General features: G+C 68.0%; 103 protein-coding genes and 1 riboswitch (1 of these 104 cut by a window edge). Of the genes, 57 read left to right on the forward strand and 46 right to left on the reverse strand.

Annotated elements, in window-relative coordinates:
- Positions 1–304 precede the first annotated feature (304 nt).
- On the forward strand, positions 305–1048 hold the full coding sequence (gene phbB, locus DIE23_RS13465; RefSeq protein WP_124612566.1) for an acetoacetyl-CoA reductase: 744 nt from the start codon (positions 305–307) through the stop codon (positions 1046–1048).
- A gap of 198 nt (positions 1049–1246) precedes the next feature.
- Positions 1247–1447 (forward strand): hypothetical protein, encoded by a 201-nt coding sequence (locus tag DIE23_RS13470; protein WP_124612567.1) that lies wholly within the window; start codon positions 1247–1249, stop codon positions 1445–1447.
- A gap of 80 nt (positions 1448–1527) precedes the next feature.
- Here DIE23_RS13470 and DIE23_RS13475 read toward each other — a convergent pair whose 3' ends face one another.
- The 10 genes from DIE23_RS13475 to DIE23_RS13520 form a co-directional block, all read right to left on the reverse strand.
- Complete coding sequence (locus DIE23_RS13475) at positions 1528–1848, reverse strand: hypothetical protein (RefSeq protein ID WP_124612568.1); 321 nt, start codon at positions 1846–1848, stop codon at positions 1528–1530.
- Positions 1845–2381, reverse strand: coding sequence for a hotdog family protein (locus DIE23_RS13480; RefSeq protein ID WP_124612569.1), 537 nt, complete (start codon positions 2379–2381; stop codon positions 1845–1847). The genes DIE23_RS13475 and DIE23_RS13480 overlap by 4 nt, the downstream gene beginning before the upstream one ends.
- Positions 2378–3196 carry a beta-ketoacyl synthase chain length factor gene (locus DIE23_RS13485; RefSeq protein WP_124612570.1) on the reverse strand — a complete coding sequence of 273 codons (819 nt, stop codon included), beginning with the start codon at positions 3194–3196 and terminating at the stop codon, positions 2378–2380. The genes DIE23_RS13480 and DIE23_RS13485 overlap by 4 nt, the downstream gene beginning before the upstream one ends.
- Positions 3193–4416 carry a beta-ketoacyl-[acyl-carrier-protein] synthase family protein gene (locus DIE23_RS13490; RefSeq protein ID WP_124612571.1) on the reverse strand — a complete coding sequence of 408 codons (1224 nt, stop codon included), beginning with the start codon at positions 4414–4416 and terminating at the stop codon, positions 3193–3195. Before DIE23_RS13490 ends, DIE23_RS13485 begins: the two co-directional genes overlap by 4 nt.
- 63 nt (positions 4417–4479) lie before the next feature.
- Positions 4480–5364 carry a polysaccharide deacetylase family protein gene (locus tag DIE23_RS13495; protein ID WP_124612572.1) on the reverse strand — a complete coding sequence of 295 codons (885 nt, stop codon included), beginning with the start codon at positions 5362–5364 and terminating at the stop codon, positions 4480–4482.
- Positions 5361–7841, reverse strand: a complete 2481-nt coding sequence (locus DIE23_RS13500) for an MMPL family transporter (RefSeq protein ID WP_124612573.1) — start codon at positions 7839–7841, stop codon at positions 5361–5363. The genes DIE23_RS13495 and DIE23_RS13500 overlap by 4 nt, the downstream gene beginning before the upstream one ends.
- Complete coding sequence (locus tag DIE23_RS13505; protein WP_124612574.1) at positions 7841–8485, reverse strand: outer membrane lipoprotein carrier protein LolA; 645 nt, start codon at positions 8483–8485, stop codon at positions 7841–7843. Before DIE23_RS13505 ends, DIE23_RS13500 begins: the two co-directional genes overlap by 1 nt.
- Positions 8482–9453: an acyl-CoA synthetase gene (locus DIE23_RS13510; protein WP_124612575.1), complete on the reverse strand. Its 972-nt coding sequence runs from the start codon at positions 9451–9453 to the stop codon at positions 8482–8484. Before DIE23_RS13510 ends, DIE23_RS13505 begins: the two co-directional genes overlap by 4 nt.
- Positions 9450–11210, reverse strand: coding sequence for an AMP-binding protein (locus tag DIE23_RS13515; RefSeq protein ID WP_124612689.1), 1761 nt, complete (start codon positions 11208–11210; stop codon positions 9450–9452). Before DIE23_RS13515 ends, DIE23_RS13510 begins: the two co-directional genes overlap by 4 nt.
- A 65-nt stretch (positions 11211–11275) precedes the next feature.
- The gene (locus DIE23_RS13520; protein WP_124612576.1) at positions 11276–11920 is read right to left on the reverse strand and encodes a hypothetical protein; all 645 of its coding nucleotides are present in this window, start codon (positions 11918–11920) and stop codon (positions 11276–11278) included.
- 596 nt (positions 11921–12516) lie between these two features.
- Here DIE23_RS13520 and DIE23_RS13525 point away from each other — a divergent pair.
- The 5 genes from DIE23_RS13525 to DIE23_RS13545 all read left to right on the forward strand — a co-directional run bounded on the left by DIE23_RS13525 (position 12517) and on the right by DIE23_RS13545 (position 16839).
- A complete protein-coding gene (locus DIE23_RS13525) occupies positions 12517–12777 on the forward strand; it encodes a phosphopantetheine-binding protein (RefSeq protein WP_041490598.1) in 261 nt (86 codons plus the stop codon).
- A gap of 114 nt (positions 12778–12891) precedes the next feature.
- A complete protein-coding gene (gene fabG / locus DIE23_RS13530; protein WP_124612577.1) occupies positions 12892–13608 on the forward strand; it encodes a 3-oxoacyl-ACP reductase FabG in 717 nt (238 codons plus the stop codon).
- A gap of 97 nt (positions 13609–13705) precedes the next feature.
- Entirely contained in the window at positions 13706–15004 is a 1299-nt protein-coding gene (locus DIE23_RS13535) for an endoribonuclease L-PSP (protein WP_124612578.1), read from the forward strand.
- A gap of 116 nt (positions 15005–15120) precedes the next feature.
- Positions 15121–15927 (forward strand): glycosyltransferase family 2 protein, encoded by an 807-nt coding sequence (locus DIE23_RS13540; RefSeq protein WP_124612579.1) that lies wholly within the window; start codon positions 15121–15123, stop codon positions 15925–15927.
- Between the two features lie 150 nt (positions 15928–16077).
- The gene (locus tag DIE23_RS13545) at positions 16078–16839 is read left to right on the forward strand and encodes a M48 family metalloprotease (protein WP_124612580.1); all 762 of its coding nucleotides are present in this window, start codon (positions 16078–16080) and stop codon (positions 16837–16839) included.
- 114 nt (positions 16840–16953) lie between these two features.
- Here DIE23_RS13545 and DIE23_RS13550 read toward each other — a convergent pair whose 3' ends face one another.
- The 4 genes from DIE23_RS13550 to DIE23_RS13565 are packed head-to-tail and all read right to left on the reverse strand — an operon-like array spanning position 16954 to position 21669.
- On the reverse strand, positions 16954–18654 hold the full coding sequence (locus DIE23_RS13550) for a lactate permease LctP family transporter (protein ID WP_124612581.1): 1701 nt from the start codon (positions 18652–18654) through the stop codon (positions 16954–16956).
- A gap of 50 nt (positions 18655–18704) precedes the next feature.
- Positions 18705–20150, reverse strand: a complete 1446-nt coding sequence (locus DIE23_RS13555) for a LutB/LldF family L-lactate oxidation iron-sulfur protein (RefSeq protein ID WP_124612582.1) — start codon at positions 20148–20150, stop codon at positions 18705–18707.
- Positions 20147–20872 (reverse strand): LUD domain-containing protein, encoded by a 726-nt coding sequence (locus DIE23_RS13560; RefSeq protein ID WP_124612583.1) that lies wholly within the window; start codon positions 20870–20872, stop codon positions 20147–20149. The genes DIE23_RS13555 and DIE23_RS13560 overlap by 4 nt, the downstream gene beginning before the upstream one ends.
- On the reverse strand, positions 20869–21669 hold the full coding sequence (locus DIE23_RS13565; RefSeq protein ID WP_124612584.1) for a (Fe-S)-binding protein: 801 nt from the start codon (positions 21667–21669) through the stop codon (positions 20869–20871). The genes DIE23_RS13560 and DIE23_RS13565 overlap by 4 nt, the downstream gene beginning before the upstream one ends.
- Positions 21670–21804: 135 nt before the next feature.
- On the opposite strand from DIE23_RS13565, the gene DIE23_RS13570 reads away from it, so the two are divergent.
- From DIE23_RS13570 to DIE23_RS13590, 5 genes are all read left to right on the forward strand, one after another.
- Complete coding sequence (locus DIE23_RS13570) at positions 21805–22521, forward strand: FadR/GntR family transcriptional regulator (protein WP_124612585.1); 717 nt, start codon at positions 21805–21807, stop codon at positions 22519–22521.
- A gap of 235 nt (positions 22522–22756) precedes the next feature.
- Complete coding sequence (locus tag DIE23_RS13575) at positions 22757–24382, forward strand: phospholipase D family protein (protein ID WP_124612586.1); 1626 nt, start codon at positions 22757–22759, stop codon at positions 24380–24382.
- Between the two features lie 246 nt (positions 24383–24628).
- Positions 24629–25402, forward strand: a complete 774-nt coding sequence (locus DIE23_RS13580; RefSeq protein ID WP_006497398.1) for a class II aldolase/adducin family protein — start codon at positions 24629–24631, stop codon at positions 25400–25402.
- A 410-nt stretch (positions 25403–25812) separates the two neighbouring features.
- The gene (locus DIE23_RS13585) at positions 25813–26247 is read left to right on the forward strand and encodes a CHRD domain-containing protein (RefSeq protein ID WP_124612587.1); all 435 of its coding nucleotides are present in this window, start codon (positions 25813–25815) and stop codon (positions 26245–26247) included.
- Positions 26248–26364: 117 nt separating this feature from the next.
- The gene (locus tag DIE23_RS13590; protein WP_124612588.1) at positions 26365–27327 is read left to right on the forward strand and encodes an alpha/beta hydrolase; all 963 of its coding nucleotides are present in this window, start codon (positions 26365–26367) and stop codon (positions 27325–27327) included.
- Here DIE23_RS13590 and DIE23_RS13595 read toward each other — a convergent pair.
- Entirely contained in the window at positions 27297–28139 is an 843-nt protein-coding gene (locus DIE23_RS13595) for an EcsC family protein (protein ID WP_124612589.1), read from the reverse strand. The genes DIE23_RS13590 and DIE23_RS13595 overlap by 31 nt on opposite strands.
- Positions 28140–28246: 107 nt before the next feature.
- Here DIE23_RS13595 and DIE23_RS13600 point away from each other — a divergent pair, with 107 nt between their 5' ends.
- Together DIE23_RS13600 and DIE23_RS13605 are read left to right on the forward strand one after the other, a co-directional pair.
- A complete protein-coding gene (locus DIE23_RS13600) occupies positions 28247–29842 on the forward strand; it encodes an MDR family MFS transporter (protein ID WP_124612590.1) in 1596 nt (531 codons plus the stop codon).
- A gap of 34 nt (positions 29843–29876) precedes the next feature.
- Complete coding sequence (locus DIE23_RS13605) at positions 29877–30323, forward strand: MarR family winged helix-turn-helix transcriptional regulator (RefSeq protein ID WP_124612591.1); 447 nt, start codon at positions 29877–29879, stop codon at positions 30321–30323.
- Positions 30324–30443: 120 nt separating this feature from the next.
- Here the strand turns inward: DIE23_RS13605 and DIE23_RS13610 are convergent, their stop codons facing one another.
- A complete protein-coding gene (locus DIE23_RS13610) occupies positions 30444–31025 on the reverse strand; it encodes a DJ-1/PfpI family protein (protein ID WP_124612592.1) in 582 nt (193 codons plus the stop codon).
- A 165-nt stretch (positions 31026–31190) separates the two neighbouring features.
- Positions 31191–32471, reverse strand: a complete 1281-nt coding sequence (locus DIE23_RS13615; protein WP_124612593.1) for an amino acid deaminase — start codon at positions 32469–32471, stop codon at positions 31191–31193.
- 119 nt (positions 32472–32590) lie between these two features.
- Here DIE23_RS13615 and DIE23_RS13620 point away from each other — a divergent pair, with 119 nt between their 5' ends.
- The 5 genes from DIE23_RS13620 (at position 32591) to DIE23_RS13640 (ending at position 36953) form a co-directional block, all read left to right on the forward strand.
- On the forward strand, positions 32591–33526 hold the full coding sequence (locus DIE23_RS13620) for a MurR/RpiR family transcriptional regulator (protein ID WP_124612594.1): 936 nt from the start codon (positions 32591–32593) through the stop codon (positions 33524–33526).
- A gap of 2 nt (positions 33527–33528) precedes the next feature.
- Positions 33529–35010, forward strand: coding sequence for an amidohydrolase family protein (locus DIE23_RS13625; protein ID WP_124612595.1), 1482 nt, complete (start codon positions 33529–33531; stop codon positions 35008–35010).
- 123 nt (positions 35011–35133) lie between these two features.
- Positions 35134–35520 (forward strand): RidA family protein, encoded by a 387-nt coding sequence (locus DIE23_RS13630; RefSeq protein WP_006751946.1) that lies wholly within the window; start codon positions 35134–35136, stop codon positions 35518–35520.
- Between the two features lie 399 nt (positions 35521–35919).
- On the forward strand, positions 35920–36522 hold the full coding sequence (locus tag DIE23_RS13635) for a peptidoglycan recognition family protein (RefSeq protein ID WP_260436057.1): 603 nt from the start codon (positions 35920–35922) through the stop codon (positions 36520–36522).
- Complete coding sequence (locus tag DIE23_RS13640; RefSeq protein WP_124612596.1) at positions 36516–36953, forward strand: hypothetical protein; 438 nt, start codon at positions 36516–36518, stop codon at positions 36951–36953. Before DIE23_RS13635 ends, DIE23_RS13640 begins: the two co-directional genes overlap by 7 nt.
- Before the next feature lie 66 nt (positions 36954–37019).
- On the opposite strand, the gene queF is transcribed toward DIE23_RS13640, so the two are convergent.
- Complete coding sequence (gene queF / locus DIE23_RS13645; RefSeq protein ID WP_124612597.1) at positions 37020–37844, reverse strand: NADPH-dependent 7-cyano-7-deazaguanine reductase QueF; 825 nt, start codon at positions 37842–37844, stop codon at positions 37020–37022.
- 12 nt (positions 37845–37856) lie between these two features.
- A complete protein-coding gene (gene ilvA, locus DIE23_RS13650) occupies positions 37857–39380 on the reverse strand; it encodes a threonine ammonia-lyase, biosynthetic (protein WP_124612598.1) in 1524 nt (507 codons plus the stop codon).
- Positions 39381–39955: 575 nt separating this feature from the next.
- On the opposite strand from ilvA, the gene DIE23_RS13660 reads away from it, so the two are divergent.
- From DIE23_RS13660 to DIE23_RS13770, 23 genes are all read left to right on the forward strand, one after another.
- Positions 39956–43975, forward strand: coding sequence for a DUF3683 domain-containing protein (locus DIE23_RS13660; protein WP_124612599.1), 4020 nt, complete (start codon positions 39956–39958; stop codon positions 43973–43975).
- 87 nt (positions 43976–44062) lie between these two features.
- Positions 44063–44506 (forward strand): HIT family protein, encoded by a 444-nt coding sequence (locus DIE23_RS13665; RefSeq protein WP_021161324.1) that lies wholly within the window; start codon positions 44063–44065, stop codon positions 44504–44506.
- Positions 44503–44916, forward strand: coding sequence for a gamma-butyrobetaine hydroxylase-like domain-containing protein (locus tag DIE23_RS13670; protein ID WP_011886002.1), 414 nt, complete (start codon positions 44503–44505; stop codon positions 44914–44916). Before DIE23_RS13665 ends, DIE23_RS13670 begins: the two co-directional genes overlap by 4 nt.
- A gap of 52 nt (positions 44917–44968) precedes the next feature.
- Positions 44969–45700, forward strand: a complete 732-nt coding sequence (gene ubiE, locus DIE23_RS13675; protein ID WP_124612600.1) for a bifunctional demethylmenaquinone methyltransferase/2-methoxy-6-polyprenyl-1,4-benzoquinol methylase UbiE — start codon at positions 44969–44971, stop codon at positions 45698–45700.
- A 41-nt stretch (positions 45701–45741) separates the two neighbouring features.
- Positions 45742–46770 (forward strand): Tim44 domain-containing protein, encoded by a 1029-nt coding sequence (locus DIE23_RS13680; RefSeq protein ID WP_124612601.1) that lies wholly within the window; start codon positions 45742–45744, stop codon positions 46768–46770.
- Between the two features lie 163 nt (positions 46771–46933).
- Entirely contained in the window at positions 46934–47560 is a 627-nt protein-coding gene (locus DIE23_RS13685) for an SCP2 domain-containing protein (RefSeq protein ID WP_124612602.1), read from the forward strand.
- A 12-nt stretch (positions 47561–47572) separates the two neighbouring features.
- Complete coding sequence (ubiB, locus tag DIE23_RS13690) at positions 47573–49150, forward strand: ubiquinone biosynthesis regulatory protein kinase UbiB (RefSeq protein WP_124612603.1); 1578 nt, start codon at positions 47573–47575, stop codon at positions 49148–49150.
- A 17-nt stretch (positions 49151–49167) separates the two neighbouring features.
- The gene (locus tag DIE23_RS13695; RefSeq protein WP_124612604.1) at positions 49168–49794 is read left to right on the forward strand and encodes an SAM-dependent methyltransferase; all 627 of its coding nucleotides are present in this window, start codon (positions 49168–49170) and stop codon (positions 49792–49794) included.
- A gap of 95 nt (positions 49795–49889) precedes the next feature.
- Positions 49890–50219 (forward strand): FmdB family zinc ribbon protein, encoded by a 330-nt coding sequence (locus tag DIE23_RS13700; protein WP_124612605.1) that lies wholly within the window; start codon positions 49890–49892, stop codon positions 50217–50219.
- A gap of 61 nt (positions 50220–50280) precedes the next feature.
- Entirely contained in the window at positions 50281–50931 is a 651-nt protein-coding gene (locus DIE23_RS13705) for a DUF502 domain-containing protein (RefSeq protein WP_006477842.1), read from the forward strand.
- A 67-nt stretch (positions 50932–50998) separates the two neighbouring features.
- On the forward strand, positions 50999–52801 hold the full coding sequence (aspS, locus tag DIE23_RS13710) for an aspartate--tRNA ligase (protein WP_124612606.1): 1803 nt from the start codon (positions 50999–51001) through the stop codon (positions 52799–52801).
- Positions 52802–52957: 156 nt separating this feature from the next.
- A complete protein-coding gene (nudB, locus tag DIE23_RS13715; protein ID WP_124612607.1) occupies positions 52958–53452 on the forward strand; it encodes a dihydroneopterin triphosphate diphosphatase in 495 nt (164 codons plus the stop codon).
- Positions 53449–54723 (forward strand): cardiolipin synthase ClsB, encoded by a 1275-nt coding sequence (gene clsB / locus DIE23_RS13720; RefSeq protein WP_124612608.1) that lies wholly within the window; start codon positions 53449–53451, stop codon positions 54721–54723. The genes nudB and clsB overlap by 4 nt, the downstream gene beginning before the upstream one ends.
- 199 nt (positions 54724–54922) lie before the next feature.
- Positions 54923–55522 carry a TetR/AcrR family transcriptional regulator gene (locus DIE23_RS13725; protein ID WP_006751498.1) on the forward strand — a complete coding sequence of 200 codons (600 nt, stop codon included), beginning with the start codon at positions 54923–54925 and terminating at the stop codon, positions 55520–55522.
- A 58-nt stretch (positions 55523–55580) separates the two neighbouring features.
- The gene (locus DIE23_RS13730; protein WP_124612609.1) at positions 55581–57368 is read left to right on the forward strand and encodes an acyl-CoA dehydrogenase C-terminal domain-containing protein; all 1788 of its coding nucleotides are present in this window, start codon (positions 55581–55583) and stop codon (positions 57366–57368) included.
- 113 nt (positions 57369–57481) lie between these two features.
- Positions 57482–59917 carry a 3-hydroxyacyl-CoA dehydrogenase/enoyl-CoA hydratase family protein gene (locus tag DIE23_RS13735; protein ID WP_124612610.1) on the forward strand — a complete coding sequence of 812 codons (2436 nt, stop codon included), beginning with the start codon at positions 57482–57484 and terminating at the stop codon, positions 59915–59917.
- Between the two features lie 27 nt (positions 59918–59944).
- Positions 59945–61144: an acetyl-CoA C-acyltransferase gene (locus tag DIE23_RS13740; RefSeq protein ID WP_124612611.1), complete on the forward strand. Its 1200-nt coding sequence runs from the start codon at positions 59945–59947 to the stop codon at positions 61142–61144.
- A gap of 90 nt (positions 61145–61234) precedes the next feature.
- On the forward strand, positions 61235–62002 hold the full coding sequence (locus DIE23_RS13745) for an enoyl-CoA hydratase (protein WP_124612612.1): 768 nt from the start codon (positions 61235–61237) through the stop codon (positions 62000–62002).
- Between the two features lie 501 nt (positions 62003–62503).
- The gene (cyoA, locus tag DIE23_RS13750; protein WP_124612613.1) at positions 62504–63394 is read left to right on the forward strand and encodes a ubiquinol oxidase subunit II; all 891 of its coding nucleotides are present in this window, start codon (positions 62504–62506) and stop codon (positions 63392–63394) included.
- Between the two features lie 3 nt (positions 63395–63397).
- Entirely contained in the window at positions 63398–65410 is a 2013-nt protein-coding gene (cyoB, locus tag DIE23_RS13755; RefSeq protein WP_124612614.1) for a cytochrome o ubiquinol oxidase subunit I, read from the forward strand.
- Positions 65410–66021 (forward strand): cytochrome o ubiquinol oxidase subunit III, encoded by a 612-nt coding sequence (cyoC, locus tag DIE23_RS13760; protein WP_124612615.1) that lies wholly within the window; start codon positions 65410–65412, stop codon positions 66019–66021. The genes cyoB and cyoC overlap by 1 nt, the downstream gene beginning before the upstream one ends.
- A complete protein-coding gene (gene cyoD, locus DIE23_RS13765) occupies positions 66022–66354 on the forward strand; it encodes a cytochrome o ubiquinol oxidase subunit IV (RefSeq protein WP_124612616.1) in 333 nt (110 codons plus the stop codon).
- A gap of 95 nt (positions 66355–66449) precedes the next feature.
- Positions 66450–67625 (forward strand): fatty acid desaturase, encoded by a 1176-nt coding sequence (locus tag DIE23_RS13770; protein WP_124612617.1) that lies wholly within the window; start codon positions 66450–66452, stop codon positions 67623–67625.
- Here DIE23_RS13770 and fdhD read toward each other — a convergent pair.
- On the reverse strand, positions 67610–68440 hold the full coding sequence (gene fdhD / locus DIE23_RS13775) for a formate dehydrogenase accessory sulfurtransferase FdhD (protein ID WP_124612618.1): 831 nt from the start codon (positions 68438–68440) through the stop codon (positions 67610–67612). The genes DIE23_RS13770 and fdhD overlap by 16 nt on opposite strands.
- 114 nt (positions 68441–68554) lie before the next feature.
- Here fdhD and DIE23_RS13780 point away from each other — a divergent pair, with 114 nt between their 5' ends.
- A complete protein-coding gene (locus tag DIE23_RS13780; RefSeq protein WP_124612619.1) occupies positions 68555–69037 on the forward strand; it encodes a nitrate reductase associated protein in 483 nt (160 codons plus the stop codon).
- A gap of 37 nt (positions 69038–69074) precedes the next feature.
- Here the strand turns inward: DIE23_RS13780 and DIE23_RS13785 are convergent, their stop codons facing one another.
- Entirely contained in the window at positions 69075–69470 is a 396-nt protein-coding gene (locus DIE23_RS13785; protein ID WP_124612620.1) for an acyl-CoA thioesterase, read from the reverse strand.
- A gap of 176 nt (positions 69471–69646) precedes the next feature.
- On the opposite strand from DIE23_RS13785, the gene DIE23_RS13795 reads away from it, so the two are divergent.
- The gene (locus DIE23_RS13795) at positions 69647–71518 is read left to right on the forward strand and encodes an ABC transporter ATP-binding protein/permease (RefSeq protein WP_124612621.1); all 1872 of its coding nucleotides are present in this window, start codon (positions 69647–69649) and stop codon (positions 71516–71518) included.
- Between the two features lie 47 nt (positions 71519–71565).
- Here DIE23_RS13795 and murU read toward each other — a convergent pair whose 3' ends face one another.
- Positions 71566–72288: an N-acetylmuramate alpha-1-phosphate uridylyltransferase MurU gene (gene murU / locus DIE23_RS13800; protein WP_124612622.1), complete on the reverse strand. Its 723-nt coding sequence runs from the start codon at positions 72286–72288 to the stop codon at positions 71566–71568.
- A 22-nt stretch (positions 72289–72310) separates the two neighbouring features.
- Positions 72311–73360 (reverse strand): aminoglycoside phosphotransferase family protein, encoded by a 1050-nt coding sequence (locus DIE23_RS13805; RefSeq protein ID WP_124612623.1) that lies wholly within the window; start codon positions 73358–73360, stop codon positions 72311–72313.
- 223 nt (positions 73361–73583) lie between these two features.
- On the opposite strand from DIE23_RS13805, the gene DIE23_RS13810 reads away from it, so the two are divergent.
- The 4 genes from DIE23_RS13810 to rsmA are packed head-to-tail and all read left to right on the forward strand — an operon-like array spanning position 73584 to position 79241.
- A complete protein-coding gene (locus DIE23_RS13810) occupies positions 73584–75944 on the forward strand; it encodes an LPS-assembly protein LptD (RefSeq protein WP_124612624.1) in 2361 nt (786 codons plus the stop codon).
- Positions 75945–75995: 51 nt separating this feature from the next.
- Positions 75996–77354, forward strand: a complete 1359-nt coding sequence (locus DIE23_RS13815) for a peptidylprolyl isomerase (protein WP_124612625.1) — start codon at positions 75996–75998, stop codon at positions 77352–77354.
- A gap of 11 nt (positions 77355–77365) precedes the next feature.
- A complete protein-coding gene (gene pdxA, locus DIE23_RS13820) occupies positions 77366–78355 on the forward strand; it encodes a 4-hydroxythreonine-4-phosphate dehydrogenase PdxA (protein WP_124612626.1) in 990 nt (329 codons plus the stop codon).
- A gap of 55 nt (positions 78356–78410) precedes the next feature.
- Entirely contained in the window at positions 78411–79241 is an 831-nt protein-coding gene (gene rsmA / locus DIE23_RS13825; protein ID WP_124612627.1) for a 16S rRNA (adenine(1518)-N(6)/adenine(1519)-N(6))-dimethyltransferase RsmA, read from the forward strand.
- A gap of 131 nt (positions 79242–79372) precedes the next feature.
- Here the strand turns inward: rsmA and DIE23_RS13830 are convergent, their stop codons facing one another.
- The gene (locus DIE23_RS13830; RefSeq protein WP_124612628.1) at positions 79373–80308 is read right to left on the reverse strand and encodes a DMT family transporter; all 936 of its coding nucleotides are present in this window, start codon (positions 80306–80308) and stop codon (positions 79373–79375) included.
- A 369-nt stretch (positions 80309–80677) separates the two neighbouring features.
- Here DIE23_RS13830 and gloA point away from each other — a divergent pair, with 369 nt between their 5' ends.
- Positions 80678–81067: a lactoylglutathione lyase gene (gene gloA / locus DIE23_RS13835; protein ID WP_124604941.1), complete on the forward strand. Its 390-nt coding sequence runs from the start codon at positions 80678–80680 to the stop codon at positions 81065–81067.
- 107 nt (positions 81068–81174) lie between these two features.
- Here gloA and DIE23_RS13840 read toward each other — a convergent pair whose 3' ends face one another.
- From DIE23_RS13840 to glyQ, 5 genes are read right to left on the reverse strand one after another with little or no spacing between them, the layout of a single operon-like run.
- Positions 81175–82086, reverse strand: coding sequence for a M48 family metallopeptidase (locus tag DIE23_RS13840; RefSeq protein ID WP_124612629.1), 912 nt, complete (start codon positions 82084–82086; stop codon positions 81175–81177).
- Positions 82087–82132: 46 nt separating this feature from the next.
- Positions 82133–82897 (reverse strand): 1-acyl-sn-glycerol-3-phosphate acyltransferase, encoded by a 765-nt coding sequence (locus DIE23_RS13845; protein ID WP_124612630.1) that lies wholly within the window; start codon positions 82895–82897, stop codon positions 82133–82135.
- A 43-nt stretch (positions 82898–82940) separates the two neighbouring features.
- The gene (gene gmhB / locus DIE23_RS13850; protein ID WP_124612631.1) at positions 82941–83504 is read right to left on the reverse strand and encodes a D-glycero-beta-D-manno-heptose 1,7-bisphosphate 7-phosphatase; all 564 of its coding nucleotides are present in this window, start codon (positions 83502–83504) and stop codon (positions 82941–82943) included.
- 10 nt (positions 83505–83514) lie between these two features.
- Entirely contained in the window at positions 83515–85614 is a 2100-nt protein-coding gene (gene glyS, locus DIE23_RS13855) for a glycine--tRNA ligase subunit beta (protein WP_124612632.1), read from the reverse strand.
- A gap of 22 nt (positions 85615–85636) precedes the next feature.
- The gene (gene glyQ / locus DIE23_RS13860; protein ID WP_124612633.1) at positions 85637–86641 is read right to left on the reverse strand and encodes a glycine--tRNA ligase subunit alpha; all 1005 of its coding nucleotides are present in this window, start codon (positions 86639–86641) and stop codon (positions 85637–85639) included.
- 334 nt (positions 86642–86975) lie between these two features.
- On the opposite strand from glyQ, the gene DIE23_RS13870 reads away from it, so the two are divergent.
- A complete protein-coding gene (locus DIE23_RS13870; protein ID WP_124612634.1) occupies positions 86976–88613 on the forward strand; it encodes a tetratricopeptide repeat protein in 1638 nt (545 codons plus the stop codon).
- Between the two features lie 140 nt (positions 88614–88753).
- On the opposite strand, the gene lnt is transcribed toward DIE23_RS13870, so the two are convergent.
- From lnt to DIE23_RS13905, 8 genes are all read right to left on the reverse strand, one after another.
- On the reverse strand, positions 88754–90445 hold the full coding sequence (gene lnt / locus DIE23_RS13875; protein ID WP_124612635.1) for an apolipoprotein N-acyltransferase: 1692 nt from the start codon (positions 90443–90445) through the stop codon (positions 88754–88756).
- A gap of 52 nt (positions 90446–90497) precedes the next feature.
- Entirely contained in the window at positions 90498–91385 is an 888-nt protein-coding gene (locus DIE23_RS13880; protein WP_124612636.1) for an HlyC/CorC family transporter, read from the reverse strand.
- 301 nt (positions 91386–91686) lie between these two features.
- Entirely contained in the window at positions 91687–91836 is a 150-nt protein-coding gene (locus DIE23_RS39510; protein ID WP_185646443.1) for a hypothetical protein, read from the reverse strand.
- A 65-nt stretch (positions 91837–91901) separates the two neighbouring features.
- Complete coding sequence (locus tag DIE23_RS13885; RefSeq protein WP_124612637.1) at positions 91902–92534, reverse strand: gamma-glutamylcyclotransferase; 633 nt, start codon at positions 92532–92534, stop codon at positions 91902–91904.
- A gap of 14 nt (positions 92535–92548) precedes the next feature.
- Complete coding sequence (ybeY, locus tag DIE23_RS13890; protein ID WP_124612638.1) at positions 92549–93334, reverse strand: rRNA maturation RNase YbeY; 786 nt, start codon at positions 93332–93334, stop codon at positions 92549–92551.
- Positions 93335–93487: 153 nt separating this feature from the next.
- The gene (locus tag DIE23_RS13895; RefSeq protein ID WP_124612639.1) at positions 93488–94534 is read right to left on the reverse strand and encodes a PhoH family protein; all 1047 of its coding nucleotides are present in this window, start codon (positions 94532–94534) and stop codon (positions 93488–93490) included.
- Between the two features lie 33 nt (positions 94535–94567).
- The gene (gene miaB, locus DIE23_RS13900; RefSeq protein WP_124612640.1) at positions 94568–95941 is read right to left on the reverse strand and encodes a tRNA (N6-isopentenyl adenosine(37)-C2)-methylthiotransferase MiaB; all 1374 of its coding nucleotides are present in this window, start codon (positions 95939–95941) and stop codon (positions 94568–94570) included.
- A 273-nt stretch (positions 95942–96214) separates the two neighbouring features.
- Complete coding sequence (locus DIE23_RS13905) at positions 96215–97147, reverse strand: LysR family transcriptional regulator (RefSeq protein ID WP_124612641.1); 933 nt, start codon at positions 97145–97147, stop codon at positions 96215–96217.
- Between the two features lie 146 nt (positions 97148–97293).
- Between DIE23_RS13905 and DIE23_RS13910 the strand changes: the two genes are divergently transcribed.
- From DIE23_RS13910 to DIE23_RS39515, 4 genes are all read left to right on the forward strand, one after another.
- Positions 97294–98469 carry an MFS transporter gene (locus tag DIE23_RS13910; protein WP_124612642.1) on the forward strand — a complete coding sequence of 392 codons (1176 nt, stop codon included), beginning with the start codon at positions 97294–97296 and terminating at the stop codon, positions 98467–98469.
- 200 nt (positions 98470–98669) lie between these two features.
- On the forward strand, positions 98670–99353 hold the full coding sequence (locus DIE23_RS13915; RefSeq protein WP_124612643.1) for a helix-turn-helix domain-containing protein: 684 nt from the start codon (positions 98670–98672) through the stop codon (positions 99351–99353).
- 189 nt (positions 99354–99542) lie between these two features.
- A riboswitch (FMN riboswitch) is annotated at positions 99543–99691 on the forward strand.
- Positions 99692–99809: 118 nt separating this feature from the next.
- Positions 99810–100520, forward strand: a complete 711-nt coding sequence (ribB, locus tag DIE23_RS13920; protein WP_124612644.1) for a 3,4-dihydroxy-2-butanone-4-phosphate synthase — start codon at positions 99810–99812, stop codon at positions 100518–100520.
- 195 nt (positions 100521–100715) lie between these two features.
- A complete protein-coding gene (locus tag DIE23_RS39515; RefSeq protein WP_185646444.1) occupies positions 100716–100889 on the forward strand; it encodes a hypothetical protein in 174 nt (57 codons plus the stop codon).
- A gap of 150 nt (positions 100890–101039) precedes the next feature.
- On the opposite strand, the gene DIE23_RS13925 is transcribed toward DIE23_RS39515, so the two are convergent.
- The 6 genes from DIE23_RS13925 to DIE23_RS13950 form a co-directional block, all read right to left on the reverse strand.
- Positions 101040–101726 carry an HAD family phosphatase gene (locus tag DIE23_RS13925; RefSeq protein WP_124612645.1) on the reverse strand — a complete coding sequence of 229 codons (687 nt, stop codon included), beginning with the start codon at positions 101724–101726 and terminating at the stop codon, positions 101040–101042.
- Between the two features lie 165 nt (positions 101727–101891).
- On the reverse strand, positions 101892–102878 hold the full coding sequence (gene iolG / locus DIE23_RS13930) for an inositol 2-dehydrogenase (RefSeq protein ID WP_124612646.1): 987 nt from the start codon (positions 102876–102878) through the stop codon (positions 101892–101894).
- Positions 102879–102949: 71 nt separating this feature from the next.
- Entirely contained in the window at positions 102950–104071 is a 1122-nt protein-coding gene (locus DIE23_RS13935; RefSeq protein WP_124612647.1) for a porin, read from the reverse strand.
- Positions 104072–104184: 113 nt separating this feature from the next.
- Positions 104185–105015, reverse strand: a complete 831-nt coding sequence (locus DIE23_RS13940) for a TIM barrel protein (protein WP_124612648.1) — start codon at positions 105013–105015, stop codon at positions 104185–104187.
- A gap of 36 nt (positions 105016–105051) precedes the next feature.
- Positions 105052–106086, reverse strand: coding sequence for a xylose isomerase (locus tag DIE23_RS13945; RefSeq protein WP_124612649.1), 1035 nt, complete (start codon positions 106084–106086; stop codon positions 105052–105054).
- A gap of 140 nt (positions 106087–106226) precedes the next feature.
- The gene (locus tag DIE23_RS13950; RefSeq protein WP_124612650.1) at positions 106227–107291 is read right to left on the reverse strand and encodes a LacI family DNA-binding transcriptional regulator; all 1065 of its coding nucleotides are present in this window, start codon (positions 107289–107291) and stop codon (positions 106227–106229) included.
- A gap of 175 nt (positions 107292–107466) precedes the next feature.
- On the opposite strand from DIE23_RS13950, the gene DIE23_RS13955 reads away from it, so the two are divergent.
- From DIE23_RS13955 to DIE23_RS13965, 3 genes are read left to right on the forward strand one after another with little or no spacing between them, the layout of a single operon-like run.
- Entirely contained in the window at positions 107467–108552 is a 1086-nt protein-coding gene (locus DIE23_RS13955; RefSeq protein WP_124612651.1) for a fatty acid desaturase family protein, read from the forward strand.
- Between the two features lie 36 nt (positions 108553–108588).
- Positions 108589–108897 (forward strand): non-heme iron oxygenase ferredoxin subunit, encoded by a 309-nt coding sequence (locus DIE23_RS13960; RefSeq protein WP_011657860.1) that lies wholly within the window; start codon positions 108589–108591, stop codon positions 108895–108897.
- A 4-nt stretch (positions 108898–108901) separates the two neighbouring features.
- Positions 108902–110152, forward strand: coding sequence for an NAD(P)/FAD-dependent oxidoreductase (locus DIE23_RS13965; protein WP_124612652.1), 1251 nt, complete (start codon positions 108902–108904; stop codon positions 110150–110152).
- A 119-nt stretch (positions 110153–110271) separates the two neighbouring features.
- Here the strand turns inward: DIE23_RS13965 and DIE23_RS13970 are convergent, their stop codons facing one another.
- The 3 genes from DIE23_RS13970 to glpD all read right to left on the reverse strand — a co-directional run.
- On the reverse strand, positions 110272–110988 hold the full coding sequence (locus tag DIE23_RS13970; RefSeq protein ID WP_014896123.1) for an MIP/aquaporin family protein: 717 nt from the start codon (positions 110986–110988) through the stop codon (positions 110272–110274).
- Between the two features lie 95 nt (positions 110989–111083).
- Positions 111084–112586 (reverse strand): glycerol kinase GlpK, encoded by a 1503-nt coding sequence (gene glpK / locus DIE23_RS13975; RefSeq protein ID WP_124612653.1) that lies wholly within the window; start codon positions 112584–112586, stop codon positions 111084–111086.
- 105 nt (positions 112587–112691) lie between these two features.
- A protein-coding gene (gene glpD / locus DIE23_RS13980; RefSeq protein ID WP_124612654.1) for a glycerol-3-phosphate dehydrogenase crosses the window boundary here: on the reverse strand, positions 112692–113602 show its 3' portion. Its footprint extends 613 nt past the window's final position; the window shows 911 of its 1524 coding nt (coding positions 614–1524); its start codon lies beyond the right edge, outside the window; its stop codon occupies positions 112692–112694.

The following is a 113602-nucleotide window of genomic DNA, read 5'->3' on the forward strand; positions in this document are numbered from 1 at the left end:
ATGGTCAAGCGCGATGCGAAGCGCGGGCTGGCGTCGCTGTGCATCGGCGGCGGGATGGGCGTCGCGCTCGCGGTCGAGCGCGCTTGAGCAGGGTCTGACGATATTGCACGCGTGCGGCGCCGGCCTGCGCCGCACGCGCGCGAAGCAAACGTCGCGCGAAACAAGCGACCAACAACAAGCGTGATGTTCCGGTGCGCGTCACGTCCGCCTTGCGGGCGGCAGCGCATCGCAGCGGCGGGGCGGTGGCATGTGCCATGTCGTCGCCCCGCATCATTGATTACTTTTCTTGTCGGTAACTCATAGGATGACTAAGCGAATTGCAGTTGTGACGGGTGGAATGGGCGGTCTTGGCGAAGCGATCAGCATCCGGTTGAACGATGCGGGCTACCAGGTCGTCGTCACGTATTCGCCGAACAATACCGGCGCCGATCGCTGGCTGACCGAGATGCATGCGGCCGGTCGCGAATTCCACGCGTATCCGGTGGACGTGGCCGACCACGATTCGTGCCAGCAATGCATCGAGAAAATCGTCCGGGACGTCGGCCCGGTCGACATCCTGGTGAACAACGCTGGCATCACGCGCGACATGACGCTACGCAAGCTCGACAAGGTCAACTGGGATGCGGTGATCCGCACCAACCTCGATTCCGTGTTCAACATGACGAAGCCGGTCTGCGACGGCATGGTCGAGCGTGGGTGGGGGCGCATCGTCAACATTGCGTCGGTCAATGGCTCGAAGGGCTCGGTCGGCCAGACCAATTACGCGGCCGCGAAGGCCGGCATGCACGGTTTCACGAAATCGCTCGCGCTCGAGATCGCACGCAAGGGCGTGACCGTGAACACGGTGTCGCCGGGCTATCTCGCGACGAAGATGGTGACGGCGATCCCGCAGGACATCCTCGATACGAAGATCCTTCCTCAGATTCCAGCGGGACGGCTCGGTCAACCCGAGGAAGTCGCGGCGCTGGTCGCGTATCTGTGCTCGGAGGAGGCCGGCTTCGTGACGGGCTCCAACATCGCGATCAACGGCGGCCAGCACATGCACTGACGCGTGGCGGCCCGGGCGGCGTTCGCGCGCGTGTCCGGGCCGTGCTCTCGCTGTATCCAGCGCCGGGGCGACGCGCAGGCGCGCGGAGACGGATCACGGACGCGGGTTCGCCGCGCATGCGGCGGGCCGTGTGCGTCCGCGCTCCGGCTGCCGCGTCGCGGCACGCACGCCGCCCCGGCCTCGCATTCCGGAGGAGGCATGGGTGACACCTGGATGGGACTCGCGATCGGCGGCTCGGCACTGGCCATCGCGCTGACGATGGCGATCGCGCTTCACTGGCTCGAGCGGCGCCGCGCCCGGCTGCTGCGAAACTTCGATCATCGCGATTGCTGGCTGGTCGCGTACGGCAAGTGCCTCGCGCGCGGGCCGGCGCGCCGCACGCGCAGCAGCGCGCGATGACGGTTGCGGTGCGGCACCGACGCGTTCATGCGTCGTGCCGCATCCCGCGCATCCGTGTGCGGAACGCGGGACGCTCGCACTCAATCGCTGCTTTTCTTCGCGCCGTCGCCCGAATCGTTCTTGTGGAAGATCCGCTTCGTCGTGCGCTTGGTGGCATCCCAGCCCTCGCGCGACGCATGCGCGATGCCGTGGCCGACCGTCTTGGCAGCGCTCGCGGTCGCATGGCCGAAGCCGCGCGCGGCCTCGCCGGTCTTGTGCGCCGCTTCCTTCGAATCGCGCTTGATGTCCTGCTTCACTTCCGACATATCCGCATGCGCGATCGGGCTGATCAGCGCGAGAACGAACGCGGTGCAAATGATCTGACGTGCTTTCACGACCTGGTTTCCTTGGGGCTGGTTCATCGAGGGTCCGCACGGCCCGCGGGCGGAGGAACGAGTAGGCCGGCCGCCGATGCATCGAGCATCACCGCGGCGCGGCCGCCGAGCAGCACGCGCTCGCCGCAGCGCAGCGTGAAGCCGTACAGCACGGAGCGGTCGTCGCCGCCGATGCGTTCGGCGTCGACGATCAGCGGCAGCTCGAACGTGTCGAGCCGATCGACGAACGCGTCGACGTTGCGCACGCTTGCGAGATAGCCGGCGCGCGGCCGCGCATGTTCCGTCTGCGCCTGTTGCGCACCGAGCAGCGCGCCGTGCACGGCCATCGCCTGCGCCGCGTATTCGATCCCGCAGACCGACGCGAGCCGGCCGCGCGAGCGCAGCGGGTTGTGCGGATCGCGGTGGCTCGTCGCGCTGCAGCGGATGCGTGCGGCATCCCATGCTTCGACTCGATCGAGCATGCACATCGCGCCGTCGTGCGGAATGTGCGCGGCGATCCATGCGCGATCGAGCGTTGCGGTCGCCAGCGGGGGCATCGGTGTCGAGACGGGCGTCGTCATTGCGCGTGCTCCGCGGCGCCACCCGGCAGCGCGATATCGACTTGCACGCGCGTATCTTCCAGATAGTCGAGCACGACGCTCGCCGCCCGCCGCGCGGCGAGCGCGTCGAGCAGCGGCAGCGCGCGCGCGGCCGGATTGCCGGTGCGCAGCGCGTCGAGTTCGGGGTTCGCGAGCGTCGTCGCCGGCGCATCGGTGAGCTGCACGTCGATGCGCGCGAGCGTGCGTTCGCTCGCATCGGGCGCGAGCACGAGCGCGACGCCGAATGCGTCGACGATCGGCCGCACCGCGCGCAGCGGCTCCGGATAGTCGGTGTCGTACGCGATCAGCAGGCTCGGCACGCGATCGACCGCGACCTGGCACAGGCTCTCGAGCAGGCCAGCGGCAAAGCTGCCGTCGTGTGCGCACAGCACGTTCGACGTCGCCATCGCACGGGTCGCGATGCTCCAGTAGCCGGCCGGCGCGTTGTGCACCGAGTTGTGAAAGCGCGTGGGCGACAGGTGGCGATCGTCGCCGGCGAGGGTCTCGCAGATCGCGTGGCAATTCTGGCCGTCGCCGCCGGACGCGCTGAACACGGTCGCGAGCGTGGCCGCATCGTGCCCGCTCGCGGCTGCCGCTTCGAGGCCGACCGTGAGCGCGACGCGCACGACGGGGCCGGTGCGGCGGCGTTCCGCCGGCGGCAGGCTGGCGGGCGGCGGCAGCACCGTGCGCGCGCTCGCGTAGGCCGCGCGGCCCGCGAGCACGTCGGCGGCGTGCGGCCAGTCGTTCAGTCCCGGCCCGACGAGGCCGACGCTTTCGATGAAGGCGGTGAGGGTCATGTCGGCTCCCGGCGGCTCGCATGCTCGGCGCGGCCGAGGATCAGGCTGCAGTTCGTGCCGCCGAAGCCGAACGAATTCGACAGGACCGCACGCACGCGCGCATCGCGGCTCGCGAGCACGTAGTCGGCGGCCAGCGCCGGGTCGGGTTGCGTCGTGTTGACGCCGGCCGGCACGAACTGTTCGCGCAGCGTGAGCGCCGCGACGACCGCTTCGAGCGCGCCGGCCGCACCGAGCGTGTGACCGGTCGCACCCTTCGTCGAGCTGCACGGCGTGCGCGCGAGCAGCGCACCCACCGCGCGGCTTTCGGCGGCATCGTTGCTGGGCGTCGCGGTGCCGTGCAGGTTCACATAGTCGATGTCGCTTGCATCGAGGCCGGCCGACGCGAGCGCCTGTTCGATCGCGATGCGCGCGCCGAGCCCTTCCGGATGCGGCGACGACATGTGATGCGCATCGCTCGATTCACCGATGCCGAGCAGCAGGATCGCGTCGTCGTCGAGCGCGGCGGGCGCATCCGGCACGCGTTCGAGCAGCGCGAACGCGGCAGCTTCGCCGATCGAGATACCGTCGCGCGCGACGTCGAACGGCCGGCACGGCTGGCGCGACAGCAGTTCGAGGGAATTGAAGCCGTACAGTGTCGTCAGGCACAGCGAATCGACGCCGCCGACGACGGCCGCATCGATCAACCCCGCTTCGATCATCCGGCGCGCGGAGCCGAATACCTTCGCACCGGACGAGCACGCGGACGAGATCGCCATCGCCGGCCCGCGCAGCGCGAAATACGCGCGCACGAACGCGGCCGGCGAATACGGGTTGTGCGTGTGCGCGTAGCGGAACCCGGCGGGCAGTGCGCCGCTCGCCGGATCGCGCTGCTCGTACGCGCGTTCGGTCTCGAGGATGCCGGACGTGCTCGTGCCGATGAACACGCCGACGCGCGCGGCGCCATGGCGCGACACGGCCGCCGCGACGCGCGCGTCGAAGCCGTCCTGGACGAGGCCGAGTTGCGCGAGGCGATTGTTGCGGCAGTTGAAGTCGGCGAGATCCGCACGCACGGCCTGCGCATCGACGCCGTCCACGGCGCCGATCCAGGTGTCCAGATCGGCGCGTTCGAAGTCGCACGGCGTGAGCCCGCCCCGCGCGTGGCGCAGTGCGTCGACGATCGCGTCGAGGCCGCGGCCGATGCAGCTGGTGGCGGTGAAGTGCGAGAGCAGGAGCGGTTTCACGAGGGTCGTATCCGGTGGCCGGAACGGGCGCCGCAGCGGGGCTGGCGGGCGCGCCGGGCATGGTCAGATTTTATCAAACGGCGGTGCCGGCGTACCCGGCTGGCCGGGCGGTTCGGGCGCGAGCGCGGCGCGCAGCGTGGTCCAGTCCAGCTGCGCATCGGCGGCCGCGCGCAGCAGCGCCGGCAGCACGTCGAGCACGACCGGTTCGCCGCGCGCGTCGCGCGCCGCGTGGCCGTCGTGCACGAGCAGGATGTCGCGCGGCGCCAGGCCGGTTAGCAGGCGGCGCGTGACGATGCCCGCATCGTGTGCGCGCGTGTCGAAGCCGCGGCGCGTCCAGCTGGCGAGTTGCAGGCCGAGCCCGCACAGCACCGGCTCGAGAAACGGATTGCGCAGGCCGGCCGGCGCGCGGAAGAAGCGCGGGCGCGTGCCGGCGATGTCGGTCAGTGTCTGCTGCGCGGCCGCGATCTCGCGCCGTAGCGCGGCGGGCCCCGACAGCGAGAACGTATGCCGGTGCCGCTGGCTGTGGTTCTCGACCGCGTGGCCGCGCGCGACGATCGCTTCGATCCACTGCGGATGGCGGCGCGCGAGATCGCCGATGCAGAAGAACGTGGCGCGCGCATCGTAGCGATCGAGCAGGTCGAGCACGCGCGGCGTGACGTCGGGGTCCGGGCCGTCGTCGATCGTCAGCGCGATCCGGCGGCCGGCGCCAGCCGGCAGGCGCGTCCAGTTCGGCCCGAGCAGCGCGCTGCGCGGCCACAGGCCGGCGGCGGTCAGCGCGAGATGCGACGCGACCACGCCGCCGGCGGCCCACGGCCATGCAGCCGGTTGTGCGACGACTGCCGCGAGCGCACCCGCGTGCAGTGCGGCCGTGCCCGCGATCAGCGGTGTCGGTTTCCAGCGGCGCGCATCGCCGGGCTGCAGTGGTGGAACGGAAGACGGCGCGTTCATGCTCGACCTCCTGTCGGATCACGATGAGGGCGGCTGGCCGCCACGGCGCGCGGCGCGAGGATCGCGGCGAACGCGAGCGCGAGCATTGCGCCGGGGCCGACGGTCAGCCCGAAGGTTTCGAGCAGCGGCACCCGCGACAGCGCGAGCAGGCCGAAGCCGGCGACCGTCGCAAGGTTCGCGATCAGCAGCGACACGAGCGTGTACGGCGTGACCGGTTGCGCGTCGTCGCGCTTGCAGAAGAACAGCGCATAGTTCGAGCCGACCGCGACGATCAGCAGCATGCCGACGAGGTGCAGGATCGTGAGCTGCACGCCGGCGAGCGCGAAGCCGGCCGTCACCACCAGCACGGCCGCGATCAGCGGCGCGAGCGCGCGCACGACACGGCGCGGCGAGCGCAGCGCGATCAGCAGCAGCACGGCGATCGCCGCGAAACCCGCGAGCGACAGTCGGATGTCCTCGTGCACGTAGTTCACGTACAGGCGGTCGGCCTCGGCCTTCATGTCGACGAACAGCGCGTCGGACACGCCGGCGCGCGCGACGGCCGCGCGGATCGGCGCGGCCTCGAGCGCCGGCGCAGCCGCCGACGCGGTGCGTGCGGCGGCCGGCGCGCGCAGCGGCAGCATCGCGGTCCAGCGGCCCGCGCGCCCGGTCAGCAGCGCGTCGACGGCGAGTGCCATCGACGTGCCGCGCAGGTCCGCGCGCGCGAGCAGCGGCGCGTGGCGTGCGGCCTCGACATCGGCGATGAACGGTGCGAACAGCTCGGGCCTGACCGAGATCGGCTGGTTCGCGACGGCCGCGCGCATGCGCGCGGCAAGCACGTTCGCGTCCGGCAGGCTCGCCTGGCGCGCGCGCTGCGCGCCGTCGCTCGGCAGGTAGCGCGCGGGACTTTCGAAGCCCGCGAGCACGCCACGATCGACGAGCGGCTGCAATTGCGCGGCGACCCGTTCCGCGCGTTCGAGCGCGGCTTGTTCGGTCGGCGCGGAAATCACGACGAGGTAGCGCACGTCCGGTGCGCCGACATCGTCGCGCAGACGTGCGTCGAGTGCCTGCGCGCGGGCGGGCACGGGGCTCAGCGCCGCGAGCTCGCGGCTCCACAGGCCGTCGCGATGCAGCACGAGCGTCGCGCACGCGGCGAGCACGAGCACGGCGAGCGGCCAGCGCAGCCGCGGCGCTGCAGCGGCGGCCCACGCGAGCACCGCGCCGATACGCGACACGTCGCGAATCGCGACGTGCTCGCCGCGCAGGTGCGGCAGCACGAAGCGCGTGACGAGCGCGGCGGCCGTCAGTCCGACGATCGAATACAGGCCGAGCTGAACCAGGCCCGGAAAGCCGGAGAACAGCATCGACGCGAAGCCGCACACGGACGTCAGCACGCCGAGCCGGATCGTCGGCCAGTACGCGGCGACCCATGCACGCGTCGCGTCGGCGGGCCGCGTGGTGTCGCGCGAACCGGCCTGCGCCGATTGCACGAACAGGTAGATCGAATAGTCGACGGCTTCGCCGATCAGCGTCGTGCCGAAGCCGAGCGTCAGCCCGTGGACCGTGCCGAACGTGACGCTGACCGCCGCGATGCCGGCGGCGATGCCCGTCAGCACCGGCAGCAGCCCCAGCGCGAGCGTGCGCGGCGAGCGGTACAGCGTCAGCAGCAGCGCGACGATCAGCACGACGCTCGCGGTCGACAGCCGCTCGACGTCGTGCCGGATCGTGTCGCGCGTGTCGACCGAGAACACGCCGGGGCCGGTCATCGCGAGCGTGTATGCGGCCGGGTTAGGCAACGTCTGCGTCGCGGCGGAGAACGCGCGGCGCACCGTATCGATCGCACGTGCCTGCGCGTCGGTGTCGGCGCCGGCGGCGGCCGTCTGCACGACGAGCACCGCGCGCGTGCCGTCGCGCGACGCCCACACGCCGTCGCGCATCGCGGGCTGCGCGCCGCTGTCGAACTGGTCGACGAGCGCGGTCACTTCGCCGGTCGGGTCGCGCGGCAGCATCGCCTTCGCGACGAGGCCTGCCGACGAACTCAGCAGGTCGAGGCTGTCGCCGAGCGCCTGGTGCAGGCCGTCCGCGCTGAAGCGTTGCGGCGTGACGGCCGGGCTCAGCAGGTAGCGATGGTCGAACACGAACTGCTGGTCGCGCGCGTCGTTCACGGCCTCGCCGTTGTTGATCGCCGAGAATTGCCGGTCGGCGCGCAGCGTGCCGGCGACGCGCCGCGACAGCGCGGCGCGCGTGGCCGCATCGCCGCCGTCGATCGCGACGAGGATCAGCCGCGACACGATGCCGTCGCGCAGTTGATCGACGAGCACGCGCTGCCCGGCGCTCGGCGCGCTCGGCAGAAACGCGGACAGGTCGGCCGTGAAGTTCGCGCGGGCGACCGCGATCCCGCACGCGACGAGCGCGATCAGCCACACGAGCACGGCGCGTTGCCGCAATGCGGGCAGGCGGGGCGTGACGGGGGCGGGCGGCCGGGTGCGTTGGTCCATCAGTTCGCCGGAACGGGTTGCAGGCGCATCGTCGAATGGTCGCCGTCGGCCTGCCGGATCGCGACGCTGCGCAACACGTCGCGCGAGCCTTCGAGCGTGATCGTGCTGACGACCTTCAGCATTCGCGAGTCGAGCGGCGTGAGCGTCAGCGTCCAGTCGTCGCCGCGACCGGCGAGCGCGACCTTGTAGACCTGCTCGAGCGCGTAGCGGTTGCCGGCGAGCGTCGCGCGGATGCTGTCGATGAACGCGCCGAGCTCCGGATAGCGCGCGAGCGCGAGCGTGTACTTGCGGTTGTTGCGCTCGACGGTGAGCATGTCGCCGTCGACGACGAGATGTTCGGGCTTCGGGTTCAGCGTGTGTTTCTCGAGATGGTCGGGTGCGACGAACACCAGCTCGCCCGACGATTCGAGCGGCTGCGCGGCGATCGACAGTGTCTTCGTCTCGGTGAACGTCGCGCGCCCCGACTTGTGTTGCGCGAGCGTCGACATCAGCCGGTCGAGGGTCCATGCCGAACCGGTGTCGGCCGCGTGCGCGGGCAGGGCGAGCGCGATGGCGGCCGTGACGGCGAACGTGCGCGCGGCGCGGCGCGGCACGAACGGGGACGGCAGCGGAAACAGCGACAGGAAGCGGCGAACGGCGGTCATGCGTCGGAATCCTTCGTGGCGGACAGTTCGGTGCAGGCGCACGCATCGTCGCGGCGCGCGGCCTTGCCGGTCTGCCAGAAATCGAAATAGTTGAACCAGTTGTATGGGGCTGCGCGGCAATACCGGTCGAGCAGCGCGACGTAACGCACGAGCGCCGCGTCGACGGCCGCCGCGCGCGTGTCGCGGCGCACGTCGGAGAAATCGGCGAGCGTCTCGAAGTGCACATCGTAGCGGTTGCCGTCGCGATAGAGGCCCGTCATGAACAGCACCGGGCGCCGCAGCATCGCGGCCATGTACAGCGGCCCGAGTGGGAACGCGGCCGGCGCGCCGAGCAGCGGCAGCCGCCGCAGCGATGCGGCCGCGTCGTCGAGCAGCGTGCGGTCGGCGAGCATCCCGACCATGCAGTTCGCATCGAGGCGCTCGCGCACCTTCAGCATCGAGTCGACCTGCCCGAGCGGAATCACTTCCGGCTTCGCGGCCGGATTCACGGCGGCGAGCGTCGCGTTGATCTTGCGCGCGTTCTCTTCGAACATCGTGACGACGACGCGCAGGTCCGGACGCGTACGGCCGATCGCGCGCACGACTTCGAAGCTGCCGAGGTGCGCGCCCATCAGGAATGCGCCGCGGCCGCCGGCGAGCGCGTCGTCGACCTGCGTCTCGCCGTGCAGCCGGATGTCGAACAGGTCGAAGCGGCCGTTCATCAGGTAGATGCGGTCGTGGATCGTCGCCGCGAACGTGAACACGTGCCGGTACACGTCGCGCCAGCGCGCGGGACGGCCGAGCGCGCGCCGCAGGTAGTCGCGCGACGCCGCGCACGCGACCGGCGAGAACAGCACGAAGTAGATCGCGATGGCATGCAGCACGACGCGCGACGGCCGCCGGCCGAAACGCAGCGAGAGCCAGGTCATCGCGCGCAGCAACCCGGCGTTGCTGCGTTCCTGGCGCGCGGCCCATGCGGTGCGCTTCATGGCTGCGCGCCGTCCTGCGCGGCCGGCGCCGCGGACAACACGCCGGTCGCGACGTCGCGCGCGCCGGCGCGCAGCGTGAAGCGGATCGCGCCGCCGGCCACTGCATCGAACGCGAGGTCGAGCGGTTCGCCTGGCGCGACCGGGCTCAGGAATTTGGCGGAAGCCAGCCGCCACGTATCGAGCGGGCGGTTCAACGATGCGCCGAGCGCGGCGATCGCGTGATCGAGCAGCACGACGCCCGGCACGATCGGATGACCGGGGAAATGACCGGGCAGCGCCGGGTGATCGGCGGGAATCGTGAACGCGAGCGGTGCGTCCGTCGCGGCGCGATCGGGAACGTCGGCCCCGGTGCCCCGCGTGTGCCGTGCGACGAGCGCGGCGAGCACGTCGCGCGGCAGCTTGCCCGTTTCGTTGCGCGGCAGTGCATCGACGAACACGAGCGGACGCGGCATGAACGCGGGATCGATCCGTTCGCGCAGCGCGCGCTGCAGGTCGGCCGCGGCGAGCGTCGGCGCGACCACGAGCGCGACAAGGCGCGTGACCGGTTCGTGGGTCGCATCGGCGTCGGCCGGCGCGGTTTCGTCCGGCATGAAGAACACGCCGTCGACGACGTCGGCGATCGCGTTCAATTGATGATTCAGGTAGGCGAGCGACGTGCGCTTGCCGGCGATGTTGACGAGGTCCGCCTTGCGGCCGTGCAGCAGGAACCGGCCGTCGCCGAGCAGCTCGAGTGCGTCGCCCATTGGCACGGGGGTTTCGACGTGTCCGCCCGACACCCACACGGTCGGGCTGCCGTCGTCGCCCGCGGCGTCGTGGTCCGACGCGTCATGCGCCGCGCGCGCGTCGAGCCGGATGCCCGGGAACAGTTGCCACGCCGCGCCCTGCGACGTGCGGCGCGTCCCGATCTGGCCGGTCTCGGTGCTGCCGTAGATCTCGACGAGCGGCGCATCGAGCGCCGCCTCGGCTTCGCACGCGAGTTTTTCCGACAGCGGCGCGGTGGCCGACAGCACGAGCGCGGCCGGCGGCAGCGCATGGCCGGCCGACAGCAGCGCGCGCAGGTGGATCGGCGACGTGACGAGTACGCGCGGCTGCGGGATCGCGGCGAGTTCGTCGCGAATGTCGATCGGATAGAACGGCTGGCGGTTGCTGAATGCGAGGCCGCCGATCAGCGCGAGCAGCACCGTCGACTCGAAGCCGTACATGTGCTGCGCGGGCACGGTGCCGATCAGCGTGGCCGCGCGGCCATCGAGCAGGCCGAGGCGGTCGGCCGCCGCGCGCACGCAACCGACCAGGAAGCCCCAGGTCTTGCGGTGCGGCACCGGCGCGCCGGTCGAGCCGGACGTGAACACGTACGCCATGATCCGCGACGCGTCGATCTGCGGCACCACGCACGGTGCGTCGTGGGGGAGGTCGCCGGGTGCGGTGTCCGGATACGCGAAACGCGGCAGGTCGATCGTGCAGTCCGGCGCGTCGTGCAGGCAGAACGCGTCCGGTGCGAACGATGCGAGTTGGCGAACCATCTCCGGCGTGTGCGTCGATGGCAGCAGGCTGATCCTGCCGGCGACGAGCGCCGCGCACAGGCTGACCGCGAAGCGGTAGCGGTCGCGGCACACGTTGAACACATGGCCGCCGGCGGGCAGCGCGGCGGCCACGCGCGCGACGTCGGCGACGAACGTGCGGACGGTGACGGGCGTGCCATCGCGCCAGGCGATCGTCTGGTCCGGCGAAGAATGGAATACCAGCGGGTGAGTCGGCATAAATCGGCTGAAGCGGGAAGCGGTGACCGGCGCGGCCGCGATGCGGCGCCGCGCCGGCCATGAATTCATCGTGACGGCTGCGTCGACGCGCGGTACGCGCGCACCGCGTCGACCATCCGCGGCCGCGCGTCGTGCGGCAGCGCGAAGCGCCGGCACGCATGCTCGGCGGCGAACATCACGGCGACGAGCGGCAGCGACAGGTAGTTCGCGAACGTCGACCACACGACGATCGGCGCGGTCGCGAACAGCAGCGTCGACACGGCGGCGATCGCGACGAAGAACAGCGTCCATGCGAGCGTGATGCGCCGCGTATAGCGCGCGACGGCCGGCGTGACCGTGCCGTGGATCATCGTCGCGAAGCGCGTGCACAGCGGCACCTGGCCGCCCATCAACGTGCGGCCGAACAGCAGCGCCATCGCGACGTTGAAGCTCGCGTGCTCCAGATACAGGCCCCATTCGAAATGACGCGCGAGCGGGATGCGCGCGGCCCACAGCGCGACGGCGGCCAGCAGCCACGCCGGCACGAGCCATGCACGCCGCGGCGAGCGCAGCGCCGCGCCGAGCACGAGCAGCAGCGGCGGCACGAGCGCCATCGCGAGGCCGAAGCCATGCGCGCCGGGCGTCGCGGCCGCGTAATGCGCGCCGATCTGGTACGCCACCACCGCGGCGAGCGCGCCGGCGCCGCGTGCGATGTCGAGCGGCGTGCTCATCGCGGCGCTCCGGGGGCGCGGCGCGAGTGCGGGCGCGCGTGGCCGCCGGCCGCCGCGGTACGGCGGCGGACGGGCAGGCAAACCGGTGCGAGACGAACGGATGGGCGCGGCATGGTTGCTGGAAACATCGTGCGGATCGGGGCCGGACGCATGCGTCGGGCCGTCAAACATCATATGAATGGCGGCCGGGACACGTGTTCCGGCCGGCTGTCGTGCACGCACATTTTAGGGCCGCGGCGTGGCGGTTCGAGACGGGCGCAGCCGGGTTTTGTAACCGAATGTATGGCAGCGCACTGACGCTTTCGCGGCGGCGATCCATTTCCATCCGAAGCGGCTCAAGCGTCTGCTGCGATCGGGTCCCGAAACCGGGCGCGGCGGGGGCTCTTCAGTCTGTAACCATTCGCGGTATACGCGCAGATACCCATCGTCTAGAATCCGCGTAACTTTTACAAATGATCCCCAATAACGCAGGCGGGGAAGCCGGCAGACGCCGGAGGGACGGAGATTCGCGCGCGCTTCGCACGCGCTGATCGTGCACGACGGTTTGCCGTTTCCGGGCGCCTCCCGCTGCCATCGGCCGCCTGCCCGCAAGCATGATGAACGCACTGGAACAAGAGCTCGCCACGCTGATCATCGGCGAACTGAATCTCGAAGACGTCCCGCTCGAAACGGTGACGGCCGGGACCCCGCTTTATGGCGAGGGCTTCGGGCTCGACTCCATCGACATCCTGGAAATCGCGCTGCTGATCTCGAAGAAGTACGGCTTCGAGCTGCGCTCGGACAATCCGGACAACCAGAAGATCTTCGCGACGCTCGGCGCGCTTGCCGCGTACGTCGCCGCGCACCGTACGAAGTGACGGCGGCGCGCGCGGGCGCGACGCGGCACGCAGCGGATGACGGCACGCGGCGGCGGTCGCTGGACGAACCCGCCGCGTCGATCGAAGGGGGAACGCGATGAACGGAGCAATTCGATGCGGGCGCTCGTAACGGGCGGCAGCGGCACGCTCGGGCAGGCGATCTGCACGACGCTCGCGCAGGCCGGCCACGAAGTCTGGGTGCACGCGAACCGGAATCTCGCGCAGGCGGAGGCGGTCGCGCAGCAGATCGTCGCGGCCGGCGGCACCGCGCATGCGATTGCATTCGACGTGACCGACGCGGATGCGACGCTCGCCGCGCTCGCGCCGTTCATCGACGACGCGCCGGTGCAGATTCTCGTCAACAACGCGGGCATCCACGACGACGCGCCGATGGCCGGTATGTCGCGCCGGCAATGGCACGACGTGATCGACGTGACGCTCAACGGTTTTTTCAACGTGACGCAGCCGTTGCTGCTGCCGATGATCCGCACGCGGCGCGGCCGGATCGTCAACATCGCGTCGGTCGCCGGCGTGACCGGCAACCGCGGACAGGTCAATTACGCCGCCGCGAAGGCGGGGCTGATCGGCGCGACGAAGTCGCTGTCGCTGGAGCTCGCGTCGCGCGGCATTACCGTGAACGCGGTCGCGCCCGGCATCATCGAATCGCCGATGGCCGACCATGCGTTTCCCGCCGAACGGATCAAGCAGCTCGTGCCGGCGCAACGCGCGGGCCGGCCCGATGAAGTCGCGGCGATGGTCGCGTATCTGGTATCCGATGCGGCCGCCTACGTGACGGGACAGGTGCTGTCCGTCAACGGCGGGCTCGCATGACGACGCGCGCGGCGTCGGCTTGACGCGAAGCAACGGCGCGCAACGCGGCGCGTGGTCATGATGCCGCGAGCGCGCGCCGCATAGTGAGGAAATCGAAGTGTCAGTGCATCCAGTCGACGCCGAACGGCGAGCGTGTTCCCTGTCGTCCGCCACGAATGCGGTCGCACGTGGACACATGGCAGCCGGGCCCGCCGCATCGCGAGCGGGCCTCTGGCCCGCAGCGAACGGCGGCAACCGTGCGTTGCGACTCGTCCAGGTCGATCATGCGCGGCTGGCCGCGCTGCTGCACGCCGCGCAGCAGCGGGGCGACGCACTCGAGCACGTATTTCCCGGTGCGCTGGGCGCGGTCTGCATCGGCGCGGCCGGGGTGCCGGCCGATGCGATGGCTCGCATGCTCGCCGCCGCCGCACCCGACCTGCCGCTCGCGCCGGTGCAGATGGCACTGCTCGATGCCGGCGGCCACGCACGCGCCGGTGCGGTCTGCGAAATCTGGCAGTGCGACGCGCCCGACCTGCGCAGCGAGCGACGCGGCGCGCTGCAGTACCGCTACAGCGAAGCGGCGGGGCTCGTGTTCGGCAGCATCGTCATGCAGGAAGCGCAGGAGGTGCAGGCAACGGCCGATGCGGATCGCGACGGCGGCACGCCGCTCGAGCGCGCCACACACGATGCGTACCGCGCGCTGTTCGACGTGCTCGATACGCTCGGTATTCCGTACCCGCTGCGGATCTGGAACACCGTGCCGGCGATCAACGCGCAGCAGTTCGGGATCGAGCGCTATCGTCAGTTCAATATCGGCAGGCAGCGTGCGTTCGACGCGTGCCGCCGCGCGCTGACGGGCGGCGTGCCGGCCGCCTGCGCGCTCGGTTCGGTCGTGCCGGTCGCGGGCGACATGCCGCCGGCCGCGCCGCTCGCGATCCATTTCATCGCGAGCCGCACGCCGGCCGATCCGGTCGAGAATCCGCGCCAGGTCAGCGCGTATCACTACCCGGCGGATTACGGCCCGCGTGCGCCGACGTTCGCGCGCGCGGCCGCATGGCCCGGCGACGATGCCGCGCCGCTGCTGTTCGTGTCGGGCACCGCCAGCATCGTCGGGCATCGCACCGTGCATCGCGGCAACGTCGTCGCGCAAACGCGCGAGACGATCGCGAACCTGGCTGCCGTGCTCGAGCAGGCCGCGCGGCAGGGGCACGGCCCGTTCACGCTCGCCGACCTGAGCTATCGCGTCTACGTGCGCGACGCCGGGGATGCCGCGGCGCTCGCCGCGATCGAACGTGAACTGCGCGATGCGGCGGGCTCTGGCGTGCGGCCGCTGTTCGTCCACGCGGACGTGTGCCGCGACGATCTGCTGGTCGAGATCGAGGCGAGCGCCGGCCATCCGCTGGAGCACCTGTCGTGAAGCGCGCGGGCCTGTCGCTGCGCGAACCGTCGCCTGCTGTCGACGAAGCCTGTCGGCAGTCGCCTGCAGGTCATAAACTTTTGTCAGGATCCTCGTCTTCGCAATCGGCCGTTCCCATGTCCAAGCTGCACGCCTCGTCCACTCATCTCGTACTGATTCCGAGCTACAACCCGGGCGTCAAGGTCGACACGACCGTGCGCAACGCCCGCGCGCAGTGGAATCCGGTGTGGGTCGTCGTCGACGGCAGCACCGACGGCAGCGCCGAGCGGCTGCAGGCGATGGCCGAGCGCGACCCCGGGCTGCGCGTGATCGTGCTGCCGGAGAACCGCGGCAAGGGCGCCGCGGTGCTGGCCGGGCTCGACGCGGCGGCCGCGAGCGGCTTCACGCACGTGCTGACGATGGATTCCGACGGCCAGCATCCGGCCGACCTGATTCCCGAATTCATGGCCGCGTCCCAGGCGGCGCCGGACGCGATGGTGCTGGGCCTGCCGAAGTTCGACGCGAGCGCGCCGCAGTTGCGCGTACAGGGCCGGCGGCTGTCGAACGGATGGGCCGACCTCGAGACGCTATGGGCCGGGATCGGCGATTCGCTGTACGGTTTTCGCGTGTACCCGGTCGCGCCGCTTGCCGCGATCATGCGTCGCCAGCCCTGGATGCGCGGCTTCGACTTCGATCCGGAAGCCGCCGTGCGGCTGTGCTGGGCCGGGGTGCGGCCGATCCGCATCGAAGCGCCGGTGCGCTACTTCGGCGCGCACGAGGGCGGCGTGTCGCATTTCCACTATGGCCGCGACAACGCGCTGCTCGTGTGGATGCACCTGCGGCTGTTCGCCGGTTTCGTGGTGCGGCTGCCCATGCTGGTCGCGCGGCGGCTCACGCGCCGGTCGCGTTCCGCGTTCAGCCGGACGTCCGGCCGCGGCGATTGATGGCCCGATTGCCATCAATTAGCTGAGCAATCGCGCCGTTCGTTTCGCATCGGCCGGTAATCAACCTGTCATTCGATGTAAACATCTGGTAATTTTCTGCCGGATTATGCAAAATCGCCGCTCCCAAATACAACTACCGAGGGATCCGGGATGCATATCAAGAAAGCGGCGGCCGCGTGTGGCATGGTTTTCCTGTTGAGCGCATGCGGTGGCGTGCAGAGTCTCGACGCGAACAGCCTGACGTCGGCGGGGACCAACCTGTTCAAGGCGGCGACGCTGTCGGACAGCGACATCGCGGCATTGTCGAACGACTCGTGCAAGTCGAGCGACGCCGAATCGAAGATCGCCGCGCCGAACAGCGCGTACGCGAAGCGCCTGACGAAGGTGATGAAGGGCTTCGGCGACATGACGCTGAACGGCCAGAAGATCAACTACAAGGTCTACATGACCAAGGACGTCAACGCGTGGGCGATGGGCAACGGCTGCGTGCGCGTGTACAGCGGCCTGATGGACATGATGAACGACGACGAACTGCGCGGCGTGATCGGTCATGAAATGGGCCACGTCGCGCTGGGTCACTCGAAGAAGGCGATGCAGACCGCCTACGCGGTCAGCGCGGCGCGCGGCGCGGCCGGCGCGGCATCGCCGGGCGTCGCGGCCCTGACGAGTTCGCAGCTCGGCGACATCACCGAGAAGTTCATCAACGCGCAGTTCTCGCAGACGCAGGAAAGCGCGGCCGACGACTACTCGTTCGACCTGATGAAGCAGAAGAACATGAGCCAGAAGGGCCTCGTCACCGCGTTCCAGAAGCTCGCGCAGCTCGATGGCGGCAAGAGCTCGATGATGAGCTCGCACCCGTCGTCGGCGAGCCGCGCGCAGCACATCCAGGATCGCATCGCGAAAGGCAGCTGATCGCCGATCGAAGCGCCGGCCCCGTCCGGCGCCCGGGATGAACACAACCCCACGCTCTTCTTTCGGGCGTGGGGTTGTGTTTTTCGGGGACCGGAAAGCGGCCGCGCCGCTTGCTTACGGCACCATCCCCGGCAGCACATAGGCCTGCACGAGCGTGATCAGGCCGACGATCACCGCGAACAGCAGGCTGTGGCGCACCGTGAAGCGGAACAGCTCCGATTCCTTGCCGACGAGCCCGGTCGCCGCGCACGCGACCGCGATCGACTGCGGCGAGATCATCTTCGCGGTCACGCCGCCCGTCGTGTTCGCGGCGACAGCAAGCGTCTCGGGCACGCCGAGCTGGTGCGCGGTCGCTTGCTGCAGCGAGCAGAACAGTGCGTTCGACGACGTATCCGAGCCGGTCAGGAACACGCCGAGCCAGCCGAGGAACGGCGAGAAGAACGGGAACGCGGCGCCGGTCGCGGCCAGCATCAGCGCGAGCGTCGACGACATCCCCGAGTAGTTCGCGACGAACGCGAACGCGAGCACGAGGCCGATCGACAGGATCGGGCGCGTGAGGTCCTTCAGCGTCTCGCCGAACGTGACGAGCGCGTCGCGCGGCTTCATCCGCAACAGCACCATCGAGATCAGCGCGGTCACGAGGATCGCGCTGCCCACCGCCGACACGAGGTCGATCTTCAGCACCGCTTCGAGTGCCTTCGGCGTCGCGGCGATCGGCGCGGTCTTCACGACGAGCTGGTCGAGCCCCGCCACGTGGAACTTCAGGACGGTCGACGCGAGCGCGCCGTGCGCGGCGAACAGCGCCTTGAACGGCGCGATGCTCCACACGGTGACGACGGCCGTCAGGATCAGGAACGGCGACCACGCGCGCACGGTCTGCGCGAGCGTGTACGGCGACGCCTGGCGGCTCGCGCCCGAACCGTTGCCGCCCGCACCGAACCCCGCGAGCGCTGCGCCGCCGCCGGACGCGACGAGGCCGCCGGCCGTCTGCTTCGCGCTGCTCGGCTGCCAGACCTTCAGGAACGCGGCCAGCGAAACGAGGCTGACGAGCGACGACGTGATGTCCGGCAGCTCGGGCCCGATATGGTTCGACGTGAAGTACTGCGTGATCGCGAAGCTGCCGCCGGCGACGAGCGCGGCCGGCCAGGTCTGCCGCACGCCGCGCAGCCCGTCCATCATGAACACGAGCCAGAACGGCACCGCGAGCGACAGCAGCGGCAACTGGCGGCCGGCCATCGCACCGATGTGGAACGCGTCAATGCCCGTCACCTGCCCGGCGACGATGATCGGAATGCCCATCGCGCCGAACGCGACCGGCGCGGTGTTTGCAATCAGACACAGTCCGGCCGCGTGCAGCGGCTTGAAGCCGAGGCCGACGAGCAGCGCGGCCGTGATCGCGACGGGCGCGCCGAAGCCGGCGGCGCCTTCGAGGAACGCGCCGAACGAGAAGCCGATCAGCAGCATCTGCAGCCGCTGATCGTCGGTAATCGACAGCACCGACGCGCGGATGATGTCGAACTGGCCGGTCTTCACGACGATCTTGTACAGGAACACGGCCGCGACGATGATCCACGCGATCGGCCACAGGCCGTACGCGAAGCCGAAGCCGGCCGCCGCGAGCGCCTGCGGCACGGGCATCCCGTACGCGAGGATCGCGACGCCGAGTGCCAGCAGCAGCGTGATCGCGGCGGCGACGTGCCCCTTCATCCGCAATGCGGCGAGCGCGACGAAAAAGAAGATGATCGGAATTGCGGCGACTAGCGCCGACAGCCCGAGGCTGCCGAGCGGCGTGTAGATCTGATGCCAAACCTGCATGGGTGTCTCCTCCATGGATTTATCGGGGTACGGGTTTGAAAACGAATGGTCTATTCGGGCTGGCCGCGCGCGCGCAGCAGGTCGGACAGGCTGCGCGGCGCCGGCTCGAGCGGTGTGCGATGCTGCGTCCAGCCCATCTGCTTCGCCGGCGTCAGCGCGCGCAGCCGCGTCGCGGTCCAGCGGAATGCGCGATACGCGCGCGGATGCGCGAACGCGCCTGACCAGAAGCGCCACACGAGGTCTTCCGCGCGGTTGTAGTTCGCGCCTTGGCCGCGCAGCGGATGCGCGACGGGTTCGTCGGGCTTGCGGTTCGCCTCGGTACGCAGCCGCACCAGCAGTTGCGGGATCGGAATCCGGACCGGGCACACCTCGCCGCATGCGCCGCACAGCGTCGACGCGGTCGGCAGGTCGGCCGTCGCGTCGAGGCCGAGCAGGTGCGGCGAGATGATCTTGCCGATCGGGCCCGGGTAGGTGGTTCCGTATGCGTGGCCGCCGATGCGCGTATAGACGGGGCAGTGGTTCATGCACGCGCCGCAGCGGATGCATTGCAGCGTCGCGCGCAGCTGTTCGTCGGCGTAGGCCTGCGTGCGGCCGTTGTCGAGCAGCACGAGATGCAGCTCGCGCGGGCCGTCGCGTTCGCCGTCGCGGCGCGGACCGGAGATCAGGTTGAAGTAGGTCGTGATCGCCTGGCCGGTGGCCGAACGCGTCAGGAGACTCGATAGCGGCACGATGTGCTCGAGTTTCTCGACGACCTTCTCGATCCCCATGATCGCGACGTGCGTGTCGGGTACGGTGGTCGACAGCCGGCCGTTGCCTTCGTTCTCGACGAGCCACAGCGTGCCCGTGTCGGCCGCCGCGAAGTTCACGCCGGACAGGCCGATGTCGGCTTCCGCGAACGCGCGGCGCAGCGCGCGCCGGCCGGTCTGGATCAGCTCGTCGACGTCCTCCGTGTAGCGCGTGCCCGGGATGTGTTCCTCGAACAGCTCGGCGATGTCGCCGCGCGTCTTGTGGATCGCCGGCATCACGATGTGCGACGGTTTCTCGCCCGCGAGTTGCACGATGAATTCGCCCATGTCGGACTCGACGCAGTCGACGCCGTGATCCGCGAGGTAATGGTTCAGCTCGATTTCCTCGCTCGCCATCGACTTGCCCTTGATCACGCGGCGCGCCTTGTTCGCCTGCGCGATGCCGAGCACGATCGCATTCGCGTCGGCGGCCGTCTCGGCCCAGTGCACGTGCACGCCGGCCGCGGTGAGCTTTGCCTCCAGCCGTTCGAGCAGCGCGGGCAATTGCGCGAGCGCGTGCTGCCGCACGGCTTCGCCGAGATCGCGCAGTTGTTGCAGTTCGGTGTCGTCGGGGAACTGGGTCGCGCGCTTGCCCTGCAGGAAGTCCATCGCGCCGCGAAAGCTGCGGCGCAGCGCGGGATCGTCGAGCGCGGCGCGCGCGCGGGCCTTGAAGTCGCCGGGGGCGACGAATTGCAGCGGTTGGTCGCTCATCGCGGCAGGTCCTGGCAAGCGGTTGCGGTCGGTTCGGCGGCCGGTTCGGTGACGATCACGACCCAGAGATTGCGCGGCCCGTGCGCGCCGTATGCGAGGGTCTGCTGGATATCGGAGGTCTTCGACGGGCCCGACACCAGCACGACGTTGGTCGGCATGCCGGCGTGCCAGCACTCCGCGTGCACGGCCGCGTGAAGGTCCGCGTGCAGCGTGTTCGCATGCACGAGCGCGACGTGCAGCGGCGGCACCAGCGACACCGTGCGTGGCGTGCCGGCATCGGGCGCGAGCACGACGGTGCCGGTCGCCGCGATGCCCGAGCGCGCGACGGTGAAGCCCGCGTCGATCGTGTCGAACAGCTCGGCTTTCCATGCGTCGATCGGCCGGTCGAACGGTACCGGCGCGACCGCATCGGGCAGCGCCTGAGCGAGCGCCGCGGATTCGGAGCGGGCCGGGTCGAGCAGCAGGCGGCGCACGCCGGCATCGGCCAGACGCGCGGCAAGCTGCGCGGGCCATGCGTCGGCGGTGGCGCACCAGACTTCCGCGTGCGACGCGGCGAGCGCGGCCTGCATGGTCTGCGCGAGCGCGTGAGGATCACGGGCGACCGCCGCGCGCCGCGCCGCGTAATGCATGTCGATGCGCGCATCGAGCGCGGGCGCGGCGCTCACGGCGACGCCGGGGGCGGCGGCGCGCAGGCGCCCGAGGATGGCGTCGCGCGCGCTCATTGCGCGTCTCCGCGCAGCGACGCGGAGCCGGCAGTGCGGCGCCACAGGAAGCTCGCGAGATGCTCGACGGGGAGCACCGCGCCGGCCTTGTCGGCCGCGTGGCCGATGTTCAGCAGGCAGCCGCAGTCCGCCGACACGAGCCTGTCGCAGCCTGTCGCGCAGGCCGATGCGACCTTGTCGCGCACCATCGCGCCGGAGATGTCCGGGTGTTTCAGCGAGAACGTGCCGCCGAAGCCGCAGCATTCCGATTCGCGTTCATGTTCGATGCGCGTGACGCCCGGCAGCGCGTCGACGAGCGCGACGCCGTGCACGCGCGTGCCCATCTCGCGGCGGGCCGCGCATGACGTGTGCAGCACCACGCGTTCGTCCGGACCCGCGTTGGCGGTGACGGCGTCGAGCCGCACGTCGAGCACATGGACGAGGAATTCGGCGAGTTCGTAGGTACGTTCCGCGATCGCGCGGGCCTTCGGGCCGCGCACGGGATCGTCGGCGAACAGTGCGGGCCAATGGTGCCGGATCATGCCCGCGCACGAGCCGGACGGCACGACCACGGGCCACGGCTCGGCGAACAGGTCGAGCTGCGCGGCCGCGACGCGGCGCGCTTCGTCGGGATTGCCGCTGCTGTAGGCCGGCTGCCCGCAGCAGCTCTGGCCGCGCGGATAGTGGACGGTCAGGCCTTCGCGTTCCAGCAGGCGGACCGCGTCGAGCCCGGCCTCGGGGACGAACAGGTCGACCAGGCAGGTCGCGAACAGATAGACGTGCGCGGCGGCGGCGGCGGGGTAGTGCCTTTCGTTCATGTCTCGCTCCAGGGGGGGCCGGCCCGGCATGCGAATGCGGGACGACGATTTCGCTGCATAATTCCCGCGACGGCGCCGCAGCTCAAATTGGTTGGGCCAATCGGCGCGACGGGTATTCCGGATGGAGAGACGGCGATGGCGGCGATGACGGCACGGGGCCGGACCGAAGTGGTGATGCGCAAGATCGAGACGGCGCTGCTCGACGGCACGTGGCCGGCTGGCGCGCGGCTGCCTGCTGAGCGCGTGCTCGCGCAGCAGTACGGCGTGGCGCGCAATACGGTGCGCGAGGCGACCCAGCGGCTCGTCGCGCGCGGGCTGCTGCAGAGCCGGCGCGGCGCGGGCGTGTACGTGACGGACCAGTTGCGCGCGGGCATCGCGTCGCCGTGGGGCCAGCTGGTCGCCGACCACCCGGCGCTGCGCGACGACATACTCGAATTCCGCCGCGTGCTCGAAGGCGCGACCGCGTATTTCGCCGCGCTGCGCGCCGACGCGAACGACCGGCGCCGGATCCGCGCGCTGCTGCGCGAGCTCGAAACCGCGCACGCGAACGACGACGCGGCCGTCGAGGCGTCTACCGACGCGAAGCTGCACGAGGCGATCGCGCTCGCGTCGCACAACACGATGTTCCTGCACCTGCACACGAGCGTGATCGGGATGCTGCGCGAGCACATCTCGATCAACGTCGCGGGGATGACGACACATGACGAGCAGGCGTCCGAGCTGCTGTTGCTGCAGCACCGGGTGGTCTGCGACGCGATCTGCGCGCATCGGCCCGAGGAGGCACGCACCGCGATGCAGACCCATATCGACTACGTGCGCAGCCACTTCGAGCGAAGCGACGACGCGTCGTAAGATTGGTTGGACCATGGTCGCCGCCGTTCCGCCCGACGGCCGGTCGCGAGCCGTGGGCCGCGGTTCCGGGAGGCCCTCGCGGGCGGCGCGCATGGCGACGACTGTGCGGCGCCGCTTGCGCCGGCCGCGCGATTGACCGGTTCAGCGGGCGCCCACTAGAATCGGTCGGAACCGCCCGTCAGCCGCGCGTCGCGGCGATTGCGAAACCCTTGATCCGCCTGTCGAGGAAGCTTCCGTGCTCACGTCCTTGATCCGGCGCGTGCCGGCCGCGCTGTCGTGGCGCGCAGCTGGCCGCCCGGCCCGCGTGCTCGCCGTGTGCGCGCTGCTGTCGCTGGTCGCCGCCTGCGCGACGCATCCACCCGCCACCACGCTCGATCGCCCCGTCTCCCATGCGTTGTCGGCCGATACCGCGACGCCGCTGCGCGACGCGCTCGCCGCACCTGAAGCCGCGCATCCCGGCCAGTCCGGCTTCCGGCTGCTGTCCGACGGCGCGACCGCGCTGCAAATGCGCATCGCGCTCGCGCGCGCGGCGACGAAGACGCTCGACATGCAGTACTACATCGCGACCGAGGATACGACCGGCAAGCTGCTGCTCGGTGCCGCGCTGTACGCGGCCGATCGCGGCGTGCGCGTGCGGATGCTGGTCGACGACCTGAACTTCCGCGACATCGACCGCATCATGGCCGCGCTGAATACGCACCCGAACATCGAGATTCGCGTGTTCAACCCGTTCGGCGCGTCGCAGTACGGGATGGTCGAGCGCACGGCCGACTTCTTCACGCGCATCGACAGCTTTACGCGCCGGATGCACAACAAGGCGATGATCGCGGACAACCAGCTCGCGATCGTCGGCGGCCGCAACCTCGGCGACGAATACTTCAGCGCGAGCCCGACGCTGCAGTTTCGCGATCTCGACGTGCTCGCGGCCGGCCCCATGACGAACGACATCTCGAAGAGCTTCGACGACTACTGGGCGAGCGCGAGCAGCTATCCGCTGCGCGTGCTGAATCATCAGACGTTCGATCCGAAGTATCTCGACGCGATGCGCGACGAGTTGCGCGACCACTGGCGCAAGAACGCTGACCCGTACAACGCGAAGCCGCTGAACGCGACGCCGCTCGCGCGGCAGATTGCACGCGACGAACTCTCACTCGTGTGGGCGCCGGCCGAATTCAAGGTCGACGCGCCGGACAAGGTCGCGCGGCCGACCGACGCGTACGTGAGCCCGCCGATGCAGCGCCTCGTCGAGCTGACGCGCGGCGCGCAGCAGGAATTCCTCGCGTTCTCGCCGTACTTCGTGCCGCACGACGCGGGCGTGAAGATTCTCGGCGACACGACCGCGCGCGGCGTGCGCGTGGCGATCCTGACCAATTCGCTTGCCGCGACCGACGCCGTTGCCGTGCAGGCCGGCTACGCGCCGTACCGCGTGCCGCTGCTGCGGCACGGCGTCGAGCTGTACGAATTCAAGGCGCAGCCGGAGCAGCCGGCTCCGCGGCTGTTCGGCTCGCGCTCACGGGCGAGCCTGCATGCGAAGGCGTACGTGATCGACCGGAAGATCCTCGTGATCGGCTCGCTGAACCTCGATCCGCGTTCCGCGCATCTGAATACCGAGCTTGCGCTCGTGATCCACAGCCCGGTGCTCGCGCAGCAGGCCGCGACGATCTTCGCGCGCGTGACGCAGCCTGACGAAAGCTACCGCGTCACGCTCGCGAAGCAGACGGACGGCGGCTCGCACGCACTCGAATGGACAGGCGTCGACGGCGGTCAGTCGACCACCTATCACGTCGATCCGCATGCCGGCCTGATGCGCAATGTGATGACCGGCATCTTCATGCTGCTGCCGGTCGACGACCAGTTGTAAGGGCCGGAACGGCTCCGGCCAAACCCGCGATACCGGTGTGCGGGAAAAGGTGATATGGTTGTGCGCGCAACTATATGTGCATCGTGACCGAACCGGCGGACGGCTCGCGCAATCCGGGCCGGACCGGCGCCGAACGACGCGCCGTACGAGCCGCCACGCCGCACGCGCCGCGTGCGCCGCCAGGAGACGAAGGACGATGCGCGCAGCCGCCCGCGCGGCCGCGCACGCCCGCAACCGGAGTGCCCCATGCAACGTGTACCGAACCAGCCGTTCACGCGTCCCGCCCGTTTCTCCGAAGCCGAATGGCAGGCGCGTGTGCAGCTTGCGGCCGCCTACCGGATCTTCGACCATCTCGGCTGGACCGAGCTGATCTATAACCATATCTCGCTGCGCGTGCCGGGCGAGGATGGCCATTTCCTGATCAACCCGTTCGGGCTCCATTACCGCGAGGTCTGCGCGTCGAACCTCGTGAAGATCGACATCGACGGCAACGTGATCGGCCATTCCGACTGGCCGATCAACCCGGCGGGCTTCACGTTCCACAGTGCGATCCATGCGGCGCTGCCCGACGCGCACTGCGTGATGCACGTGCATACGACGCCCACGATGGCCGTGTGCTGTTCGCGCGACGGGCTGTCGTTCTCGAACTTCTATTCGGCGCAGCTGTACGGGAAGATCGCGTATCACGATTTCGAGGGCATCACCGTGCATCTCGAGGAGGGGCGGCGCATCGTCGAGAGCGCCGGCGGGCGGCCCGTGCTGCTGCTGCGCAATCACGGGCCCGTGACGATCGGCGCGACGCTCGCGCAAACTTTCTCGCTGATGTGGCTGCTCAACCGCGCGTGCGAGGTGCAGGTCGCGACCCACGCGATCGGCGACGCACTGCCGATCGCCCCGCCGGTGCTCGAGGGCTGCGTGCGCGATTCGCTGAATTTCGATCCGAAGCACGGCGCGGGACAGGACGCGTTCGATGCGCTGCAGCGCATCGTCGATCGCATCGACCCCGGCTATCGCGCGTGATGCGGGTGACACGGGAGACACGGGTGATGCGGGCGATGCGGTCGATGCGCGCCGATCGTCGGCGCGAGAGCTGATGCCACGACGGAAGACGAAAGTTGATTCGTCATGCTTGGTAAGCATCGACGATGAATGCGCATGACGCTGCCCGCGTGCCGCGCGGCGCGGGCAAAAAAAACGCGGCCGGGTGGCCGCGTGAATACTCGCAGACTCCTTCGGACGAAGGAAACAAGCAACTGTGAGACGAAGTGTAGCGAAAGGCCGGGCGCGGATTCAGGGCTCCCGCTGCAAAGGTGTCTTCCAGGTTCCGTCAGGCTGGCGCGCGACGCACGGGGTGCCGGATCGGCGGCGATCGACTACCATCATGGAGCGTCCCCGGCCGGGTGGCGTACCACGTCGAACAAGGAGGATTCATGCCGATGCTGCGTTTGCTCCAGGTGGTGTTGCTCGCGGGCGTGCTGGCCGCCGGCAGCGCCGCCGCCGAAACGGTGCGCCTGTCCGCCAACCTGCAACCGTCGAGCGAAGTGCCGCCTACCGCGACCAAGGGCTCCGGCGCCGTCGATGCGACCTACGACACGGCCACTCACATGCTGCAGTGGTCGGTGACTTACGAACACCTCACGGGGCCGGCGACCGCCGCGCACTTCCACGGGCCCGCGCCGGTCGGCCAGAACGCCGGCGTGCAGGTGCCGATCCCGAAGGACGCGCTCGCGAGCCCGATCAAGGGTTCCAGGGAACTCACCGAGGCGCAGGTGACCGACCTGATGGGCGGCAAGTGGTACTTCAACGTGCACACGAAGGACCATCCGTCCGGCGAGATCCGCGGCCAGGTGATGCCGGCGAACTGATGCCGCTGTACCGAGGTAGGCGAACCGGGCATCGGCGTTTGATATAGAGGCTCGCGTCGAGCGGCGCGGCGACGATCGCACGTACCATCGTCACACTGCGATGACGGAGTATGTTCGATGAGTTGGCAAGGCAAGCTCGCGTGCTGGCTGCTGCGCTGGCAGTTTCGTCCCGAGACCACGCGTGCGGTGCTCGATCCCGCCCGCGCGCGGCGCTTCACCGACCTGAGAATGGTCGTGCCGCGTCGCGCACCGTCGGGCTACCGGCTGCGCCAATGCCATGGTCCCGGCGACGCGCCGCTGCGCGGCGAATGGCTCGAACGCACCGACGCGGTCGGCGCTCGCGGGCCCGGCCGCACGCTGCTGTATTTTCACGGCGGCGGCTACTACTTCTGTTCGACGAAAACCCATCGGCCGCTCGTGTTCGGCCTCACGAAGCGCGCGGGCGTGCGCTCGTTCTCGCTCGACTACCGGCTCGCGCCCGAAAACCGCTTCCCGGCCGCACTCGACGACGCGCTGGCCGCGTACCGGCAATTGCTCGCACTCGGCACGCCGCCCGAGTCGATCGTGTTCGGCGGCGATTCGGCGGGCGGCGGCCTCGCGCTCGCGACGCTTGTCGCGCTGCGCGATCGCGGCGAACCGTTGCCGGCCGGCGCGATCCTGTTCTCGCCATGGACCGACCTGGCTGGTACCGGCGGCACGATGCGCAGCAACGACGGCCTCGACCCGATGTTCGCGGCCGCGGCGCTGCCGAAGGCGGCGAGGCTGTATCTGGGAGACGAGCCGGCGACGCATCCGTACGCGTCGCCGCTCTACGCGGATTTCAGCGGGCTGCCGCCGCTCTTTATCCAGGTCGGCAGCACCGAGGTGCTGCTCGACGATTCGCGCCGCGTCGCCGACAAGGCGAAGGCGGCCGGCGTGCCGGTGGACATCGAGGTGTGGCCCGGCATGCCGCACGTGTGGCAGTTGTACACGCCGATGGTGCCGGAGTCGCGCGACGCGCTTGACCGTGCGGCCACATTCCTGCGCCGCGTCGCGGTCGAGCGGGCGGTTCAGCGCGCGGGCGAGCCGTCGATCGCCTGATACGCGGCCTTCACGGCCACCGAGCCGTACTTGCGCTCGAGCCGGCGCACGGTGAAGTGGCCGTGCGCCATCTGCTGGAAGTGGTCGATGAACAGCGTGTTGACGGTCGCGCCGAGCACCGCGCCGATCGCCGGAATCGACTTCGCGGCCATCTGCTCGGTGACCTGCACCGAGAAGCGTGATGCCACCGTCTGCACGAGCTTGAACACCGCCGCCGAGCTGTGCGCGGCGATCCCTTTCGTCGTGATGTCCGACGACGCCTTCGAAATCGCCTGCGCGAGCGCGCCGCGCAACACGAAATAGCCGAGATCGGCGTCCTCTTCCCGCTTGTCCGGGTTATCGCCCATGCCGAGCACGGCCAGGCACTGCAACTGGGTATCCACCGAGCCGAGGTCCTCGCCCTCGCTGCGCGCGATGTCGCACACCGAGCGGAAGATCAGCGTGGTCGTCACCGGCAGCTCGACCGGCAGCGCGAGGAAGCCGAATGCGCCGCCCGCCGCGCCGGTCGTCGCGACCGCGAGCTTGTGCAGCAGGTTGCTCGGCTTGTCCGGCTCCGCATCGGGCGTCTGCGGCTTGCCGAGCGTGCGCAGCGCGATGTTCAGGCACTTGCGGAGCGCGAGCTGCGTCGCGTCGTTGATCTTGCCGGTCGCGAAGTCCGGCAGCCGCGCGATCATCTTCTCGACCGGCGCGCCCAGCACGCCCGTCAGCTTCATCGTCAGCGACGGGCTTTCCAGCACCTGCTTCGCGCGCCGCAGTGCGTCCTGGTCTTCCGGCGACAGCGTCGCGTCAGGTGTGATTGAAATCGGTTCCATCTTTCTCCCTGGCGGCCACAGGCCCCAAATCCATCGCCCGCCTAGATTACTCCGGCGTGCTAGAATTTTGAAATTATTTGACTCGTCAAAAGTTGCATCAACAAAAAATGGCCGTCCATACTGCCGCCCACCATTCGAGCGGGCAAGTCCTGCCGTTCCGCGAATCGCTGCTGGCGATGATCGGGCTTTCGTTCGTCACCATGCTCGTCGCGCTCGACCAGACGGTCGTCGGCACCGCGTTGCCGACCATCGTCTCCGAGCTCAGGGGCTTCGACCTGTACGCGTGGGTCGCGACCTCGTACCTGCTCAGTTCCGTGATCACCGTGCCGATCTTCGGCCGCCTCGGCGACTACTACGGCCGCAAGCCGTTCGTGATCGCGTCGATCGTCGTGTTCACCGGCGCGTCGGTGCTGTGCGGGATGGCGAACGACATGCTGTTCCTGGTGCTCGCGCGCGGCCTGCAGGGGATCGGCGGCGGGATGCTGGTCGGCACCGCGTTCGCGTGCATTCCCGACCTGTTCCCCGATTCCGTCGTGAGGCTGCGCTGGCAGGTGCTGATGAGCTCCGCGTTCGGCATCGCGAACGCGGTCGGGCCGTCGCTCGGCGGGATCATGACCCAGTCGTTCGGCTGGCGCTCGGTGTTCTACGTGAATCTGCCGGTCGGCCTGCTGTCGCTGTTCTTCGTGTGGCGCTACCTGCCGCACCTGCGGCATGTCGAGCACGACCGCAAGATGCGGCTCGACTGGCCCGGCGCGCTGCTGATCGCGCTGTCGCTCGGCGCGCTGCAGCTGTTCGTCGAATGGCTGCCGAAGTACGGTGTCATGAGCTGGGCGTCGCTGCTGCTGGTCGTCGCGGTCGGCGCCGGCGTCGGTTTGTGGCATTGGGAAAAGCGCTGCGCGCAGCCGATTCTGCCGTTCGACATGTTCGGCAACCGCGCGCTGTCGGCGCTGTTCGTCCTTGCGATTCTCGCGGGCTTCTCGATGTTCTCGCTGCTGTTCTATGCGCCGCTGCTGTTCCAGGGCGGTTTCGGGATGTCGCCGAAGGAGGCGGGGCTCGTGATCACGCCGCTCGTCGTGTTCATCACGATCGGCAGCATCATGAACGGCCGCGTCGTCACGCGCATCCGCAATCCGAACGCGATGCTGCACGTCGGTTTCGTGCTGTTCTCGATCGCGTGCGCGGGCATCGTCGTGTCGACGCACACGACGCCGACCTGGGTGCTGATGGCGCTGATGGTCGCGGGCGGCATTGGCCTCGGCTTCGTGCTGCCGAACCTCACCGTGTTCGCGCAGCAGACGGCCGGCCGCGAGCACCTCGGCATCGCGACCGCGCTGCTGCAGTCGCTGCGGATGGTCGGCGGGATGATCGGCACCGCGCTGACGGGCACGCTGGTCAACCAGATGTATTCGAGCGGCGTGCGCGATGCATTGTCGGGCGACCACGCGCTGCAGTGGCACGCGCAGCTCGCCGATCCGCAGATCCTGATCGACCGCGCCGCGCAAGGCGGTCTCGTCGCGGAGCTGACCCGCGCCGGGCATAATGGCGCGCTGCTGCTGGAAGCGGCCCGCGAATCGCTGGTCGGCGCGATTCACCTGGGTGTCGCGATGGCGGCCGTCGTGGCCGTGGTGTCGGTGTGGCAATGCCGCCGCGTGCCGCCGATCGCGCTGCGGCACAAGATCGAACCGCATGTCGCGGCCGATTGAATGATTCACCGATTGAACGAGTAGAAATCAGCGCATGGAAGAACAGGACCGCGTCGCGATCTTGCAGCAATTCGGACGCACGTATCGCGCGTTCATGACCGCGTTCGAAACGCACGTCGGGCAGCCGATGCCGCGCTGGCGCATCATGGTTGCGCTGCACACGATGGGCGGGCATTCGTCGCAGAAGAAGCTCGTCGAGGTGCTGCGCATCGATCCGGGCGCGCTCACGCGCCAGCTGAAATCGCTCGACGCGCTCGGCTGGATCGAGCGCGCGTCCGACGCCCGCGACAACCGCGTGACCAACGTCACGCTGACGGCCGAAGGCCGCGCCGCGTTCGACGCGTGCCTGCCGCGCCGCAAGGCGTTCCTCGAACAGACGATGGCGCAACTGCCGGACGACGTGCTGACTGCACTGTCGGGCGCGCTGGCGATGCTGGAGTCGCGGATTGCGGAAGTCGGCTCGACGCCGGCGCCGCACTGAAGGGCAGGGCGGACGCGGCACGACGGGGCGCACCCCGTCGGCCGATCTTGATCGGCACGGCATACGGGTCGCACGAACCCGCCGCCGGCCGGTGTTTCACTTCATCTCATTCAACCGGGTTCACAGCTCGATGCGCGTGCCCAGCAGCGCGAGGAACTGCGCGAGCCATGCCGGATGCGCGGGCCATGCGGGTGCGGTGACGAACGGTGCGTCGGTCACGGCCGCATCGACCGGGATCTCTGCATACTCGCCGCCCGCGAGCTTCACTTCGGGCGCGCAGGCCGGGTAGGCCGAGATGCGCTTGCCGCGGATCACGTCGGCGGCCGCGAGCAGCTGCGCCGCATGGCAGATCGCGGCGATCGGCTTGCCGGCTTCGGCGAACGCGCGCACCAGTGCGATTACTTTCGCATCGAGACGCAGGTATTCCGGCGCGCGGCCGCCCGCGATCGCGAGTGCGTCGTAGCCCGACGCATCGACGTCGTCGAACGTCGCGTTCAGCGTGAAGTTGTGGCCGGGTTTTTCGGTGTAGGTCTGGTCGCCCTCGAAATCGTGGATCGCGGTCTTGACCTTGTCGCCCGCGCGCTTGCCCGGGCAGACTGCATCGACGTGATGGCCGATGGCCAGCAGCGCCTGGAACGGCACCATCGTTTCGTAGTCTTCGGCGAAATCGCCGGTCAGGAACAGGATCTTCTTCGCGGCCATGGCTTTCTCCATTGAACAGCGTTGAGGGTCCGTTCGCGCCGTATGCGGCAGACGGGCGCTACGGCGGCGAAGCGGTCCCGAGGACGAAAGCGCAGTGTACTCCGGCAGATTGAAGCGCGCGTGACGGCCGCCCCGCGCCGCGGCGGGGCGGTGTGCGCGGGTGCGTCAGAAGAAGGTTTCGACGACTTCCGTCACGCGGAACTGCGGATCGAGGACGAGCAGCTGGCGCCACTTGTCGAACGTCAGGCACGGGTGCGAGATGTCGAACGCGACCATGTCGCCGACCTTCACGTCCGCGCCCGGCGGGATCTGCAGGTACGCGTGCTGGTCCATCATCCCGGTGACGGCCCAGCCTTCGCTCGCGGCGACGTCGCGCGGCGCGCTGTCGCGGCCCGGGCGGAAGTGGCGCGCCGGCTCGGGCAGGCCCGCGTCGAACGCCGCGTCGCGCTTGCCGAGCGCGATGATCGCACGGTCGGCTTCCGGCACCGACTGCACGTATGCCCACAGTTGCAGTGCCGGCAGCAGTCCTTCGCCCATCTTGCGGGCGATCGGGTTGCGCGCGAACACGTCGGTCTGGGCTTTCTTGTAGATGCCGACGTCGTGCGTCAGATAGCAGCCCGGACGCAGCACGACTTCCGCGAAACCAGCGTCGGACGCCTTCGCGAATTCCTCAGCGACCACGTCGTACCAAGCCGAGCCGGCGCCTGACAGGATCGCCGGCGTGCGCGCGAAACGGCCGGCTTCCGCCAGCTCGCGCGTGAGCGCGACCGCGTCCTGCAGGAACGTGCGGATCTCGCCTTCCTCCTTCAGCACGCCTTCATAGAGTTCGATGCCGGCCAGCTTCAGCGTGTCCGGATAGCGCGCGATCGCGTCGAGCACGGCGGTGCGCTGCGCGGCATCGCGCACGCCCGCGCGGCCGCCCGGCACGCCGAGTTCGATCAGCACGTTCAGCGTTTTCTTCGCATCGCCGAAGAAACGGCCGAGCTGGTCGACGCTGTCGGCCGAATCGACGAGGCAGAAGAATTCGAACTCGGGATCGGACAGCAGCTGGGCGATGATCGTCATGTTCTGGCGGCCGACCAGCTGGTTCGCGAGCAGCACGCGCCGCACGCCGCCGTGATACGCGGCCTGCGTCTGGTGCGCGGTCGCGAGCGTGATGCCCCATGCGCCGGCGGCGAGCTGGCGGCGGAACAGTTGCGGCGCCATCGTCGTCTTGCCGTGCGGCGCGAACTGAGCGCCGTACTGCTGGACGAACGCCTGCATCCAGTTCAGATTGTGTTCGATGCGATCCGCGTACAGCACGGCGGCCGGCAGGCTGACATCTTCCGCGAGCAGGTTCCACTCGAGGCGGGCTGCGTCGTCGAGCGGCACGCTCGCGCTCGGCAGGTTGCCGAGACCCTTGCCCAACGGATTGATTGTCGGTTCCTGATAGTTTGTAACTTTCATGTCATCCCGCTCCATCATCACTATGCATTGCACTGAAGTTGACATGCAGATGGTACAGAAAGTAGCATCGGCGCGGTGATGTTATTTAGTAACATAAAGCGCCACACCCTTTTCAGCAGATGAATACGCCCGCCACCCCGTCCGCTCCGTTCGCAGCCGAGCAACCGGCTTCGGTTGCACAGCCGGTCCTCGACATCGTCGCGCGGATCGCCGAATGCGCGCCCGAGTTGCGCGAGGCCGAACGCAAGGTCGCGGCGTTCATCCTCGCCGATCTCGCGCGTGCCGCGCATGCGAGCATCGGCGCGCTCGCGCGCGACGCGGAGGTCAGCGTCGCGACCGTCACGCGTTTCGCGAAGGCCGTCGGCTGTCGCGACGTGCGCGAACTGAAGGTGCTCGTCGCGCAGGCGGCGGCTGTCGGGCAGCGCTTTCTCGTGCCGTCCGACGAGCATGCCGACGAGGACGCGAGCCCGGCATCGGTCGTCTACGACGAGATCCGCGTGGCCCTCGCGCACAACCACCAGCTGCTGCGCAACACGTCGTTCGACGCGGCGGCCGACCTGCTCGCCGGCGCGAAGATGATCTACGTGTACGGGCAGGGCGGCGGCTCGACCGCGCTCGCCGATGAACTGCGCTTCCGGCTCGTGCGCTTCGGCCGGCCGGTCGCGAGCTACCAGGACAGCCTGCTGCAGCGGATGGTGTCCGCGACGCTGTCGCGCGACGCCGTGGTCGTCGCGCTGTCGGTGAGCGGGCGCGTGCCCGAGCTGCTCGAGAGCTGCCGCCTCGCGAAGCGCTACGGCGCGAAGCTGATTGCGATCACCGCGCCGGCTTCGCCGCTCGCGCAGCTTGCCGACCACCTGATCCCGGTCGTCGCGTTCGAAACCGATTTCATTTACAAGCCTTCGACATCGCGCTACGCGATGATGATGGCGATCGACGTGCTCGTCACCGGAGTCGCATTGCGGCTCGGCGATGCGGGCCGAGAATCGCTGCGCCGCATCAAGCATGCGCTCGATGCGCACCGCGGCGGCGGAGACCGTCAACCGGTAGGAGACTGACCATGCATTCGCATCCCGAAGCCGCCGATACGCTGATCGTCGGCGCGCAGTTGTACGACGGCACCGGCGCGCCGACCGTCACGCGCGACGTCGCGATCCGCAACGGCGTGATCGCGGCGATCGGCAACCTGTCGAACTGGCTCGCCGAGACCGTCGTCGATGCGAACGGCCGCGCGCTCGCGCCCGGCTTCGTCGACGTCCATACGCACGACGACACGCACGTGATCCGCGCGCCGGAGATGCTGCCGAAGATCTCGCAGGGCGTGACGACCGTGATCGTCGGCAACTGCGGGATCAGCGCGTCGCCGGTGACGCTCGCGGGCGATCCGCCCGATCCGATGAACCTGCTCGGCGATCGCGACGCATTCCGCTACCCGACCTTCGCCGCCTATGTCGCGGCCGTCAACGACGCGCGTCCGGCCGTGAACGTCGCGGCGCTCGTCGGGCACACCGCGCTGCGCAACAACCAGATGGACCGCCTCGACCGCGCGGCGACAGACGGCGAAATCGCCGGGATGCGCACGCAGCTCGAGGAGGCGCTCGCGAACGGCGCGCTCGGGCTGTCGTCGGGCCTCGCGTACGGCTCCGCGTTCGCGGCGCCGGCCGAGGAGGTGATGGCGCTCGCCGAGCCGCTCGCGAATGCGGGCGCGCTGTACACGACGCACATGCGCACCGAGTTCGACGCGATCCTCGATGCGATGGACGAGGCCTACCGCGTCGGTCGTCATGCGCAGGTGCCGGTCGTGATCTCGCACCTGAAGTGCGCGGGCCCGTCGAACTGGGGGCGCAGCACCGAGGTGCTCGCGTCGCTCGAAGGCGCGCGCCGCTACCAGCCGGTCGGCTGCGACTGCTATCCGTACAGCCGCAGTTCGTCGACGCTCGACCTGAAGCAGGTGACGGGCGACATCGACATCACGATCACGTGGTCGGAGCCGCATCCGGAAGTCGCCGGCAAGCTGCTGAAGGCGATCGCGGCCGACTGGGGCGTGACCGAGCAGGAGGCAGCGCAGCGGATCCGCCCGGCCGGCGCCGTGTACCACAACATGTCCGAGGACGACGTGCGGCGGATCCTGTCGCACCCGGCGACGATGGTCGGCTCGGACGGCCTGCCGAACGATCCGCTGCCGCACCCGCGGCTGTGGGGCGCGTTCCCGCGCGTGCTCGGCCATTATGTGCGCGACACGAACCTGCTGCCGCTCGAGGAAGCGATCCGCAAGATGACGTCGCTGTCCGCGCGCCGCTACGGGATCGCGCGGCGCGGCGAAGTGCACGTCGGCTATCACGCGGATCTCGTGCTGTTCGATCCGGCGCGCGTGATCGATGCCGCGACGTTCGAGAAGCCGCAGCAGCCCGCGCTCGGGATCGATGCGGTGTGGGTGAACGGCGTGCTGACCTATGAGAACGGCCAGCCGACCGGCGAGCGCGCCGGCGGTTTCGTCGCGCGCGGCGAGCGCGTGCCGGCGAGTGCCGACGCCGCGTTCTGAACGCGGTCCCGATCCGATTTGCCGCGTGCGCCATGTCGGCGCGCGCATCCGCAACCGTGCGTTGCATGGGACTGGCGCGGGCGCTTGCGCGCCGATGCCGGTCGACCAACAAGGAGGGAAACGATGAAGCGATATGGCGTAGGCGAAGCGAAGGGTACCGGCGGCCAGGTGATGCCGTTTGCACGCGCGGTCGAGGCCGACGGCTGGCTGTACGTGTCGGGCCAGACGCCGATGGTGAACGGCGAGGTCGTCGAGGGCGGGATCGTCACGCAGTCGAAGCAGACGATCGAGAACGTGATCGCGATCCTGAAGGAAGCCGGCTACGGCCTCGAACACGTCGTGCGCTGCGGCGTGTGGCTCGACGACGCGCGCGATTTCGCGTCGTTCAACAAGGTGTTCGTGTCGTACTTCGGCGAGCATCCGCCGGCACGTGCGTGCGTGCAGTCGAGCATGGTCATCGACTGCAAGGTCGAGGTCGACTGCATCGCTTACAAGGCGCCGGCGAAGTAACGCGGCAAGGGCAAAAACTGTACGACACAGGGCCGGTGCATTGGTATGCACCGGCTTTTTGCATTTGACGAAGTCGATGCGAAGGCGATCGCATGGACGGAGGGCGTTCAAATACAACTCGGTTGAAGTCGGTGTGAGCGGCACCGGAACTTTGCATTGTGTGACGAAGTTTTTCTAACGGGTCTCAAAGTGACACACGCGTCTGAGCGGGCTGTGACAGCGAGCCGCGGATGTATGGTGCGATTCGCCTGGTACAACCGCCTTTTCAAACCAAAGGGCAAGGTGTTTTGATGGAAAGCGTGCGTTGGAACGAGATTGAGTTCTTTGTCAGATCAGAGGGACTAACCGATAGGCGCAAAACTCGAGGCGATATGCCGTAATCAAACGGGAGGGTATTGGGTGCTGTCGATTGATTCCAGTGGAATGCTTGTGACTCCGCGCGTAGTGCGGGCCAGAAAAATTCAAATCGAGCGCGGTGCGATGAAGAGGGTTAGTGGGATCGTCGTCCATCAAACGGGTGGTTCAGCTGCGGCTTCTGCTCTCAACAGTTATCAGAATGCGTCTGCTACTGGCGCGCATTTTCTGATTGAAAAAGATGGAACGATTTATCAGACGGCATCTTTGAAGAAGCAGACTTGGCATGTTGGTCGAATCAAGGCGCGCTGTGTAGCCGAAATGCGTTGCACGCCGGTCGAACTGCAGCAACTTCGCCGTTTTGACCCGCGTGGCGAAAACCAGCGCGAGATGCGTAAGATAGTCCCGGACCGTTACCCTTCCAATACAGACAGCATTGGCGTGGAATTGGTCGGGGAAGCTCTACCGCTCAATGAGCCCAACCCCGATCGACGAATCTACGTCGCTGCGCCTGACGCTCAAAATGACTCGTTACGATGGCTCATCCACGCCCTTTCGGTAACGCTACGTGTTCCGATGACAGAGGTTTTTCGTCACCCGGTAGTATCGCGGAAGAACCGGACGGAGGCGGCGAGGGTGAAATGGTGATTCGGATCGCAATTTTGATGTTGGCGCTCTTGCTCAACCACGGTGCGGTTGCGGGCACGCTGTCCAATAGGGTATCGCCTCGCGGCGCGGTGCCCGCTGTTGTGCCGGAGTCAGTCGAAATCGTCAGAAACGGTGCGTGGTCGGCTGACATCAGCGGGGACGAAACGGCGGAGATGTGTCGTACGTTCGTTCTTCGGCGTGCGGATGTCAGCGCGTTTTTCAAGCATGCGGGCCGCGTAACGGAACGGGCGTACAGCCATGATCTGGACGCCGCGAATTGCTATGCCGAAGGCAAAGCACGTTTCGCGGATAGTGGCGCGGCGAAGTGGAGGATAGACCAAGCAAGGCGAGGCTTCATTTCCACGCACGATGGTCGAACAATCTACCTGTATTGTCCGAAGTGCCGGGCCGCCGTGTTCGCGCCGAATTAGAGAGACGCGCCCTTCCGCAAGCAGGCAGGGTTGGCGGACCGCAAGATGCCCCGCCAACACACTCATTTACTGCCGCGCCGTCCGCGCGTTATCCGGCATCGGCTGGTTGTAGTTCGTGCGGAACGGGTTGATGTCGAGCCCGCCGCGGCGCGTATACCGCGCATACACCGCGAGCTTCACCGGTTTGCACGCATGCAGGATGTCGAGGAAGATCCGCTCGACGCACTGCTCGTGAAAGCCCGTGTGATTGCGGAACGAGATGATGTAGCGCAGCAGGCCCGCATGGTCGATCTGCGGCCCGACGTAGTGGATCTGCACGCTGCCCCAGTCGGGCTGGCCGGTGACCGGGCAGTTCGAGCGCAGCAGGTCGGACACGAGCGTTTCCTCGACCGGCGCTTCGTCCTCGGCGGCCGACAGCAGCGACGGATCCGGTTCGTACACGTCGGTATCGAGGTCGAGGCGGTCGAGCGACAGCCCGTCGAGTTCTTCCATCTCGAGCTTGCCGAAATCGTGCGGCGACACGAGCTGCACCGACACGCTCGCGCCGCACGCGGCCGACACGTCGCGCTTCAGCGCGTCGCGCACCGCATCGATCGAGTCGAACTTCGATTGCGCGAACGAACCGAGGTACAGCTTGAACGACTTCGATTCGACGATGTTCGGCGATTCGGCCGGCACGAAGAACGTCGCGACCGCGAGCTGCGGCTTGCCGCGCGCGTTGAGCCACGACAGCTCGTACGCGTTCCAGATGTCGGTGCCGAAGAACGGCAGCGCCGACGTGATGCCGAGCTGCTCGCGCGCCCCGGCGCGCGGGATCGGGAACAGCAGCGACGCGTCGTACTGCACGGCGTAGACGGTCGCCTTGCCGAGCGGGGAATGTTCGGGATTCATTGCACGAAGCCTTTACGACAGGAAGAGGCGGTAAGCCGGATTGGCGCTCTCTTCGACATACGGATAGCCGAGCGCCGCGAGGAAGCGTTCGAACTCGGCGCGATCGGCCTGCGGCACCTGCAGCCCGACGAGGATCGAGCTGTAGTCCGCACCCTGGTTGCGGTAGTGGAACAGGCTGATGTTCCAGTCCGGCGCCATCGACGACAGGAACTTCATCAGCGCGCCCGGCCGTTCCGGGAATTCGAAGCGGAACAGGCGTTCGTCGAGCGCGAGCGGCGAGCGGCCGCCCACCATGTAGCGGATGTGTTCCTTCGACAATTCGTCGTGCGTCAGGTCGACGGTCTTGAAGCCGTGCGACTCGAAGTTCGTGGCGATCTCCGCCGACTCGTCGCGCCGCTTGATCTGCACGCCGACGAAGATGTGCGCGGACTGCGCATGGGCGATCCGGTAGTTGAACTCGGTCACATTGCGGTCGCCGACGAGCGAGCAGAAGCGCTTGAAGCTGCCGCGCTCCTCGGGGATCGTGACCGCGAACACGGCTTCGCGTGCCTCGCCGACTTCCGCGCGTTCGGCAACGAAGCGCATCCGGTCGAAGTTCATGTTCGCGCCGGACGTGACCGCGACGAGCGTCTGGTTCTCGATCCCTTCGCGTTCCGCATAGCGTTTCGCGCCCGCGACCGCGAGCGCGCCGGACGGCTCGAGCACGCTGCGCGTATCCTGGAACACGTCCTTGATCGCCGCGCACAGCGCGTCGGTGTCGACCGTCACGACGCCGTCGAGGAATTCGCGGCACAGCCGGAAGGTTTCCTCGCCGACGAGCTTCACCGCGGTGCCGTCCGCGAACAGGCCGACCTCGGCCAGCTCGACGCGTTCGCCCTTCTGCAGCGACTGCGCCATCGCGCACGAATCCTCGGCCTGCACGCCGAACACCTTGATCTCGGGCCGCACCGCCTTGACGTAGGCAGCCACGCCGGCCGCGAGCCCGCCGCCGCCGATCGGCACGAAGATCGCGTGAATCGGGCCCTGGTGCTGGCGCAGGATTTCCATCGCGATCGTGCCCTGGCCGGCGATCACGTACGGATCGTCGAACGGGTGGACGAACGTGAGGTCGCGTTCCGCTTGCACCTTCACGGCATGCGCGTACGCATCGCTGTACGACTCGCCCGCCTGGATCACCTCGACGCTCGGGCCGCCGTGCGCGCGTACCGCGTCGACCTTCACCTGCGGCGTCGTGACGGGCACGACGATCACGGCCTTGATGCCCATCCGGGCCGCCGAGAACGCGACGCCCTGCGCGTGGTTGCCGGCCGACGCCGTGATCACGCCGCGCGCGAGCGCGTCGGTCGGAATGTGCGCCATCTTGTTGTACGCGCCGCGCAGCTTGAAGGAGAACACCGGCTGGTTGTCCTCGCGCTTCAGGTAAACGGGGTTGCGCAGCCGGGCCGACAGGTTGCGGGCGGGTTCGAGTTCCGTTTCGAGCGCGACGTCGTAGACGCGCGCGGTGAGGATTTTCTTCAGGTAATCGTGGGATGCCATGGGCGCTCGCGTGCAGTGCGGAAGCAGACGGTAAAAGATCAATGATAGCGCCAAGGGTCCGTCCGCACGCAAGCGGCATGCCGGGCACGCGGTCGCGGAACCGCGCCGGCGGGCGTGTTTGCCACGTGAAGTGTCCTTTTTTACCGGTTTAACCGCATGGTTACCGACCGGACGGATGGCGAATGCCGGCGCAAAACCGCGCCGAACCAAGCCTGGTGCGGGTTGGCGCGATAGCCCCACGACCTGTCCGGCGTGCCACGCACGGGCCGATCATGAGTTAGAATTCCGTTTTGAATCAAGGATCGGAAGATGCAGAGGCACCCTCGGATCGCCCCGTTGAAGCCGTCGCCGCGCGCTGCCAGCCCCGCGGCGGAGCGGCACGCGCGCCGCGCGCGATCGTGCTGATGGCCTCGAGTGCCGCCAGGCCCTGCCGGCCAGGAACGGTGAGTCCAGACCCGCTCCGGCCCCATGCGAGATAGTCGCGCGCCTGGCACCAGAACAGATTTCCCCAAGATTGCGCCCACGCGCTTGCCGACGCCCGTGCACGGTGTATCGGCCCTCCGAGTCGTCCGAACATGAACGCACCACAAGTTTTCGATCCGCATGGCGCGGCCGCCGCCGTCGCCGCCGACCCCGCGCCCCGACTGCGCGAGATTCCCTACAACTACACGTCCTTCTCCGACCGCGAGATCGTGATCCGCCTGCTCGGCGCGGAGGCGTGGTCGGTGCTTGACGAGCTGCGCGCGGAACGCCGCACGGGCCGCTCGGCACGGATGCTGTATGAAGTGCTCGGCGACATCTGGGTCGTGCGCCGCAACCCGTACCTGCAGGACGACCTGCTCGACAACCCGAAGCGCCGCGCGCTCCTGATCGAGGCGCTGAACCACCGCCTGACCGAGATCGGCAAGCGCCGCCGCGCCGACCTGACCGCGCACCACGACGACGCGGGCCGCGAACGCGCCGAACGCGTCGAGATGCTCGAGGCCGCCGCGCAGCGCGCGGTCGACGAGTTCGCCGACGAATTCGACAAGATGGCCGACCTGCGCCGCCGCGCGACCAAGGCGCTCGGCCGCTGCACGCAGAAGGACAACATCCGCTTCGACGGGCTGTCGCGCGTGTCGCACGTGACCGACGCGACCGACTGGCGCGTCGAATACCCGTTCGTCGTGCTGACCCCCGATACCGAAGCCGAGATCGCGGCGCTGATCAAGGCGTGCTTCGAGCTCGGCCTGACCGTGATCCCGCGCGGCGGCGGCACCGGCTACACGGGCGGCGCGGTGCCGCTCACGCCGTTCTCCGCGGTGATCAACACCGAGAAGCTCGAACAGCTCGGCGCGGTCGAGCTCACCGAACTGCCGGGCGTCGCGCACAAGGTGCCGACGATCTTCTCTGGCGCGGGCGTCGTCACGCGCCGCGTGACGGAAGCCGCGGAAGCGGCCGGCTACGTGTTCGCGGTCGATCCGACCTCGCTCGACGCATCGTGCATCGGCGGCAACGTCGCGATGAACGCCGGCGGCAAGAAGGCCGTGCTGTGGGGCACCGCGCTCGACAACCTGGCCTGGTGGCGGATGGTCGACCCGGACGGCAACTGGCTCGAAGTCACGCGCCACGAGCACAACCAGGGCAAGATCCACGACATCGCGGTCGCGCGTTTCGAGCTGAAGTGGTTCGACGGCGCGTACGCGCCGGGCGAGAAGCTGCTGAAGACCGAGATGCTCGAGATCGAAGGCCGCCGGTTCCGCAAGGAAGGCCTCGGCAAGGACGTGACCGACAAGTTCCTCGCCGGCCTGCCGGGCGTGCAGAAGGAAGGCTGCGACGGGCTGATCACGTCCGCGCGCTGGGTGCTGCACAAGATGCCCGCGCACACGCGCACCGTCTGTCTCGAATTCTTCGGCCAGGCGCGCGAGGCGATCCCGAGCATCGTCGAGATCAAGGACTACCTGTTCGAGACGTCGAAGCAGGGCGGCGCGATCCTCGCGGGTCTCGAGCACCTCGACGAGCGCTACCTGCGCGCGGTCGGCTACGCGACCAAGAGCAAGCGCAACGCATTCCCCAAGATGGTGCTGATCGGCGACATCGTCGGCGATGACGCCGATGCGGTCGCGCACGCGACGTCCGAAGTAATCCGGATGGCGAACGGCAAGAGCGGCGAAGGCTTCGTCGCGATCAGCGCGGAGGCGCGCAAGCGCTTCTGGCTCGACCGCAGCCGCACGGCCGCGATCGCGAAGCACACCAACGCGTTCAAGATCAACGAGGACGTCGTCATCCCGCTGAACCGGATGGGCGAGTACACCGACGGCATCGAGCGGATCAACATCGAACTGTCGCTGAAGAACAAGCTGCAACTGGTCGACGCGCTCGAAGCGTTCTTCCGCGCCGGCAACCTGCCGCTCGGCAAGACCGACGACGCGAACGAGATCCCGAGTGCCGAACTGCTCGAGGACCGTGTCCAGCAGGCGCTCGAATTGCTTAAGCGCGTGCGTGCGCGCTGGGAATTCGTGCGCGACCGGCTCGACCAGCCGCTGCGCGAGGCGCAGCACTACCTCGTGCAGCTCGGCTACGAGGCGCTGGCCGAGAAGTTCGCCGATCGCGCGGACGAGCAGCCGGGCGCGACCGTGTTCCACGTCACGCAGGACCGCACGGTCCGCATCTCGTGGAAGCAGGAGATCCGCGCGGAACTGCGTGCGATCTTCAACGGCGGCGCGTTCAAGCAGATCCTCGACGAAGCGCAGGCGATCCACAAGCAGGTGCTGCGCGGCCGCGTGTTCGTCGCGCTGCACATGCACGCGGGCGACGGCAACGTCCACACGAACCTGCCGGTCAACTCCGACAACTACGAGATGCTGCAGGACGCGCACGCGGCGGTCGCGCGCATCATGACGCTCGCGCGTTCGCTCGACGGCGTGATCTCCGGCGAACACGGGATCGGCATCACGAAGCTCGAGTTCCTGACCGACGACGAGATCGCCGAATTCCGCGCGTACAAGCAGCGCGTCGACCCGAACGGCCGCTTCAACAAGGGCAAGCTGCTCGACGGCGCCGACCTGCGCAACGCGTACACGCCGAGCTTCGGGCTGATGGGCTACGAGTCGCTGATCATGCAGCAGTCCGACATCGGCGCGATCGCCGATTCGGTGAAGGACTGCCTGCGCTGCGGCAAGTGCAAGCCGGTGTGCGCGACCCACGTGCCGCGCGCGAACCTGCTGTACAGCCCGCGCAACAAGATCCTCGCGACCTCGCTGCTGGTCGAGGCGTTCCTGTACGAGGAACAGACGCGCCGCGGCGTGTCGATCAAGCACTGGGACGAGTTCAACGACGTGGCCGACCACTGCACGGTGTGCCACAAGTGCGCGACACCGTGCCCGGTGAAGATCGACTTCGGCGACGTCACGATGAACATGCGCAACCTGTTGCGCAAGATGGGCAAGAAGAAATTCAATGCCGGCAATGCGGCGGGCATGTTCTTCCTGAACGCGACCAATCCGCAGACGATCAACGCCGCGCGCAGCGTGATGATGGGCGTCGGCTACAAGGTGCAGCGCTTCGCGAACGACATGCTGAAGAAGGTCGTGACGAAGCAGACCCAGCACCCGCCGGCGACAGTCGGCAAGCCGCCTGTCGTCGAGCAGGTGATCCACTTCGTCAACAAGAAGATGCCGGGCAACCTGCCGAAGAAGACGGCGCGCGCGCTGCTCGACATCGAGGACAACAAGATCGTGCCGATCATCCGCAACCCGAAGTCGACGACCGTCGATTCGGAAGCGGTGTTCTACTTCCCGGGCTGCGGCTCCGAGCGCCTGTTCTCGCAGGTCGGCCTCGCGACGCAGGCGATGCTGTGGGAAGCCGGCGTGCAGACCGTACTGCCGCCGGGGTACCTGTGCTGCGGCTATCCGCAGCGCGGCTCGGGCCAGTACGACAAGGCCGAGAAGATCGTCACCGACAACCGCGTGCTGTTCCACCGGGTCGCGAACACGCTGAACTACCTCGACATCAAGACGGTGGTCGTGTCGTGCGGCACCTGCTACGACCAGCTCGCAGGCTACGAATTCGACAAGATCTTCCCGGGCTGCCGGATCATCGACATCCACGAGTTCCTGCTCGAGAAGGGGATGAAGCTCGATGGCGTGACGGGCACGCGCTACATGTATCACGACCCGTGCCACACGCCGATCAAGACGATGGACCCTGTGAAGCTCGTCAACGAGCTGATGGGCGCGGAGAAGGACGGCTACAAGATCGAGAAGAACGACCGCTGCTGCGGCGAATCGGGCACGCTCGCGGTCACGCGCCCGGACGTGTCCACGCAGGTCCGCTTCCGCAAGGAAGAGGAAATCCGCAAGGGCGCCGCGAAGCTGCGCAGCATCCCGGTCGTGGCCGGCGGCGCGCCCGCGCCGGCCGCCGCGAACGGCCCGGACGTGAAGATCCTGACGAGCTGCCCGTCGTGCCTGCAGGGCCTGTCGCGCTATAACGAGGACGCGAACATCGAGGCCGACTACATCGTGGTCGAGATCGCGCGCCAGGTGCTCGGCGAGAACTGGATGGCCGACTATGTCGCACACGCGAACAATGGCGGGATCGAGCGCGTGCTGGTCTAATGCGGGCATGACGACCGCCTGGCCGGGCTAGGGATGAGAGCGGGCGCCGGCGCATCAGCGCCGGCGCCCGTCCACTTGGGAGCGACGATGGAATGCGTGTTTTGCCGTGAAGACGGCGGCGAGGTGCTCTGGCAGGACGATGCGCTGCGCGTCGTGCTCGCGACGGGCGAGCACGAGTACCCGGGCTTCTGCCGGGTGATCTGGGGCACGCACGTGGCCGAGTTCTCCGATCTCGGCGAGCCAGAGCGGGCACACCTGATGCGCGTGGTGTACGCGGTGGAGCGGGCCGTGCGCCGCGTGATGCAGCCGAACAAGGTGAATCTCGCGAGCCTCGGCAACATGGTGCCACACGTGCACTGGCACGTGATCCCGCGCTTCTCCAACGACGCCCATTTCCCGCAGCCTGTCTGGGCGCCGCGCCAGCGCAGCGTGTCCGAGGCGCTGCTGCGCACGCGCGCGGCGCAGGCCTCGCTGCTGCACAATGCGGTGCGCGAGGAAATTCAACGCATGACCGATTCGAGGCAGCCATGAGCGGTTTGACTTCCACGACGCCGATTCCGTCCGGCGTCGTCGTGCACGCGGTGTCGCGCGTGCTCGAATTGCAGTACCCGAACGGCGAGAGCTACCGGATTCCGTTCGAGCTGATGCGCGTCTATTCGCCGTCGGCCGAGGTGCGCGGCCACGGGCCCGGCCAGGAGACGCTGCAGACGGGCAAGCGCGAGGTGACGATCACCGCGCTCGAGGGCGTGGGCAACTACGCGCTGCAGCCGACGTTCTCCGACGGCCATTCGACCGGCATCTACTCGTGGGATCTGCTGTACGAACTGGCGACGCAGCAGGACGCGCTGTGGCGCGACTATTTCGACAAACTGAAGGCGGCGGGCGTCGAACGCGACGCCCCGATGCAGGCGGCCCCCGCGCCGCACGGCCACTGCCACTGAAATCGACGGCGCCCGTTCGGCGCCGTCTTGCCATTTACTGAGGATCAACGCGATGAGCAAAACCCACTTCGGCTTCGAAAGCGTCGAGGAAAACGAAAAAGCGAAGAAAGTGGCGGGCGTGTTCCATTCGGTCGCGAGCAACTACGATCTGATGAACGACCTGATGTCGGCCGGCATGCACCGCGCGTGGAAGGCGTTCACGATCGCGCAGGCGAACGTGCGCCCCGGTTTCAAGGTGCTCGACATCGCGGCCGGCACCGGCGACCTGACCAAGGCGTTCGCGAAGGCGGCCGGCCCGACGGGCGAGGTCTGGCACACCGACATCAACGAATCGATGCTGCGCGTCGGTCGTGACCGGCTGCTCGACAAGGGCGTCGTGACGCCGTCGCTCCTGTGCGACGCGGAGAAAATTCCCTTTCCGGACAACTACTTCGATGTGGTCACGGTCGCGTTCGGGCTGCGCAACATGACGCACAAGGACGCCGCGCTCGCCGAGATGCGCCGTGTCGCGAAGCCCGGCGGCCGCGTGATGGTGCTGGAATTCTCGAAAGTCTGGGATCCGCTGAAAAAAGCGTACGACCTGTATTCTTTCAAAGTATTACCGTGGCTTGGCGACAAGTTCGCGAAAGATGCTGAAAGTTACCGGTATCTTGCTGAATCTATCCGGATGCACCCCGATCAGGACACGCTGAAGACGATGATGGAACAAGCGGGCCTCGACGCCGTCAAATATTACAATTTGTCAGGTGGCGTGGTAGCTTTACACCTAGGAACCAAGTACTAAGGGGTTCTTTCCCTACATTCGTCTTACATCTGGAGAAGCTGATGTCCGAATCGCGTTCGTTGTTCAACCGTAGCAAGCCGTCGAAGCCGTGGGCTCGACGGGTCGGCACGTTGCTGATGGTCGGCCTGCTCACGGCCGGCACGTTCGCATCGCTCGACGCTGAAGCCAAGCGCATGGGCGGCGGGCGCAGCATCGGCCGCCAGAGTTCCACCGTCACGCAGCGCCAGGCCACGCCGCCCGCGCAGCAACCGATGCAGCAGGCCGCGCCGGCGCAGGCGCAGCGCGCGAACCCGGCCGCCCCGGCCGCGCAGCCGAACCGCTCGCGCTGGCTCGGGCCGATCGCCGGTCTCGCGGCCGGCCTCGGCATCGCGGCGCTGCTGTCGCACTTCGGCCTCGGCGGCGCGTTCGCGAGCATGATGGCGAACGTCATCGTGATCGCACTGTTGGCGATGGTCGGGATCTGGCTGATCCGCAAGTTCATGAACCGTCGCCGTCCGCAGGAACCGGCGTACTCGGTGGGCGGTTCGGCCTCGTCGTCGGGCGGCTACTCGCAGAGCCCGTCGTTCCAGCAAGGCAGCACCGGCAGCAACTACGCCGGCAGCGGCAGCAGCTACGCGAACGAAGCGCAGGGCGTGTTCGGCGGCGGCGCAGCGGCCGCCGGCGCGGCGGGCGCGATGGCGGCCGCACCGCTGCAGGTGCCGGCCGGCTTCGATACCGAAGCGTTCCTGCGTAGCGCGAAGGTCTACTTCGTGCGCCTGCAGGCCGCATGGGACCAGGGCAACCTGGCCGACATCCGCGAGTTCACGACGCCGGAAATGTTCGCCGAGATCAAGATCGACCTTGATTCGCGCGGCAATGAGGCGAACCAGACCGATGTCGTTCAGCTCGACGCGGAACTGGTCGCGATCGAGGATCGCGGCATCGAGCAGTCGGCGAGCGTGCGTTTCCACGGGCTGATCCGCGAATCGGCGAATGCGTCGGCGGCACCGTTCGACGAGGTGTGGAACCTGTCGAAGTCGGGCAGCCAGGGCTGGCTGCTCGCGGGTATCCAGCAGATCAACACGCACTGAGCGTGACCGGCGGCCGGCTTGCCGGCTGCCCGGGCGACGGCCGCCGCACTGCGACCGCTTGCCGCCCGGGTGTGCGGTTGGCCGCGGTCTGCCGACGATCCGACGTTACAATAGAAACCCGCGTGGGCGCCCGGCCTGCGCGGGTTTTTTCTTTACCAGCACGATGACCTTTGCCGCCAAGCCTTTTGCTGCTGCTGTCAATCACCTGCTCGCGCGTGAATCATGGGCGCGCGACCGCCTGATCCCCTACGCGGGCAAGACCGCCCGGCTCGACGTGCCGCCCGTCACGCTCACGCTGCTCGTGCAGCCCGACGGCTACCTGTCCGCGGTGGAAGCGCACGATGCGCAACACGTCGACGTGTCGATCGCGCTCGCGGGCGACACGGTCGCCGCATTCCTGCAGGGCGGCCAGGTGGCCGTGATGAAGCACGTGAAGATCGACGGCGACGCGGAGTTCGCGACGCAGATCGCGAAGCTGGCCGAGCACCTGCGCTGGGAACCTGAGGAAGATCTCGCGAAGCTGGTCGGCGACGCGGCGGCGTACCGGATCGCGACGGTCGTGCGCGACGCCGGCGCGCACGCGCGCCGCACCGGCCGCAACGTGCTCGATTCCGTCGCCGAGTACTGGCTCGACGAGAACCCGCAAGTCGTCCGGCGCACGGTGCTTGGCGGCTTCGACGCCGAACTGGCGCGTGCGCGCGATGCGCTCGCGCGGGTCGAAAAACGGGTCGAGCGACTCGAACAAAAAATCGGCGCGCGCACGGGCTCCGGCCCGCGCGGCGCGCACTGAGGGCCGCAGGGCATGCGCATTTTCCGTTTCATCAAGATTGTCTACACCGTCATCCGCTTTGGCCTCGACGAAGTGATGCTGTCCCGGATCGACGACCGGCGCGTGAAGCTGCTGCTGCGGATCACGACGATCGGCCGCCGCTATTCCGATCCGCCCGCCGTGCGGCTGCGTCGCGCGCTCGAAAGCCTCGGCCCGATCTTCGTGAAGTTCGGCCAGGTGCTGTCGACACGGCGCGACCTGCTGTCGGTCGATTTCGCAAACGAACTCGCGAAGCTACAGGACCAGGTGCCGCCGTTCGATTCGGCGGTCGCGATCGCGATCATCGAGAAGTCGCTCGGCGCGCCGGTCGACGAGCTGTTCGACGAATTCGAGCGCGAGCCGATCGCGAGCGCGTCGATCGCACAGGTGCATTTCGCGAAGCTGAAGCAGGGCCCGCATGCGGGCAAGGCCGTCGCGGTCAAGGTGCTGCGCCCGAACATGCTGCCGGTGATCGATTCCGACCTCGCGCTGATGCGCGACATCGCGACGTGGACGGAACGCATGTGGGCCGACGGGCGGCGCCTGAAGCCGCGCGAAGTCGTCGCCGAATTCGACAAGTACCTGCACGACGAACTCGACCTGATGCGCGAGGCCGCGAACGGCAGCCAGCTGCGCCGCAACTTCGCGGGCCTCGACCTGCTGCTCGTGCCCGAGATGTTCTGGGATTTCTCGACGTCGCAGGTGCTCGTGATGGAGCGCATGACCGGCGTGCCGATCAGCCAGGTCGAGACGTTGCGCTCGGCCGGCGTCGACATCAAGAAGCTCGCGCGCGAAGGCGTCGAGATCTTCTTCACGCAGGTGTTCCGCGACGGCTTCTTCCATGCGGACATGCACCCGGGCAACATCCAGGTGAGCCTCGACCCGAACACGTTCGGCCGCTACATCGCGCTCGATTTCGGGATCGTCGGCGCGTTGTCGGATTTCGACAAGAACTACCTCGCGCAGAACTTCCTCGCGTTCTTCAAGCGCGACTACCACCGCGTCGCGACGCTGCACCTCGAATCGGGCTGGGTGCCGCCCGAGACGCGCGTCGAGGAACTCGAAAGCGCGATCCGCGCGGTGTGCGAGCCGTATTTCGACCGCGCGCTGAAGGACATCTCGCTCGGCCAGGTGCTGATGCGCCTGTTCTCGACGTCGCGCCGCTTCAACGTCGAGATCCAGCCGCAACTCGTACTGCTGCAGAAGACGATGCTGAACGTCGAGGGGCTCGGCCGCTCGCTCGATCCCGAACTCGACCTGTGGAAGACCGCGAAGCCGTATCTCGAGCGCTGGATGACCGAGCAGATCGGCCTGCGCGGCTGGTACGAGCGTTTCAAGGTCGAGGCGCCGCAGTGGAGCAAGACGTTGCCGCAACTGCCGCGCCTGATCCACCACGCGATGGCGGCGCGCCACGACGCACCGCGCGCGGCGAGCGAGGACCTGATGCGCCAGATCCTCGTCGAGCAGAAACGTACCAACCGGCTGCTGCAGGCATTGCTGATCTTCGGTCTTGCCGTCGGCGTCGGGGCGCTCGTCGCGCGCGTGCTGCTCGCGCTTGCGTACGGCGCATGACCGAAAGGACTGGAGCGATGTCCGAACCGAAACAACCGTCCGCGCCGAGCGCCGCCGATTTCGCGACGCGCGACCCCGGCAACGCGTCGTTCTGGGACGAGCGTTTCGCCCGTGGCGTGACGCCGTGGGAATTCGGCGGCGTGCCGGACGGGTTTCGCGCGTTTGCGCGGCGGCGCGAGCCGTGCGCGGTGCTGATCCCCGGCTGCGGTAGTGCGCAGGAGGCCGGCTGGCTCGCGCAGTCCGGCTGGCCCGTGCGCGCGATCGATTTTGCCGCGCAGGCGGTGGCGGCCGCGAAGGTGCAGCTTGGCGCACACGCGGACGTCGTCGAGCAGGCCGATTTCTTCGCGTACCAGCCGCCGTTCGTCGTGCAGTGGGTGTACGAGCGCGCGTTCCTGTGCGCGCTGCCGCCGGCCATGCGTGCCGACTATGCGGCGCGGATGGTGGAACTGCTGCCGGCGGACGGATTGCTGGCCGGTTATTTCTTCGTGACGAAGAAACCGAAGGGGCCGCCGTTCGGCATCGAGCGTGCCGAACTTGACGCGCTGCTCGCGCCGCACTTCGAACTGATCGAGGATCTGCCGGTGACCGATTCGCTGGCCGTGTTCGAAGGACACGAGCGCTGGCTCACGTGGCGCCGTCGCTGAAGCCCGCGTGTTGCGGCCGTTGCCGGAGCGCGCCGGGGTTTCGGATATAATTCAAGGTTTTGCAAGCCGTTTCCAGTTTCTGCGGGAAAAATATCATGCCGATCTACGCCTATCGATGCGAAGCGTGCGGTTTCGCGAAGGACGTGCTCCAGAAGATGAGCGACGCGCCGCTGTCGCAGTGCCCCGAATGCGGGAAGGATGCTTTTCGCAAGCAGGTCACCGCCGCCGGCTTCCAGTTGAAGGGCTCCGGCTGGTATGTCACCGATTTCCGCGGTGGCTCGGGCGGCATCAGCGCGCCGGCGACGGCGTCCGGCGACACGGGCACGGCGGCACCAGCCGCAGCCGCGCCTGCTGCCGCGAGTTCCGAAAGTACGACGACGAGCGCCGCGCCGGCCCCGGCTGCAGCGCCCGCCGCCGGCAGTTGACCGTCGCGGCCCGGCCGGGTCGCGACCAACCCGCGCTTCCGGCGCGGTTCATTGACGGCAGATGATGAAAAAGACGACCCTGAAAACGGTGTTTCTGACCGGCCTGCTGGTTCTCGTCCCGCTCGCGATCACGCTGTGGGTGCTCGGCCTCATCATCGGCACGATGGACCAGACGCTGCTGCTGCTGCCCGAATCGTGGCAGCCGGAGCGGATGCTCGGCTTCCATTTGCCGGGGATCGGCGCGGTGCTGACGCTCGCGTTCATCTTCGTCGTCGGGCTGGCCACGCAGAACTTCATCGGCCAGAAGCTCGTCACGTGGTGGAACGCGGTCGTGCGTCACATCCCGGTCGTCGGGCCGATCTACACGAGTGTCAAGCAGGTGTCGGACACGCTGCTGTCGAGCAGCGGCAACGCGTTCCGCAAGGCGCTGCTGATCGAATACCCGCGTCGCGGCTCGTATACGATTGCGTTTCTGACCGGCACGCCCGGCGGCGACGTGGTCAACCATCTGACGGAAGAGTACGTGAGCGTGTACGTGCCCACGACGCCGAACCCGACGTCTGGCTTCTTCCTGATGCTGCCGAAGAGCGAAGTCATCGAACTCGACATGTCGGTCGATGCCGCGCTCAAGTACATCGTCTCGATGGGCGTCGTGGCGCCTTCGGCGCCGGCTCCGGCGCCCGCCCGCCGTCCCGTCGAGCCGCCGCTGTAAGTAAAGAATCATCGCCCGGGCCGCACGTTGCGGCACCCGTTGATCAAACCGAACGAAAGCAAACATCATGTCGATGCGTACTGAATACTGCGGTCTCGTGACCGAACACCTGCTGGGCCAAACCGTGTCGCTGTGCGGCTGGGTGCAGCGCCGCCGCGATCACGGCGGTGTGATCTTCATCGACCTGCGCGATCGTGAAGGCCTCGTGCAGGTGGTGTGCGACCCGGATCGCGCGGACATGTTCGCGACCGCCGAAGGCGTGCGCAACGAGTTCTGCGTGCAGATCAAGGGTCTCGTGCGCAACCGTCCGGAAGGCACGGTCAACGCCGGTCTGAAGAGCGGCAAGATCGAAGTGCTGTGCCACGAGCTGATCGTGCTGAACGCGTCGGTCACGCCGCCGTTCCAGCTCGACGACGACAACCTGTCGGAAACGACGCGCCTCACGCACCGCGTGCTCGACCTGCGCCGTCCGCAGATGCAGCACAACCTGCGCCTGCGCTACCGTGTCGCGATCGAAGCGCGCAAGTACCTCGACGAGCAGGGCTTCATCGACATCGAAACGCCGATGCTGACGAAGAGCACGCCGGAAGGCGCGCGCGACTACCTCGTGCCGTCGCGCGTGAACGCGGGCCAGTTCTTCGCGCTGCCGCAGTCGCCGCAGCTGTTCAAGCAGTTGCTGATGGTCGCGAACTTCGACCGTTACTACCAGATCACCAAGTGCTTCCGCGACGAAGACCTCCGTGCCGACCGTCAGCCGGAATTCACGCAGATCGACTGCGAGACGTCGTTCCTCGGCGAGCAGGAAATCCGCGACCTGTTCGAAGACATGATCCGTCACATCTTCAAGACGACGATCGACGTCGAACTCGACGCGAAATTCCCGGTGATGCCGTACTCGGAAGCGATGGCGCGTTTCGGTTCGGACAAGCCGGACCTGCGCGTGCAGCTCGAATTCACCGAGCTGACCGACGCGATGAAGGACGTCGACTTCAAGGTGTTCAGCACGCCGGCCAACGCGAAGGACGGCCGCGTCGCGGCGCTGCGCGTGCCGAAGGGCAGCGAACTGTCGCGCGGCGACATCGACGGCTACACGGAATTCGTGCGCATCTACGGCGCGAAGGGCCTCGCATGGATCAAGGTCAACGAGAAGGCGAAGGGCCGCGACGGCCTGCAAAGCCCGATCGTCAAGAACCTGCACGACGCATCGATCGCGGCGATCCTCGAGCGCACCGGCGCTGAAGACGGCGACATCATCTTCTTCGCGGCCGACCGCGCGAAGGTGGTCAACGACAGCCTCGGCGCACTGCGCCTGAAGATCGGCCATTCGGAATTCGGCAAGGCGAACGGCCTCGTCCAGGCCGGCTGGAAGCCGCTGTGGGTCGTCGACTTCCCGATGTTCGAATACGACGACGAAGATGCGCGTTACGTCGCGGCGCACCACCCGTTCACGAGCCCGAAGGACGAGCACCTCGAGTACCTCGAGACCGATCCGGGCCGTTGCCTCGCGAAGGCATACGACATGGTGCTGAACGGCTGGGAAATCGGCGGCGGCTCGGTGCGTATCCACCGCGAGGAAGTGCAGAGCAAGGTGTTCCGCGCGCTGAAGATCGGTGCGGAAGAAGCGCAACTGAAGTTCGGCTTCCTGCTGGACGCGCTGCAGTACGGCGCGCCGCCGCACGGCGGTATCGCATTCGGCCTCGACCGCATCGTCACGATGATGGCCGGTGCCGACTCGATCCGCGACGTGATCGCGTTCCCGAAGACGCAGCGTGCGCAGGATCTGCTCACGCAGGCGCCGAGCCCGGTCGACGAGCGTCAGCTGCGCGAACTGCACATCCGTCTGCGTCAGCCGGAACAGCCGAAGGCGTAACGCTTGTCACAGGTCGTGTGCGCGGCGACGCGCGCACGACGCCCAACGAAAAAGGCGCCGTTGTGCGCCTTTTTCGTTTTTTGCGGTACAGTCGCAGCACTTGCCGCACGTTCGGGCCCAGGCCCGGCGCACGGCCCTGTGCCGCATGAAACAAAGATGACGAAGCCGCCGAAAATCCCCGAATCCGTTCTCGTCGTGATCTACACGCCCGACCTCGACGTGCTGGTGATCAAGCGTGCCGACCAGCCCGATTTCTGGCAATCGGTGACCGGATCGAAGGACGCGCTCGACGAGCCGCTCGCACTCACGGCCGCGCGCGAGGTCGTCGAGGAAACCGGCATCTCCGTCGGGTCGCCCGACGTGCCGGCCACCGCGCTGGTCGACTGGCATCACCGGATCGAATACACGATCTATCCGCAATACCTGCATCGCTATGCGCCGGGCGTCACGCGCAACGTCGAGCACTGGTTCGGCCTGTGCGTGCCGCGCCGCGTCGACGTGACGCTGTCGCCGCGCGAGCATGTCGATCATGCGTGGCTGCCGTTCCGCGAAGCGGCCGCGCGCTGCTTCTCGCCGTCGAATGCCGAAGCGATCCTGCAACTGCCCGTGCGCGTGTCGCTCGCGCGGGCGCCGCACGGCTCGTCCGCATGAATGCGGAAACCCGCAAGCGCTTCGCGCAATTGCGGCAGATGTTCCTGCAGGAGCGCGGCTCCGCGTCGCGGCTCGCGTTCACGGCCGGCAACACGGTTCGGCTGTGCGAGACGGGCAATGAGTTCTTCCACGCGCTGATCGAGCGGATCGATGCGGCGCGCGAGCAGGTGATGCTCGAAACCTACATCTTCTGCGACGACGCGGCCGGTCGCCCGGTGTCGGATGCGCTGATCCGCGCGGCGCGGCGCGGCGTGCGCGTTCGCGTGATCACCGACGGCATCGGCACCGCGCGCCTGCCGCTGTTCGACGCGTGGGCCGAGGCCGGCGTCGAGCACTGCATCTACAACCGCTTCCTGTTCGGCCGTTTCGGCTTCTCGCGCACGCACCGCAAGCTCGCGGTGATCGATCATGCGGTCGCGTTCTGCGGCGGCATCAACATCGTCGACGACTACACGCAGGGCAGCGCCATGCTGCCGTTTCCGCGCTGGGATTTCGCGGTCGAGATGGCCGGGCCGGCAGTTTCGGACGTGCGCGCCGCGTTCGAGCTGCAGTGGCACCGCATCCAGTTTGGCCACAAGCCGTACGCGCAGTACGCGGCCGGTTTGCACGGCGGCGAAGCGTTCCCGAACATGTTCCGGCGCTGGATGCGCAGCCACCGGTGGATCAAGGCCGGTGCGCTGCGGGTCGTGACGGAGCCGAGCGTCGCATTCGTCGCGCGCGACAACGTCGTGAACCGCCGCGCGATCGAGAAGGCCTATCTCGCCGCGATCGGCCAGGCGCGCCAGCGGATCCTGCTCGCGAATCCGTACTTCATGCCGGGCCGCAAGCTGCGCCGTGCACTGACGGGCGCTGCACGCCGCGGCGTCGACGTGCGAATACTCATCGGCCGCAAGGAATTCACGGCGCTCGATACGGCCGTGCCGTTCCTGTATCACGCGCTGCTGCGCGCGGGCGTGCGTGTCGCCGAATACGACAAGACGATCCTGCATGGCAAGGTGGCCGTGATCGACGACAACTGGGCGACCGTCGGCTCGTCGAACCTGGACGCGCTGAGCCTGATGCTGAACAACGAGGCGAACGTCGTGCTGGTGCGCTACGATGCGGTCACGAACGAACTGCGCGACGCGATCGCGGCCGCCTTCTCCGAAGGCCGCGAAATCGATGCCGCCCGGTACGCCGCACGGCCGCGCATCGAGCGTATGCTGAACTGGCTGGCATACAACACATACCGCCTCGTGATGAAGGCGCTGACGGTCGGCGGTTACGACTGACACGGATTCAGTATCCGCTTCATGAAATCTGTCCGCACGTTCGTGCGGAAAAGCCGCTCCGGTCCCGCCGGAATCGCGCAAAATAGCGGCTCGGTTAGACACCGGTTTCTAATAATTTCCTTGTTTCGCGAGCGGCCGCACTCAATAATAGTACGGCCGTTCGATTTTATTCGAACCCCCGAACGGTTAAGAAAAAGCTATGCGAAAAGGCGAACAGACGCGTGCCGCGATACTCGAAGCTGCTTTGGACCTCGCCAGCCGTGACGGGCTGGAGGGGTTGACGATCGGCCTCTTGGCCGAGCGCATGCAGATGAGCAAGAGCGGTGTGTTCGCGCACTTCGGATCGCGCGAGGACCTGCAGGTCGAGGTCGTCCGCGAGTATCACCATCGTTTTGAAAACGAGGTGTTCTTTCCGAGCCTGCGCGAGCCGCGAGGCTTGCCGCGCCTTCGGGCGATGCTGGCCCGCTGGACGGAGAAGCGCATCCAGGAGGTGACGACCGGATGCATCTACATCAGCGGTGCGGTCGAGTACGACGACCGGCCCGACAGCCCCGTGCGCGAGCAGTTGATCGCCAGCGTGACGGCCTGGCGTGCCGCGATGCTGCGTGCCATTTCGCAGGCGAAGGAAGAAGGCCATCTGCGTGCGGATACCGATCCGGACCTGATGCTCTTCGAACTGTACAGCTTCACGCTCGGCCTGCATCACGACGCACGATTCCTGCATTCGCCGGATGCCGTGCGCCTCACGTGGGCCGCGCTGGAAAAGACGATCGTTTCGTATCAGAGCGAGAGCCGTTAGCGGCGCGTGACCCGCCCGCCAGGAGCTCGAGCCGTTTTGCCCACCTTTGGAGAGAGTCATGGGACAGTACGCCGCGCCGCTGCGCGACATGCAATTCGTGTTGCACGAGCTTCTGAATGTCGAGGCCGAGGTCAAGCAAATGCCGCGGCATGCGGACCTCGACGCCGACACGATCAACCAGGTCCTCGAGGAGGCGGGCAAGTTCTGCTCCGAGGTGCTGTTCCCGCTGAACCAGGTCGGCGACCGCGAAGGCTGCACGTATGAAGGCGACGGCGTCGTGAAGACCCCGACCGGCTTCAAGGAAGCGTACCAGCAGTACGTCGAGGCCGGCTGGCCGGCGCTCGGCTGCGATCCGGACTACGGCGGCCAGGGCCTGCCCGCGTTCGTGAACAACGCGCTCTACGAAATGCTGAACTCGGCGAACCAGGCTTGGACGATGTATCCGGGCCTGTCGCACGGCGCGTACGAATGCCTGCACGCGCACGGCGCGCCGGAATTGCAGCAGCAATACCTGCCGAAGCTCGTGTCGGGCGAATGGACGGGCACGATGTGCCTGACCGAGCCGCACTGCGGCACCGACCTCGGCATCCTGCGCACCAAGGCCGAACCGAACGGCGACGGCTCGTACTCGATCAGCGGCACGAAGATCTTCATCTCGAGCGGCGAGCACGACATGTCGAAGAACATCGTCCACCTCGTGCTCGCGCGCCTGCCGGACGCGCCGCAAGGCACGAAGGGGATCTCGCTGTTCATCGTGCCCAAGTTCGTGCCGGACGCCGCGGGCGAGCCGGGCGAGCGCAACGGCATCAAGTGCGGCTCGATCGAGCACAAGATGGGCATCCACGGCAACTCGACGTGCGTGATGAACCTCGACAACGCGAAGGGCTGGATGGTCGGCGAGCCGAACAAGGGCCTCAACGCGATGTTCGTGATGATGAACGCCGCGCGTCTCGGCGTCGGCATGCAGGGCCTGGGCCTGACGGAAGTCGCGTACCAGAACTCGCTGACGTACGCGAAGGAACGCCTGCAGATGCGCTCGCTGACGGGGCCGAAGGCACCGGACAAGCCGGCCGACCCGATCATCGTGCATCCGGACGTGCGCCGCATGCTGCTCACGCAGAAGGCCTACGCGGAAGGCGCGCGCGCCTTCACGTACTGGTCGGCGCTGCAGATCGACAAGGAGCTGTCGCACGGTGACGAAGCGGTGCGCAAGGAAGCGGCCGATCTCGTCGCGCTGCTCACGCCGATCATCAAGGCGTTCCTGACCGACAACGCGTTCGAGTCGACCAACCACGCGATGCAGATCTACGGCGGCCACGGTTTCATCTCCGAGTGGGGCATGGAGCAGTACGTGCGCGACGCGCGGATCAACATGATCTACGAAGGCACGAACTCGATCCAGTCGCTCGACCTGCTGGGCCGCAAGGTGCTCGGCGACATGGGCGCGAAGCTGAAGAAGTTCGGCAAGCTCGTCACCGAATTCGCGGAAGCCGAAGGCGTGAAGCCGGAGATGGCCGAGTTCATCAACCCGCTCGCGGACATCGGCGACAAGGTGCAGAAGCTGACGATGGAAATCGGCATGAAGGCGATGCAGAACCCGGACGAAGTCGGCGCTGCCGCCGTGCCGTACCTGCGCACTGTCGGCCATCTGGTGTTCTCGTACTTCTGGGCGCGCATGGCGCGCCTCGCCCTCGACAAGGAAGCGTCGGGCGACCCGTTCTACAAGTCGAAGCTCGCGACGGCACGCTTCTACTTCGCGCGCCTGCTGCCCGAGACGGCAGCGACGATCCGCGCCGCGCGCGCCGGTTCGAAGACGCTGATGGAAGTCGACGAATCGCTGTTCTGACGCGAGTCCGGGCGGTGCGCGCCGCGCGCCGCCCGAACGCAACGGTTCCTGGTACTCACTTCGCCGTGCAGCCCTCCCAACCCGCGCTGCACGACACTATCCGGAGACATCCCGTGAGCAATTTCCTGATTCGCAAGGTCGCCGTGCTGGGCGCCGGTGTGATGGGCGCGCAGATCGCCGCGCACCTCGTCAACGCGCGCGTGCCAGTGCTGCTGTTCGACCTGCCGGCCAAGGAAGGCCCGAAAAACGCGATCGCGCTGAAGGCGATCGAGAACCTGAAGAAGCTGTCGCCCGCGCCGTTCGGCGTGAAGGACGACGCGAAATACCTCGAAGCAGCGAACTACGAGGACGACATCGCGAAGCTCGCCGAGTGCGACGTCGTGATCGAGGCGATCGCCGAGCGGATGGACTGGAAGCACGACCTGTACAAGAAGGTCGCGCCGCACATCGCACCGAATGCGATCTTCGCGACCAACACGTCGGGCCTGTCGATCACGAAGCTGTCCGAAGGTTTCTCGGACGAGCTGAAGTCGCGCTTCTGCGGCGTGCACTTCTTCAACCCGCCGCGCTACATGCACCTCGTCGAACTGATCCCGACCGCGCATACGCGTCCGGAGATCCTCGACCAGCTCGAGACCTTCCTGACGAGCATCGTCGGCAAGGGTGTCGTGCGCGCGAAGGACACGCCGAACTTCATCGCGAACCGCGTCGGGATCTTCTCGATCCTCGCGGTGATTACCGAGGCCGCCAAGTTCGGCCTGCGCTTCGACGAAGTCGACGACCTGACGGGCAGCCGCCTCGGCCGCGCGAAGTCGGCGACGTTCCGCACCGCGGACGTGGTCGGCCTCGACACGATGGCGCACGTGATCAAGACGATGCAGGACAACCTTGCCGACGATCCGTTCTTCCCGGTCTACCAGACGCCTGCCGTGCTCGCCGAACTGGTGAAGCAGGGCGCGCTCGGCCAGAAGACGGGCGGCGGTTTCTACAAGAAGGAAGGCAAGGCGATCAAGGTGCTCGACGCGAAGACGGGCACCTATGTGGATTCGGGCGCGAAGGCGGACGAAACCGTCGGTCGCATCCTGAAGCGCCCGCCGGCCGAACGCCTGAAGCTGCTGCGCGAGACGGACCATCCGCACGCGCAGTTCCTGTGGTCGATCTTCCGCGACGTGTTCCACTACATCGGCGTGCATCTCGAGTCGATCGCCGACAACGCGCGCGACGTCGACCTCGCGATCCGCTGGGGCTTCGGCTGGAACGAAGGCCCGTTCGAAGGCTGGCAGGCTGCCGGCTGGAAGCAGGTCGCCGAGTGGGTGCAGGAAGACATCGCGGCCGGCAAGGCGCTCGCGAACGTGCCGCTGCCGTCGTGGGTGCTCGAAGGCGCGGTCGCAGAGAAGGGTGGCGTGCACACGGCCGAAGGCTCGTGGGCGCCGGCGTCGCAGCGCTTCGTGCCGCGTTCGGACCTCGCCGTCTACGGCAAGCAGGTATTCCGCGCGCCGCTCGTCGGCGAAGCAGGCGCCGATCCGAAGACGTACGGCAAGACGCTGTTCGAAACCGACGCGGTGCGTGCATGGGTCGATGATCGCGCAGGCGAGGACGACGTCGTGATCGTGTCGTTCAAGTCGAAGATGAACACGATCGGACCGAGCGTGATCGACGGCCTCGTGCAGGCGATCGAACTTGCGGAGAAGGATTACAAGGGCGTGGTGATCTGGCAGCCGACGTCGCTGAAGCTCGGCACGCCGGGCGGCCCGTTCTCGGCCGGCGCGAACCTCGAAGAGGCGATGCCCGCGTTCATGATGGGCGGCGCGAAGGGCATCGAGCCGTTCGTGAAGAAGTTCCAGGAAGGCATGCTGCGCGTGAAGTACGCGAACGTGCCGGTGGTGGCGGCCGTGTCGGGCATCGCGCTCGGCGGCGGGTGCGAGCTGATGCTGCACAGCGCGAAGCGCGTCGTGCACGTCGAGAGCTACATCGGTCTCGTCGAAGTGGGCGTCGGCCTCGTGCCGGCGGGCGGCGGCCTGAAGGAAGCGGCGCTGCGCGCGGCGGATGCGGCCACGGCCGCGAACGCGACCACCGACATCCTGAAGTTCGTCACGAAGTCGTTCGAGAACGCGGCGATGGCGAAGGTGTCGTCGTCGGCGCACGATGCGCGCGCGATGGGCTACCTGAAGCCGTCCGACACGATCATCTTCAACGTGTTCGAACTGCTCGACACCGCGAAGAAGGAAGCACGTGCGCTGGCCGCCGTCGGCTACCGCGCACCGCTGCGCGCGAAGGACGTGCCGGTGGCAGGCCGCTCGGCGATCGCGACGATCAAGGCATCGCTCGTCAACATGCGTGACGGCCGCTTCATCAGCGACCACGACTACCTGATCGCGAGCCGCATCGCCGAAGCCGTGTGCGGCGGCGACGTCGAAGCCGGCAGCCTCGTCGACGAGCAATGGCTGCTCGCGCTCGAGCGCCGCGCGTTCGTCGAGCTGCTCGGCACGCAGAAGACGCAGGAACGGATCATGGGCATGTTGCAGACCGGCAAGCCGGTGCGTAACTGAGCGAGCGGATAAGGCAAGGAGTCTCAAATGAGCAAACAACTGCAAGACGCATACATCGTCGCCGCCAGCCGCACCCCGATCGGCAAGGCCCCGCGCGGTGTCTTCAAGAACACGCGCCCCGACGAGCTGCTGGTTCACGCGATCAAGTCGGCGGTCGCACAGGTGCCCGGCCTCGACACGAAACTGATCGAGGACGCGATCATCGGCTGCGCGATTCCGGAAGCCGAGCAGGGCCTGAACGTCGCGCGGATGGGCGCGCTGCTCGCGGGCCTGCCGCAGACGGTCGGCGGCGTGACGGTCAACCGCTTCTGCGCGTCGGGCATCACGGCGCTGGCGATGGCGGCGGACCGCATCCGCGTCGGCGAATCGGACGCGCTGCTCGCGGGCGGCTGCGAATCGATGAGCATGGTGCCGATGATGGGTAACAAGCCGTCGATGTCGCCGCACATCTTCGATCGCAGCGAAGACTTCGGCATCGCGTACGGGATGGGTCTGACCGCCGAGCGCGTCGCCGAGCAATGGAAGGTGAGCCGCGAAGACCAGGACGCGTTCTCGGTCGAATCGCACCGCAAGGCGCTCGCCGCGCAGCAGGCCGGCGAGTTCGGCGACGAAATCGCCGCGTACACGATCACCGAGCGCTTCCCGAACCTCGCGACCGGCGAAGTCGACGTGAAGACGCGCGAGATCGCGCTCGACGAAGGTCCGCGCGCGGATACGACGCTCGAGGGCCTCGCGAAGCTGCGCACGGTGTTCGCGAACAAGGGCTCGGTCACGGCCGGCAACAGCTCGCAGACGTCGGACGGTGCGGGCGCGCTGCTGGTCGTGTCGGAGAAGGTGCTCAAGGAATTCAACCTGACGCCGCTCGCGCGCTTCGTGAGCTTCGCGGTGCGTGGCGTGCCGCCGGAGATCATGGGCATCGGTCCGAAGGAAGCGATTCCGGCCGCGCTGAAGGCCGCGGGCCTGAAGCAGGACGATCTCGACTGGATCGAGCTGAACGAGGCATTCGCCGCGCAGTCGCTGGCGGTGATCCGCGATCTCGGCCTCGACCCGTCGAAGGTCAACCCGGTCGGCGGCGCGATCGCGCTCGGCCACCCGCTCGGCGCGACCGGCGCGATCCGCGCGGCGACCGTCGTGCACGGCCTGCGCCGCCGCAACCTGAAGTACGGGATGGTCACGATGTGCGTCGGCACCGGCATGGGCGCGGCGGGCATCATCGAACGCCTGTAAGCGGAGCGGGACAGTAGCGATCACGGTGCGCGAGCCACGAGCTTGCGCACCGTTTTTCATTCCGGAAGAGGAAAGTCAAAGGAGACGGTTGTGGCCGAAATTCAAGTGGAACGCGCCGACGGCGTGATGACGATCACGATCGCGCGCCCGGCGAAGAAGAACGCGCTGACGGCGGCGATGTATCAGACGATGGCCGATGCGCTCGCCGACGCGCAGGAAGACAAGGCGATCCGCGTGATCCTGCTGCGCGGCGGCGACGGCAACTTCACCGCGGGGAACGATCTCGAGGATTTCCTGAAGACGCCGCCGAAGGACGAGAACGCATCGGTGTTCCAGTTCCTCGCGCGGATCAGCCAGGCGACCAAGCCGATCGTGGCCGCGGTGCCGGGCATCGCGGTCGGCGTCGGCGTGACGATGCTGCTGCACTGCGATCTCGTCTACGCGGCCGACACCGCGACGTTCTCGCTGCCGTTCGCGCAGCTCGGACTGTGCCCGGAAGCCGCATCGAGCGTGCTGCTGCCGCGCCTCGCCGGCCATCAGGTCGCCGCGGAAAAGCTGCTGCTCGGCGAAGCGTTCGACGCGCTGGAAGCGCACCGCATCGGCATCGTCAATCGCGTGCTGCCGGCCGCCGAGCTCGACGCATTCGCGGCGAGGCAGGCCGCGAAGCTCGCGGCGCTCCCGGCGTCGTCGCTGCGCGTGACGAAGGCGCTGCTGAAGGAGACGGGCGGCGTGGCGGTTGCCGCGCGGATGGCCGAGGAAGCCGGCCACTTCTCCGCGATGCTGCGCGCGCCGGAAGCGCGCGAGGCGATGACGGCGTTCTTCGAGAAGCGCAAGCCGGATTTCCGTCAGTTCGACTGACACCGGAAACAAGCGCGTCGCCGTTTCGGAGGCGACGCGCGCATCCGTGAGCCGCAGGTCGCGCGGCTTCGGTTCGTTTTTTCGGCCGATCCAGCGCTCGACGCGTCGGTTCGGACCTGCGTCGCCGCGCGTTCGCGCGGCATTCCGCGTCTTTCCGCGGCCATCCCCGAACTCGCTACGCCCGCCGGCGCCTGTCATGGCGCGGGCGCGGCGCCGGCATGCCCTCGTTTTGCCATCGCCGCCCGTTATCCGCGGTGACTGAGCGACGCCCCTTCGTATCCGGAGCGCCCGACCCGATGCGCCTGCAATCGTGCGAGCCGGCATCCCGACCCGCTCTCCCTGGGGGCGGTTCTCCCTCATTGGGCAAACCTTGTCCGCCGTCAAGTTGCACCGCGGCAATTCTCCGTACAGTTCGCGCACCGCTCGCCCGGGCCGGATGCGTCGCGCGACGGCGGCGTGCGGGCCGGCGGTTCTTCTCAACGACAATCAGGCAAACAAACAATGATCGGACGAATCACCGGCGGAGCGCGTGCGGCGCCCGCCATCGCGCTGCTGGCGGGACTCGCCGGATGCAGCGACCTTCACGTGCTCGATCCGAAGGGCGCGGTGGGTGTCGCGGAGAAATCGCTGATCGCGACCGCGACGTGGGCGATGCTGATTGTCGTCGTGCCGGTGATCCTGCTCACGCTATGGTTCGCGTGGCGTTATCGCGCGTCGAACCGCAATGCCGCCTATGCGCCGAACTGGTCGCACTCGACCGCGATCGAAGTCGTGATCTGGACGGTGCCGACGCTGATCATCCTGTTCCTCGGCATCCTCACGTGGCGGACGACCCACGAGCTCGATCCGTACAAACCGCTCGAATCGTCGGTGAAGCCGATCGATGTCGAGGTTGTCGCGCTCGACTGGAAGTGGCTGTTCATCTATCCGGAACTCGGCATCGCGTCGGTCAACCAGCTCGCGATTCCCGTCGGCACGCCGGTGAATTTCCGCATCACGTCGGACTCGGTGATGAACTCGTTCTTCATCCCGCAGCTCGGCAGCCAGGTCTATGCGATGGCCGGCATGCAGACGCGCCTGCACCTGATTGCCGACGAGGCGGGCGACTATGCGGGCGTGTCCGCAAACTATAGCGGCCGCGGCTTCTCCGACATGAAATTCCGCACGCTCGCCGAGCCGCGCGAGCAGTTCGACGCGTGGGTGCAGAAGGTGAAGGCGTCGTCCGACCGGCTGGACATGACCGAGTACGGCACGGTTGCGCAGCCGAGCGAGAAGGCGCCCGTGCGCTACTTCTCGTCGGTCGACCCGAAGCTCTTTCACAACATCATCGCGAAGTACAACAACGGCCATGTCCTCGATCCGAAGGACGCCGCCTGCACGACGAAGGGGTAACGCATGTTCGGCAAACTGACACTTTCGGCGATCCCGTTCGATCAGCCCATCATCATGGGGGCGAGTGCCTTCATGGGGCTCGTCGTGCTGGGCATCGTCGCCGCGCTGACGGTCACCGGCAGGTGGAAATGGCTGTGGAGCGAATGGCTGACGTCCGTCGATCACAAGAAGATCGGCGTGATGTACCTGGTCGTCGCGGTGCTGATGCTGCTGCGCGGCTTTGCCGACGCCGTGATGATGCGGCTGCAGCTCGCGCTCGCTTACAACGGCCCCGGCTACCTGCCGCCGCATCATTACGACCAGGTCTTTACCGCGCACGGCGTGATCATGATCTTCTTCATGGCGATGGCGCTGCTGGTCGCGTTCTTCAACCTGATCGTGCCGCTGCAGATCGGCGCGCGCGACGTCGCGTTCCCGTTCCTGAACTCGCTCTCCTTCTGGATGACGGCGGTTGCAGCGATCCTGATGAACGTTTCGCTTGTGATCGGCGAATTCGCGCAGACGGGCTGGCTCGCGTATCCGCCGTTGTCGGAGCTGCAGTTCAGCCCGGGTGTCGGGGTCGATTACTACCTGTGGGCGCTGCAGATTTCGGGCGTCGGTACGCTGATCACGTCGATCAATTTCTTCGTGACGATCATCAAGATGCGCGCGCCCGGCATGACGCTGATGAAGATGCCGGTGTTCACGTGGACCGCGCTGTGCTCGAACGTGCTGATCATGGCGACGTTCCCGATCCTGACGGTCGCGCTCGCGCTGCTGGGGCTCGATCGCTACCTCGACATGCATTTCTTCACGAACGAGGCCGGCGGCAACGCGATGCTGTACCTGAACCTGATCTGGGCGTGGGGGCATCCCGAGGTGTACATCCTCGTGCTGCCCGCGTTCGGCATCTATTCGGAAGTGATCGCGACGTTCGCGAAGAAGCCGCTGTTCGGCTACAGGACGATGGTCTATGCGTCGTGCGTGATCATGGTGCTCGCGTTCCTCGTGTGGCTGCATCACTTCTTCACGATGGGCTCCGGTGCGGACGTCAACGCGTTCTTCGGGATCATGACGATGGTCATCGCGATCCCGACCGGCGTGAAGATCTTCAACTGGCTGTTTACGATGTACCGCGGCCGCATCGAGTTCACCGCGCCGGTGCTGTGGACGATCGGTTTCATGGTCACGTTCACGCTCGGCGGGATGACCGGCGTGATGATGGCGATCCCGGGCGCGGACTTCGTGCTGCACAACAGCCTGTTCCTGATCGCGCACTTCCATAACGCGATCATCGGCGGCGTCGTGTTCGGCTACTTCGCGGGCGTCCATTACTGGTTCCCGAAGGTGTTCGGTTTCCGGCTCGACGAGAAGTTCGGCAAGCGCGCGTTCTGGTGCTGGTTCCTCGGTTTCTATGCATCGTTCGTGCCGCTGTACGTGCTCGGCTTCATGGGCATGACGCGCCGCCTGAACCACTACGACAACCCGGCATGGCATCCGTGGCTGGTCGCCGCCGCGTGCGGCGTCGCGTTGATCGCGATCGGCGTGCTGTGCCAGGTCGCGTCGGTATGGGTCGGCTGGCGCAATCGCAATCAGCCGCAGTATCGCGACGCGACAGGCGATCCGTGGAACGGCCGCACGCTCGAGTGGGCGACGTCGTCGCCGCCCGCCGTCTACAACTTCGCGGTGGTCCCGAACGTCCATGAGCTCGACGAGCTCGCGTACCGCAAGGCGAAGGGTCTTGGCCTCGGCCTCGGCAAGAACGTCAGGTACCAGGACATCCACATGCCGTCGAACACGAGCGCGGGCTTCTTCGTCGGCATCGGCAGCCTGCTGCTCGGCTTTGCGCTGGTCTGGCACATCTGGTGGCTCGCAATCGCCTCGCTCGTCGGCATCGTCGCGACGGTGGTGCTGTACAGCGCACGGGACAACGACGGCTATTACATCCCCGCGGATACCGTCCGCAAGATCGAGGAACAACGCGTGGGCGTGCGGATCGGCACACCGGCGCCGCAAGCCGAACTGGAGACGAACTGATGTCGTATCAATCTGTCGCGGGCGGTGCCCGCCATCCGGCGGCGCACGCTCATCCGCCGTCGCATTCGGTGTTCGGCTTCTGGCTGTACCTGATGACCGACTGCGTGATCTTCGCGTCGCTGTTCGCGACGTTCGCGGTGCTCGGCAACCAGTTCGCGGGCGGTCCGACCGCGAAGGACCTGTTCGACATTCCGGGCGTCGCGCTCGAGACGGCGGCGCTGCTGCTGTCGAGCATCACGTACGGCTTCGCGATGCTCGGGGCACAGCGTCGCCGGCGCGGCACGGTGTTCCTGTGGCTTGCGGTCACGTTCGTGCTCGGCGCCGCGTTTCTCGCGCTGGAACTGCGCGAGTTCTCGCACCTGATCGCGCAGGGCGCCGGCCCGCAGCGCAGCGCATTCCTGTCTGCGTTCTTCGCGCTCGTCGGCACGCACGGGCTGCACGTGGCGGTCGGCCTCTTGTGGATGGTCGTGCTCGTCGTGCAGATCGCGCACGGTCCCGGTATGACGGAGCGCGACTTCCGGCGCCTCACCTGCCTGAGCCTCTTCTGGCACTTCCTCGACATCGTCTGGATCTGCGTGTTCTCCTTCGTCTATCTCGCGAGCGTGATCTAAATGGCCCATTCGGAACTCATCCATCACGATGAAGCGCACGGCACCGCCGGTGGCTATCTCGTCGGTTTCGTGCTGTCGGTGCTGCTGACGGCCGCTTCGTTCGGCCTCGTGATGGGCGGCGTACTCGCGCCGAAAGCGGCGATCATCACGCTCGCGGTACTCGCATTCGCGCAGATCGTCGTGCATCTCGTCTGCTTCCTGCACATGAACACGTCGTCCAGCCAGCGCTGGAACGTGATGGCGTTCAGCTACACGGTGCTGACCGCGCTGATCCTGATCTTCGGGACGCTGTGGGTGATGCACAACGTCAGCATGAACATGATGTCGCGGTAGCCGGCCCGGGCCGCGGTGCGGCCCGTTCCCTTGCGCCGTGCGTGCCGCACGGCTCCTTTCCTTTCCGGCGTGCGGTTCGCGCGCCTTTCCGCATCATGGTCGACAACGAATCCCAGGCCCCGGTTCGCCCGGGCGAACCCATTCCGCACCGCAAGATCATCCGCGCGTGGCTCGTGCCGTTCGCCACGCGCGAGATCGTGCGCCCGATCCTGCTGCTCGTGCTCGACTACCTGCTGCTGTTCGCGGCGTTCGCCGGCGCGCTGCTGATTCCGTCGCTCGTCGGCAAGCTCGTCTGCGGGATGGCCGCCGGGTTCATCACCGGCCGGCTCTTCATCATCGGGCACGACGCCTGCCATCAGAGCCTGACGCCCGATCGCCGGCTGAACCGTTGGCTTGGCCGCATCGCCTTCCTGCCGTCGCTGACGCCATACAGCCTGTGGGAAGTCGGGCACAACGTCGTGCACCACGGCTATACGAACCTGAAGGGCTTCGATTTCGTGTGGGCGCCTCATACGCCGGCGGAGTTCGCCGCGCTGTCGCCGGTGCGCCGCTTGCTGGATCGTGTCTACCGAAGCGGGTGGGCGCCGGGCCTCTACTATTTCGTCGAGATCTGGTGGCTGCGGATGTATTTCCCGACCAAGACCCATATCGGCGCGTCGCGGCCGGTGTTCCGGCGCGACTGCCTGCTGGTGACGGGCTTCGCGGCCATGTGGATCGCCGCCGTCGTCTGGGTGGCGATCGTGACGCGGCAGCCCGTCGCGCTGCTGCTCGCCACCGGCGTGCTCGTGCCGTTCCTGTTCTGGTGCTCGATGATCGGCTTCGTCGTGTACGTGCACCACACCGACCCGCGCATTGCGTGGCATGCGAACCGGGCCGAGTGGTCGAATGCCGCGCCGTTCGTGTCGACCACGCTGCATCTGACGTTCCCGTTCGGGATCGGCGGCCTGCTGCACCACATCATGGAGCACACGGCGCATCACGTCGACATGAGCGTGCCGCTATACCGGCTCAAGCCTGCGCAGGCGAAGCTGGAGGACATGCTACCCGGGCGGATCGTCGTGCAGCGGTTCAGCTGGCGCTGGTACTTCGACACGGCACGGCGCTGCAAGCTCTATGACACCGACAGCAAGCTGTGGACGGACTACCGCGGCAACCGGACGAGTGATCCGGCATGCGACGCGAGCGCGCCAGCCGCCGCGGTCGAACTGCCGGACGCGGTTCGCGAACCGGCGGGCACCGCGCCCGCCGCGAGCGCTCACGCGGTGCCGTAATCGACGTGGCCGGTTTCGCGGCAGAAGCTGACCAGCCGCAGGCCGGCCGCCTTCGCGATCCCGATCGCGAGCGACGATGGTGCGGAGATCGTCGCGACCATCGGAATGCCGACCCGCGCCGATTTGCGCACGAGCTCGTAGCTCGCGCGGCTCGACAGGAACACGAAGCCGTCGGTCGCGTCGGCGCGCGCCAGCACGAGCGCGCCGATCAGCTTGTCGAGCGCGTTGTGGCGGCCGACATCCTCGAACGCCATCCGGATCGCGCCTGTTGCGTCGCACCACGCGGCCGCATGCAGGCCGCCGGTGAGCCGCGTGAGTGCCTGATGGGCCGGCAGCGCGTGCGCCGCGCGCGCGAGCGCATCGGGCGCGAGGCGCGCGAGGAAGCCGGTGTCCGGCACCCGTTCGGGCGCGAGGTCGAGCAGGTCGATGCTCTCGATCCCGCACACGCCGCAGCCTGTGCGTCCCGCGAGCGCGCGGCGGCGATCCTTCAGCGCGGCGAACGCCTGCTGGACGACTTCCAGATGCACCTCCGCGTGCGGCAGCGGCGCGTCGGCGTGCAGGATCACCTCGATGTCCTTGATGTCGCTGCCGCGCTCGACGATCCCTTCCGAGATCGCGAAGCCGACCGCGAACGCCTCGAGGTCGCGCGGCGTGCACATCATCACCGCGTGCGAGATGCCGTTGAAGACCAGCGCGACCGGCCATTCCTGGCCGACGTAGTCGTGCGCGGTTTCGACGGCACCGCCGCGCGTGCGGCGCACGGACAGCTCGATCGCGCCGCGCGGCTCTTCTGTTTCAGTCGGATTCACGAGCACTCCCGTTGATTCGAGGCAGGTGCGGCGACGATCGTGTGCGCCGCTCGCGCGCAGAGGTTCTAAAATACCTCAGGCAGGCCGGCCGCGCCGGCATCCGCCACTCAGGTAACGACCATGGGACTCAGCGACGCTCCGCTGCTATTCAATTTCGAACACGATTCGTCGGAAAACCTGACGTATATCCCGATGATCGTGCGTTTCAATCTCGACCGTTTCGGTCTGCGGATTTCACTGGAGCAGTGGCAGCTGCTGCCGCTCGAGGACCGCAAGCTGCTCGCGCGCTTTCCCGCCGACGACGACACCGCGATCGAGCCCAATTTCGATCACGCGCTGTTCGAAATGCTGCGCACGCATGCCGACCTCGAACCGTCGTGGTTCCAGCCGGACGAGCAGCCGAGCTGGCGCGCGACCGACACGGTGCCGGACGCGCTCGTGCAGCAGAGCGCGCTGGCCGGGCTGCCGGCACCCGCGCTCGCGCAGTGGCAGCGGCTCGCGCCGTTCCAGCGCTACGTGCTGATGAAGCTGTCGCGCAAGCCGAAGCTCAATCACGACTTCCTGCCCGCGATGCGGGAGTTCGGGCTGACGGCCACGCACTGACGGGCCGCGTGCGGCGCCGCAGCGCGGCGCGTGCGGATCAGAGCGGCGGCAGTTGCCGCGGCTTGCGGTCGGCGCCGGTCGCGACGTAGGTGAGCGTCGCTTCGGTGACCTTCACGATTTCGCCCATCAGGCGCATGCGCTGCGCGTACACCTCGACGTCGACCGTCACCGACGTGTTGCCGGTGCGCGTGATGGTGGCGTAGAAGCTCAGCAAATCGCCGACGAACACCGGCTGCTTGAACACGAACGAATTGACCGCGACCGTCGCGACGCGACCGTTTGCGCGCTGGCTCGCGGGGATCGAACCGGCGATGTCGACCTGCGACATGATCCAGCCGCCGAACACGTCGCCGTGGACGTTCGCGTCGTGCGGTTGCGGGACGACGCGCAGCGCGGGCTGCTTTTGCGGAAGTTCGAGGGTCGAATCGGTCATGGCGGGGGCTTTCATCCTGTAATAAATGCACCACCGCGCGCAGGCCGGCCGGCGAGGCCGCCGGCAGCGGCGCGTAGCGGCTTCTGCGACAATACAACGTTCGCAAATTGTACGAGAAAGCGAGCGAGTCGGCCGCCGCAGCACGCGTCCGGTACCGCCGCCGATCCTTCCCCCCCATGCGCAGATATTCCGCTTCCGGCGAGCCCGCGCCGGCTCCGACCGGGCCCCGCAACGACTGGCAGACCATCCGGTCGCTGCTGCCGTACCTGGCCACCTACAAATGGCGCGTCGCGCTCGCGCTCGGCTGCCTGATCGGCGCGAAGGTCGCGAACCTCGGCGTGCCGGTCGTGATGAAGCGCATCGTCGATCACCTGTCCGCCGTGCAGCAGCTCACCGCGCTCGGCCGCGCGGAGCAGTCGGCCGGCATCGTGCTCGCGGGCGGCGTCGGTTTGCTGGTCATCGCCTATGCGCTCGTGCGGCTGTCGACGTCGCTCTTCACGGAGCTGCGCGAGATCCTGTTCTCGAAGGTCACCGAGAGCGCGGTGCGCCAGCTCGCACTGCAGGTGTTCCGGCATCTGCACGGGCTGTCGCTGCGCTTCCATCTCGAGCGCCAGACGGGCGGCATGTCGCGCGACATCGAGCGCGGCACGCGCGGCATCCAGCAACTGATTTCCTATTCGCTGTACAGCATCCTGCCGACGCTCGTGGAAGTCGGGCTCGTGCTCGGCTTCTTCGTGGTCAAGTACGAGGCGTACTACGCGTACGTGACGTTCGCGGCGCTGGTCACGTACATCGTGTTCACCGTGAAGGTCACCAACTGGCGCACGCACTTTCGCCGCACGATGAACGAGCTCGATTCGCGCGCGAACTCGCGGGCGATCGATTCGCTGATCAACTACGAGACGGTGAAGTACTTCGGCAACGAGGAGTGGGAGGCGCAGCGCTACGACGAGAACCTGAAGCGCTACCGCAAGGCCGCGATCCGTTCGCAGAACTCGCTGTCGGTGCTGAACTTCGGCCAGCAGGCGATCATCGGCACCGGGCTCGTGTTCATCCTGTGGCGCGCGACGCAAGGCGTGCTGGCCGGCAAGCTGACGCTCGGCGATCTCGTGCTGATCAACACGTTCATGCTGCAGCTGTACATTCCGCTGAATTTTCTCGGCGTCGTGTATCGCGAGCTGAAGCAGAGTCTCACCGACATGGACCGCATGTTCGGGCTGCTGTCGGCCGCGAAGGAAGTCGCGGACGCGCCCGACGCGCGGCCGCTCGCGGTGGCCGGCGCGCAAGTGCGCTTCGAGCACGTGAACTTCTCGTACGAAGCGTCGCGGCAGATCCTGCACGACGTGACGTTTACGATCGACGCGGGCACGACGACCGCGGTGGTTGGTCACAGCGGGTCCGGCAAGTCGACGCTGTCGCGGCTGCTGTTCCGCTTCTACGATCTCGACCGGCAGGCGGGCGGCGCGATCCGGATCGACGGCCAGGACATTCGCGACGTCACGCAGGACTCGCTGCGCGCATCGATCGGGATCGTGCCGCAGGACACCGTGCTGTTCAACGACTCGATCTACTACAACATCGCGTACGGCCGGCCGACCGCGAGCCGCGACGAAGTGATCGCGGCCGCGCGCGCCGCGCACATCCACGACTTCATCGAGAGCTTGCCGAAGGGGTACGACACGCCGGTCGGCGAGCGCGGGCTGAAGCTGTCGGGCGGCGAGAAGCAGCGCGTCGCGATCGCGCGCACGCTGCTGAAGGATCCGCCGGTGCTGCTGTTCGACGAGGCGACGTCGGCGCTCGATTCGCGCTCGGAGCGCGCGATCCAGCACGAGCTCGACCAGATCGCGCGGCACCGCACGACACTCGTGATCGCGCACCGGCTGTCGACGGTCGTGCATGCGCAGCAGATTCTCGTGATGGACCACGGGCGGATCGTCGAGCGCGGCACGCACGACGAACTCGTGCGCGCGGGCGGGCTCTATGCGCAGATGTGGGCGCTGCAGCAGCAGCGTGCGGCGGCGGGCGGCGAAGCGGCCGAGGCCGCGTGAGCGTGGATGCCGCGCCGGGTGGCCCGGCGCGGTCGGCCGCGTAACGATCAGCGCGCGGCGGCGCGCAGCCGCGCGTCGAGCTCGCCGAGCTGCGCGGGCGTGCCGACGTTCTCCCAGATACCTTCATACAATTCGCCGCTCGCGCGGCCGGCCTCGATGGTCGCCTTGAAGTAGGGCGAGAGCGGCCGGTGCGTGCCGGGCACGATATCGCGGAACATCCGCGTGTCGTACACGCCGATGCTGCCGAACGTGACGCGCGGCGCGCCGGCGAGTGCCAGCCGGCCGTCGTCGCGGAGCACGAAATCGCCGTCCGGATGGAACGGCGGGTTCGGCACCATCACGAGATGCATCGCGGGCGCATCCAGCGCGGCCAACTGCTCGGCACGCGCGGCGAGCGTCCGGTAGTCGAATGCGCAGTACACGTCGCCCGCGACCGCCGCGAACACCGTCGGCCGGCCGTCGCGCTCGAGCAGCGGCAGCGCCACCGCGATCCCGCCGGCGGTTTCCAGCGCTTCGCCTTCGGCCGAATACGCGAGCCGCACGCCCCAGCGCGAGCCGTCGCCGAGCGCCGCCTCGAGCTGGTCGCCGAGCCACGCGTGGTTGATCACGATCGTTTCGATGCCCGCGCGGGCGAGCGCCTCGATCTGCCAGACGATCAGCGGCTTGCCGCCGGCTTCGAGCAGCGGTTTCGGACGGTTGTCGGTCAGCGGGCGCATCCGTTCGCCGCGGCCGGCGGCGAAGATCATCGCCGTGGTCAGGGTAGTGCTCATGTTCGGCTGAATGTGAGGGCGGTCAGAACGTATAGCCGACGTCGGCCGCGCCCTTGCCCTCGAGCTCGTCGAGCAGCTTCGCGAACGGCACGAGCGGGCGGTAGCGCAGCGCAACCTTGCGCGCGTAGGTCAGGAAGCGCGGCAGGTCGTTCAGGTAATGCGGCTTGCCGTCGCGGTAGTTGATGCGCGCGAACAGGCCGAGAATCTTGATGTGGCGCTGCAGCCCCATCCATTCGAGCTGGCGGTAGAACTCGCCGAAGTCCGGATCGACCGGCAGGCCGGCCTTCTTCGCCTTTTCCCAGTAGTACGCGAAGCAGTCGAGCTCGAACTCCTCGTCCCAGCTGATGAACGCGTCGCGCAGCAGCGACACGACGTCGTACGTCAGCGGGCCGTACACGGCGTCCTGGAAATCGAGCACGGCGGGGTTCGGCTCGCAGACCATCAGGTTGCGCGGCATGAAATCGCGCAGCATGAAGCCCTGCGGCTGCGCATGGGCGCTCGCGACCAGCAGCGCGAAGGTGCGGTCGAGCGTGCCGCGCATCGCATCGGTGACGGGCTTGCCGAGATGCCGGCCGACGAACCATTCGGGCAGCAGCTCCATCTCGCGGCGCAGGAACGCCTCGTCGAACGGCGGCAGCACGTCGGGCTTCGAGCTCAGCTGGAAGCGGATCAGCGCGTCGAGCGCGTCGCGCATCAGCGGGCGCGCCGCGACCGGGTCGGCCGGATCGAGAACCGAGATGTACGACGTGCGGCCGAGGTCGGTCACGAGCATGAAGCCCGCGTCGAAATCGTGGGCCAGCACGTCCGGCACGTGGTTGCCCGCCGCGGCGAGCAGCTGCGCGACCTGGACGAATTCGCGGCACTTCTCGGGCGGCGGCGCGTCGACCGCGACCAGCGAGCCGCCGGGGCTCGTGGCCGACGCGACGCGGAAATAGCGGCGGAAACTGGCGTCCGACGACGCGGGCGCGAGGGTCGACAGGTCGAGGGCGAAGCGCTCGGCGAGCGGGCGCAGCCACGCGGTCAGGGCTTCGAGGCGGGCGTCGGGCTGGGATGCGGCGGATGGGGGCGTCATGAAACTCGGCGGAGGGGGGAACGTCTTGCCATATAATACCCCACGACTTTTTTGACGCGCCCCGCGTCAGCTTCCGCCGTGCAGGCCTGCCGCCTGTCGCGCCGTCCGCCCGATCGCCTCCCCGGTTTGCGCTCAGCCGCAGTCGCGGTGCGACGGCGCGGCCCGCCGCGCGCGAATGTGCCGTGCAGGTGTGGTTGACAAGGGGCGATTCGCCAAACGATAGATGCCGCCCAAACCGCTATTCCCGAATGTCTTCCCCGGTGACGGGGCGCCGCGCAAACGGCGGCTCGCGCTCGCGCTCCTGGCCGTGCCCGGCCTCGTGCCGGCCGTGTCGTACGCGCAGCTGTCGGGCGCGGCCGCGCAGCCGCAGCCGCTCGACTCGCCGTGGGACCTGCGTCTCGCCCCGCAGCTCGAGGATCATCCGCTGAAGGACGGCGCGAAGCCGGCCACCTTCGTGATCGCCGACCACACGAGCGGCACGGCCGACCAGGACCTCGCCGCGAAGGGCTCGGCCGAGTTGCGCCGCGGCGACGCGGTCGTGAAGGCCGACGCGATCCACTACGATCAGGATACCGACATGGCCGACGCGTACGGCCAGGTCAAGGTGGTCAACGGCGGCACGTCGTTCGCAGGCCCCGAGGCGCATCTGAAGGTCGAGGCGAACCAGGGCTTCATGACGGCGCCGAAGTACCACTTCAACGTGACGGGCGGGTCCGGCAGCGCGGAGCGCGTCGACCTGCTCGACAGCGAGCGCTCGGTGTTCGTCAACGGCACCTATACCGCGTGCCAGTGCTCGACGAACCCCGCGTGGTACATCAAGGGCAGCCGCTTCGACTTCGATACGGGTGCCGACGAAGGCACCGCGCGCAACGGCGTGCTGTTCTTCCAGGGCGTGCCGATCTTCGCGAGCCCGTGGATGACGTTCCCGCTGTCGGGTGAGCGGCGCAGCGGCCTGCTGCCGCCAACCTTCTCGATCAACTCGAACAACGGGTTCGAGCTGACGCTGCCGTACTACTTCAACATCGCGCCGAACCGCGACCTGACGATCACGCCGCGCATCATCTCGCGGCGTGGCGTGCAGACCGAAGCGACGTTCCGCTATCTGTCGCCGACGTATTCGGGCACGTTTACGGCCAATTACCTGCCGGATGACCGGCTCGCGCACCGCGACCGCTACGCGATCTACTGGCAGCACCAGCAGAACTTCGGCGGCGGTTTCGGCGGCTACGTCTATTTCAACAAGGTCTCGGACAACACGTATCCCGAAGACCTTGGGTCGATGAACCAGTTCATCAACGGGACGCAGACGCTGTACCAGCAGGAAGCCGGCCTCACGTACAACAACGGCCCGTGGTCGGTGCTCGCGCGCTACCAGCACTGGCAGACGCTGCCGCCGTCGATCGCGCCGTACAGCCGCGAGCCGCAGTTGAACGTGAAGTACACGAAGTACAACGTCGGCGGCTTCGACTTCGGCGCGGAAGCCGACTATTCGCGGTTCCGCATCACGACCGCCGACGCGACCGAAGGCGACCGGATCGTCTTCAATCCGTACATCGCGTACGGCGTGTACGGCCCCGGCTACTTCGTCGTGCCGAAGGTCCAGTACCACTTCGCGTCGTACGACCTGAACCACCTGTCGTCGAGCACGCCGAACAGCCCGAAGCGCTTCACCGAGTCGATCCCGACCGTGACCTTCGACACGGGCCTGATCTTCGATCGCTCGGTGCGCCTGTTCGGCCAGGACTTCATCCAGACCCTCGAGCCGCGCCTGTACTACGTGTACACGCCGTATCGCGACCAGTCGAACGCGCCGCTGTTCGACACCGCGGAATCGGACTTCGGCCTCGCGGAGATCTACCAGCCGAACACGTTCGTCGGCAACGACCGGATCGCGGACGCGAACCGGATCACGGCCGGCCTCACGTCGCGCTTCATCGATCCGCGCACCGGCGACGAGCGTGCGCGCTTCGTGGTCGCGCAGCAGTACTATTTCGCCGATCAGCGCGTGCGGCTGAACTCGGGGCAGTCCGCCGTGCAGGCGCGCCACTCGGACCTGATCGTCGGCGCGGCACTGAAGCTCGGGTCGGGCTTCATGTCGGAGACGGCGTTCCAGTACAACCAGAACAACAACCAGCTCGTGAAGTCGAGCATCGGTTTCGGGTTCAGTCCGGGCGAGCGCCGCGTGATCAACGTCGGCTACCGCTATACGCGTGCGAACACGACGCTCGACAACCAGCCGATCAACCAGTTCCTGGTGTCCGCGCAATGGCCGCTCACGCGCCGCCTGTATGCGATCGGCCGCTTCAACTACGACCTGGCCGCCGACCGGATCGTCGACGGTCTGCTCGGCTTACAATACGACGCGGATTGCTGGGCGCTCGGGGTCGGTGTCCAGCGCTACGCGAACGGCGTGAACACGTCGGGGCAGCAGAACTCGTCGACGCGCTTCATGATGCAGCTGACGTTGAAGGGGCTGTCGAGCGTCGACAACGGCCTCGTTGCCGCCTTCCGCGCCGGGGTGCCGGGCTACACGGCGCTGCCGTCCGCGCCGCCGCCGATGTCCCGCTTCAGCAACTACGAGTAACGCCGGCTTGTCTGCACCGGTCAGCACGATTTCAATGGAGTATCAGTGGCAATGAAGAAAACCCTTCGTTTCGCGGCAGTGGTGTCCAGCCTCGCCGCGTCCGCCGCGCTGCTCGCGGCTGCGCCGGCCGCGGCGCAGGCGCTCGGTTCGCAAGGCGCGCAGCTCACCGACGAAGTCGTCGCGGTCGTCAACAACGACGTGATCACGGGCCGCGAACTCGACCAGCGCGTCGGCCTGATCTCGCGCCGGCTGCAGCAGCAGAACGCCCCCGTGCCGCCGGCCGACCAGCTGCGCGCGCAGGTGCTGAACCAGATGGTGCTCGAACGCATCCAGGTGCAGAAGGCCAAGGACGACGGGATCCGCATCGACGACGCGACCGTGCAGTCCACGCTGCAGCGCCTCGCGCAGGCGAACGGGATGACGCTCGAGCAATACCGCGCGCGGATCGTGGCGCAAGGCGTGCCCTGGAGCGTGTTCACGAGCGATGCCCGAACCGAGCTGATGCTGTCGAAGCTGCGCGAGCGCGAGGTCGACGGCAAGATCACCGTGTCGGACGCCGAGGTCGCGAACTACATCGCGAGCCAGCGCGGGCCGAATGCATCGCAGCAGCAGGATCTGCGCTTCCAGCACATCTTCATCAAGGCACCGACCAACGCGCCGCAGGCCGACATCGAAGCCGCGCAGAAGAAGGCCGAAGCGCTGCTGCAACAGGCCACGTCGGGCGCCGATTTCGAGAAGCTCGCGAAGAACAATTCGGAAGCGAACGACGCGAAGAAGGGCGGCGACCTCGGCTTCAAGTCGCCGAGCGCGCTGCCGGCCGACGTCGTCGAAGCCGCGTCGAAGCTCCGCCCCGGCCAGGTCAATCCGACGCTGGTCCGCGTGCCGGACGGCTTCGAGATCGTGCGTCTCGTCGAACGTCGCCAGAGCCAGGGCGCGACCGCCGCGGCACCGAAGATCGTCCAGACGCACGTGCGCCACATCCTGTTGCGCGTCGGCGAAGGCAAGTCGGAAGGGCAGGCACGCCAACAGCTGCAGGACATCCGCAAGCAGGTCGAGGCCGGTGGCGATTTCGCGAAGTTCGCGCGCACCTACTCGCAGGACGGTTCGGCGTCGCAGGGCGGCGATCTGGGCTGGATCAGCCCGGGCGAGACCGTGCCGGAATTCGAGCGCGCGATGAACAACCTGCAGGACGGCCAGATCAGTCAGCCGATTCGTACCGAGTACGGCTACCACCTGATCCAGGTGATGGAGCGCCGCGAGGCGGAAGGCTCGGTGCAGCAGCAGATGGATATCGCGCGCCAGGCGATCGGCCAGCGCAAGGCCGAGCAGGCGTACGCCGACTGGCTGCGCGAACTGCGCGATTCGTCGTACGTGCAGTATAAGATCGGCGGCGTCGGCCCGGCGAACTGAGCGAGCTTCACATGACGGCATCCGCGCTGCAGATCGCGATCACGACCGGCGAACCCGCGGGTGTCGGCCCGGAACTGACCGTGCAGGCGTTGCAGGATGCCGCGCGGCGCTGGCCCGGCGCGCATTTCACCGTGCTCGGCGACGCCGCGCTGCTCGACGCGCGCGCGGCGGCCGTCGGTGCCGACCGTGCGGTGCTCGCCGGCGGCGGGCCGGTGTCGGTCGAGCATCATCCGCTTGCCGTGCCCGCGCAGGCGGGCAAGCTCGACGCGGCCAACGGCCGCTATGTGCTCGGGCTGCTCGATGCCGCGATCGACGGCGCGGCGACGGGCCGGTTCGACGCGATCGTCACCGCACCGTTGCAGAAGAGCACGATCAACGATGCCGGCGTGCCGTTTACCGGCCATACCGAATACCTGGCGGAACGCACGCACACGGCGCGTGTCGTGATGATGCTGGCGGGCACGGGCGAGCGGCCGCTGCGCGTCGCGCTCGCGACCACGCACCTGCCGCTGAAGGATGTGCCGGCCGCGCTGACGATCGACGGGCTCGTCGAGACGCTGGCGATCGTCGATCGCGACCTGCGGCGCGACTTCGGTCTCGCCGCGCCGCGCATCCTCGTGACGGGGCTGAACCCGCACGCGGGCGAGAACGGCTATCTCGGGCGCGAGGAGATCGACGTGATCTCGCCGGCGCTCGCGCGCGCGCAAGCGCAGGGCATCGACGCGCGCGGCCCGTATCCGGCCGACACGCTGTTCCAGCCGCGCTATCTCGAGGATGCCGATTGCGTGCTCGCGATGTTCCACGATCAGGGCCTGCCCGTGCTGAAGTATGCGACCTTCGGCGAGGGCATCAACGTCACGCTCGGGCTGCCGATCATCCGCACGTCGGTCGACCACGGCACCGCGCTGGATCTGGCCGGCACGGGCCGCGCGGATCCGGGCAGCATGGTCGCCGCGCTCGACACGGCGGTCACGATGGCACGCCATCGCCGCGCGTCCTGACGCGCACGGGCCCGAGCCTGACCTCATTCGTCGTATTTTTCGTTTTTCTCAGTCGATGTCGAACAGCAGACAGCACCAAGGCCACTTCGCGCGCAAGCGCTTCGGGCAGAACTTCCTCGTCGATCACGGCGTGATCGACTCGATCGTCGCGACGATCGGTCCCGCGCGCGGCCAGCGGATGGTCGAGATCGGCCCCGGCCTCGGCGCGCTGACCGAGCCGCTGATCGCGCGTCTCGCGACGCCCGAGTCGCCGCTGCATGCGGTCGAACTCGACCGCGACCTGATCGGGCGCCTGCAGCAGCGCTTCGGCGCACTGCTGGAACTGCACGCGGGCGACGCGCTCGCGTTCGACTTCCGCTCGCTCGCGGCGCCCGGCGACAAGCCGTCGCTGCGGATCGTCGGCAACCTGCCGTACAACATTTCCAGCCCGCTGCTGTTTCACCTGATGACGTTCGCCGACGTGGTCATCGACCAACATTTCATGCTGCAGAACGAAGTCGTCGAACGGATGGTCGCGGAGCCGGGCACGAAGGCGTTCTCGCGGCTGTCGGTGATGCTGCAGTACCGCTACGTGATGGACAAGATGCTCGACGTGCCGCCGGAATCGTTCCAGCCGCCGCCGAAGGTCGATTCGGCGATCGTCCGGATGATTCCGTACGAGCCGCACGAACTGCCGGACGTCGATCCCGTGCTGCTCGGCGAAGTCGTCACGGCCGCGTTCTCGCAGCGCCGCAAGATGCTGCGCAATACGCTCGGCGACTACCGCGAGACGATCGATTTCGACGGGCTCGGCTTCGATCTCGCGCGACGCGCGGAGGATGTGAGCGTGGCCGAATATGTCGGCGTCGCGCAGGCGCTGGCGACGGCGCGCAAGGCCGCTGAGTAGCGGGAACTCACGGGCAACATGCTGCCAACGCGCGGCACGTGCCGGCTCGAGGTTCACGAGGCTGTCCTGATGGACAGCCTTTTTATTTTCCCCGACCGTTGTCGTCGATGCCGGACCGCGGCCGCGCGGCGTTACGCGCGCCGGCGCGGCGGCGCGTTGACGAGCGCGATCCCGGTCAGCACCAGCGCGGCCGCCGACATGAAGCGCCAGCCGACCGATTCGCCGAGCAGCAGCACGCCGAACGCGACGCCGAACAGCGGCGACAGGAACGTGAACACCGACAGCCGCGACGCGCTGTAGCGCGTCAGCAGCCAGAACCACGACAGATAGCTGACGAACGCGACGATCACCGACTGGTACGCGAGGCTCGCGAGCGAGATCGGCGTGACCTGCGCGAACGACATCTGGCCGAGCAGCGCGGCGAGCGCGACCAGCAAGACGGCCGACACCGCGAGCTGGTAGAACAGCGTCTTGCTCGCGCTGGCCCGCGCGAGCGACGTCGAGCGCACGACGACCGTCGTCGCGGCCCACATCGCGCCGCCGAGGATGCCGAGCGCGTCGCCGGCCAGCCCCGCCAGCACCGATGCGCCGGGCGCGCGCGGCTTCAGGAAGCCGTCCGCGAACGCGAGCGCGATGCCGGCGAATGCGAGGCCGACGCCGGCCCACTGGACGCGCTGCAGCCGTTCGCCCGGCGCGAACAGGTGCAGGCCGAGCGCCGTGAAGCACGGTGCCGTGTACAGGAAGATCGCCATGTGCGACGCGCTCGTCAGCGTCAGCCCGAAGAACACGCAGATGAACTCGCCGGCGAACAGCGCACCGGCCGCGATGCCCGCGCCGAGCGTGCCGTCCGCGCGGAACAGCGGCGTGCCGCGCGAGCGGGCCCAGCCCCACAGCAGGAGCGCGGCGATCACCGAGCGCAGCCCGGCCTGGAACATCGGCGGGATCGCCGCGTTCGTGCTCTTGATCGCGACCTGCTGGAAGCCCCAGATCGCGCACAGCAGCAGCATCACGCCGATGGCGCGCGTGTCGAGCGCGCGGCGCGCGGGCGTGCCGGCGAGCGCGGTCATCGGCGGACCTCGCCGGTGCGGCGGGAAGCGGGCAGGGACATGTGCAGCGGCGGACGGACGGCGGGTCCGGCACGCTCGAATCGGCGGTTTCGCACGGCAGGCAGTGTGGCTGAATGGGGTGGTGGTCGCGTTCCGGCGGCGGGCGACATGCCCGCTTTTGGTGCGAGGTGGGAGGATGTTACCCGATCGGCCGGCGCGGCGGGGCGCGTTGCACGAGGTGGTTTCCACTGGTGCACGGGCGTCGGGCGCATGGCGCAGAGGCTCGGTACCGGCTGGTGGCGGCTGGTGGCGGCCGGGGCGCCGACGGCGGGATTCACCCGACTCCGGTAGAATTTCCGGTTCTGGAAAGTCCCCACAGGAGTACAACACATGCGTTTGCTGCATACGATGTTGCGAGTCGGCGATCTCGACCGCTCGATCAAGTTCTACACCGAATTGCTCGGCATGAAGCTGCTGCGTCGCGAGGATTATCCGGAAGGCAAGTTCACGCTCGCGTTCGTCGGCTATGAAGCGGAAAGCACGGGCACCGTGATCGAGCTGACCCATAACTGGGATACGCCGTCCTACGATCTCGGCAACGGCTTCGGCCACCTGGCGGTGGAAGTCGACGACGCGTACGCGGCCTGCGACAGGATCAAGGCGCAAGGCGGCAAGGTGACCCGCGAAGCGGGTCCGATGAAGCACGGCACGACCGTGATCGCATTCGTCGAGGATCCGGACGGCTACAAGATCGAGTTCATCCAGAAGAAGGCGCGCTGAGCGCGGGATGAGCGGCGCGCGGCGCACGATGTGTGTCGCGGGCAACGAAAACGGGCGATGCGGAGGGATCCGCATCGCCCGTTTGCATGTCGGTGCGACTGATCGCGTTACAGCGACGGCAGCAGCTCGGGCGGGTGATGCTTGAGCGTGTGCCGCGCTTCGCGGAATTCCGGGAAGATCGATTCGACGGTCTGCCAGAAGGCCGGGCTGTGGTTCATTTCGCGCAGGTGCGACAGCTCGTGCGCGACGACGTAGTCGATGATCGACATCGGGAAATGGATCAGCCGCCAGTTCAGCCGGATCTTGCCGTCGCTCGAGCAGCTGCCCCAACGCGTCGCGGCCGACGACAGCGCATACATCGAATACGTGACGCCGAGCCTTTCCGCGTAGACGACGAGGCGTTCGCCGAAGATCCGCCTTGCTTCGCCCTGCAGCCAGCCCTGCACGCGATCCTTGATCTGCTGTGTGTCGGCCAGTGCGGGCAGCGGCAGCGACAGCCGCAGTGCGTCGCCGTCGAATGTGACGGCGCCCGCGCCGAGCGCGATCGTGATCGTCTTGCCGAGATACGGAAGTTGCGCGCCGTCGCGCCAGTCGATCTGCGGCAGCGCGCGCTGCTCGGTGCGGGTCTTCCACTCCGCGAGCTTCGCGAAGATCCAGCGCTGCTTTTCGGCGATCGCCGCTTCGATGTCGGCGAGCGTGACCCAGCGCGGCGCGGTGATCGACAGCCCGCTGCCGTCGATCGTGAAGCCGATCGTGCGGCGCGCGGAGCGCTTCAACCGATACTCGAGCACGCGGCTGTCGAGTGCGAAGGTGCGGACGCGGGAGCGATCCGGCGCGGGGCCCGGATCGAGCGGGGCCGCAGGCGTTGCGGGAGCCGCCGCCGCTTCAGGCGGCGTGGGCGGTGCGGCGGGCGCCGACGGTGCCGGCGATGCCGCTGCCGGCCCGTCGAAGAGCGGCAGGTCCATCTGGCGATGATCGAGGGCTACGACGGCAGGCCGTGGCCGCGGACGCTTTTTCATCAGTTCGCTTCGTTTCGTCGTACGCAACGGCTGCAATCCGGGTGATTCAGACGCGCGCGGCATCGCGCGTGCCGGCATTGCCCGGCTGGCGATACGCATCGGGATCGATGCGGCGCATTTCCGCTTCGATCCATGCTTCAACCTGCGAGTTCAATACGTCGGGCGTCTTCCCGTCGACGGGAATCGGCTTGCCGATCGACACGGTGACGACGCCCGGGAATTTCGTGAACGAATTGCGCGGCCACACACGACCTGCATTGTGCGCGATCGGCACGACCGGCGTGCCGGTTTCGATCGCGAAGCGCGCGCCGCCGGTCTTGTACTTGCCCTGCTTGCCGACCGGCGTGCGCGTGCCTTCCGGGAACATGATCATCCACGCGCCTTCCGACAGGCGCTTCTTGCCCTGGCGGATCACCGACACGAATGCGTTCTTGCCTTCCTTGCGGTTGATGTTGACCATGTGCAGCAGCCCGAGCGCCCAGCCGAAGAACGGCACGTACAGCAGCTCGCGCTTGAACACGTAGCAGAGCGGCTTCGGCATCAGCGCCGGAAACGCGAGCGTCTCCCACGCGGACTGGTGCTTGGACAGCAGCACGGCCGGACCGTCGGGCAGGTTTTCCATCCCTTCGATCCGGTAGCGGATGCCGTTCAGCCAGCGCACGACCCACAGCGTCGACTTGCACCAGCCGGCCGCCATCCAGTAGCGCGCGTCGGGACGCATGAACGGGAACGCGATGAAGCACGCGATGGCGTACGGCACCGTGTACAGGATGAAGTAGATCAGCAGCAGCAGGGAGCGGACGAAGCGCATCGGCGTGGGTCTGACAGTAGGGAGGATGCGCGCGGCGGCCGCATCACTCGTGTTCGTGTGAAAGGAAGTCGAGCGCGAACGCGCGCAGGTCGTCATGGACCTTCGTGCCGTCCGGCAAGTTGCCCGCGGCGAGCGTCTTCTTGCCCTTGCCGGTCAGCACGAGGTGCGGCTGGAAGCCGACCGCGACGCCGGCCTGCAGGTCGCGCAGCGAATCGCCGACGGCCGGCGTGTGACCGGGATCGATCTCGAAGCGCTCGGCGATCATCTGCATCATGCCGGGTTTCGGCTTGCGGCAGTCGCAGTGGTCTTCCGACGTATGCGGGCAGAAGAACACCGCGTCGATGCGTGCGCCGACCGCGGCCGCCGCGCGATGCATCTTCAGGTGCATCGCGTTGAGCGTGGCCATGTCGAACAGCCCGCGACCGATGCCGGACTGGTTGGTCGCGACGACCACGCGATAGCCCGCGTGGTTGAGTCGTGCGATCGCCTCGAGGCTGCCGGGCAGCGCGATCCACTCGTCGGGCGTCTTGATGAACGCGTCCGAATCGACGTTGATCACGCCGTCCCGGTCGAGGACGACGAGCTTGCGGTTGGCGCTGGTCGGCATCGTTCGGCCCTTATGCGGCGAGCTTCGAGATGTCGGCGACGCAGTTCATCTGCTGATGCAGCGCGGACAGCAGCGCGAGACGGTTCGCGCGCAGCGCGGGATCCTCGGCATTGACCATCACGTCGTTGAAGAACGTGTCGACCGGCGCGCGCAGCGCGGCGAGCGCCGACAGCGCGCCCGTGTACGCACGTGCCTCGAGCTGCGACTGCACGTGCGGCGTCACGGCCGCGAGCTGTTCGTGCAGCGCCTTTTCGGCGGCCTCGACGAGCAGCGTCGGCTGCACCGCGCCGTTCGCGCCGCCTTCCGACTTCTTCAGGATGTTCGAGATCCGCTTGTTCGCGGCCGCGAGCGCTTCGGCTTCCGCGAGGCGCGTGAATTCGCGCACCGCGTCGAGGCGCGCGACGAGATCGTCGACGCGCGTCGGGTTCAGGCTCAGCACCGCGTCGACTTCGCCGGCCGAGTAGCCGCGTTCGCGCAGGAGGCCGCGCAGGCGGTCCATGAAGAACGCGAAGATCGCGTCGGTCGATTCGGCGACGCCCGGCACGCCTTCGAAGCGCGCATGGGCCGTGCGCAGCAGCGACATGAGATCGAGCGGCAGCTGTTTCTCGAGCAGCAGGCGCAGCACGCCGAGCGCGTGACGGCGCAGCGCGAACGGATCCTTCTCGCCGGTCGGCGCGAGGCCGATGCCCCAGATGCCGACGATCGTCTCGAGCTTGTCGGCGAGCGCGACGGCGGTGGACACCGGCGTGGTCGGCAGCGCGTCGCCGGAGAAGCGCGGCTGGTAGTGCTCGGCGCAGGCGAGCGCGACGTCGTCGGCTTCGCCGTCGTGGCGCGCGTAGTAGGTGCCCATCGTGCCCTGCAGTTCCGGGAACTCGCCGACCATGTCGGTCAGCAGGTCGGCCTTCGCGAGGCGCGCGGCACGCTTCGCGTGCGCGGCGTCGGCGCCGATCGCGGGCGCGATCTCGCCGGCCAGCGCCTCGAGGCGCTCGACGCGCGCGAGCGCCGAACCGAGCTTGTTGTGATACACGACGTTCGCGAGCAGCGGCACGCGGTCGGCGAGCGGCTTCTTCTTGTCCTGCTCGAAGAAGAACTTCGCGTCGGCGAGGCGCGGGCGCACGACGCGCTCGTTGCCTTCGACGATCTCGTCCGGCGTCTTCGTCTCGATGTTCGACACGATCAGGAAGCGCGAGCGCAGCTTGCCGCCGATGTCGGTCAGCGCGAAGTACTTCTGGTTCGTCTGCATCGTGAGGATCAGGCATTCCTGCGGAACCTGCAGGAATTCGTCCTCGAAGCGGCACGGATAGACGACCGGCCATTCGACCAGCGACGTCACTTCGTCGAGCAGCGATTCGGGCATCACGACCGTGTCGCCGTTCGCGTGTTCGTTCAGCTGCGTGCGGATCGTTTCGCGGCGATCGGCGAAGTGCGCGATCACGCGGCCCTTGTCGCGCAGCGTGTCGGCATACGCGCGCGCATGCTGGATCGCGACGAGGCCGTCGGACAGGAAGCGGTGGCCGAGCGTGGTGTCGCCGGCATCGACGCCGAATGCGGTGACGGGCACGATGCGATCGTCGTGCAGCACCGTCAGGCGGTGCACCGGGCGCACGAACTTGACGTCGGAGCCGTCCGGGCGCTGGTAGGTCATGAACTTCGGGATCGGCAGCTTCGCGAGCGCTTCGTCGAGCGCGGCCTGCAGCCCGTCGGCGAGCGTCGCGCCGGCAGCCGAATAGTTGACGAAGAACGCTTCGGCCTTGCCGTCCTGTGCGCGCTCGAGATCGGCGATCGACAGGTTCGGATGGCCGAGCGCCGCGAGCTTCTTCGCGAGCGGGGCGGTCGGCTTGCCGTCAGCGTCGAGTGCGACCGACACGGGCAGGACCTTTTCGCGGACCTGCTTTTCAGGCGCGACGGCGCGCACGTTCTGCACGACGACCGCGAGGCGGCGCGGCGTGGCGTAGCGTTCGAATACGAGTTCGCCTTCGACGAGGTCGCGGGCCGCGAGGCGTTGCGCGAGACCTTCGGCGAATGCGTCGCCGAGGCGCGCGAGGGCCTTCGGCGGCAGCTCTTCGGTCAGCAGTTCGACGAGCAGGGGGGCGGGATGATTGTGCGTCATGTCTGGAATAAATCTCGTCTCGTCAGTCCTGATCGATCTTGCGTTCGACCTTGAGCGGCGGTACCCATGCCGGCTGGGCGGCGTCCTGGGCGTCGGTGGTGAGGCCCGGCACGCCCGGCGGGTTGCCGAGCATCGGGAAGCCGAGCTTCTCGCGCGAGTCGTAGTAAGCCTGCGCGACGAGACGCGACAGCGCGCGGATGCGGCCAATGTACGCCGCACGCTCGGTCACCGAGATCGCGCCGCGCGCGTCGAGCAGGTTGAACGTGTGGCCGGCCTTCAGCACGAGTTCGTACGCGGGCAGCGCGAGCTGCGCGTCGATCATCTTCTTCGCTTCCGCTTCGTAGCTGTTGAAGAACGTGAACAGCAGGTCGACGTTCGCGTGCTCGAAGTTGTAGGTCGACTGCTCGACCTCGTTCTGGTGGTAGACGTCGCCGTACGACAGGCGGCGCAGTTCGGGGCCGTTCGGGCCGTGCTCCTCCCACTCGGTCCATACCAGGTCGTATACGTTCTCGACCTTCTGCAGGTACATCGCGAGGCGCTCGAGGCCGTAGGTGATCTCGCCGAGCACGGGCTTGCATTCGAGGCCGCCGACTTCCTGGAAATACGTGAACTGCGTGACTTCCATCCCGTTCAGCCACACTTCCCAGCCGAGGCCCCACGCGCCGAGCGTCGGGTTCTCCCAGTCGTCCTCGACGAAGCGCACGTCGTTCTGCTTCAGGTCGAAGCCGAGCGCTTCCAGCGAGCCGAGGTAGAGGTCGAGGATGTTTTCCGGCGCCGGCTTGAGTACGACCTGGTACTGGTAGTAATGCTGCAGGCGGTTCGGGTTCTCGCCGTAGCGGCCGTCCTTCGGGCGGCGCGACGGCTGCACGTAGGCGGCGCGCCACGGCTCGGGGCCGACCGCGCGCAGGAACGTGTGGACGTGCGACGTGCCCGCGCCGACTTCCATGTCGATGGGCTGGAGCAGAGCGCAACCCTGCTTGTCCCAGTAGGACTGCAGCGTCAGGATGATTTGCTGAAACGTAAGCATGAAGAGCCTTCGTGGCGCTGGCGCTCCGTTGCGGGCGGCGCTCCGGGCGGGGCCCGGAGGGTCGGCTCGCGCGGCGGCGCGGCTTGTTAGTGTGCTGAAACATGCAATTTTACCGGATCGGCGACCGGATGCGGCCGGAACGCGGACGAAGGGGCCGTCGGCGGTGTTCCGGGCGAGCCGTACGCAGTCTGTGCAAGGGTTGCCGGCGTGCGCGGTGCGCTTGTGCATGCGACGTCGCGATGCGCGTGCCGCGCCGCGTTGCGCGGGCGTTAAGATGCGCGTATTGCGGCGCGCGCGACGCCTGCCGCGCGACCGATTGCCGACTCCGGACCGCATGGACGATTCGAACGACCTCCTCATTCCACTGATGCCGCCGCTGCTTGCGATGCTCGGGCAGGCCGCCGACGCGCACGCGCGCGGCGAGCGCGACGCGCATGCGCTCTGGCTCGCCGCCGCCGGGCATCTGCACGCGGTCGACATGGCCGCGCTCACGCAGCTCACGGCGGCGCTCGTCGCACGGCAGCGCACGGCAGACGCGCTCGCGCTGGCCGAATGCGCGCTGCGCGTGCATCCGGGCGCCGGTGCCCGTTTCAATCATGGCTACGCGCTGCAGATGCTCGGCCGTCACGCGGACGCCATCGCGCCGTACCGCGCCGCCTATGCGCTCGATCCGGGCTGGCCTTCGCTGCGCAACAACCTGGCGATCGCGCTGCGGCTGTCGGGCGGCGACCGCAACGAGGAAATCGCGCTGCTCGGCGCGGCCGTGGAGGCCGACCCGCACGACGTGCAGGCTTGGATCAACCTGGTCGTCGCGCGGCTCGCGACGCAGGACCTCGACGGCGCGCTCGCGTGTGCTGCGCGGCTCGCGGAGATCGCGCCCGACAATGCGCTCGCGCTGAACAACATCGCGATGGCGATGAAGGAGGCGCAGCGCTGGGACGATGCCGAGCGCTACGCGGCGCGCGCATGCGAACTGGCGCCCGACGACGCGTCGTTCCGTTTCAACCTCGCGATCATCCAGCTCGTGCGCGGCAACTACGCGGCCGGCTGGCGCGGCCACGAGGCGCGCTGGGACGGCGCCGGCGAGTTGCGCGGCCGCCGGCCGGTGCTGCCCGGCCCGCGCTGGCAGGGCGAGCCGCTCGCGGGCAAGACGTTGCTCGTCTGGGGCGAGCAGGGGCTCGGCGACGTGCTGCAGTTCACGCGCTTCGTCGCGCCGCTCGCCGAGCGCGTGCACCGCGAGGGCGGCCGGCTCGCGTGGAATACGTTTCCGCAGGTGGGCACGCTGATGCAGCGCAGCCTCGGCGCACACGCGGACGCGTTCAGCGCGGGCGGCGGCGTCGACGAACTGCCTGCGTTCGACTACGAAGTGCCGCTGATCGGCCTGCCGTTGATGCTCGGGATGGAGACGTCGACGCTCGGCGCGTCGGTGCCGTACCTGCATGCCGACCGCCAAGCGTGCGACGCATGGCGTGCGCGGCTCGCGGGCGACGGCCGGCTGAAGGTCGGGCTCGTGTGGACGGGCAGCGCGGGGCACCAGCGCAATCCGTTCCGGCGCGTCGGGCTCGAGCGCTACGCCGAGGCGTTTCGCGGCATCGACGGCGTCGCGTTTTACTCGCTGCAGCCGGGCGCGGACGCGGATGTCGCCGCGGCGCGCGCGGCCGGTTTCGCGATCGAAGACTTCACCGCCGAACTGAAGCGTTTCGACGATACGGCCGCGTTCATCGGCGCGCTCGATCTGGTGATCACGGTGTGCACGTCGGTCGCGCACCTGTCGGGCGCGCTCGGCGCACGCACCTGGGTGCTGCTCGACGTGAATCCGCACTGGCCGTGGTTGCTCGAACGCACCGACAGCCCGTGGTATCCGACCGCCACGCTGTATCGGCAGCCGACGTTCGGCGCATGGGCGCCGGTGATGGACGCACTGGGGCGGGATCTGCGCGGCCTGGCCGCGGACGCGAAGCGGTCGGCCTGAGCGGCTGACCAGCGCGGCGTTGCTTCATGCACGCGGGTGTGTCGCGCGGACGAAGCATCGTGCGGTGAACGCCGGCATGCGGGGAGGTCCGCGTGCCGGATCCGCGGCCGCCGCGCCGCGCGCGACGGCCGCCCGATGCGTCAAGCGTTCCGGTCGTCGCCGGCTTTCGCGCCGTTGCGGCGGCGCAGCCCCGGCCCGAACGTGAAGCCGAACGCGAGCAGCACCAGCGACACCGCGAGCACGATGTTGTTGCCGCTCGTCACATACGGCGTGAAGCCGCTCGTACCTTCGATCCGCACGTCGAGCGAGCCGATCGTGAATGGCTTCAGCTGGCCGAGCACGCGGCCGTGCGCGTCGATCGCGGCCGTCATCCCGGTGTTGGTCGAGCGCAGCATCGGCCGGCCCGTTTCGAGCGCGCGCATCCGTGCGATCTGCAGGTGCTGGTTGAGCGCGATCGTGTCGCCGAACCACGCGAGGTTCGTCACGTTGACGAGCACGCCGGGCGGCTGCGGGTTGTCGCGGATCGTCGCGGCGATTTCCTCGCCGAACAAGTCCTCGTAGCAGATGTCGGCCATCACCGGCTGGTTGTGCACGAGGAACGGCTTCTGCACCGGCGCGCCGCGCGCGAAGTCGCCGAGCGGCATCTTCATCAGGTCGACGAACCACCGGAAGCCCCACGGGATGAATTCGCCGAAGGGCACGAGATGGTGCTTGTCGTAGTGATAGATGTCGCGCGAATGCGGTGTCACGCCGTACAGGCTGTTCGTGTAGTCGACGTAATGGCCGTCCGGCGTCACCGATGCGCCGACCGCGCCGAACAGCACGGCCGAACCCGTCGTGTCGCTGAACTTGCGGATCGCGACGGCGAACGGTTCGGGCAGTTCCTGGATCATCACCGCGATCGCGGTCTCCGGCGTGACGATCAGGTCGGCAGGCTTCTCGACGATCATCTGCGTGTACATCTTGATCGCCGCGTCGATGCCTTCCTGCTCGAACTTGATGTCCTGCTTCACGTTGCCCTGCAGCAGCCGCACCGTAAGCGGCGCGTTCGCGGGCACGGTCCACGTGGCCTGCGACAGCCCGATGCCGGCCGCGACGAGCGCGACGGCGATGCCGGCCGGCGCGACGATGCGAACGCGGGCATTGCCGGCGGCACGGCGCTCATCGGCGGGCGACCGGCGCGCGGCGACGAGTGCCTGCACGACCAGCGCGGCGAACAGCGCGAGCACCCAGGCGATCCCGTACACGCCGACGACCGGCGCGAAGCCCGCGAACGGGCCGTCGACCTGCGGATAGCCGCTCGCGAGCCACGGAAAGCCGGTGAACACGGTGCCGCGCAGCCATTCGCCGAGCGCCCATGCGCTCGCGAACGCGAACGCGCCGTGCCAGGTCGGCGAGAACGGCCGCGGATCGGGTGTGCGGCGATGCCACGCATGGCCCGCGCAGAACGACCAGAGCCCCGCCGAGAACGCCGGGTACAGCGACAGGTACAGCGAGAACAGCACCAGCGCGCCGCCCGCGAGCGGCGCGGCCATCTCGCCGTACACGTGCATGCTGATATAGAGCCACCAGATGCCGCTGATGAAGTTGCCGAAGCCGAACGCGCCGCCGGTGAGCGCGGCGCCGCGCCAACTCGACGTGCGCGTCAGCTGCGCGAAAAACCAGACGAATACGACGAGCTGCAGCCAGCCGCCGTGCGGGGTCGGTGCGAAGCTGAGCGTATTGGCCGCGCCGGCGAGCAGCGCGGCCGGATAGTGCCAGCGCGGCAGCGTGCGGCCGGGCGCCGGCGCGAGAAGACCGCCAGCCGGGCGGGACGGGATCGGATCGTCCATGTGAAGCGAAAGGGGGCGAGCGGTTGAAGGAGACGCGGCCGGCGCGAGACGGTCAGTCCTCGTGCGAGGTTTCGGCGCGGCGGCTCGCGAGCGGGTTGCGGCGCACCAGCAGCACGTGGACCTGGCGCGCATCGCCGCGCTGGATCTCGAACACGAGGTTGCCGAGCTGCAGTTTCTCGCCGCGGTGCGGCACGCGGCCGAAATGATGGGTGATCAGCCCGCCGATCGTGTCGACCTCGTCGTCGGGGAAGTCGGTGCCGAACGCTTCGTTGAATTGTTCGATCTCGGTGAGCGCGCGCACGCGGAAGCGGCCGTCCGGCCCCGAGATGATGTTGCCGGCTTCCTCGTCGAAGTCGTATTCGTCCTCGATGTCGCCGACGATCTGTTCGAGCACGTCCTCGATCGTGATCAGGCCCGCGACGCCGCCGTATTCGTCCACGACGATCGCAAGGTGGTTGCGGTTCACGCGGAAGTCGTGCAGCAGCACGTTCAGGCGCTTCGATTCGGGAATGAACACGGCGGGGCGCAGCATCCCGCGCACGTCGAATTCCTCTTCGGCATAGAAGCGCAGCAGGTCTTTCGCGAGCAGCACGCCGATCACGTTGTCGCGGTTCTCCTCGTACACGGGGTAGCGCGAGTGCGCCTTCTCGAGGACGAACGGGATGAAGTCTTCAGGCTTGTCGGCGATGTTGATCGCGTCCATCTGCGCGCGCGGCACCATGATGTCGCGGGCGCACAGGTCGGACACCTGGAACACGCCTTCGATCATCGACAGCGAGTCGGCGTCGATCAGGTTGCGTTCGTGGGCGTCCTGGAGGATTTCCAGCAGCTCGGTCCGGGATTCCGGCTCGGGCGAAATGAAGTCGGTCAGGCGCTCGAGGAGCGAGCGCTTTTCTTGCGGTTTGTCGGTGAGCTTACGACTGGGATACGAATCGTTCATGGTGGTGCGCCCGGGTCATGCCGGGGCGCGCGGTCACGGAGTAGGCAAGGATACACCAAGGGCATGGCGCGGCCGTGTCACACCGGCCGTCCGGCCGGGGGCAGGCGGCGCGTGCGAGCCCCGCTCGGGAACGGCCGCGCCGGGCGCGGCGCCGTCCTTCGTATCCATCCTATCTCAGAAAGGGGCGGCGGGGCAGCGGCGGCAAAAACGGGGCGGAACGGCGACCGGCCGGCCGGTCGCCTGCCAGCGGCATTTCGTCGCGTACAGGCCGCGCCGGTTGGGCGCCCGGAAGCCCGGAAATTCAGAAGCGCATGCCGGCGGAACAGCCGCCGCCGGCCGCGCCGTTGGTCGCGGCGCCGCCGCAGCCGAACATGCCGCAGCCGGACAGCGCGACGCTCGCGGCGACGAGCAGTGCGGCCAGCATGGTGCGCGATCTGCGTGACGGGTTCATGGGCGCGGATTCTCCTTGGAATGCACGGGTGCGGCGGACGGGCTGGTGCAAGCCGGCCGGGGGCATCACCGGCATCGCGCGAGCAGCCCTTCCAGCGCGCGATCGGGGATGCCGCTCGCGCGCAGCGCGTCCACGGTGCGGCTCACGTAGTCGAGCGTCGTGCCGTAGCGGCCGGCCGCGCAGCTGAACACTTCCTTGACGACGGGGTCGGTCAGCTTGCCGGTGTAGGTGGGCACGTCGCGGCGCATCACGAATGCCAGCGCGTTCACGCGTTCGCCGGTCTCGAGCGAGCACGGCAGCCACGCGGGCCGGTACGAGCCCATCGGCATCTCGCGTTTCCACAACGTCTCGAGGTGCGGCTGCGCGGTCGGGCCCGCGAGCCGGAATGCGATGCCCGAGCACGAGCCGCCGCGATCGAGCGCGAGCACGAGGCCCGGACGTTCGGGCGTGCCGCGGTTCACGCGCGACCACAGGTAGAGCCCGCGATGGTAGCCGTGCACCTTGCCGCGCACGGCGGCGACGGTCGGCAGCCCGGGGTTCCAGATCAGCGAGCCATAGCCGAACAGCCAGAGATCCTGCCGGCCGTCCCAGTCGCGCATCGTGTGCGCGAGCGACGCCGCGAGCTCGTCTTCCGTCAGCAGCCGTCCCTCGCCGATCGACGGCGGGTAGGCGGGCGGCAGCATCGCGGCTTGGTGCATGGTGCGGACGGCGCTTACCGGTACGGGTTCGGGAAGCCCAGCTTCGCGAGGATGTCGACTTCGAGCGCTTCCATTTCGGCGGCGTCCTCGTCGCTCGTCTCGTGATCGTAGCCCTGCGCGTGCAGCGCGCCGTGCACCAGCAGGTGCGCGTAGTGAGCCGCGAGCGGCTTGCCCTGTTCGTGCGCTTCCTTCTCGACGACCGGGCAGCACAGCACGAGGTCGCCGATCACGGTGCCGTCGGGCGCCGGGTCGTACGCGAAGGTCAGCACGTTGGTCGGGTAGTCCTTGTGGCGGTAGCCGGCGTTCAGCGTGCGGCCTTCTTCCTCGCCGACGAAACGCACGGTGAGCTGCGCGTTCGCGAACAGCGCCGGCTCGATCCATTCGGCGATCAGCTTGCGCTTGGGAAGCGCCTTGCGGATGTCGCCGGTGATTTCGTCGCCGTACTGCACGGACAGGTCGAGCTCCAGCTCGCGCAGCTCGTCCGCCATTTCCGCGATTTCCTCGTCGCGCGGCGCGGGTTCGGCACCCACGTGGAGCGTCACGCTGTCGTAGTGCTCCGGCTGCAGCGCGAGCTTCGCGCGCATCGCCGGATCGTTGTGCTGCGCGACGATCGCGACGGCTGCCTCGCCCGAGCTGCCCGACAGGTCGAACATCAGGCTGCGGCCGTCCGGGAAGTCGATTCGAAGCCCTTGCGCGTTGACGATCCGGGCCTTGCCCTTCGCATCGAACAGCGAAAGGCGGGGGAAATCGGACGCGGCGGACTGGTCGCGGCCGGACTTGCGAGAACGGGAAGATTTCATGACGGGTGCGGCGATTGGAATCGCGTTGAGGATACACCAAACGGCCGATCGTTCCCGAATTCGAACCGGCCGCGGGCGGGCGAAAAAAGGCCCGGCGCGCCGTCGGGCGGGCCGGGCCGTCGGCCGGTGCGGCGCGCGGGCGCCGCCGGCTTGTTACGCGTCCTTGTGCTGCGCGTGGAAGTCGTCGTACGCCTCGACGATGCGCGCGACGAGCGGATGCCGCACGACGTCCGCGCTCGTGAAGCGCGTGAGCGCGATGCCGCGCACGCCGCCGAGCACCTGCTGCGCCTCGACGAGGCCGCTCTTGTGACCGCGCGGCAAGTCGACCTGGCTCGTGTCGCCGGTGACGACGGCCTTCGAGCCGAAGCCGATCCGCGTGAGGAACATCTTCATCTGCTCGGGCGTCGTGTTCTGCGCCTCGTCGAGGATGATGAACGCGTGGTTCAGCGTGCGGCCGCGCATGTACGCGAGCGGCGCGATCTCGATCATCTGGCGCTCGAACATCTTCGCGGTCTTGTCGAAGCCGAGCAGGTCGTACAGCGCGTCGTACAGCGGCCGCAGGTACGGGTCGACCTTCTGCGCGAGATCGCCCGGCAGGAAGCCGAGCCGTTCGCCGGCCTCGACGGCCGGGCGCGTCAGCACGATCCGCTTGACCTGGTCGCGCTCGAGCGCGTCGACCGCGCACGCGACCGCGAGGTAGGTCTTGCCGGTGCCGGCCGGCCCGATGCCGAACGTCACGTCGTGCTGCAGGATTTGCTTCAGGTATTCGCGCTGCGCGGGCGTGCGGCCGCGCAGGTCGGCGCGCCGCGTATAGAGCTTCGGCGCGGGCTCTTCGTCCGGCAGTTCCGCGTCGAGCTGCACGACGGGCTCGTCGAACGGGTGGTCGGGGTCGCCGCGAAAGCGCACGTCGAGCGTGTCCTGGCGGCCGTTGCCCGAGGTGTGGCGCACTTCGACCAGCGCGAGCTGGATATCGTCGACCGACAGCGGATCGCGCGCACGGTTGTAGAAGTTCTCGAGCGCCGCGAGCGCGAGCTTCGCGCCGCGCCCGCGGATCGTGATCCGGTGGCCGCGCCGCGCGAGCGTGACGTCGAGCGCCTGTTCGATCTGCCGCAGGTTCTCGTCGAGCGGGCCGCAGAGGTTGGCGAGGCGCGCGTTGTCGTCGCGCGGCGCGGTGAATTCCAGTGCTTGGACGGTCTTCAAAGTAGCGTCGGGCTCCTGTTGAACGTCAGTCGGTCAGTGGGTGGCCGCGCTCGCGTCGTCGCTCACGAGCAGGAGCTCGCCGCGCAGCGAGTGCGGGTACGCATGGTTGATCTTCACGTCGATCATCTGGCCGATCAGGCGCGGGTGCGACGCGAGCGGTGCCGGGAAGTTCACGACCCGGTTGTTCTCGGTGCGGCCCGACAGTTCGTTCGGGTCCTTGCGCGACGGACCCTCGACGAGGATCCGCTCGACCTTCCCGACCATCGACTGGCTGATGCGCGCGACGTTTTCCTCGATGGTCGCCTGCAGATGTTGCAGGCGTTTGAGCTTGACCTCGCGCGGCGTGTCGTCGTGCAGGTTCGCGGCCGGCGTGCCGGGGCGCGGGCTGTAGATGAACGAGAAGCTGGTGTCGTAGCTCATCTCGTGCACGAGCGCCATCATCTTGTCGAAATCGTCCTCGGTCTCGCCGGGGAAGCCGACGATCATGTCGGTCGACAGCGACAGGTCCGGGCGGATCGCGCGCAGCTTGCGGATCACCGACTTGTATTCGAGCACCGTGTAGCCGCGCTTCATCGCCATCAGGACGCGGTCGGAGCCGTGCTGGACCGGCAGGTGCAGGTGGCTCACGAGCTTCGGCACCTTCGCGTAGGTGTCGATCAGGCGCTGCGTGAATTCCTTCGGGTGCGACGTCGTGTAGCGGATCCGCTCGATGCCGGGGATGTCGGCGACGTATTCGATCAGCGTCGCGAAATCGGCGATTTCGGTCGACCCGGCCGTCAGCGCGCCGCGGTACGCGTTCACGTTCTGGCCGAGCAGCGTGACTTCGCGCACGCCCTGGTCGGCGAGGCCGGCCACTTCGGTCAGCACGTCGTCGAGCGGGCGCGACACTTCATCGCCGCGCGTGTACGGCACGACGCAGTAGCTGCAGTACTTCGAGCAGCCTTCCATGATCGACACGAACGCGCTCGGCCCCTCGACGCGCGCGGGCGGCAGGTGGTCGAACTTCTCGATCTCGGGGAACGTGATGTCGACCTGTGCGCGGCCGCTTGCGCGGCGCGCGTCGATCATCTGCGGCAGGCGGTGCAAGGTTTGCGGGCCGAACACGAGGTCGACGTACGGGGCGCGCGACACGATCGATGCGCCTTCCTGGCTGGCGACGCAGCCGCCGACGCCGATCAGCAGGCCCGGCTTCGCTTCCTTCAGCTCGCGCACGCGGCCGAGGTCGGAGAACACCTTTTCCTGCGCCTTCTCACGCACCGAGCACGTGTTGAACAGGATGATGTCCGCGTCTTCCGGGGTATCGGTCTTTTCGAGGCCTTCGGCCGCATTGAGCACGTCCACCATCTTGTCCGAGTCGTACTCGTTCATCTGGCAGCCGAAGGTCTTTACGTAAACTTTCTTGGTCATGGGGATTCGCCGTTCGCAGTGGTTGACCTGGGGGCGTCGTCAAGGGTGAATCGGGACGGCTGCTGCCGATGCAGCGGCTCGTGCCGGTGTCGCGTGGCGGACCGGGGCGCGCAGCGCGCGTCGGGTGAGCCTGTCGTGAACGCGTGAACGCGTAAAAAGCCGTCGGGAAAGCCTTCCATTATAGCTTTACACGCCGTCCCCGGCGGGCGGCAGGTTGCAGCCGCGCGACGCCCTTCGTTGCATTCCGACCCCGATATGGCGCCGCGGCAACCGTCAGTGGCACGCGTTCAGCAGGTCGTCGAGCGCCGCTTCCTCGCGCGCGAAGCGCTCGGCGAGGAAGTCGAGCAGCACGCGCACGCGCGGCGCCATGTAGCGCTTGCTGTGGTAGATCGCGTGCAGCGGCGCGCCCTGGTGCCGCCAGTCGGGCAGCAGGATCCTGAGCCGCCCGGCGCGTATGTCGTCGGCGACATCCCAGATCGAGTTCAACACGATGCCGTGGCCACGCAGCGCCCACTCGCGCGCGAGGCCGCCGTCGTTGGTCTCGAACGCGGTGGCGAGCGGCACCGTACAGGTCTGCGTGTCGTCGCCGCGCGTAAAGCGCCACGTGTTCATCGGGCCCGACGCCACCGTGATCACGTTACAGGGAAATCGGGACAGATCGTGGGGATCGCGCGGCATGCCATGGCGTTCGACGAACGACGGGGCCGCGCACGGCACGCGCCGGTCCGTGGCAAGCCGGCGGGCGATCAGCGCGCCGTCGGGCGGCGCGGCGAAGCGGATCGCGAGGTCGATCTCGTCCTGCCACAGGTTCACCGTCGAGTCGGATGCCGTCAGCGAGAATGTCACGTCCGGGTAGCGCGCGGTGAATTCGTCGAGCCAGTCGAGCAACCGGCGGCGGCCGAAATCGGACGTCGCCGACAGCCGCACCCGGCCGGCGACGACGTTGCGGCCGGCCTGCAGCAGCGCGTGCGCGTCGTCGAGCGCCTGCAGCGCCTGCCGGCAGCAGTTCAGGTAGAGCCGGCCTTCGTCGGTGAGCCGCAACTGCCGGGTCGAACGATCGAACAGCCGGGTTGCGACCGCCGCCTCGAGCTTCGCGAGGCGGGCGCTCGCGGCGGCCGGCGTGAGGTTCAGCTTGCGCCCCGCCGCGGACAGGCTGCCCAGTTCCGCCGCCTCGACGAACAGCCGGATGTCACCCAGTCGATCCATCGGATTTTCCAGAATCTTTTGAAAATGGTTCAAATGCCACGCCAATTATCAAAGATAGGCGTATTCGGGACAATGCGCGCACATCCCGCCTTTTGTGCGGCGCGGCACCGACCGGGCGCCGCGTTCGCCGCCTTCCGGAGAACGTCATGCCCATTCCGTTACTGGCGCTCGCGATCAGCGCCTTCGCCATCGGCACCACCGAATTCATCATCATGGGCCTCTTGCCCGAAGTCGCGCACGACCTCGCCGTGTCGCTGCCGTCGGCCGGCCTGCTGGTCACGGGCTACGCGCTCGGCGTCGCGGCCGGCGCGCCGCTGCTCGCGGTGCTGACGAGCCGCATGCCGCGCAAGGCCGCGCTGCTGCTGCTGATGGCGATCTTCATCGTCGGCAACGTGCTGTGCGCGACCGCGTCCGGCTACGCGATGCTGATGGTCGCGCGCGTCGTCACGTCGTTCGCGCACGGCTCGTTCTTCGGCATCGGCGCGGTGGTCGCCGCGTCGCTCGTGCCGGCCGACAAGCGCGCGAGCGCGATCGCGCTGATGTTCACGGGCCTCACGCTGTCGAATGTGCTCGGCGTGCCGTTCGGCACGTTCGTCGGCCAGCTGCTCGGCTGGCGCGCGTCGTTCTGGATCGTCGCCGCGCTCGGCGTGCTGTCGCTCGGCGGCGTCGCGCTGCTGGTGCCGAACCGCCACGACAGCGGGCCCGTCGGCCTCGGCCACGAAGTGCGCGTGCTGAAGGAGCCGCAGGTCTGGCTCGCGCTCCTGATGACCGTGCTGGGCTTTGGCGGCGTGTTCGTCGTGTTCACGTACATCGCGCCGATCCTCGAGACCGTTACCGGTTATTCGCCGCGTGCAGTCGCGCTGATCCTCGTGTTGTTCGGCGCGGGGCTGACGGTCGGCAACACGCTCGGCGGCAAGCTCGCCGACCGCGCGCTGATGCCGTCGCTGATCGCGATCCTGGTCGCGCTGATGGCCGTGATGGCCGCGTTCGCGAAGACGAGCCATCTGCCGGTCGCGGCGGCGGTCACGGTATTCGTATGGGGGATCGCCGCGTTCGCGACGGTGCCGCCGCTGCAGGCGCGCGTCGTCGAGAAGGCCGCGAGCGCGCCGCATCTCGCTTCGACGCTGAACATCGGCGCGTTCAACGTCGGCAACGCGGGCGGCGCGTGGCTCGGCGGCCTCGCGCTGGGGCACGGCTTCGCGCTCGACGCGCTACCGTGGGTTGCCGTCGCGGTGACGTTCGCGGCGCTCGTCGTCACGTGGCTCGCGATGCGGCTCGATGCGCGCGCGCCGGCGCGCGGCGCGGCACCGGCCGTGCATTGATCGGCGGTGCGCCGACGTCATGGCGACAGGAAAAGGTTCGCGAGAAACGCATTCCTCCGCGATGCTGATAACGGTGTGAAGATAACTTCGTTTGCCGGGTCAGGGCCGGGTGATAGCGTCTCGATACGCGCCATTCGTGGCGCAACCCGATTCCGGCTTACCCCATTCGCAGGGCCGCGCGGCGGCCCGGAGGCCATGCTATGTCTTCACCCCTGGCGCTGGTGCGCGACGTGTCTTCCTTCGAGTCCGGCAATGCCGCTGACGCGCGGACGTCCGCGTCGCTCGACGTCCTCGAGCAGGTCGTCGGCGTGAACCTCGCGCGCTTGCGCGCCGAGCGGCAGCTGTCGCTCGATGCGCTCGCGCGGCTGTCCGGCGTGTCGCGCGCGATGCTCGCGCAGATCGAATCCGCGCGCAGCGTGCCGTCGATCAAGGTGCTCTGCAAGATCGCCGCGGCGCTGAAGGTATCGGTCGCCGCATTCCTGCGCCGCCACGCGGTGAACGGCTTCGAGCACCTGGCGGCCGAGCGTGCGGCGCGCGTCGTCAGCTCGAACGGCCGCTTTTCGGCGCGCGCGCTGTATCCGGAGGGCGAGCCGGCCGCGGCCGAGTTCCACGAGCTGCGGATCGCGCCGCTGCACACGGAAGCCGGCGCGCGCCGCGCGCCCGGCACGACGGTCAACCTGGTCGTCAGCGAGGGCACGCTCGAAGTCAGCGTGCACGATCGCCGCCAGTTGCTCGCGACCGGCGACGCGATCGTGTTCGACGCCGACCAGCCGTACAGCCTGCGCAATCCCGGCGACAGCGAAGCACGCGCGTTCCGCGTGACGGTGAGCCCCGAGGTGCCGCCGCGCTGGCTCGTGCCCGACGCCGCGCACGCCGCCGGCTGAGCGCGCGAGTGGGTTGCCGGGCCGGCGCCGGTTCCATCGGGGATGGGCGTGCAGGCCCGGTGTCGGCCGTTCGGACGATACCGTTAGACGGGGTCGTCAGTAAGGTTTTAGGTGTGTTTCGCTGCGCGGCGCGCGCAGCTGATGTATGCTTGGCCCGCCGATCCCGGGGTAGACCCCGGCCGGTAATCAGTGCGTCTTCAGGGCGGGGCGAAATTCCCCACCGGCGGTAGGCTGGCGAAAGCCGGCAAGCCCGCGAGCGCCCGCGCATCCGCGCGGGGTCAGCAGATCTGGTCGAATGCCAGAGCCGACGGTCATAGTCCGGATGAGAGAAGATGTGCAGATAGTCATGTCCGTCAGGACCGCTTTGCCGTGCGTGCGAAGCGGGTTGTCGTTCTGTCTGTTTGCAATGCCCTGAAACGTTTTTCGCCCAAATCATCATTGCGAGGAGCGTTTCACATGTCCTTCATGTCCGTTTCGTCGGCACCCGCCGACGCCTTTGCCGATCTCCCGTTGCTGGATTCCGAACCGGTGCCGCCGCGCATCGCCGCCGCGCTCGACGCGTTGCGCGCGGGCCGCGCGGTCGTGTTGCAGGACGATCACGATCGTGAAAACGAAGCCGACCTGATCGTCGCCGCCGAGCGCATCACGCCCGAGACGATGGCGCTCCTGATCCGCGAGTGCAGCGGCATCGTGTGCCTGTGCCTGACCGACGACAAGGTCCGCGCGCTCGAGCTGTCGCCGATGGTTCAGACCAACGAGAGCCGCAACGGCACCGCGTTCACCGTGTCGATCGAGGCGCGCGAAGGCGTGCATACCGGCGTGTCCGCGGCCGACCGCGTGACGACGATCCGCGCGGCGATCGCCGACGATGCGAAGCCGTACGACATCGTGCGCCCCGGTCACGTGTTTCCGTTGCGTGCGCAACCGGGCGGCGTGCTGGCGCGCCGCGGTCACACCGAAGGGACGGTCGACCTGTCGATCCTTGCGGGCCTGAAGCCGGCGGGTGTGCTGTGCGAGCTGATGAATCCGGACGGCACAATGACGCGCGGCGACGACGTCGAGCGTTTCGCGCAGCAGCACGGGTTGCCGATGCTGACGATCGCGGAACTCGTCGAATTCCGCGAGGCGCTGGCGGCCGCGCGCGAATGCTGCGTGAGCGATGCATAGCCGGAGGTAACGAACGGTTGCGCGGCCTTCAAATCTGGACGTTTTGCGATATCTCGCCTGCGGGTTCCTGCCTACACTTGGTCGGGCTTGACGGCATCGCGGGCCAGCAGTCCGGTTCGTGCTGTCGTGCTTGCACTGGAGCTCGCGGCGGTCACGCTCGAGTGTCGATGACAGACCAACAGAGGCAGAAAAATCATGAGAGAAATCAGCGCAGTCGAATACGCACGCGTTGCTGGCGGCATTCAGATCCCGGACCGGGATTTCGATCCGGGGTTCAACGGGCCCAAACTCGGTGGCGAGGATCTTTCGCTGCGGCCTGTCGAGACGGGGAAGTTAATCGGTTCCATTCCGCGGGAATGGTTGCGATAAGCGTCAACGGCCCTGCGGAACAAGACTGACGGGGCCATAAAAAGAAGGCGAGTACGCGACGACATGGTCCAGCGTACTCGCCTTCGCTTCCTTTCATTCGACACGGCTTGACGGTCACACATGCCGGTTCATGCCGACCGGCATCGCACATCAGGACTGCACGTCGCCGAATTCGCCGCGCAGGCCGGCCGCGACGAGCGCCGGCAGTTCATCCATCTTCCGCATGATCCGCGTGATGCCCATCGCGCGCAGCGCGTCCGCGTAGTTGTCGGGGATGTGGCTCGCGCCGACGAACGCGATCGTCTTCATGCCCGCCGCGCGCGCGGCGTTCAGGCCCGATACGCTGTCCTCGACGACGATGCAGCGCGCCGGCGCGACGCCGAGCGTGTGCGCCGCATGCAGGTACACGTCGGGGTAGGGCTTCGGTCGTGCAACCTGCTCGGAGCTGAACACGCGATCGCCGAAGATTTCGGTGAGCGACGCCCGCTTCAGCGAGCTGCGCACGCGCACGAGCCGGCTGTTCGAAACCACCGCGGCCGGCAGGCCGACCTTCAGCAGCGCGTCGCGCACACCGGTGATCGGCGCGAGCGATTGCGCGAGACCGGTTTCGATGTTGCGCTCGATGGTCTCGATGAAGTTGTCGGGCATCCGGATGCCGAAATGCGCCTCGAGCCCGGCGAGAAAGCGCGACGTCTGCTGGCCGAAGGCGGTTTTCGCGGCGTCTTCGAAATCGAGGTGCGGGAAGGTGGCGGACAGCGTTTCGAACAGCACGCGGTCGGCAATGACTTCGCTGTCGACGAGTACGCCGTCGCAGTCGCAGATAAGGTGATCGAGCATGGTGGTGAAGAAGCGGAGTGTCGGCGACGCCGATCATCCCGCCATGATACGTGCTTTCGCGGTTGCGCCGCGCGACGTTTCGGCGAGCCCGCTTGAGCGACCGGCCCGATCCGGCGGATCGGATCCGGCCTGGTATCGCGGCATGGCGGCGACGCGCCGCGCGCGTCACATCTCGACCGCGCGCCCCGTCTGCCACGACGTCATCGCGGCCTCCGCCAGCTCGAGCGCGGCGAGCCCGTCTTCGATCGTCGTCCTGACCGGCGTGTCGTCGCGCAGCGCATCGACGAAGTGCGCGATCTCGGCCGCGTACGCGTGCCGGTAGCGCTCGAGGAAGAACGGCTCGGGCACGTCCGTGGCGATGCCGTTCGCCGCCCATGCGGTCACTTCGGTCGGCCGCACGTTGCCGGCCTGCAGCATCCCGGTGCTGCCGAGCAGCTCGAAGCGCTGGTCGTAGCCGTACGCCGCGCGGCGCGACGTGTTGATCTGGCACAGCAGGCCGCGCCGCGTGCGGATCGTCACGGCGGTCGAATCGATGTCGCCGGCATCGCGCACGGCCGGGTCGGTCAGGCAACTGCCGGTCGCGTGCAGCGTCTGCGCTTCGTCGCCGAGAATCCAGCGGAACACGTCGAAGTCGTGGATCAGCATGTCCTTGAAGATGCCGCCCGAGCTGCGGATGTAGTCGACGGGTGGCGCGCCGGGGTCGCGGCTCGTGACGACCAGCATTTCCGGGGCGCCGATGTCGCCGCGCTCGACGCGCGCCTTCAACGCGGCGAAGGTCGGATCGAAACGGCGCTGGAAGCCGATCATGCAGGTGACGCCGCTGCGGCGCACGACCTCCGCGCACTCGCGCGAGCGCGCGACGGTCAGGTCGACCGGCTTCTCGCAGAACACGGCCTTGCCCGCATTCGCCGCGGCGACGATCAGGTCCGCGTGCGTATCGGTGCTCGATGCGATCACGACGGCCTGCACGGACGCGTCGCCGAGCGCGCGTTCGATGTCGACGACCTGCGCGCCGTGCGCGTGCGCGAGCGCGTCGGCCGACGGCGCATGGCGGTCGACCACGTACTTGAGTTTCGCGCCCGGGTGGCGCGCCAGATTCGCGGCGTGGATCTTCCCGATTCTTCCCGCACCGAACAAAGCGAATTCGATCATGGTGTTCTCCTGTTGACTCCGTTGTGTGTCGACGGCGTGCGGCGCGCAACGGCCGCACGCCGTGTCGTCCGTCAGAACGACTGGTTGATGCCGATGTTCACGCCGGTCTGCGAACGGCCCGGCAGCGGATTCGCGAGGTTGTCGTTGTCCGTGCCGGGATTGTTGTTCGCGACCGAGAAATTCGAGCCGCTCGCGTTGCGCACGTGCGCGACGGTCGCGTAGAGCAACGTACGCTTCGACAGGCTGTACGCGCCGCCGAGCGCGTACATCGACGCGTGGCCGGACGGGTCGTGCGTCGCGTCGCCCGCGCCCGATCCGACGTGCACGTAGTACGCGGCGCCGCCGAGCGACAAAGCGGGCGTCACGCGATACTGCGCGCCGACCCAGTAGTGGTCGGCATTGCGCGCGAGGCCGGCGGGCGTGTCGGGCGCGTTCAGGTGTGTGTATGCGGCCTGCAACGTCAGCGCACGCCAATAGAGGTTCGCGCCGGCGAAGACTTCGCGCGAGCTCGTGAACACGTTGCTCATCCGGCCGTTCGCGTCGCGCAGTTCGTCGTACAGCGCACGCAGCATCACGAAGTCGTTGCGGTACGTGAGCTGGATCCCGTCGGTGCGGCCGTACTCGTTCGCCGCGCCGAGATTGAAGCCGCCGGCCTGGTTGCCGAGCGCGTACTGCGCGTGCACGCTGAAGCCGTTCCATGACGGCGACCGGTATTCGATGTTGTTGCTGGTGATCGGCACGTTGCGGCTGCGCACCAGCGCGGTCGCGGAATAGGCCTGTTGCAACAGCGGATCCATGTCCCACTGGTCGTTCGCGATGAACAGGTTGCGGCCGAACGACAGCGTGCCGATCCGGTCGTGGCGCACGCCGACGAGCGCCTTGCGGCTGAACAGGCGGTTGTTGCCGTCGCCCGCGGTGCCCGACATCAGGTTGATGCCCGATTCGAGGTTGAAGATCACGCGATAGCCGCCGCCGATGTCTTCCTGGCCGAGCAGCCCGAACCGGCTCGCGCCCCAGTCGCTGCTTTGCGCGCGCAGCCGCGACGCGGTGGTGCCGTTGCCGGTCTGCACCTGGCTCACGTAGTCGAGGCCCGCGTCGGCGACGCCGTACAGCGTGACCGACGTTTGGGCAAAAGCACCCGAATAACAGAGGATTCCTGAGCATCCTAGCGTGGCTAACGCGATTCGATTCATGTCGTCTCCATACCTGTCGTCGTTTTGTTGTGGATTGCCTGCTTGCCTGCGTCGCATCGGGTGTCGTATCGCGCGATGCGCGCCGGTTGCGGCGGCGTGCGCCGCCGCGACGCTCAGCGAGCCGCGAGCTCGCCGCGGAGGTAATCGATGCTGGCGCGCAGCCGGTCTTCGATGTCATCCGCTTCCGCGATCTCGTTCGCGAACGGCTCGAACGAGAATGCCCCTCGATAGCCGCGCGCGAGCAGCTCGCGCAGCTGCTGGACGTTGCCGAGCCGGTCGGCGCCGCCGACCAGCACACGATGGCCGTCGCGCATCCGGTCGACCGGCAGGTCGCTTTCCTCGACGCCCGAGATGTGCACGAGGCCCGTCAGGTTCGGGAAGAAGATGTCCTCGCCCGACAGGTGGTGGTGGAACGTGTCGTGCACGAGCCGGAATACCTGTTCGCCGGCCGCGGCGTAGATGCCCTTCACCGCGTCCGACTTGCGGCGCAGCGAGCATTCCTCGAAGCCGAGCGGCTCGATGAAGCCAAGGAGGCCGCGCGCGTCGAGGATCGGCTTGAGCGCCTTCAGCGCCTTCACGAGATCGGCGTGGCGCGCGTCGGCGTCGCGCGTGTCGCCGCGGCTGTTGGTCGGGCACAGCACCAGTGCGCGCGCACCGCATTGCGCGGCGTAGTCGGCGAGCACGGTCGCTTCGTCCGCGCGCTCGGCATTCCATTGCTCGAAGCGCTGCAGCGCGTTGATCGTCAGGATCGTGACGCCGCCGGCTTCGGCCGTCGCGCGCACGGCCGAAGCCGGCGTGCCGTCGGTGATCTCGACGCCGTCGAGATCGTTGCGGATCTCGATCGTGTCGACGCCGAGCCGCCGGCACAGCGCGACATAACGGTCGAGCGGCAGGCGCGGCGCGCTCATCCGGTTCAGCGAAAAGTGGAATGCTGGTTGCGTCATCGTTCTGTCCTCAGGTGTCGAGTGGGGCGGGGCGAATCAGGTGAAGCTGCGCGCGTGCGTGGCGGCCGGCGCATCCGCCGGTTCCGCGGCGAGCGAGCGCCACGTGTCGCGCAGCCACTGCGCGCACGCGACGTTGTTGTCGAAGATCGAATAGCGCGCGCCGCCGCCGTAGTCCGGAAACGGGATGAACTCGCAGCTGATCTGCTCGAGCCGTATCGGCCGCGCATGAACCTGCCACTGCAGCAGGCGCCGCAGCGCCGTTTTCCACGTGTCGAGCGGCGCCGCGCGCCATTCGCCGTGATACGCGCCCGGCGCCGGTTCGACGAACGGGTACTGGATCCCGCGGCCGGGCCGGCCGTCCGCGCGGTGCATCCAGCGGTTCTCCGGATTGTTCGGGATCACGCTGCGCGCATGCGCGTGCCGGACCCAGCCGCGTGCGATCCAGTCAGCGTAGACGGCAGACGACGAGGACGGGTCGAGCAGGTGCCGCACGCTGTCGACCGGCTCGCGCAGGCCCGATGCATCGAGTTCGGCGCGGTTGCCGACCTTGAACAGCAGGTGCGAATGGTCGAGCGTGATCCTGAACGGCGCGCCGGCCTGCTCGACGCATTGCGCGACGCGGGCGATCCGCAGGAAATCCTCGCTCCACATGTCGACGTGCACTTCGAGGCTCGGCAGGCAGCCGACCGGCTCGCCGCGTTCGTAGGCGCGCAAGTAGAAGTCGGCGACTTCGCGGTCCGACAGCGGATGGCCGTCCGCGTGGTGCGCGTACAGCTGGCAGTTGAGCACCGTGCTGCCGAACCGCGCGCCGGCGTCGACGATCTCGGCGACGTGCGCTTCGTCGCGGCCGGCGCACCAGATGCCGCCGATCACGCGAATCGGCAGCGCATGCCGGTCGACGAGCGCGAAGTACGGAGACAGGTCCTCGCCGCGCACCGGGTTCTTCTCGAGGTAGTCGAACACGCCGGCGCCGGCGATCATCTGGAACCGCTCGGTGGGCGTGGGCAGCGGCAGGCCGTCGTGTTCGAGCACGCCGTCGAGGTTCACGCCGATGAGGATCGCTTCAGCCATCGTCTCCATCCGTTCTGATTCTGGATGGCTGCCAAATGTACGGACGTGCCGAGCGGGCTGCATGACAAACGTTGACGAAAATTCGCCAATGAGGCGGTCGATTTTTCCGCGACGCGCCTCCGCGCGATGTGCGGCGGGCGTCAGGCCGACAGGTACGCGCTGGTGCGCACGTTGGCCGAGCAGAACACGCGGAATTCGACCGGGTCGCCCGGCGGCGGCTGTTCGACGATGCCGCACGCGTGCAGCACATGCTGCAGCGCGGAAATCGCCTGGTCGTCCGGATCCTGGTCGATCGCGATGTCCATCGCGCCGGCTTCGATGTAGGTGCGGTGCAGGTCGATCATCTCGTGGCCGATCCAGACGACGCGCCCGGCCGCGCCCGCCTTGCGCAGCGCGGCCTCGACGCCGGCCGAGCCCGCGCCGCTGTTATAGATCCCGACGATATCGTCGTACGTGCGCAGCGCGTTCGTCACCGCGCGGTAGCAGCCGTCGTCCTGGTCGAGCGTCTCGATCGGCGCGTCGTCGCAGCCGAGGTCGGCGAATGCTTCCCGCAACTGGTCGACGCAGCCGGCCATCCGGTCGGCATGCGCGCGGTAGCCCATGCGCCCGCCCAGCAGCAGCACGCGGCCGGGGCGCGCCGCGAGGCGGCCGATGTAGTAGCCGGCCGTGCGCCCGGCGCGGTAGTTGTCGATGCCCGCGTAGTGCACGCGGTCGATGCCGCCGATGTCGGTGACCATCGTGACGACGGTCTCGCCGCGCGCGATCGCGCCGGCCAGCGCGTCGCGCACGCGCGCCGTGTCGCGCGCGGTGACGATCAGCGCCGCGCGCCGGTACGCGGGCCGTTCGATCAGCGCGGCGGCGCGCTCGTCGTCCGCGGCGGGCAGGATGGTCCGGTGCACGACCACGCGCCGGTCGAGCATCTGCAACGAGCGTTGCACCGCCTGCTGCAGCCGCCGGAAGAACGGCGCGTCGGTGTCGGGCAGCAGCACGTCGACGTGAAGCAGCCCGTGCCGCGTGTCGGGCAACTGGCGCGGCACGCCGAGCTGGCGCGCGGCCGCGACCACGCGCTCGCGCGCCTGCGCGGACACGCTGCCGCGCTCGTTCAGCACGCGGTCGACGGTGGTCGTGCTGACCCCGGCGAGCGCCGCGATCTCGTCGAAGCGCGCGGTGCGCTTGCGCCAGCGCGGACCGGTGGGGTCGGCCATGGTCGTCTCCGTGTTTATCCGTCGTCGCCAGCGGGGTGTGGCGCTGACCGGAAAGCTAAAGCGATGGCGAAATTTCGTCAACGTTTCGATTGAGCGGGCCACGGCCGTCGCCTAATTTTGAACGCATGCGAAGCGCTTGCCGTGCTTCCCGCAAACGAAAAACCAGGAGACACGAGTGGCCCATACGGACGACCAGGCGCACGACCGCACCGCGGCGGCGCGCCGTCAGGAATACCGAATGATCGGCGGCGCCGGCGAACGTGCGCGGGCCGCGGGGCTCGTCAATGCCGAGTGGTACCGGTGCCCGGTGCCGCGGCCGCTGATGAAGCAGCTGATGCAGCGCGACGACGCGCGTGCGATCCGCGACACGCTGGTCTGGTACGCGGCGATCGTCGCGAGCGGCGTGCTCGCGTGGCTCGCGTGGCGGGCGCATTCCGCGTGGGCGATTCCCGCGTTCTTCGTGTACGGCACGCTTTACTGCAGCCCGGCCGACTCGCGCTGGCACGAGTGCGGGCACGGCACCGCGTTCCGCACGCGCTGGATGAACGACGTGCTGTACCAGGTCGCGTCGTTCCAGGTGTTCCGCCGTGCGACGGTATGGCGCTGGAGCCACGCGCGCCATCACACCGACACGCTGGTCGTCGGGCGCGATCCGGAAATCGCCGCGCCGAAGCCGACCGACTGGCTCGGGCTCGCGCTGAACGTGGTCGCGCTCAAGCATGTGGCGAGCGAGCTGCGCAAGATGATGGTGCTGGCGTTCGCCGGCCGGCTCGACGACGAGGAACGTACCTACGTGCCCGAATCGGAATGGCCGAAGGTCGTGCGCGAGGCGCGCATTCATCTGAGCGTTTATGCCCTCGTGATCGGCGCGTCGGTGGCTTGGCACACGATCCTGCCGCTGCTCTACGTCGGGCTGCCGAGCCTCTACGGCGCGTGGCTGTACCTGTACTTCGGCCTGACGCAGCACGCGGGCATGCCCGAGAACGTGCTCGACCACCGGCGCAACTGCCGGACCGTGAGGATGAATCCGGTGTTCCGCTTCCTGTACTGGAACATGAACTACCACGTCGAACATCACATGTTCCCGATGGTGCCGTTCCACGCGCTGCCGAAGCTGCATGAAGCCGTGAAGGCCGACATGCCGCCGCCGTACCGCAGCACGCTGGCCGCGTATGCGGAGATCGTGCCGGCCCTCGTCCGACAGACGCGCGACCCGTCCCATTACGTCGTGCGGCCGGTGCCCGACGCGGCGCGTGCCTGACCGGCATCGAACATTCCAACCCAGGAGACACGCATCATGACGCAATGGATCGACACCGGCGCCCTCGACGACATCGACGACGAGGACGTCGCCCGCTTCGACCACGACGGCCGCACGTACGCGATCTACCGGATCGACGGGAACGTCTATGCGAGCGACGGGCTGTGCACGCACGAGCACGTGCATCTCGCGGACGGGCTCGTGATCGATCACGTGATCGAATGCCCGAAGCACAACGGACGCTTCGACGTGCGCGACGGCCGGGCGCTGTCGGCGCCCGCCTGCGAGAAGCTGCGCACCTACCGCGCGAAGGTCGAGGACGGCCGCATCCTGATCGAGGTGTGACGCGATGGCGAACGACCGGGTGATGGCGATCGTCGGCGCCGGCCATGCGGGCGGCCGTGCGGCGCAGGTGCTGCGCGAGGGCGGCTGGCGCGGGCGCATCGTGCTGATCGGCGCGGAGGCGCACCTGCCGTACGAGCGGCCGCCGTTGTCGAAGGGCGTGCTGACCGGCGAGCGCAGCGCCGCGCAATGCGGGCTGCGCGATCCGGATGCGTGGCGCGCGGACGATATCGAGCCGATCGTCGCGACTGTCGAGCGGATCGATCCGGTGGCGCGCGAGGTGCATGTGTCGGGCGGCCGCGGATTCGCTTACGACGCGCTGCTGCTCGCGACCGGCGGCCGCGCGCGCCGCCTCGCGATTCCGGGTGCGGAACTCGACGGCGTATTCGCGTTGCGCACGCTCGACGACGCGGCGGCGCTCGGCGCGCGGCTCGTGCCCGATGCGCGGGTCGTGCTGATCGGCGGCGGCTTCATCGGTCTCGAGGTCGCGGCGTCGGCGCGGCTGCGCGGTTGCCGCGTGACCGTGCTCGATGCGGCACCGCGCCTGCTCGGGCGTGCGGTGCCGGAGCCGATCGCGGCGCGCGTGCATGCACTGCATGTGCAGCGGGGCGTCGAGATCGGCCTGAACCGCCGGCCCGTCGCGATCGAGCGCACGCCGGACCGCGCGCTGGCCGTCGTGCTCGACGACGGCGACACGCTGATCGCCGATACGGTGGTCGCCGGCATCGGGATTGAACCGGCGGACGAACTGGCGCGTGACGCGGGCCTCGTCGTCGAGCGCGGGATCGTCGTGAACGCGCGGCTCGAGACGTCGGCGCGCGGCATCTATGCGGCCGGCGATGTCGCGGTGTTCCCGAGCGGGGTGTGGGGGCGGCTCGTGCGTCAGGAAACCTGGCACGGCGCCGAAACGCAGGCGCGCGTCGCCGCACGCAACATGCTCGGCGCCGACGAACCGTATCGCGAGCTGCCGTGGTTCTGGTCCGATCAATACGATGCGCAGTTGCAGGTGGCCGGCGAACCGGCACTTGGCGAGCGGACGGTCGCGCGCGTGCTCGGCGACGACGCGGAAATCCACTTCCACTTCGACGCGGGCGAACGGCTCGTCGCGGCAAGTGGCTTCGGTCGTGCGTCGGGATTCGTCAAGGAGATGCGCATCGCGCGGCTGCTGGTCGAGCGCGGGATCGACGTGGCGCCGGCTGCGGTCGCGGATGCGAGCGTGAAGCTGAAGTCGCTGGTGTCGGCCGCGGGCGATCGCTAGCTGCGGTGTGCGGCGGCGCGGCGGCAGCCGTGCGAAGCAGGAGGAAGAAGGAGGGGGGTAGAAGCGCGCGGCAGCCGCTGCCGCGCGCTTCTCGAGCTCGCGTTCGGGTGGAACCGCGATCAGGCCATCGCGTGCAGGCGCAGATACAGCCCGGCCGCCGCGGCGCCGCCGAGCAGCGGGCCGATCACCGGCACCCACGCATAGCGCCAGTCGCTGTCGCGCTTGCCGGGGATCGGCAGCAGCGCATGCATCAGGCGTGGCGACAGGTCGCGCGCCGGGCTCATTGCATAGCCGGTCGGGCCGCCGAGCGAGATGCCGATGCCGAGCACGAGCAGACCGACGGGCAGCGCGTCGAGCGCGCCGAGGCCGACCTGCGGCGATGCGAGGTACAGCACGCCGAGGATCAGCACGAACGTGCAGATCGCTTCGGTCAGCACGTTGTGCGTGACGCTGCGGATCGCGGGCGCCGTGCAGAACACCGCGAGCTTCAGGTCCGCGTCGACTTCCTTCGCGAAGTGCTGGCGATACGCGAGCCACACGAGCAAGGCGCCTGCCATCCCGCCGAGCATCTGCGCGAGGATGTAGCCGCCGACCTTCGACCACGCGAACTTGCCCGCGAGCGCGAGGCTGATCGTGACGATCGGGTTCAGGTGCGCGCCGCTGAACGACGCGGTCACGTAGACGGCGACGAACACCGCCATCGCCCAGCCCATGACGATCACGATCAGGTCCGCACCCTTGCCCTTGGTCTTCGCAAGCAGCACGTTGGCGACCGCGCCGTTGCCGAGCAGCACGAGGATCGCCGTGCCGATGAATTCCGCAATATAAGGTGACATGTTGTCTCTCGTAGATGACGGCGGACTCGCGCATCGCGCGGTCCGCCGGTATTGTTGTATTTCGTTCGGATTTCTTGTGGTTACTGCCGCAGTGGTTACTGCGCGTCGTCGGCCCACGCCTTGGCGGCGCGCACCGCGCGCTGCCAGCCGGCCATGCAGCGCTCGACCTGCTCCTTCGGCATCGACGGCGAGAAGCGGCGATCGAGCTGCCACTGGCTGCGCACTTCGTCGAGGTTCTTCCAGTAGCCGATCGCGAGGCCCGCGAGGTAGGCCGCGCCGAGCGCGGTCGTCTCGGTGATCTGCGGACGCACGGCGTCGACGCCGAGCAGGTCGGCCTGGAACTGCATCAGCAGGTCGTTCGCGCTCGCGCCGCCGTCGACGCGCAGCTCGCCGATGCTGATGCCCGAGTCGGCCTCCATCGCGGCCAGCACGTCGAGCGACTGGTAGGCGATCGCGTCGAGCGCCGCGCGTGCGAGATGCGCGGACGTCGTGCCGCGCGTGACGCCGAACACCGAACCGCGTGCCCGTGCGTTCCAGTGCGGCGCGCCGAGGCCCGCGAACGCGGGCACGAGATAGACACCATCGGTGTGCGGCACGCTTGCGGCGAGCGCCTCGATCTCGGCGGCCGTCTTGATGATGCCGAGGCCGTCGCGCAGCCACTGCACGACCGCGCCCGCGATGAAGATGCTGCCTTCGAGCGCGTACTGCACGTCGTCGCCGATCTGCCACGCAATCGTCGTGACGAGGTTGTTCTTCGACTCGATCGGCTTGTCGCCGGTGTTCATCATCAGGAAGCAGCCGGTGCCGTAGGTGTTCTTCACCATGCCCGACGTCGTGCACATCTGGCCGAACAGCGCCGCGTGCTGGTCGCCGGCGATGCCCGCGAGCGGGATCTTCGACGCGAACACCGTGGTTTTCGTGTGGCCGTAGATTTCCGACGACGCCTTCACTTCCGGCAGCATGCTGCGCGGGATGTCGAGCAGTTCGAGCAGCTCGCTGTCCCACTCGCGCGTGTGGATGTTGAACAGCATCGTGCGCGACGCGTTCGTCACGTCGGTCACGTGCAGCTCGTGCTTCGTGAAGTTCCACACGAGCCAGCTGTCGACGGTGCCGAACGCGAGCTTGCCCTGGCGCGCCTTGTCGCGCGCGCCCGGCACGTTGTCGAGGATCCAGCGGATCTTGGTCGCGGAGAAGTACGAGTCGATCGGCAGGCCGGTCTTCGCGCGCACCTTCGCCTCGAGGCCCTGCTTCTTCAGCGAATCGCAGAAGTCGGCGGTGCGGCGGTCCTGCCACACGATCGCGTTGTAGACGGGCTGGCCCGTCTCGCGATCCCAGACGATCGTCGTCTCGCGCTGGTTGGTGATGCCGATCGCGGCGATCGACGTGCCGTTGAGGCCGGTGCGCGTGACCGCTTCGGCGGCGACGCCCGCTTGCGTCGACCAGATTTCCTGCGGGTCGTGCTCGACCCAGCCGGGTTGCGGGTAGATCTGTTCGAATTCCTTCTGGGCGATCGAAACGATGTTGCCCTGGCGATCGAACAGCATGGCGCGGGAGCTCGTCGTGCCCTGGTCAAGTGCGAGGATGTACTGGTCCTGCATGTCTCTCATCTCCATCCGTGGATTGGCGTAGTTGTGATGCGCGCCGCATGTTACGCGGCGCGTCGGTGAATCAACGTCGGTCAGACAACTGCAACTGCAAACCGGTCATGCGTGCGGCGCGTGCGCGGCGGCGAACCACGCGTCGACCGCGGCGGTCACCGCGTCGAGCGTGCCCGGCGCGACGTGCAGGCCGAGCTTCGAGCGGCGCCACAGCACGTCCTGCGCGCAGGTCGCCCATTCGACGTCGCGCAGGTAGCGCAGTTCGGCGTCGTGGATGCCCGGTGCGATCTCGCTGCCGAGGTCGGCGAGGGACGTCGCGCCGTCGACCACGCGCTCCGCGCGCGTGCCGTACGCACGCGCATAGCGGCGTGCAAGCGCGGCGGGCAGCCACGGATGGCGTTTCGCGAACGCGTCGGCGAACACGTCGAACTTCGCGTTCGCGATGTCGCCGCCCGGCAGCGGCGCGCCGGCCGTCCAGGTCTTCGCGTCGCGGCCGAGCGCACCGCACAGCAGGTCGGCTGCTTCTTCGGCGAGCTTGCGGAACGTCGTGATCTTGCCGCCGAACACCGACAGCAGCGGTGCGCCGGCGCCGTCGTCCATCTCGAGGCGGTAGTCGCGCGTGACGGCCGACGCGTTCGCCGCGTTTTCGTCCTCGAGCAGCGGGCGCACGCCCGAATAGGTCCAGTGCACGTCGGCCGGCGAGATCTTGCGCTTGAAGTAGCGGTTGATCGAATCGCACAGATACTGCGTCTCGTCGCGATCGATCGCGACCTTCGCGGGATCGTTCGTGTATTCGACGTCGGTCGTGCCGATCAGCGTGAAGTCGTGCTCGTACGGAATCGCGAAGATGATCCGCTTGTCCGGGTTCTGGAAGATGTAGGCGTGGTCGTGGTCGAACAGGCGCCGCGTGATGATGTGGCTGCCCTTCACGAGCCGCACGCTGTGCTGCGCGCCGCGACCGAGCGCGCCGTGCAGTACTTCGCCGACCCACGGGCCGGCCGCGTTCGCGACCGCGC

It is taken from the genome of Burkholderia sp. Bp9143, from assembly GCF_003853645.1.
Lineage (GTDB): Bacteria > Pseudomonadota > Gammaproteobacteria > Burkholderiales > Burkholderiaceae > Burkholderia.

Coding starts and splice junctions, on each gene's coding strand:
- phbB (WP_124612566.1), top strand. CDS start 305: ATGACTAAGCGAATTGCAGTTGTGACGGGTGGAATGGGCGGTCTTGGC.
- DIE23_RS13470 (WP_124612567.1), top strand. CDS start 1,247: ATGGGTGACACCTGGATGGGACTCGCGATCGGCGGCTCGGCACTGGCC.
- DIE23_RS13475 (WP_124612568.1), bottom strand. CDS start 1,848: ATGAACCAGCCCCAAGGAAACCAGGTCGTGAAAGCACGTCAGATCATT.
- DIE23_RS13480 (WP_124612569.1), bottom strand. CDS start 2,381: ATGACGACGCCCGTCTCGACACCGATGCCCCCGCTGGCGACCGCAACG.
- DIE23_RS13485 (WP_124612570.1), bottom strand. CDS start 3,196: ATGACCCTCACCGCCTTCATCGAAAGCGTCGGCCTCGTCGGGCCGGGA.
- DIE23_RS13495 (WP_124612572.1), bottom strand. CDS start 5,364: ATGAACGCGCCGTCTTCCGTTCCACCACTGCAGCCCGGCGATGCGCGC.
- DIE23_RS13500 (WP_124612573.1), bottom strand. CDS start 7,841: ATGGACCAACGCACCCGGCCGCCCGCCCCCGTCACGCCCCGCCTGCCC.
- DIE23_RS13505 (WP_124612574.1), bottom strand. CDS start 8,485: ATGACCGCCGTTCGCCGCTTCCTGTCGCTGTTTCCGCTGCCGTCCCCG.
- DIE23_RS13510 (WP_124612575.1), bottom strand. CDS start 9,453: ATGAAGCGCACCGCATGGGCCGCGCGCCAGGAACGCAGCAACGCCGGG.
- DIE23_RS13515 (WP_124612689.1), bottom strand. CDS start 11,210: ATGCCGACTCACCCGCTGGTATTCCATTCTTCGCCGGACCAGACGATC.
- DIE23_RS13520 (WP_124612576.1), bottom strand. CDS start 11,920: ATGAGCACGCCGCTCGACATCGCACGCGGCGCCGGCGCGCTCGCCGCG.
- DIE23_RS13525 (WP_041490598.1), top strand. CDS start 12,517: ATGAACGCACTGGAACAAGAGCTCGCCACGCTGATCATCGGCGAACTG.
- fabG (WP_124612577.1), top strand. CDS start 12,892: ATGCGGGCGCTCGTAACGGGCGGCAGCGGCACGCTCGGGCAGGCGATC.
- DIE23_RS13540 (WP_124612579.1), top strand. CDS start 15,121: ATGTCCAAGCTGCACGCCTCGTCCACTCATCTCGTACTGATTCCGAGC.
- DIE23_RS13545 (WP_124612580.1), top strand. CDS start 16,078: ATGCATATCAAGAAAGCGGCGGCCGCGTGTGGCATGGTTTTCCTGTTG.
- DIE23_RS13550 (WP_124612581.1), bottom strand. CDS start 18,654: ATGCAGGTTTGGCATCAGATCTACACGCCGCTCGGCAGCCTCGGGCTG.
- DIE23_RS13555 (WP_124612582.1), bottom strand. CDS start 20,150: ATGAGCGACCAACCGCTGCAATTCGTCGCCCCCGGCGACTTCAAGGCC.
- DIE23_RS13560 (WP_124612583.1), bottom strand. CDS start 20,872: ATGAGCGCGCGCGACGCCATCCTCGGGCGCCTGCGCGCCGCCGCCCCC.
- DIE23_RS13565 (WP_124612584.1), bottom strand. CDS start 21,669: ATGAACGAAAGGCACTACCCCGCCGCCGCCGCCGCGCACGTCTATCTG.
- DIE23_RS13570 (WP_124612585.1), top strand. CDS start 21,805: ATGGCGGCGATGACGGCACGGGGCCGGACCGAAGTGGTGATGCGCAAG.
- DIE23_RS13580 (WP_006497398.1), top strand. CDS start 24,629: ATGCAACGTGTACCGAACCAGCCGTTCACGCGTCCCGCCCGTTTCTCC.
- DIE23_RS13585 (WP_124612587.1), top strand. CDS start 25,813: ATGCCGATGCTGCGTTTGCTCCAGGTGGTGTTGCTCGCGGGCGTGCTG.
- DIE23_RS13590 (WP_124612588.1), top strand. CDS start 26,365: ATGAGTTGGCAAGGCAAGCTCGCGTGCTGGCTGCTGCGCTGGCAGTTT.
- DIE23_RS13595 (WP_124612589.1), bottom strand. CDS start 28,139: ATGGAACCGATTTCAATCACACCTGACGCGACGCTGTCGCCGGAAGAC.
- DIE23_RS13600 (WP_124612590.1), top strand. CDS start 28,247: ATGGCCGTCCATACTGCCGCCCACCATTCGAGCGGGCAAGTCCTGCCG.
- DIE23_RS13605 (WP_124612591.1), top strand. CDS start 29,877: ATGGAAGAACAGGACCGCGTCGCGATCTTGCAGCAATTCGGACGCACG.
- DIE23_RS13610 (WP_124612592.1), bottom strand. CDS start 31,025: ATGGCCGCGAAGAAGATCCTGTTCCTGACCGGCGATTTCGCCGAAGAC.
- DIE23_RS13615 (WP_124612593.1), bottom strand. CDS start 32,471: ATGAAAGTTACAAACTATCAGGAACCGACAATCAATCCGTTGGGCAAG.
- DIE23_RS13620 (WP_124612594.1), top strand. CDS start 32,591: ATGAATACGCCCGCCACCCCGTCCGCTCCGTTCGCAGCCGAGCAACCG.
- DIE23_RS13625 (WP_124612595.1), top strand. CDS start 33,529: ATGCATTCGCATCCCGAAGCCGCCGATACGCTGATCGTCGGCGCGCAG.
- DIE23_RS13630 (WP_006751946.1), top strand. CDS start 35,134: ATGAAGCGATATGGCGTAGGCGAAGCGAAGGGTACCGGCGGCCAGGTG.
- DIE23_RS13640 (WP_124612596.1), top strand. CDS start 36,516: ATGGTGATTCGGATCGCAATTTTGATGTTGGCGCTCTTGCTCAACCAC.
- queF (WP_124612597.1), bottom strand. CDS start 37,844: ATGAATCCCGAACATTCCCCGCTCGGCAAGGCGACCGTCTACGCCGTG.
- ilvA (WP_124612598.1), bottom strand. CDS start 39,380: ATGGCATCCCACGATTACCTGAAGAAAATCCTCACCGCGCGCGTCTAC.
- DIE23_RS13660 (WP_124612599.1), top strand. CDS start 39,956: ATGAACGCACCACAAGTTTTCGATCCGCATGGCGCGGCCGCCGCCGTC.
- DIE23_RS13665 (WP_021161324.1), top strand. CDS start 44,063: ATGGAATGCGTGTTTTGCCGTGAAGACGGCGGCGAGGTGCTCTGGCAG.
- DIE23_RS13670 (WP_011886002.1), top strand. CDS start 44,503: ATGAGCGGTTTGACTTCCACGACGCCGATTCCGTCCGGCGTCGTCGTG.
- ubiE (WP_124612600.1), top strand. CDS start 44,969: ATGAGCAAAACCCACTTCGGCTTCGAAAGCGTCGAGGAAAACGAAAAA.
- DIE23_RS13680 (WP_124612601.1), top strand. CDS start 45,742: ATGTCCGAATCGCGTTCGTTGTTCAACCGTAGCAAGCCGTCGAAGCCG.
- DIE23_RS13685 (WP_124612602.1), top strand. CDS start 46,934: ATGACCTTTGCCGCCAAGCCTTTTGCTGCTGCTGTCAATCACCTGCTC.
- ubiB (WP_124612603.1), top strand. CDS start 47,573: ATGCGCATTTTCCGTTTCATCAAGATTGTCTACACCGTCATCCGCTTT.
- DIE23_RS13695 (WP_124612604.1), top strand. CDS start 49,168: ATGTCCGAACCGAAACAACCGTCCGCGCCGAGCGCCGCCGATTTCGCG.
- DIE23_RS13700 (WP_124612605.1), top strand. CDS start 49,890: ATGCCGATCTACGCCTATCGATGCGAAGCGTGCGGTTTCGCGAAGGAC.
- DIE23_RS13705 (WP_006477842.1), top strand. CDS start 50,281: ATGATGAAAAAGACGACCCTGAAAACGGTGTTTCTGACCGGCCTGCTG.
- aspS (WP_124612606.1), top strand. CDS start 50,999: ATGTCGATGCGTACTGAATACTGCGGTCTCGTGACCGAACACCTGCTG.
- nudB (WP_124612607.1), top strand. CDS start 52,958: ATGACGAAGCCGCCGAAAATCCCCGAATCCGTTCTCGTCGTGATCTAC.
- clsB (WP_124612608.1), top strand. CDS start 53,449: ATGAATGCGGAAACCCGCAAGCGCTTCGCGCAATTGCGGCAGATGTTC.
- DIE23_RS13725 (WP_006751498.1), top strand. CDS start 54,923: ATGCGAAAAGGCGAACAGACGCGTGCCGCGATACTCGAAGCTGCTTTG.
- DIE23_RS13730 (WP_124612609.1), top strand. CDS start 55,581: ATGGGACAGTACGCCGCGCCGCTGCGCGACATGCAATTCGTGTTGCAC.
- DIE23_RS13740 (WP_124612611.1), top strand. CDS start 59,945: ATGAGCAAACAACTGCAAGACGCATACATCGTCGCCGCCAGCCGCACC.
- cyoA (WP_124612613.1), top strand. CDS start 62,504: ATGATCGGACGAATCACCGGCGGAGCGCGTGCGGCGCCCGCCATCGCG.
- cyoB (WP_124612614.1), top strand. CDS start 63,398: ATGTTCGGCAAACTGACACTTTCGGCGATCCCGTTCGATCAGCCCATC.
- cyoC (WP_124612615.1), top strand. CDS start 65,410: ATGTCGTATCAATCTGTCGCGGGCGGTGCCCGCCATCCGGCGGCGCAC.
- cyoD (WP_124612616.1), top strand. CDS start 66,022: ATGGCCCATTCGGAACTCATCCATCACGATGAAGCGCACGGCACCGCC.
- DIE23_RS13770 (WP_124612617.1), top strand. CDS start 66,450: ATGGTCGACAACGAATCCCAGGCCCCGGTTCGCCCGGGCGAACCCATT.
- DIE23_RS13780 (WP_124612619.1), top strand. CDS start 68,555: ATGGGACTCAGCGACGCTCCGCTGCTATTCAATTTCGAACACGATTCG.
- DIE23_RS13785 (WP_124612620.1), bottom strand. CDS start 69,470: ATGACCGATTCGACCCTCGAACTTCCGCAAAAGCAGCCCGCGCTGCGC.
- DIE23_RS13795 (WP_124612621.1), top strand. CDS start 69,647: ATGCGCAGATATTCCGCTTCCGGCGAGCCCGCGCCGGCTCCGACCGGG.
- murU (WP_124612622.1), bottom strand. CDS start 72,288: ATGAGCACTACCCTGACCACGGCGATGATCTTCGCCGCCGGCCGCGGC.
- DIE23_RS13805 (WP_124612623.1), bottom strand. CDS start 73,360: ATGACGCCCCCATCCGCCGCATCCCAGCCCGACGCCCGCCTCGAAGCC.
- DIE23_RS13810 (WP_124612624.1), top strand. CDS start 73,584: ATGCCGCCCAAACCGCTATTCCCGAATGTCTTCCCCGGTGACGGGGCG.
- DIE23_RS13815 (WP_124612625.1), top strand. CDS start 75,996: ATGAAGAAAACCCTTCGTTTCGCGGCAGTGGTGTCCAGCCTCGCCGCG.
- pdxA (WP_124612626.1), top strand. CDS start 77,366: ATGACGGCATCCGCGCTGCAGATCGCGATCACGACCGGCGAACCCGCG.
- rsmA (WP_124612627.1), top strand. CDS start 78,411: ATGTCGAACAGCAGACAGCACCAAGGCCACTTCGCGCGCAAGCGCTTC.
- DIE23_RS13830 (WP_124612628.1), bottom strand. CDS start 80,308: ATGACCGCGCTCGCCGGCACGCCCGCGCGCCGCGCGCTCGACACGCGC.
- gloA (WP_124604941.1), top strand. CDS start 80,678: ATGCGTTTGCTGCATACGATGTTGCGAGTCGGCGATCTCGACCGCTCG.
- DIE23_RS13840 (WP_124612629.1), bottom strand. CDS start 82,086: ATGAAAAAGCGTCCGCGGCCACGGCCTGCCGTCGTAGCCCTCGATCAT.
- DIE23_RS13845 (WP_124612630.1), bottom strand. CDS start 82,897: ATGCGCTTCGTCCGCTCCCTGCTGCTGCTGATCTACTTCATCCTGTAC.
- gmhB (WP_124612631.1), bottom strand. CDS start 83,504: ATGCCGACCAGCGCCAACCGCAAGCTCGTCGTCCTCGACCGGGACGGC.
- glyS (WP_124612632.1), bottom strand. CDS start 85,614: ATGACGCACAATCATCCCGCCCCCCTGCTCGTCGAACTGCTGACCGAA.
- glyQ (WP_124612633.1), bottom strand. CDS start 86,641: ATGCTTACGTTTCAGCAAATCATCCTGACGCTGCAGTCCTACTGGGAC.
- DIE23_RS13870 (WP_124612634.1), top strand. CDS start 86,976: ATGGACGATTCGAACGACCTCCTCATTCCACTGATGCCGCCGCTGCTT.
- lnt (WP_124612635.1), bottom strand. CDS start 90,445: ATGGACGATCCGATCCCGTCCCGCCCGGCTGGCGGTCTTCTCGCGCCG.
- DIE23_RS13880 (WP_124612636.1), bottom strand. CDS start 91,385: ATGAACGATTCGTATCCCAGTCGTAAGCTCACCGACAAACCGCAAGAA.
- DIE23_RS39510 (WP_185646443.1), bottom strand. CDS start 91,836: ATGAACCCGTCACGCAGATCGCGCACCATGCTGGCCGCACTGCTCGTC.
- DIE23_RS13885 (WP_124612637.1), bottom strand. CDS start 92,534: ATGCACCAAGCCGCGATGCTGCCGCCCGCCTACCCGCCGTCGATCGGC.
- ybeY (WP_124612638.1), bottom strand. CDS start 93,334: ATGAAATCTTCCCGTTCTCGCAAGTCCGGCCGCGACCAGTCCGCCGCG.
- miaB (WP_124612640.1), bottom strand. CDS start 95,941: ATGACCAAGAAAGTTTACGTAAAGACCTTCGGCTGCCAGATGAACGAG.
- DIE23_RS13905 (WP_124612641.1), bottom strand. CDS start 97,147: ATGGATCGACTGGGTGACATCCGGCTGTTCGTCGAGGCGGCGGAACTG.
- DIE23_RS13910 (WP_124612642.1), top strand. CDS start 97,294: ATGCCCATTCCGTTACTGGCGCTCGCGATCAGCGCCTTCGCCATCGGC.
- DIE23_RS13915 (WP_124612643.1), top strand. CDS start 98,670: ATGTCTTCACCCCTGGCGCTGGTGCGCGACGTGTCTTCCTTCGAGTCC.
- ribB (WP_124612644.1), top strand. CDS start 99,810: ATGTCCTTCATGTCCGTTTCGTCGGCACCCGCCGACGCCTTTGCCGAT.
- DIE23_RS39515 (WP_185646444.1), top strand. CDS start 100,716: ATGAGAGAAATCAGCGCAGTCGAATACGCACGCGTTGCTGGCGGCATT.
- DIE23_RS13925 (WP_124612645.1), bottom strand. CDS start 101,726: ATGCTCGATCACCTTATCTGCGACTGCGACGGCGTACTCGTCGACAGC.
- iolG (WP_124612646.1), bottom strand. CDS start 102,878: ATGATCGAATTCGCTTTGTTCGGTGCGGGAAGAATCGGGAAGATCCAC.
- DIE23_RS13935 (WP_124612647.1), bottom strand. CDS start 104,071: ATGAATCGAATCGCGTTAGCCACGCTAGGATGCTCAGGAATCCTCTGT.
- DIE23_RS13940 (WP_124612648.1), bottom strand. CDS start 105,015: ATGACGCAACCAGCATTCCACTTTTCGCTGAACCGGATGAGCGCGCCG.
- DIE23_RS13945 (WP_124612649.1), bottom strand. CDS start 106,086: ATGGCTGAAGCGATCCTCATCGGCGTGAACCTCGACGGCGTGCTCGAA.
- DIE23_RS13950 (WP_124612650.1), bottom strand. CDS start 107,291: ATGGCCGACCCCACCGGTCCGCGCTGGCGCAAGCGCACCGCGCGCTTC.
- DIE23_RS13960 (WP_011657860.1), top strand. CDS start 108,589: ATGACGCAATGGATCGACACCGGCGCCCTCGACGACATCGACGACGAG.
- DIE23_RS13965 (WP_124612652.1), top strand. CDS start 108,902: ATGGCGAACGACCGGGTGATGGCGATCGTCGGCGCCGGCCATGCGGGC.
- DIE23_RS13970 (WP_014896123.1), bottom strand. CDS start 110,988: ATGTCACCTTATATTGCGGAATTCATCGGCACGGCGATCCTCGTGCTG.
- glpK (WP_124612653.1), bottom strand. CDS start 112,586: ATGCAGGACCAGTACATCCTCGCACTTGACCAGGGCACGACGAGCTCC.